This is a genomic window from Bradyrhizobium sp. I1.14.4 (genome assembly GCF_050435825.1).
GTDB lineage: Bacteria > Pseudomonadota > Alphaproteobacteria > Rhizobiales > Xanthobacteraceae > Bradyrhizobium.
In genome coordinates, this window is the sequence record NZ_JBNDLA010000016.1 from 1 (window position 1) to 115,343 (window position 115,343).

Below are 115,343 nucleotides of genomic sequence, written 5' to 3' on the forward strand. Positions count from 1 at the left end.
TCGGGGCATTCCTTGAACCACCGCAAAGTCCTTCTCGCAAAAGAACTTTCGCTGATTCGCGCCCCGATGCGCCTCAACACTGTGAGAAATCCGGGTTAGCCCTTCTTGATGCGATATGTCTCGTGGCAGCCGCCGCATTGCTTGCCGATAACCGGTAGCTCCGCCTTCAGCGTGTCGAGATCCTTGATCTTGCCCTTGGCATCGGCGACGGCCTTGGCGAAGCTCGCAATATGGGATTCGAAGCCGGCCTTGTCTTCCCAGATCTTCAGCGAGGCGGAGTAGTCGCCCTCCGGTTTGAGGCCCTTGATGCTCTCGGGGAACAGCGTCGGAAACTTCTTGACGGTGTCCTCGAACTGGGCCAACGCGGCATTGACGACCGACTGATCGTAGGGTTTCTCGCCCTTGACCATGGCCGCCAGCGCTCCCGCGTTCTTGCCGTTGTCCTTCATCTGGGCCTGGGTCTGCTTGACCTGATCCTGCTGTGCGACGACCGCACCGGCGCTCAACGCCAGCACCGCAGCAATGACGACGATCCGCTTCATCGGCTAACCCCTCAATCCCGTTTGTCCCGGTCCGCGGTCTGCGGCCGGCCTGGTTTGCAAACACCGCAGGCGGAATCTTCATTCCGCCTGCGACAATTTATCAGAGATTATGACGTCGCTGCGCCTCGCGGATCGCGACCCAGACCCGCTCCGGCGTGGCAGGCATGTCGATATGGTCGATTCCGAACTCGCGATGCAGACCCTCGACGATCGCGTTGACGACCGCCGGGCACGAACCGATCGCGCCGGCCTCGCCCGCGCCCTTCACGCCCATTGGGTTGGTCGTGCAAGGCACGTTATGGGTCTCGAACACGAAGGACGGCCCGTCGGAAGCGCGCGGCATCGCATAGTCCATGAAGGTGCCGGTGACCAGCTGACCGTCGGTCGGGCTGTACACCGCCTGCTCCATCAGCGCCTGCCCGATGCCCTGCATCGCGCCGCCATGCACCTGGCCGGCGAGCATCAGCGGATTGAGTGTGACACCGAAATCGTCGACGATGACGTAGCTGACGATCTTGATGATGCCGGTGGCGGGATCGATCTCGACCTCGGCGAGATGCGTGCCGTTCGGATAGGTGCCGTCGGCGCTGGCGAAGGTCGCGCTCGCATTCATCTTCGACGTATCGCCGCCGGGACGCTTGGCGAGATCGGTAAAGCTGATCGAGCGGTCGGTGCCGGCGATGCGGATGCGGCCATCGGCGATTTCGAGGTCGCCGGCGCCGGCTTCCAGCGCCTGCGCCGCAAGCTCCTTCAGCTTGTTGCCGAGGTCGTGGGTTGCACGCTGCACGCTGACGCCGCCCGACGGAATCGATGCCGAACCGCCGGTGCCAAGGCCGGTTGCGATCTTGTCGGTGTCGCCCTGCAGCACATGGACGCGCTCGGGCGGCACGCCGAACTGCTCGGCAACGATCTGCGCATAGGCGGTCTGGTGGCCCTGCCCGCTCGACTGCGTGCCGATCAGGATCGAGATGTCGCCATTGGGATCGAGCGCCACATTGGCGGTCTCCTCGCCCATGGTGCCGCAGACCTCGACATAGCTCGCCATGCCGATGCCCCGCACCAGGCCGTCCTTCTTGGCGGCCTTGGCGCGCTTCGGAAACTCCTTCCAGTTGGCGATCTCCATCGCGCGCTTCATATGCGCGACGAAGTCACCGGAGTCGTAAACCTTGCCGGTCGCGGTCGTGTACGGCAGCGATTTCGGCGGGATGAAGTTCTTCCGCCGGATGGCGTCCGGCGTCATGCCGAGTTTTCGCGCGGCTGCATCCACAAGCCGCTCGATCACATAGGCGGCCTCCGGGCGGCCGGCGCCGCGATAGGCATCGACCGGCACCGTGTTGGTGAACACGGTGCGGACGCGGCAATGGAAGGCCTGGATGTCATAGAGGCCCGGCAGCATGCCGGCGCCGCCATGCGGGATATAGGGCGCAAAGGTCGAGAGATAGGCGCCCATGTCGCCCATCAGGTCGACATCCATGCCGAGGAATTTGCCGTCCTCGGCGAGCGCCATCTTCGCAGTGGTGAGGTTGTCGCGGCCCTGCGCGTCGCCCATGAAATGGTCGGAGCGCTCGGCGGTCCATTTGACGGACTTCTTGAGCTTGCGCGCCACGACCGAGATCAGCGCATATTCGCGATAGGGAAACAGCTTAGTGCCGAAGCCGCCGCCGACATCCGGGCAGATCACCCGCATGTTCTCCTTCGGCATCTTCAGGATCATGTCGCAGAGGATTTCGCGCAGGCGGTGGCTGCCCTGGCTGCCGATCGTCAGCGTCAGATGATCTTTCTTGGCGTCGTATTCGGCGACCGCGGCGCGCGTCTCCATGAAATTGGTGATGACGCGCGGATTGACGATGGTGATCTCGGCCACCGCATGCGCCTTGGCGAACGCGTCTTCGGCGGCCTTCTTGTCGCCGATCGAGACGTCGAACAGCAAATTGCCGGGCTTGTCCGGCCACACCTGCGGCGCGCCCTTCTTCACCGCGTTGATCAGGCCGGCCACCGCCGGCAGCGGCGTCCATTTGACATCGATTGCCTCGATCGCGTCACGGGCATGATCGACGGTATCGGCGACCACAAAGGCCACGGCGTCGCCGACATGGCGGACTTCATCCTTGGCGAGGATTGGATAAGGCGGTGCGGTGAACGGATCGGTTTCTAGGTTGAACAGGCACGGCAGGCCGCCGAGCTCGGCGACATCGGCCGCGGTCAGGATCAGCGCCACGCCGGGCATGCCGCGGGCCTTGCCGGCATCGATCGTGTAGGTCGCATGCGCATGCGGCGAACGCAGCATCAGCGCGTGCAATGCGGGAGACGGTGCGACGTCGTCGGTATAGCGGCCCTTGCCGCGAATCAGAGCGTCATCCTCCTTGCGCCGCACACTTTGTCCGACGCCGAACTTGATGGGAGCTGCCATCGTCTCTCCAATTGCCTTGGTTGTTTGTATGCATATTGGCGTGGTTGTCAGCGAAGCGCAAACCGCTTTCCGCCACACGCGGCGCTATCGCACAGCCGGCTCCTATGCATTTGATTTGACAGGTAAAACTATACGCGTCGCAGTGCGAACAGCCAGCCGCGGCCGAACAGCGCGAGGATCAGCAGCGCGTAAACGAAGATGCCGACCGTAACCAGCAGCAGCAGGATCAGCTCATCGCGGAAGATCTGCATCGGCGCGAACCACACATAGGCGAAATGCGAGGTCAGCCACAGTGCGAGCGCGAGCAGCAGGCCGCAAATCGCGAAGGTGCCGAACGAGCGGATCAGCGCGCGATCGAACGCGAGATAGCCGCGGCGCACGGCGAACAGCAGCACCAGCAGGAGATTGACCCAGGCCCCGACCGCGGTCGCGAGCGCGAGCCCGACCTGCGCCAGCGTGCCGACCAGCGCGATCTTCAGCGCGACGTTGACCGCGACCCCGGTCAGCGCCGCCTTCACCGGGGTGGCGGTGTCCTTGCGGGCGTAGAAGGTCGCCACCGCGCTGCGGATCATCACGAAGGGAATCAACCCGACGGCATAGGCCGCGAGCGTGGCGCCGGCGCTGGCGGCATCGGCCTTCGAGAACGCGCCGCGGGCGAACATCGCGCGCATGATCGGATCGGCCACGGTCAGGAACGCCGCCACGAACGGCACCGAGAACAGCAGCGTGAAATCGAAGGCGCGGCGCTGCGCGGCCATGGCGCCGGCGTGATCGTCGGCGGTCAGGCGCCGGGCCATCTCCGGCAGCAGCACGGTGCCGATCGCGATCCCGATCACGCCGATCGGCAATTGATTGAGGCGGTCGGCATAATACAGCGCCGACAGCGCGCCTGCGGGGAGGAAGGTCGCGATGATGGTGTCGGCAAACAGCGCGACCTGCGTTCCCATCGAGCCCAGGGTTGCCGGCCCGAGCGCGCGAAAGAAGGCGCGGACGTCCTCGTCGAGCTTCAACGGCGCGAACCGCGGCAGGCCGCCGTGGCGCGCGAGATCGCCCGCGAGCAGGAAGAATTGCAGAAAGCCCGAGATCAGGACGCCCCAGGCCGCGGCGTGGCCGGCACTTGGGAAGAACGCCGCGAGCGCCAGCGTCATCATCATGGCAAGGTTGAGGAAGATCGGCGCCGCGGCGGCGCTGGCGAAGCGATGCATCACGTTGAGCATGCCGCCATAGAGCGTCACCAGCGTGATCAGGAGCAGATAGGGGAAGGTGATCCGCGTCAGTTCGATCGCGAGCTTGCGCTGTGCTGCGTCATCGGTGAAGCCCGGCGCGAGGATGCTCATCGCCTGCGGCATGAACGCCATCGCCACCACCAGCAGGATCACCTGCGAGGCAAACAGCAGCGTGAAGATGCGGTCGGCGAACAGCCGCGCCGATGCTTCGCCCCGCTCGCCATGAACATGGGCATAGGCCGGCACGAAGGCGGCGTTGAACGCGCCTTCGGCAAAGATCGCGCGGAAATGATTGGGCAGCCGCAGCGCCACGAAGAAGGCGTCGGCGACCGGCCCGGCACCGAGGATCGCCGCAAGCATGATGTCGCGCGCGAACCCTGTGACCCGCGATAGCAGGGTATAGCCGCCGACGGTGAAGATGCGCCCAAGCATGCGCTGCTTCTAGCGCATCATCACCCTACGTCAAAATGACGTATTCAGGACGTTAACGATCCAGGCATGATCCGGCCCGAAAACCGGAAACCACTTTTCGGGATCATGCCTGCAGCGCGCTGCGGACAGCCGCGATGACGCGGTCCTGCGCCGCCTCGTCGAGATAGGGGTGCATCGGCAGGGCGATGACGTCCTTCGACAGGCGCTCGCTGACCGGCAGGCCACCGTCGGCAACCGGATAGTGGCTGTAGGCCGTCTGCTGGTGGACCGACTTCGGATAGTAGATCATGGTCGGCACGCCCTGCGCCTTCAAGGCGGCCGCGAAAGCGTCACGATCGATGCCGTTGGTCAGACGGATGGTGTACTGCGCCCACACCGAGGTGCAGCCCGGAGCAACGCGCGGCACCGCGACTAGGTTGCCGAGCGCCCGCGAATAGCGTTCCGCCACCTTGTTGCGCGCAGCGATCTCGTCGTCGAAGATCTTCAGCTTCTCGAGCAGGATCGCCGCCTGCATGGTGTCGAGCCGCGCCGTGAGGCCGAGCCGCACGTTATCGTACTTGTCCGAGCCCTGGCCGTGCACGCGGATGCTGCGCAGCGTGCGCGCGAGCTCCTCGTCGTCGGTGAAGATCGCGCCGCCGTCGCCGAAACAGCCGAGCGGCTTGGCCGGGAAGAAACTGGTCCCGGTCGCGAGCCCGAAAGTGCCGAGCTTGCGGTTCTTGTAGGTTGCGCCAAAGCCCTGCGCGGCGTCGTCGAGCACGAAAAGGCCCTCGGCGTCGGCGACCGCGACGATCGCATCGTGATCGGCGCTCTGGCCGAACAGATCGACCGGGATCACGGCGACCGGCTTCAGCCCGCGCGCCCGCGCCGTGGCGATGCCGCGCTTCAGCGAATTGACGTCGATGTTGAAGGTCTCTTCGTCGACATCGACGAAAACCGGCGTCGCGCCGGTCAGCGTCACGACCTCGCCGGTCGCACAGAAGGTGAAGGTCGGGCACAGCACCGCGTCGCCCGGCCCGACATTCTTCGCCATCAGGACCATCAGCAGCGCGTCGGTGCCGCTGGCGCAGCTCACCACATGCCTGGCGCCGCTATAGTCCGCCAGCGCCTTCTCCAGCGCCGTGACTTCCGGGCCGTTGATGAACTGGCAATGGTCGAGCACACGCGCGACTGCGTCATCGATCGACTTGCCGAGCCGCCGGCGCTGCGCAGCGATATCGATGAAGGGAATGGGCTCAAGCTGCATATGCTGGTTCATGGAAGCTCTTTGCACGTGTTGAATGGATTACAATCAGCCAGTGAAGGCAATCAGCCGGCGATGCGGCGCGGTCCCTTGCGCATCGTCGAGGCGGCGGGCCGGGCGGGCGATTCCAGGCAGCGGATCGCGATCTCGAGGCTCGCCACGCCTTCGTCGCCGGTCACCGCCGGCAGCTTGCCGCTGCGCACGGCATCCAGGAAGGCGATCAGTTCGGCGCGAAGCGGCTCGTCGTGACCGACCGGCAGATGACGCATCGAGTAGCTGCCGTCGGGCTTGAAGCCGAAGCATTCAGTGACCTGGCGGGTGAGCAGATCGCCCATCACGTATTTGCCGCGGGTTGCGACCGTGACGTTGCGCGCCTTGAACGGCGTCAGCCAGTTGGTGTTGATGTGGGCGAGCACGCCGGACGCCGTGCGGAATTGCAGCAGCGCGATGTCCTCGCGCTCGGCGACCGCGCTCGAGAGCTGCGGCTGCACCTCGACGATATCGGACTCGGTGAACCAGCGGATCAGGTCGATGTCGTGCACGGCGAGGTCGATCACGACGCCGACATTGGACATCCGCGGCGGGAACGGGCCGACCCGGGTGATGCCGATCGACAGGATGTCCTCACCCGAGATCGCCTGCTTGATCGCGGCGACCGCCGGATTGAAACGCTCGACATGGCCGACCATCAGCGTGACGCCGGCCCTCTCGGCGGCAGCGACGATCTCGCGGCCCTCTTCGACCGTGGATGCGACCGGCTTCTCGACCAGGATATGGATGTTTCGCGCGATGCAGGCGAGCGCAATTTCGTGATGCAGGTGGGTGGGGGCTGCGATCGTCACCGCGTCGATGCCCTCGGCGAGCAGCTGATCGAGGCTTTCGAAGGCGCGGCAGCCTACCAGATCGATGGCGCGCGCGCGGTGCTCCGGGAGCGGATCGACGATGCCGATCAATACTACGCCGGGCAGTCCAGCCAGGACGCGGGCATGGTTGCTGCCCATCACGCCGGCGCCGATCACGCCGACGCGCAATGCGCGGCCGATATCGGCCTTCGCGCCGGCTGCGGACACTTTTGCATTCATATTGTAGACCCCAAGTGACGTTCTGGCGGTTGTCCGGCTTTCTCAGGAAGCCACCCCGGCTCCGAGGGAATCAGCACCAAAGCTCTATTTCGACTTGGCGCTCAATTCCGATCTGGCGCTTTTGGCGCAAATCACGCCCCCGCTTCGTTGGCAGCCGCTATAGCACGGCGCCACAAATGTGGCGAATGCCAACAACGAAATCCGGACACGTTTTGATTCAAAGAGTTACATCGCCCGTGACTCGTGATCGGACCCGGGACCCGGCTCAGGTGCGCTGATAGTCGTCCTCGATGCGGATGATATCGTCCTCGCCCAAATAGCTGCCGGTCTGCACCTCGATCAGCTCGAGCTGGATTTTGCCGGGATTCTCCAGCCGGTGCACCGCGCCGATCGGGATGTAGATCGATTCGTTCTCGTGCACCGTCTTGATCAGCTCGTTGACGGTGACTTGTGCGGTCCCGCGCACCACGATCCAGTGCTCGGAGCGGTGATGGTGCTTCTGCAAGGACAGCCGCCCGCCCGGCTTGACGATGATGCGCTTGACCTGGTGGCGGTCGCCATTGTCGACCGACTGATATGAGCCCCAGGGGCGGTGCACCTTGATATGGTTCTCGGTCACCTCGGGTGCGGACACTTTCAATTTCGCGACCAGCCGCTTCAGCCCATTGGCGTCATTCTGGCGTGACACCAGCACGGCGTCCTGGGTCGCGACCACAACGAGATCGTCGACGCCTTCGAGCGCAACCAGCGCCCGGTCGGTCGAGACGTTGCAATTGCGTGAGTCCTCGAACACCGCGGTGCCGCGCGCAGCGTTGCCGAGGCTGTCCTTGTCGGAGAGCTCCCAGACCTGGCGCCAAGAGCCGATGTCGGACCAGCCGCACGCCACCGGCACCACTGCCGCATGGGACGTCTTCTCCATGACCGCGTAATCGATCGAGATCGCCTTTGCTGCGCCGAAGGCCTGGGCGTCGAGCTTGACGAAGCCGAGATCGCGCGCCGCCGTGGCAACCGATTGCTCCACCGAGGCAACGCTGTCCGCATCGACATTGCGATACTCGTCGAGCAGCACGCTGGCGCGGAACATGAAGTTGCCGCTGTTCCAGAGATGGCCCGCATCGATATAACCGGCTGCGGTTGCGACATCCGGCTTCTCGACGAACTTCGCCACCGCGCGCACCTCGCCGGCGACCACCTCGCCCGGGTTGATGTAGCCATATTCGGTGGCGGGCCGCTCCGGCTTGACGCCGAACGTCACGATCCGGCCGGCTTCCGCAGCCACCAATCCGCCGCGGCACGCGGCGACGAAGGCCGGCGTATCGCGCACCAGATGGTCGGCGGCGAGCGCCAGCACGATCGCTTCGCTGTCGCGGCTCTGAGCGAACACCGCACCGGCCGCGATCGCGGGCCCCGAGTCTCGGCGCATCGGCTCCAGCAGCACGTCGGCTTCGCGGCCGATCTCGGCCAGCTGCTCCAGCACCATGAAGCGATAGGCCTCGTTGGTGATCACGATCGGCCGCTCGAACAGGCCTGCGTCGGAGACCCGCAGCATCGTCTCCTGGAAGGTCGAGCGCGCCCCAAACAGCGACAGGAACTGCTTCGGATGCACTTCGCGTGACGCCGGCCAAAGCCGCGTGCCCGCACCGCCGCACATGATCAGGGGAATAATTCGTCGATCCATCGATGCCTCAAGTCCTGTCGTGCAAGAGTGCTGTCGTGCAAATCCGTATCCGTCCGCGGACGACACACCAAATTGGTCCGGGCCGCCGCGACCGACAGCCCTGTTACCTGAGAAGCACTATCCGAGCAGTATCACGCGCCCCCACGCGTCTGGTCGGATTTTACCGGTATCGTAAACCCCCGGTGAGTGGCTGGCCGCCCCCCGTTCCGACCTCTTTAGCCGCCCGGTCGCGCCCGCCGCAATAGGGGTGAGTACGGGTATTGCCAGATCGGTGCGGAAACCATACCAAGGCGGCGAATTTGGGCGCGCGAAAGCGTTTTGCGCTGTTTTTGACACACTCTGAAACCTGGCAGCGCGAACGGAAATGCGCCAAATCCTGCTTTCGACCATCAAGATCCTGATCTCGGCAGCGCTGCTTTATTTGTCGCTGCGCAAGGTCAATCTGTATGACCTTGCTGCCCGCATCCAGATCGAGAGCCTGGGCTGGCTCGGCCTCGCGATCGCGGTCACGTTCCTGCAGATCTTCCTTGGGGTGTTGCGCTGGCGCGAAATCGGCGTGGAGTGCGGCGCACCGCTGGAGACCCGGCAGGCGATGCGCTTCAACGTGATCGGCACCTTCTTCAACCAGACACTGCCGTCCTCGATCGGCGGCGACGCCGTGCGGCTTTGGCTGGTCGCCCGCGCCGGCGCGGGCTGGCGCGCGGCCACCTATTCGATCTTCGTCGACCGCGCGATCGGACTGATCGCCCTGGCCGTCGTGATCGCCGCCACCCTGCCCTGGAGCTATCGGCTGATTTCCGATTCCCACGGCTGGACGGCTTTGCTGCTGCTCGACCTCGCCGCACTCGCGGCCGGATTTGGCTTCCTGTTGATCGGCGTGTTGCCGTGGCCCTGGCTGAAGCAATGGTGGGCAACCCATCACATCCACGCCTGCGCGGTCATCGCGAACCGCGTGTTGTTCAGCCGCGAGCATGGATTGAGGGTCGCAACGCTTTCGATCGCTATTCACGTGGTGACCGTCGTGATCGGCTGGTGCGTGGTGAAGTCGATCACGGCTCCCGTCACCTTCGGCCAGATCTTCCAGTTGTTGCCGCCGGTGATGCTGATCACGATGATGCCGATCTCGATCGCGGGCTGGGGCGTGCGCGAAGCCACGATGGCGCTGGCCTTCGGCTATGCCGGATTGATCGCGAACGAGGGCGTCAACATCTCGCTCCTGTTCGGCGCAGTGTCGTTCGTGGTCGGCGTGTTTGGCGGCCTGGTATGGATCCTGAGCCCGGAAAAGGCCGCCAAGGGCGCCGAGCCGATCGAAGTCCCGGGATCGCAATCGCGAGTCCCGGGATCGCAATCGCGAGTCCCGGGATCGCAGTAGCCGGACCAGAATGAACGCTTTCGAAATCCTCCTGTCGTTGATCGCAGCGGTTCTGGCCGCATCGATCTCGGCCGTCCTGATCCGGGCGACGCGGCCTCTGCTGTTGCGTGTGGCACTGGCGAAGCCGAATGCGCGCTCGTCGCACCGCACTCCAACGCCGCAGGGCGCAGGCATCGCGGTCATCGCAGCCACGCTGCTCGCGGGCGGACTCGTCATCGCCCTCACCGGATCGCCGGACCTGACTATTCCATTCGTCGTGCTCTCGGCCTGCCTGTTCATCGCGGTGGTGGGCTTTGCCGACGACATCCGCTCCTTGCCCGTCGTCCCGCGGCTGTTGCTGCAGGGTGCCGCGGTTGCGGCCGTGGTGTTTGCGGTGCCGGGCGATCTCAGGCTGATCCCGGCCTGCCCGGCCTGGTTCGAGCGCGGCCTGCTGCTGATTGCCGGTCTCTGGTTCGTGAACCTCGTCAACTTCATGGACGGGCTCGACCTGATGACCGCCGCCGAAGCCGTGCCGATCACCGTGGCGGTCGCCCTGCTCGGCAGCTTCGGCCATGTCCCGCCTGCGCCTGCGCTGGTCGCGGCAGCCCTGTGCGGAGCGCTGCTCGGCTTCGCGCCGTTCAATCGGCCGGTGGCAAAGATCTTCCTCGGCGATGTCGGCAGCCTGCCGATCGGGCTGCTGCTGGGCTGGTGCCTGCTCGAACTCGCTTTGCATCAGCAGTTCGCCGCCGCGCTGCTGCTGCCGCTGTACTATTTGACGGATGCGACGGTCACGCTGTTTCGTCGCATGGCGCGGCGCGAGCCATTCTGGGCCGCGCACCGCTCGCACTTCTATCAGCGCGCGACCGACAACGGATTCACGGTGTGGCGCGTCGTCGGCGAGGTCTTTGGACTTAACGTGGTGCTGGCGCTGCTCGCATTCGCTTCGGTCGCACTCAATTCCCTCACCGCGGACATCGCGCTGCTGGTGGCCGGCGTGCTCGCCGCCGCCTGGCAGCTGCGCCGCTTCTCGCGACCGCTCTGATCACGTCAGGTCAGACATCCGTCTGACGCAGCGCTCGCCTCAGCCCCTCATCGAGGCTGATCGGCTGCTGCCATCCGGTGCTTGCAACCTTGGAGAGATCAAGCTCGAGAGAGGCGAACAGGCTGTCATAGGCTTCCTTGCGGCCACCCATCGTGAGCGACATCCTCAGGAGCGATGACGGCAGCCAGAACAGGCGCGGCGAGGTTTCTGCCGCGCGGGCAAGGCGCTCGACGAATTCCCGCGTCGAGACCTGTTCGCGGTCAGCCACCAGAAACACGTCGAAATCATTTCCCGGTTGCGACAGCCGGTGCAGGATGAACGACGCCAGGTTTTCCGCCGACAGGAACGCGCGGCGATTCTTCACATAAGCGAGCGGAAGCGGCATGCGCTTGATCACTGCACGCTTGAGCAAGGCGAAATTTCCCTTTGCACCGGCGCCGTAGATCAGCGGCGGCCTGATGACGGTCACCCTCATGCCGCTGCCCGGCACGATCTCCTTCAAGCCAACCTCGGCGGCCGCCTTCGAGTTTCCGTAGAGGCCGCGGGGTGTCAGGACATCGTCCTCGCGAAACGGAGGACGCCCGTAGTTGCTGCGCCCATGCACCAGGATCGTGCTGACGAAAATGAAATCCCGAATGCCCGCAGCGGCCGCGGAACGCGCCAAATGCAGCGTGCCCTCGATATTGACGTTGCGGTAGAGCTCGATCGCGTGTTCGTCGGACTGCTGGTGAACGCGGGCCGCAAGGTGAACGACCGCGTCCACGCCGTCGAGCGCGGCGCGCCAATCGGTGGCGGGACTGAGCGAGTCGATCATCACGTCGTTGGCATCTTGCGGCGGGGTTCGCACCGCGCGGCGCACCACCCAGCCGCTGCGCGCGAGCACGGGCACCACATGGCGACCGACAAAGCCGCTGGCACCCGTCACCAGAACCCTCCGGCGGCTATCAGTCATGCGGTCCGCTCCACATCGCGATTGGATAGCAGCTCCTCAACCAGCGCGGCGTAGCTCGCCAGCGCCCGCTCCGGACTGAAGGTCCGCGCGGTCGCGACGGCGCGTTCGGCCATCGCTTCGTCCTGCGATCGCGACGCCAGCCTGATGGCATCGGCGAGCTGATCAGGCCTTCCCGGTGTGACGACCCAGCCCAGCCCGTTTTCACTGACAGTGAGCGCCGCCTCGGCTTCGGGCTCGGAGACGAGGATCACGGGCCGGCCGGCTGCGAGCAGATTATAGAACCGGCTCGGCACCGACACGCCGGCGACATCCTTGCGATAGGGAATGAGCCAAACGTCTGCACTGGAGAGAAGCGCATCCAGCTCGCCGTCCGCAACGCGGTCGACCAGCGTGACGTTGGCCAGTTGCGCAGTGGCCTGCATGTCCTTCAACCGCGCGAAGCCCATGCCCCAGCCCGACAGCAGGAAATGGATATCGCGTTCGTCACGCAACAGCCCCGCGGCCTGGAAGACGATGTCCGGATCGTGGGTGAAGCCCAGATTGCCGGACAGGCCGACGACGAAGTGGGCGGCAATGGCCTTGCGAAACGGATTGTCGGGGCTGACAGGGCGGTTGCCGGGGGTGAGCGTGGCCCAGTTCGGGATAAACCTGATCTTGTCCTGTGTCATTCCACCATACCGCAGCAACAGCTTCTCGGCGTCGCGGCCGATGACGATGACGGCGTTCAAGGCATGGAACATCAGCACGTTGATCGCGCGCATCGCCCGCGCAACCAGCGAGGCCGGCCGCAGCAGCCCGGCCATCACGAGGACGTCGGGAAACAGGTCGTGCAGGATCAGCGCCGACTTCGCCCCCTTCAACCTTGCCGCGGCGGCGACCGCATAAGGAAGCGCGAAGGGAGCGGTCACCGTCAGGGCCACGTCACCTCGCTGCAGCCGTGACAGCAGCGCAAAGAAGATCCGGCCGGTGAACAGCGCTTCCGCCAGCGCGCGCTTGATCAGCGCCGCCTTTCCCGGCAGCCGGTTCCTGATCTCGACGACGACCGGTCGCCCGGGCGCAGGCGCACACGCCGAACCGGGCATCCCGGAGACGACCATCACGTCTGCCTCCTGCGCGATCCGCTCGGCGATCGCCGACATGATCGCGGCGGTCGTGCTGTGGTCCGGCGGATAGTGCTGGCTGACGACCACGACTTTTCGAGAACTACGCATCAATGGCTTTCGAAACGGTACTGCCCCATCGCCCGCAGGACGACGCGGTCAGGCGGCATTCGATCCGAACTCGGGCACGGCGTCCTGAAGGACGGCACGGATGGTCACGCGGTCATCTCTCTCGATCGCATCCTCCAGCGCTGCAAGCCACTTGCGCAACGTCGACATCGGAGGCTGGTTCGGCTTGGCCGCCATGACGCCGGCGACGCCGATTTCGAGCGTCGGCTCCTGGCTTGCGAACAGGATCTCGTTCAACCGCTCGCCGGGGCGGATGCCGCTGAACACGATCTCGACGTCGACGCCGGGTTGCAGGCCCGACAGCCGGATCATCCGCTCGGCGAGATCGACGATCTTGACCGGCTGGCCCATGTTCAGCACATAGACCGAGACGTCAGGCCGCGCCGGCGTCGCGGCGTGCGTCGCTGCCGTGATCACGAGATCGCAGGCTTCGCGGATCGTCATGAAGTAACGAACCATGTCCGGATGGGTCACCGTGATCGGTCCGCCGGCCTCGATCTGGGCCTTGAATTTCGGCACCACGGATCCGTTGGACGCCAACACGTTGCCGAACCGCACCGAGATCAACCGCATGTGCGGCTTGCCCTTGGCCTCGGTCATCAGGTCGTGGTCCAGCGCCTGGCAGTACATTTCCGCAAAACGCTTGGTCAGGCCCAGCATCGACACCGGCTCGATCGCCTTGTCGGTCGAGATCATCACCATCGCGCTGGCGCCCGCGGCGCGCGCAGCGTCGGCCACGTTCACCGACCCGAAGATGTTGGTCTTGACGCCCTCGCTCCAGTCACGCTCCAGGATCGGCACATGCTTGAGTGCCGCGGCATGGAACACAATGTCGGGCTTGAACTCGCTCATCAGGCGCGTGATGCGCTCGCGATCCCTGATGTCGGCGATCCGGCCCTCGATCTCGGGACCGCTGTCGCGCGCGGACAGCGCCTCGGTGACCGCATAGAGCGCCGGCTCCGAGTTCTCAACGACCAGCAAGCGCGCCGCGCCGAAGGTCGCGACCCGCTCGCAGATTTCCGCGCCGATCGAGCCGCCGCCGCCGGTCACGATGACGGACTTGCCCTTCACCAGTGTCTCGAGCCGCGCGTAGTCGATCTTCTGGCTCGGACGCAGCAGCAGGTCCTCGACCGCGACATTGGTGAGCCGCGGAGCATCGCCGCCCTCCAGCGACGGCAGGCGACTGACCATCAGACCGAGCCGCTTGGCGCGCATCAGCACGCTTTCCGGATGGGCGTCCGGCTCGAACGCCGAGGGCGTCATGACCACGCGCTTGATCGGCCGCTGGCGGTTCTCGAAATCCCGAATCACGGCCTCGATGTCATCGACGCCGCCGAGCACGGGAATGTTGCGGATCATCTGGCCCAGATCCGCGTTCGACGGCGAGAGCACGCCGACCGGCCAGAGCCGCTTGATGGCGCCGTTCTCGATACCGCGCAGCACGACTTCCGCGTCGGCCGTGCGTCCGACCAGCAGCGCCGGCGCGGCGTTGTCGGACCGGGCATGAGAACGTGTGCGCGAATAACGGAAGTAGCGATAGCCCAGGCGCAACGCGCTGAGCGCGAACACCTCAAGGAAGAAGAACAGGATGATCGTGACCCGGCCGAGGAAAACCGGACTTGGCGAATTCGCCCCGGTGAAGAAGTAGACGTAGTCCAGCACGACCAGCGCCAGCGTCAGCACCGCCGCGACCCGCAGGATATTCACCGCGTCCGGCAGCGAGGTGAAGCGCCATTTCGCCGTGGTCAGATTGGAGAGGTAGCTGACCACAACACTGAACAGCACGAACCAGGGCAGAATGCGCAGCAAATGCGGCAATCGATCGGTAAGGAGGCTGCCCTCGAAACGCAGATAAAAGCTCGCCAACAACGCAAATGTCGTCGCGAGCGCGTCATGCAGCAGAATCAGGAAGTTGCGCAGGGTGAGTTGTGAAAGGCGCGTCATCTAACGGACGGGTTGCCGGCAACTGGGAGTTCGCGATGAGACATTGGCAGGCTGATAGCGTATCTGCAGTGTCCTTGCCAGCGATCATGGACGAACAGGAGGTTCAGGTTCCACATTGGGGCCCAATCTCTCCTTCAGCACCATGCCGCCCGCGACCCCGACACCCAGCACATACATCCAGCCTTCGTGAAAGTCGAAGATGTGTGAATTGAATAACGAACTCGTAATATTCTGTACCACGACGAGAAGTCCGATCCAGTTGACGAGACCGTCGCCTCGGAACAGCAAGAGGTGCAGTAACCACATCGCATACAGGATCGCTACACCCAGAATGCCCCACTGCACGGCGACGTTCAACGTTTGATTGTGAGGGTTTCCGATCACCTCGCCAGAGGCCTGGGTCACACCGCCGGTCGCGACGCGCTCGAACAGGCCGCGCGTCGCTCCGGTGCCATGGCCGACGACCGGAGCCTCGGCAAAGAAGCCGAGCGACTTTCGCCAGAATTCGAGCCGCAAACCGACCGACGTCGGCTCGTTGCGCTCCTTGTAGAGCTTGTAGTCGCGCTCGAATGACTCGGCCGTCGAACGCAATTGCGGCGACGCATACCACGCCACCACGGATAACGCAGCGGCCGCGCACAGGATCAGCACGATGCTGCGCCAGCGCAAATGGAGCAGCGCGAATATTGCGAACATAATCGGAACTGTCACCAAGGCAGTCCGCGATACCACCACCAGCGCCATGTTGGCGAACAGGCTGAGCGCAATCGCGATCAGCAGCATGGCCGGCAGGATGCGTTTGGCCCGCAGCAGCATGACGATCGGATAGGCCAACGCGACCGCGCACAAGGTGAATTCCTGGCTCTGGTCGATGTAGTTCTTGACGAAGACTCCCTGCTCGCCAGGGGCGGGCGCCCTCAGCGCGAGGTTGGGATAAGCAAGCACCAGCCACGACATCAGCATCAACAGCGTGCAGGACACGAGGAAGGCCACGAACACCCATGTGCCGCGGGTCGAGCGCTGAAAATGATAGAGCAGGACCGGAAGCACCAGGAGCTTTGCGGTCGGCCCGACCGCGTAGAGTCGCGCGCCCCATTCGGCGTCCGACCAGAGCGTGCCGGCGAGCGCGAGGCAAAACAGCACGATCGGCGCCACGCAGATCGGCCGCTTCAGCAGCGCCCAGAACGCCCTCAGGTCGACGGTCGGCGCAATCGCGATTAGCAGCACCACGCCAAAGATGCCGACCAGCGACGTCGACCACGGCAGCGACAGCGCGATCAGCACCGCGACCACATCGGTCGTGGTGTGCCAGCGCGCCGGATCGCGCCAGGCCGGGCACGCCGCGGCGGGTGCCGGGGATGCCATGCTCGCGCTCACGCCTTGCCCTCACGGGCGCGCGCAACCAGCGACGTCGTGCTGTGGCCGGGCAGGACCTCGACCAGCACCACCTCGCCGCCGGCGGCCTCGACGATCTCGTGGCCGACCACCTGCTCGCGGGTATAGTCGCCGCCCTTGACCAGCACGCTCGGCCGCACCTTGGTGATCAGATTGATCGGCGTGTCTTCCTCGAAGATCGCGACGAGATCGACGGCTTCCAGCGCCGCCAGCACCTCGGCGCGGGCGCGCTCGTTCTGCACCGGACGCCCCTCGCCCTTCAGCCGCTTCACCGAGGCGTCGCTGTTCAGCCCGACGATCAGGCGGTCACAGGCGCTGCGCGCGGCGGTCAGCACCTTGACGTGGCCGGGATGCAGGATGTCGAAACAGCCGTTGGTGAAGCCGATGCGCAGATCCCGCCGGCGCCATTCCGCAAGGTGCGCATCGATATCGCCGCCGGCCGGGACGATCTTCTCCTCGGCCGCCAGCGAAGCATGCGGCAGGATATTTCGCCGCAATTCGGCCGGCTTGACGATCGCGGTACCGGTCTTGCCGACCGCAACCGCCGCTGCGGCACTCGCAATCCGCAGCGCGCCTTCCCAGTCGGCACCGCCCGCCAGCGCCAGTGCCAGCGCCGCTGCAACGGTATCGCCGGCCCCGGAGACGTCGCGCACCTTGACCGGCAGCGCCGGCACATGGATCGACTCGCCTGCCCGCGTCACCAGCGTCATGCCGCGCTCGCCCTGCGTCACCAGCATCGCCTCACAATCCGCGAGGTGCATCGCATCAGGCGCGGCCTGCGCGATGCTGTCCTGGCTATCGGCGCGGCTGCGGGTCGCCTCGGCGAATTCCTTGCGGTTCGGCGTCAATACGGTCGCACCGCGATAGATCGCGAGATTGGCGCTCTTGGGATCGACGATCACGCGCTTTTGCGCCTGGCGCGCGGCGTCGATCACGTTCCGGATCACCCGCGCGGTGAGCACGCCCTTGGCATAATCCGACAGCAGCACGATGTCGGCGCGCGCAAGACGCGGCAGGATCGCATCGATCAGCTGCTGCTCGACGGCCGGCGCGGCCGGCGCGGCGAGCTCCCAATCGGAGCGCAGCATGTGGGTCGAGAACTGTTCGGAGACGAAGCGCACCTTGCGCGTGGTCGGACGCGCGGCGTCGCGCACCAACACGGTCTCGATGCCGGCCTCTTTCGCCAGCGCCTCGGTCAACACCGTGCCAGCGGCATCCTCGCCGATCAGGCCGACGAAGATGCAGTGTCCGCCGAGCGAGGCGATATTGCGCGCGACGTTGCCGGCGCCGCCGATATTGACCTCGCTGCGCCTGACCGCGATCACCGGCGCCGGCGCCTCCGGCGAGATTCTCGACACTTCGCCATAGACGAACTCGTCGAGCATGAGGTCGCCGACGCAGAGCACGGTCTGGCCGGACATTGCACGCGAGATCGCTTCAAAATCGAACATCGGTCACCGTCATTCCGCTCTAGCGATAGCGATCCGCGCGATCGAGAAAGCCCTTCACATAGGCCTCGACCGCGTCTTCCAACCGGGTAAAGCCGCCATTGTATCCGGCACGTCCGAGACGATCGACAACGCTCTGGGTGAAGTATTGGTAACTGCCGCGAATCTGCTCGGGCATGTCGACATACTGGATGTTCGGTGGAAGCCCGAGCGCGCCGTAGGCCGAGACGATCAGGTCCTTGAAGCTGCGCGCCTTGCCGGTACCCACATTGAATAACCCGCTGACCCTCGGCGTCGCGATCAGCCACATCACCACCCGCACGACGTCGTCGACATAGATGAAGTCGCGGCGCTGATCGCCGTCGGCGATGCCCTCGCGATGTGATTTGAACAGCTGCACGACGCGGCCTGCTCTGATGTCATCGAAGCGGCGCGCCAGGACGCTCATCATCGGGCCCTTGTGATATTCGTTCGGGCCGAACACGTTGAAGAATTTCAGCCCCGCCCATTGCGGCGGCAGACGCTCGCCTTTCGCCACGCGCCCGGCGACCGCAAGGTCGAACAGGTTCTTGCTCCAGCCGTAGAGGTTCATCGGCCGCAGCCGCTTGAGCGCCTCGGCAGACGCGTCGTCGTCAAACCCCTGCTCGCCATCGCCATAGGTCGCCGCCGACGAGGCGTAGATGAACGGCGTGGCATTCGCGGTGCACCAGTCGAGCAGCCGCATCGACAGGCGGAAATTGGTCTCGATCACCAGATCGCCGTCGGTCGCGGTGGTCTCGGAGATGGCGCCGAGATGGATGACGGCGTCCAGCCGCCGCCCCTGCAGCCAGGCGCTGAGCTCGCCCGGGGGGACGAAATCGGCAAGCTGACGCTTGGCCAGGTTCCGCCACTTGCCGTCCTGCCCAAGGATATCGCAGACCGCAACGTCGCTGCGCCCGGCGTCATTCAACGCGGCCACGACGTTCGATCCGATAAAACCGGCACCCCCGGTTACCAGAAACATGATGAAATCCCGCCAGATTCCTTTGCAGCCGCCAGCTTTGCCCCAGTCCCGCGCCACAGGCAACGACGGCTTTACCTCTAATCGCGAACCGGTTACCGACTTGGCCGCGCCCGATCCGGCTTTGGCCCATTTAGAAATGAATATTGATTCAATATCTGATATCGAAACGCAGGATACCGAGGATACCAGACCTATCCTCGTCGTGCCCTATGTTTGGATCGGCGATTTCGTGCGCGGCCACACCGTGGTCCGCGTGCTCCGCAAGCGCTGGCCCAACCGGCCGGTCGACCTGCTGACCAGTAGCCTCTGCGCGCCCCTGGTCGATTATATGCCCGGTGTCCGCGCCGCCGTTGTCTTCGACCTGCCGCGTAGCCGGCTGGCGCTGGCCCAGCAGCAGGCGCTCGCCGCCGAGTTTCGGGCCCGGAACTACGCCACCGCGCTGGTGCTGCCGCGCACCTGGAAGGCTGCCCTCGCGCCGGCACTGGCGGGTATCCCCGAGCGGGTCGGCTTCTTTGGCGAGGCACGGTTCGGCCTGATCAATGCGATGCGATGGGGCGAAAAGAAGCAGCCGCGCTTCATCGACAAGAACGCCGTCCTGGCGCTGCCCGACGGCGCGGCGCGCCCACCGGAATGGCCGGTGCCGCAGCTCAGTGTCCCCGCGGACGAGGTCCGCCGATGGCGGCAAGCCAATGGCCTGGGCACCGCACCGGCGATCGCACTCGGACCCGGCTCGGTCGGCGTCTCCAAGCGCTGGACCTATTATCCGGAAGCCGCGCGGCTGTTCGTCGAACACGGCTTCGACGTCTGGGTGGTCGGCGGGCCCGGTGAGAAGGCGCTGGCGCAGGAGATCGTCGCAACCGGCGGCGCGCGGGTGCGCGATCTCACCGGCACCGATTTGCGCAACGGCGTGCTGGCGATGGCTGCGGCCAGCGTCTCGATCTCCAACGACTCCGGGCTGATGCACATCGCGGCCGCGATCGGCACCCCGACCATGGGCATCTTCGGCCCGACCGATCCCGATCTCTGGGCTCCCCTCAACGGCCTCGCCGCGACAGTGCTGCAGACCAAGAGCAAGCTGCCGTGCCAGCCGTGCCAGCGCACGATCTGTACCATGAACGATCATCGCTGCATGCGCGACATCGCACCCGAAGAGGTCGTGGAGATCGCGCAGCGTGTGCTGGCTCAGATCAACGCACGATAGACCGCCGCTATCGCGCGGGCTTCGGCATCGAGGCTGAACTTATCCACAACTCGTTGGCGCGCCCGCGCCCCCATCGCCGCGGCCGATGCCGGATCGCCCATCAGGGGCTCGAGCGTGGCCGCCAGCGCGGCGGCATCGCCGGGCGGCGTTAGCACGCCGGTGACACCGTCCTCGACAACGAATTCGGCCGCGCCCGCGCGCGCGGCCACCAGCGCCGCGCCCGCCGACATCGCCTCGATCAAGGTCAGGCCAAAGCCTTCGTTGCGCGAGGTGAAGGCGTAGATCGTCAGCCGCTGGTACCAGCGCACGACATCCTCGATCGGCAATTCGCCTGTCATGATGATGCGCGATTGCAGCCCGGCGGCCTCGATGCGCCGCTTCAGTTCGCCGGCGAAGCCTTGCTGCTCCGGCACCACGGCGCCGACGATGACGGCGGTGAAATCGGGATAGCGCGGCAGCAGCCTGCACATCGCCTCGACGAACACGTCGCTGCCCTTCTGCGCGCGCACCCGACCGAAGCAGCCGATCGCATAGCGCCCCGGCAATCCGCTCTCGGCAAAAGCTGCGGCGCGATCGGCCGGCGGCGCATAACGGTCGGTGTCGACGCCGTGCATCACAACGGTGGCATCGCGCTTCAGATAGGAGGCCGACAGCGGGCTGGTGGCGATGATCGCGTCCATGTTGCGGATCAGCCAGCGCGTCAGCCAGGTGTGATGGCGCTGCGCGGCCGAGGTGAAAAGCAGTTTCAGCGGCCAGCCGAGCGCGCGCAGCAGAAGCCCTGCAATCATCTCGTCATTACGCCGCGCATGCCAGATCAGCGGCGACGCCCGCCGCCACAGGCGCATGAGATCGACAAATCCCATCGCCTCGATGCCGTCCGGTCGATGCGAGCCGAGCCATGCCGCGCGAAACACGTTTGCAAGCTTCGGCGCCACCATGCGGTTGGTCGCGGTGACACCCGAATAGCGTCGGTGCAGATTGGGCACGATGAGCTGCAGCTCACCGGAAGATGTGTTCTCGATCGGCACGCAAGTCTCCGTTTCGCGCAAGTTCCTATACGCAACATTAAGCATAGTGGCCAGTTCGGCCGCGGCGAAACCCCCTCTTCACCGCGCTCCCGCTAGCATCACGAGTTAAAGAATATCGGGAGAGCTCTATCCATGACCGTGCTCGTGACCGGCGGTGCCGGCTATATCGGAAGTCACATGGTCCATGCGCTGGTCGATGCCGGCGAGAACGTCGTCGTGATCGACAATCTCTCCACCGGCTTCTCCGCGTTCCTGCCCGAAGGTGTTCCGCTGTTCATTGGCGATGCCGGCGACGAAAACCTCGTCGAGGGCGTGATCGCACAGCACGGCATCGACAGCATTATCCATTTCGCCGGCTCGGTCGTGGTGCCGGATTCGATGCGCGATCCGCTCGGCTACTATCGCAACAACACCATGACGACGCGCAGCCTGCTCAATGCTGCCGTGAAGGGCGGCGTCAACCGCTTCATCTTCTCCTCGACCGCGGCCGTCTACGGCAATCCGGACCAGGTGCCGGTGCCGGAGATTGCTCCGACGCGTCCGCTGTCGCCCTACGGCTCCTCGAAGCTGATGACCGAGATCATGCTGCACGACGTCGCCTCGGCCCATGGCATGAGCTACGTCGTGCTGCGCTACTTCAACGTCGCCGGCGCCGACCCGAAGGGCCGCGCCGGCCTTGCCACCATCGGCGCCACCCATTTGCTCAAGATCGCGGTAGAGGCCGCGACCGGCCAGCGCGCCAAGATCGACGTCTTCGGCACCGACTATCCGACCCAGGACGGCAGCTGCGTGCGCGACTTCGTCCATGTCAGCGACCTGGTCGAGGCGCATCGCTCGGCGCTGTCCTATCTGCGCTCGGGCGGACAATCGGTGACGATGAACTGCGGTTATGGCCGCGGCTATTCCGTGCTCGAGACGATCGAGGCGGTACGCCGGGTCTCGATGCGCAACTTCGCGGTCGCCTACGCCGCACGCCGGCCCGGCGACATCATGACCATGGTGGCCGATACCTCAAGGATCCGCTCGCTGCTCGACTGGACCCCGCGCTACGATGATCTCGAGACCATCGCAAGCCATGCGCTGGCCTGGGAGGAGAAGCTGTTCCGGGAGCGCGAGGCCCCGGCGCGACAGGCAGAATCGGCCTAAAAATCAAGCCGTTATCAAGCAGTTATTGTGCTTGAAAAAGCCCCGCCAAGCGGGCAAGGAGGTCCGCAACCCTGACGGCCGGCGCCGCCCGCCGTCAATGGAACGCGGATGGCTCAGTTTCCAAAGAAAATTACCGACGATCCCTATGGCGCGGCGATCCTGATTCGCCGCCTGGTCACGGAACAGGGGATCACCTACTGGCGGCGCTATTTGACGGCGTTCGCCCTGATGGCCGTTGCCGCCGGCTCGACGGCGGGCGCCACCTATGTGCTCGGCCAGGTGATCAACCAGGCCTATGTCGACAAGAACATCCCCGGCATCGCCATGTTCGCCGGGATCACGGTCGCGCTGCTGTTCGTCAAGGGCGTGGCGACCTACGGCCACATGGTGATCCTGTCCAAGATCAGCAACGCCATCCTGGCGCGGAACCAGCGGCAATTGTTCGCCAAGCTGATGAGCGAAAGCATCGGCTTCTTCTCCCAGCGGCACTCATCGGAATTCCTGGCGCGGCTTACCGCTGGCGCCAAGTCGATCACCGACGTGCTCAACATGCTGGTCAATGCGATCGGACGCGACTTCCTGATGCTGATCAGCATGGTCGCCGTCATGGTGTGGCAGGACCCGCTGATGTCGTTCATCGGGCTCGTGGCAGTGCCGCCGGCGATGCTGATGCTGCGCACGCTGGTGAAGCGGATCAAGGGCCTCGCCTACAACCAGTTCACCGGCACCGCCGACATCATGGAGACAATGCAGGAATCGCTGCAGGGCATCCGCACCGTCAAGGCGTTCACGCTGGAAGACACCATGCAGCAGCGGATCGACGAGAACATCGCGATCGTCGAGCGCAACGCCAACAAGATGGCGCGCGTCGCCAACCGCTCCAACCCGCTGATGGAAATGCTCGGCGGCTTCGCGGTCGCCGGCTGTCTGATGTATGGCGGCTACAGCGTGGTGGCGCTCGGTTCCACGCCGGGCCAGTTCTTCACGTTCCTGACCGCCTTCCTGATGGCGACCGAGCCGGCCAAGCGGCTGGCGCGGCTCAACATCGACCTCAACAGCCAGCTGGTCGGCGCACGGATGCTGCTCGAGGTGGTCGACAGCCCGGCCAGCGAGCAGGCCGATGACGACAGGCCGACGCTCAAGCTCTCCGATGCGCGGATCGAGCTGCGCGACGTCAGCTTTGCCTATCGCGCCGGTGAACCGGTGCTGAACCGCATGAGCTTCGTCGCCGAGCCCGGCAAGGTGACCGCGCTGGTCGGTCCCTCCGGCGGCGGCAAATCGACCGTGCTCGCCTTGCTGCTGCGCTTCTACGAGACGCGCGAGGGTGACATCCTGATCGACGGACAGTCGATCCTGTCAATCTCGCGCAAGTCGCTGCGCCGGCAGACCGCGTATGTCGGCCAGGACGTCTATCTGTTCCGCGACACCATCCGCGCCAACATCGCTTTCGGCAAGCAGGGCGCGACCGAGGCCGAGATCATCGACGCCGCCAAGGCCGCCTGCGCGCACGACTTCATCATGAGCTTCCCGCTCGGCTATGACACGCCGGTCGGCGAGCACGGCACGCAACTGTCCGGCGGGCAGCGCCAGCGCATCGCGGTCGCCCGCGCGCTGATCAAGAACGCGCCGATCATCCTGCTCGACGAGGCCACCGCCGCACTCGACTCGGAGTCCGAGAAGCAGGTCCAGGAGGCGATCGAGCATCTCTGCCGGGGCCGCACCACGATCGTGATCGCGCACCGCCTGCACACCATCATGCATGCCGATGCGATCCTGGTGGTCGAGGGCGGCGAAATCGTCGAGCGCGGGCGTCACGAGGAGCTGCTGCGCCGCGGCGGCCGCTACGCCTCGTTCTTCCGCCTGCAGCATCACGACCCGTCTCCGCTGGCACTGGCGCCGATCAGCGCAACTGGCTAGAGCGTTTTCGAGCGAAGTGGATACCGGTTCGCGTGAAGAAAACGCGTCAAGACTAGAATCTACTGCTCATCGCATTTCATCCCCTCGCCGCAATGCCGGCGCGCAGCACGCGCAGGACATTGCCGCCCATGACCTTGCGGATGTCGTCCTCGGAGAACCCGCTGGACATCAGGGCCTGGGTCACGGCAACAATCCCGCTCGCATCGAATGCCGTGGTGGTCGAGCCGTCGAAATCCGAACCGAGGCCGACATGATCGATCCCGACCAGGTCGCGGACATGGGCAATCGCCCGCGCGACATTGTTCGGATCGAGCGAGCAGACCGCGCCTTGCCAAAAGCCGATGCCAACTATTCCACCCGTCCGTGCGACGCCCCTGACTTCATCATCGGTGAGATTGCGGTTGACCTTGCACGTCGCCTGGACGCCGCCGTGGCTCGACACCACCGGGCGCGTCGCCATCGCCAGCACGTCGGCGACCGTCGCGTGACTCGCATGGGCGAGGTCGACGATCATTCCGATCGCCTCCATCCGCTGCACCACCTGCCGGCCGAGCGGCGTCAGCCCGCCCTTTGCCACACCGTGCATCGAGCCTGCGACGTCATTGTCGAAGAAATGCGCGAGACCGGCCATTCTGAATCCGGCGGTGTGGAGCACATCGAGATTGTCGATGTTGCCTTCCAGGTCGTGCAGGCCCTCGATCGACAGCATTCCGCCAACCACCGTCGCGCCGCTCTTGCGGTCCGCGAGCAGGCGGTCGATGTCGGCCGGTGTCGTGATCAGGCGGAGCCGCCCGGCGGACTGCTCGGCGAAGCTGCGCAATTTCTCGGCATGCCACAGCGAGCGCTGCAGCAACGAGAACCACGTCCGGGGCGGTTGCAGATCGATGATCGCGAGGTTCGTGATCGTATCGGTGTCGGCGTCGTTGGCATCGTAGTTCTGGCCCTTGGGCGACTTCGTGACCGACGAGAACACTTGCAGCGCGTATCGCCCCTCGATCAGGCGCGGCAGATCGATGTGGCCCCGGTCGGATCGCGCGATCAGATCGCGCTTCCACAACAGGCTGTCCGCGTGCATGTCCGCCACATCGAGCGTCGCCTGCAAGGCCTGCGCAGCCGGCGTGATATCGAGGGCCACGCGCTGGACCCTGTTCTGTGCCTGGTCGATCCGCTCCGGAGTGACCGTGAAAAAGCGAAGCGCTGCGGCGACCACGGCCGCCGCGACCAGCACGAGGCCGATCGAAAGCCATCTCCGCATCGGCATCACCGCTCCCGCCGGCCAAAGGCGGCCGCGCTCGGCAGAAAGCTGGCCTCACGTCTGCGCCTGGTGCAGCCGCAGCCCCTAGCCCCCGGCGCCGTAACCGCGTAAATACGGCCCGCGCTCCCTCCTTCAACCCTCCGGGACCCGTTCATGAACGCCGCCTCCACCGTCATTCCGCTTCCCCCGCAGCCCTCGCTCCCCGTCGTCGGCGAATCCGGCGCCTATCCGGTCCGCCGCATCTGGTGCGTCGGCCGCAACTATCTCGAGCATATCAGGGAGATGGGCAATGACGAGCGGGCGCCGCCGTTCTTCTTCGGCAAGCATGCCGACATGCTGGTGCCTGACGGTGCGACCATCCCCTATCCGCCGCTGACCAAGGACCTGCATCACGAGGTCGAGCTGGTGGTGGCGATGAAGAGCGGCGGGCTGAACATTGCCGCCGACAAGGCACTCGAGCATGTCTACGGCTACGCAGTCGGCATCGACCTCACCCGTCGCGACCTGCAGATCGCCTCGCGCAAGAAGGAGCGGCCCTGGGAGATCGGCAAGTCGTTCGACTATTCCGCGCCCTGCTCCGCGATCCAGCCGGCCTCGAAGATCGGTCACCCGACCGCTGGTAAGATCTGGCTCACGGTCAACGGCAAGGAGGCGCAGAAGGGCGACCTTACCGAGCTGATCTGGAACGTTCCGGAGATCATCTGGCAGCTCTCGCAGCAGGTGAAGCTCGCGGCCGGCGACATCATCATGACCGGCACACCCGCCGGCGTCTCGCAGCTGCAGGTGGGCGACAAGCTCGAATGCGGCGTCGACGGCGTCGGCACGCTGAAGGTGACGATCGGCAAGCCGGAATAGACTGACCTCAGGAGATGAGGCCAGGCCAAAAGCCCCGAACCACAGGTCCGGGGCTTTTTGCTGTGCGCTGTCAGCGCATCGTGCCGGGCATGCAGGGCGGCTCGGTATAGGGAGCGGTCGCGAACGATCCGACGTTGGGCGCGCGCACGCAATCGGTCGTCTTGCTGCTGATCGGTGTCGTCGTCGTCACCGAAGCATGGGCGCGCCGCACCGCAGCATTGTTGCTGGCGGCGGACGCCTGAGTCGAATACGCAGCCGCCGCAACCAGAGCAAGCGTCACGAAGGTCAATTTGGTCATTGGGTTTCTCCGCACGTGGATGAAGCCGACCAAGCTCGGCTCCTGAGACCAATGACTGTGGATGCCGGAAAATTATTTCATCACGCGCGATCACCGAACCGCGAGCGCCCGATCACGTTCGACGGACCGGGGAATACCGGAACGCGAGATCCGATCCATCTCATCAAGGCCGCGCGCAAACGCGGCGATGACGGCATGGAGAGTCTCATGATCGATCTTCGACGATTTCGACGATCAGGCTTGGCTGCAGTTCTGTCTGCAGCGATGGCGACCTCTTGCTTCGCACAGCCGACGGTCCAAGAGCCCAACGCTCACGGATCAAACGAAACCGCGACGCGGCCGTGGTCGGCACCGGTCGGCCATCGCCAGCCGCGCGCCGCCGACATTCCAGCAGCGGCGTCGGCATCGCAGCAGATCATCGATCAGGAGGACGCGATCGTCGACCGCAAGATCAAGGGGATTTGCCGCGGCTGCTAGCTTCTAATGCTTTGCTGCGGCCGGCGACGCGGCCGGGCCGAGATGCGTCTTCTCGTACTCGAGCCACAGCTCGAGCAATGCCATGAATGCGACCACCGCACCCGCCGCGATGGCAAAATGCATCGCGCGGGTGTGCGTGAAGCCGAGCAGCCAGGGCGAGACGATCAGCCAGCATCCGACGAACAGATTGATCCATTCCTCCCAGATCGAGAACGCGACGATCGCAGCCAGCGACATGATCGCGATCGCCGCACCGCTGATCCTGAGATCGATCGCCGCCGTCGGGTTGGCGTGCGCAAACAGCCACGGCGCAGCGAGCAGGAATAGCGCTGCGGCGAGGTTATAGAGATCGAGCGCCGATTCTTTTCGCCATTTCACCATCTGCTCCTCCCGTGCTGTCTCGAACTCACCGCTGATGCGCGGCTGCGGCATTGATGTCCTTGCCGGTGTAGTCGGTCATCAGCGCGGTTGCGACCAGCGTGATGACGGCGCAGAGCGCGATGTAGACGGCGATCGCAGTCGCCGAATGGAATCGGCCGAACAGCCAGGTCGCAATCAGTGGCGCGGGGCCGCCGGCGATCACGGATGCGAGCTGATAGCCGAGCGAGGCGCCGCTGTAGCGCAGGCGGCCAGTAAAACTCTCGGCGATCAGGGCGGCCTGCGGCCCGTACTGCATGTCGTGCGGAATCAGCGACAGGAAAATCGCGAGGAAGATGATCGTTGTCGATCCGGTGTTGAGCATCGCGAAATAGATAAAGCCGAACACGCCGGTCACGGCAGCGCCGATCATGTACATGTTCTTGCGGCCGATCTGATCGGAGATATGCCCGCACAGCGGGATCGAGACGAACGACAGCACCGAGGCCGCGAGCACCGCGGTCAGCAGGAAGTCGCGCGAAACATGCAGCGTGCCGACGCCGTAGGAGAACACGAAGGCGGTGAAGATGTAGAACGGCGCCTGCTCGGACATGCGCGCGAAGGCGGACAGCAGGATTTCTTTCGGATGGTCGCGGATCACGGTCAGCATCGGCGTGCGGTCGAGCTGACGCTCGGCCAGCAGCTTGCTGAAGACGGGCGTTTCCAGAATGCCGAGCCGGATATAGAGGCCGACGCCGACCAGAACAATGCTGAGCGCGAATGGAATGCGCCAGCCCCAGGCCAGGAACTGGTCGCCCGACATCTGGCTGAATGCCAGCACGGCAAGATTGGCGAGGAACAGCCCGCAGGGCACGCCGAATTGCGGCCATGACGCGATCAAGCCGCGGGAGCGGTCGTTGCGCGCCCATTCCATCGACATCAGCACCGAGCCGCCCCACTCGCCGCCGACCCCGACGCCCTGGATGAAGCGCAGCACGGTGAGGATCACCGCGCCCCAGACGCCGATGCTGGAATAGGTCGGCACCAATGCCACCGCGGCTGTCGCCAGTCCCATCAACAGCAGCGTGGCGATCAGCGTCGACTTGCGGCCGATGCGGTCGCCGTAGTGCCCAAAGATCGCGGCCCCTACCGGTCGCGCAACGAAGCCGACCGCATAGATGCCAAAGGCTTCCAGCGTGCCGACCCAAGGGTCGGAATGGGGAAAGAACAGTTTTGCGAAAACCAGCCCGGTGACGGTGCTGTAGAGGAAGAAGTCATACCACTCGATCGCGGTCCCGACCGTGGAGGCGATCACCGCACGGCGCAGCTGGACCTGATGCTCGGATGGAGTGAGCTGGTTGGCGTCGAGGCCGCCGAGTGTCGTCATGGGAGCGTCTCCCTCGGATAAGCCCCCGGATGGATTCTGACGGTTTGGGTCGTTTGAGCACAAACGACATGGCGCCCCGGAAGGTTCCAACGGAACGGAACGCCGAAGTTAGAACTTTAGTCGGCCGCGCGACGGCCGAAGCCATCGCCTGCCTGCAGGCGGTGCGAAGGATCGCGCCGCACTGATGCGCCCCGCGGGCTCTAGGGCCGATCGCTGCGGCGGTACGGTACGTAGCGCGGGGTCCAGATTTTGGCGTGGATGCGCGCCTCGACCTGGTCGATCGGAATATCCGTGGCCAGCCCCTCCCGGTGCGCCTGCAGCGCGACCGCCAGCGCCACGGTCTGCGAGACATCGCGCAACGCACTGACCGGCGGCAGCAGATTGTGTTTTGGGTTGTTGCGCGCCGGCGAGACGCTGGCCAGCGCCTTGGCGGCGGCCATGAACATCCCGTCGCTGACCCGGCTCGCGCCGACCGCGAGCGCGCCGACCCCGACGCCCGGGAAGATGTAGGAGTTGTTGGTCTGGTCGACCTTGAAGCGGGCGCCATCGCGCGTGATCGGCGGGAACGGGCTGCCGACCCCGATCAATGCCCGCCCCTCGGTCCACGCCTCGATGTCGACAGGCGTCGCTTCCTCGCGCGAGGTCGGGTTGGACAGCGGGAAGATCACCGGCCGCGCGTTGCACTCGGCCATTGCGCGAACGATCGGCTCGGAGAACGCGCCGGCCTGACCGGACACGCCGATCAGCACGGTCGGCCTGGCGTTGCGCACGACGTCGAGCAGCGCGATCTTATCGGGATGGCTGAGCTGCCAGCCGGTGATCGCCTGCTTGTCCTGGACGAAGGGAAGCTGGAACGGGGCGAGCCCGCTCATGCCCTCGAGCAATAGCCCGTCGCGGTCGACCATGAAGAAGCGCTTCGCCGCCTCGCTCTCCGACAGGCCGGCATCGGCCATCGCGGCGCGGATCAGGCTGGCGATGCCGCAGCCGGCCGAGCCTGCGCCGAACACGGCGACGCGCTGCTCGATGAGCGGCACGCCGGTGACGTTGATCGCGGAGAGCAAGGCGCCGGTCGCCACCGCCGCGGTGCCCTGAATGTCATCGTTGAAAGTGAGGAGCCGGTCGCGATAGCGCTCGAGCATCCGCGTCGCGTTGTTCTTGGCGAAATCCTCCCATTGCAGCAGGACGCGCGGCCAGCGCTTCACCACCGCCGAGACGAAGGCCTCGATGAAGTCGTCATAGGCCCGGCCGCGAACGCGCTCGTTGCGCCAGCCGATATAGAGCGGATCGGCCAGGCAATCGGGATTGTCGGTGCCGACATCGAGCATGATCGGCAAGGTCGTCGCGGGATGCAGGCCGCCGCAGCCGGTGTAGAGCGCGAGCTTGCCGATCGGGATGCCCATGCCGCCGGCGCCCTGGTCGCCGAGGCCGAGGATGCGCTCGCCGTCGGTCACCACGATCGCCTCGACGTGATCGAAGCGCGGCTGCGCCAGGATGCGATCGATCCGGTGCTGGTGCGGGATGCTGAGGAACAGCCCGCGCGGCTTGCGAAACAGCCGGCTGAATTGCTGGCAGCCGGCGCCGACGGTCGGCGTGTAGACGATCGGCAGCAGCTCTTCCAGGTTCTCGACCAGCAGCGCGTAGAACAACGTCTCGTTGGTGTCCTGCAACTCGCGCAGGAACGCGTAGCGCTCGAGATCGGTCTCATAGCCCCGCAGCGCCTGCAGCCGGCGCGAGACCTGTTCGTCCAATGTCGCGACGTTGGGCGGAAGCAGGCCATGCAGGTCGAACGCCTCGCGCTCTGCCTCGGAAAATGCCGTGCCCTTGTTCAGCTGCGGATCGGCCAACAGCTCATAGCCGCTCAGCGCAGTGGTCGCAAAAGCTCCAGTAGTCTGCGACATGACAAGATCCCCTTCAATGCGAAATGTCTGATGGGACTCTATCACGCCCGTGTAACGGATCGGAGCGCGAAGGCGCCGCGCCGCACAAAGTTGAACGGCGCCCGACGCTGCGCCTGGCGAGATGGACCTCTTAGCAGAGTTGAGCAGCCCGCCGCAATTTCGGCCAAGGGCCATCTGCGTTCGTCCCGAAGAAAGCACGCTCCCGCTGCACCTCCGGACAGACATCAACATACCTTGGTATAGCCTCTCTGATTCCTTGTGATGCCCCGTGCTTACGCACGTACAGTTGAGCGATGGCGAGCGATTTCTATACTCGCGGCTGCTCCAACGGATGCACAGCTCACAACCTCTCTCTCAGGGGCGCGACCCACGATAGCAAGTCTCAGCGGCGCGGGATGCGTTCCGAAATCCGTGATCGGGATCACTGCTCCGAGGAGTGAAGCGCAGGACACTCACGAGACGCAAGTGTCGACTGGAACGCGGGTTCTCGAGGAACACTCAAATGATCGTCAACATTCAGAAGCTGAACGGCCTGTGGCACCTCATCGTCGGGTCGTGCAAGATCCGAACACCGTTCCTGGAGACCCAGGACCGGGAGTGGGTCGTCGCGTATGCCAGGCGCGTCTACCCCGGCGCCAAGGTTTTCGAATGCGACTGATGCTGTTGCGCTTCACAGCTCACACCCCAGACAAATGCCCCGGATCGCTCCGGGGCTTTCGCTTTCAACGCGGCATGCCAGGCGCAATCACCGCAGCGCCGACACCATGATCAGGCCGAGGATCAGCGCGGTCGCGGAATATTTGAGCGCGTAATACACGTTCCGATTCCACTCCTTGACCTTGCGGCTGGCGAGATGGACTTCGTAGAGCTTGCCGAATGCCTTGTTCAGCACACCGACATGCTCGCCATCGACATTCTGGGTGGCCGACGCCTTGACGATGTTGTGGCTCACCCAGCGGTTCATCCTGGTCATGAAGCCATACTTCATCGGGCGCTCGACGTCGCAGAACAGGATGATGCGGTTGACGTCGGTCTTGTTCTCGGCGCTGTGGATGAAGGTCTCGTCGAACATGAAGGCCTCGCCGTCGCGCCAGACGCACTCGACGCCGTCGACGAGAATGCGGCACTGGTTCGAGTTCGGCGTCACCAGCCCGAGGTGATAGCGCAGCGAGCCGGCGAAGGGATCGCGGTGCGCGCCGAGCTTGCCGCCGGGCGGCAGCATCGCGAACATCGCGCCGTGCACGTTCGGGATCGAGTTCAACAACTCGACGGTCTGCGGGCACAGCGTGCGCGCCGACGGCAGGAAGTCGTCGTACCATTTCAGATAGAAGCGCTTCCAGCCGCTCTTGAAGAAGGAATAGAAGCCCCAGTCGTTGTTCTTGGCCGCGGCGCGGATGAAGCCTTCGTCGAACAGGCGCGTGGCCTCGTCGCGGATCGTCTCCCAATTGTCGGAGAGCTTCTTGAGCTCGGGAAATTGCTCGACCGGGATCACCGGCGTGTTGGGCACCGCGGAGCCCGCATACATCAGCACATTGTAGGGCGCGAGATAGGTCGAGTGATCGCCGAGCTGGCGGGCGAAGCGCAGCCGTTGCTTGCCGCGGAAGTGTACGTAGAGAGTGGAGGCCGCCAGCACGTAGAGAATGACGAGCTGCGGCGCAAAGAATTGTCTCAACATGGTCCGTCTATGATCGCGGCCCGCCGGCGCTCGCGATGCACTGCCCCCGTAGCAGCCTGGACCCTTGATGGGCGGCTTAGCCCCGGGCGGCGAATCGCAACGCCGTCCGCGAAAATTCCCCTGCTTCATCCTGACTTGGCACTGCGGCGAGAGTTCCGGCGTGGGCCGGAAGCCCCGCCACGGTGCCATCCCAAATCAGCCATGTAAGCGTCTGCTCACCAAATGTGAAGCACCGCCTTATTCGAGCAGGCAGCCATGTGGCAACATTCCCACACATGTCATTCGCCATTGACAAACTGGTTAGACAATTACTAATCGCGAGAACGTCCGCCCAAGAACGCGGACAGACGGTCCGCTCGGGAACGCGGACATCAGAGGGAGGAATGATGAGACACGTTTTGGCGGCAGCCATTCTCGCGGCAATGATCACGGCCGCTCACGCCCAGGTTTCCGATGACGTCGTGCGGATCGGGGTGCTGACCGACCTGTCGAGTTGGGGCCGTGACAATTCCGGCCCGGGCTCGGTCGAGGCGGCCAAGATGGCGGTGGAGGAATTCGGCCCCACCGTGCTCGGCAAGCCGATCGAGATCGTCTCGGCCGACCACCAGATGAAGACCGATGTCGGCGTACAGATCGTGCGCGGCTGGTTCGACAACGGCAAGGTCGACGCCGTCGTCGACATTCCCAACTCCGGCATTGCGATCGCCGTGCACAACATGGTGCGCGAGCGCAACAAGATCGCGCTGTTGTCCGGTCCCGGTGCGAGCTCGCTGACCGACGAGCTGTGCAGCCCCAACACCGTGCACTTCACCTACGACACCTACGCGCTGTCGAAGGTCACGGCCTCGGCGGTGATCGCGGAGGGCGGCAAGTCCTGGTACTTCGTCACCGCGGACTACGCCTTCGGCCAGCAGCTCGAGAAGGACGCCACCCGCTTCATCAACGAGATGGGTGGCAAGGTGCTCGGCAGTGTCCGGCACCCGACCAACACCGCCGACTTCTCCTCCTTTGCGCTGCAGGCGCAGAGCTCGAAGGCTGATGTGGTGGCGTTCGCCAATGCCGGCCAGGACACCGACAATTCAATCAAGCAGTCCGGCGAGTTCGGCCTCGTGCAGGGCGGCCAGAAGCTGGTCGGCCTGCTGATGTTCGACACCGACGTGCATGCGATCGGGCTCAATGCCGCGCAAGGCACCTACATGACGACAGCGTCGTACTGGAACATGGACGAGAAGACACGCGCGTGGTCGAAAAAATTCCTCGCCCGTGCCAACGTGATGCCGACCATGATCCAGACCGGCGTGTACGGCTCGGTGCTGCATTATCTCAAGGCGATCCAGGCCGCCGGCACCGACGATCCGCAGAGGGTGATGGCCAAGATGCGCGAGCTGCCGATCGAGGACACCTTCGTGCACGGCGGCAAACTGCGCGAGGATGGCCGCGTCATCCGCGACATGTATCTGGCGAAGGTGAAGAAGCCGTCGGAATCCAGGGAGCCGTGGGACTATCTCGATATCATCAAGACGGTGAAGGGCGAGGACGCCTTCCGTCCGGCCTCCGAGTCCAAATGCCCGCTGCTCAAGAAATAGGATCGATCGCGTGGCCAACGAAGAAACCCAAGAAACGTATGATTGCGACGCACTCGTGGTCGGCTCCGGCTGCGCCGGGCTGTCGGCGGCGGTCACCGCCGGCCATCACGGCCTGAAGGTCCTGGTGGTCGAGAAGGAGCCGCGCTTCGGCGGCACCACCGCGCGCTCCGGCGGCTGGCTGTGGATTCCCGGCACTTCGCTGGCGAAGGCCTGGGGCATCGAGGAAAGCCCTGATCAGGCCAGAACCTATCTGCGCCACGAGGCCGGCAACAGCTTCGATGCCGCGCGCGTCGATGCGTTCCTGACCGAAGGGCCGAAGGCGGTCGACTTCTTCACCACCAGGACCGCGGTGCGCTTCGACATGCCGCTGACCTTCCCGGACTATCATGCGGAAGCGCCCGGCGGCGCGCAGGGCGGCCGATCGATGGTGACGCGGCCGTTCGACGGCCACGAGCTCGGCGATGCCATCAAGGATCTCGGCAGTCCCCTGCCCGAGCTCACCGTGTTCGGCATGATGCTCGGCTCCGGCAAGGAGATCGTCCATTTCATGCGCGCGACGCGGTCGCTGACGTCGGCGGCCTATGTCGCCAAGCGGCTGTCGAAGCACGCCATGGACGTCATGCGCAACGGCCGCGGCATGACGCTGACCAACGGCAACGCGCTCGCCGGACGGCTGGCGAAATCCGCCTTCGACCTGAAGATCCCGCTCTGGCTCAACGCGCCGGTGCGCGAATTGATCGTCGAGAACGGCGCGGTGCGCGGCGCGGTCATCGAGCGCGCGGGCCGCACCATTCGCGTCAACGCCAGGCGCGGTGTCGTGCTCGCCTGCGGTGGCTTCCCGCATGACGTCGCGCGGCGGCAGAAGATGTTTCCGCATGCGCCGACCGGAAAAGAGCATTACTCGCCGGGACCGACGGGCAATACCGGCGACGGATTGCGCCTCGCGGAATCCGCCGGCGGCCGCGTCGAGGACTCGCTGCCGAATGCCGCGGCCTGGGTGCCGGTCTCGGTCACCACGCGCAAGGACGGCTCGAAAGGCGTGATGCCGCATTTCATCGACCGCGCAAAACCCGGCGTGATCGCGGTGATGCGCGACGGCAAGCGCTTCGCCAATGAAGGCAATTCCTACCACGACTTCGTGCAGGAGATGATCAAGGCGGCCAAACCCGGCGAGGAGATCGCGGCGCATCTGGTTTGCGATCACGAGACACTGCGCAAATACGGCCTCGGCTGCGTGCCGCCGCGCCCGATGCCGCTCGGCCACCATCTGAAGACCGGCTATCTCAAGCGCGGCGCGACGCTGTCCGAGCTTGCCGCGGAGGCGGGCATCGACGCCAGGGCGCTCGAGGCAACCGTCGCGGAGTTCAACAAGACCGCCGCAGAGGGCCGCGATCCCGCCTTCGGCAAGGGCTCGCGCGCCTATAACCGCTACCAGGGCGATGCGCTGCACGGGCCCAATCCCTGCATCGCACCGATCCGGCATGGTCCATTCTACGCCATCAAGATGGTGATCGGCGATCTCGGCACCTATGCCGGCATCCGGACCGACGCCAGTGCCCGCGCGCTCGACGCCGACGGCCAGCCGATTGCCGGCCTCTACGCCGCCGGCAACGACATGGCGAGCATCATGGGCGGCAACTATCCCGGCGCCGGCATCACGCTCGGCCCCGCGCTGACCTTCGGCTACATCGCGGGCAAGCACCTCGCGGGCGCTACTCAGGACAGGAGCGCGCTGTGAGTCCAGTCATCCTGAGGAGCGAGTTTTCGCGGCTCCTCAGGATGACGGGTAGAACGACTCCCAGCACCCCGCATCTCGCAGACGGCAAGGTTTCCTGCTAAGTGCGAGCACGCGAACGCGAACAGGGCGACATGACGAGAGAAAGCCGCGGCATACAGTCGATCGAGGTCGGCGGGGAATTGCTCCGCGCGCTTGCCCGCAGCGGCGAGCCGATGATGCTGCGCGATCTCGCGCGCGAGGCCGGCATGCCGCCGGCCAAGGCGCACCCCTATCTGGTGAGCTTTTCCCGCATCGGCCTGATCGAGCAGGACGAGGCCACGGGCCGTTACGAGATCGGGGCGCTCGCGCTCGAGCTCGGCCTGATCAGTCTGCGCCGGCTCTCCGCGGTGCGGATCGCGACGCCGCGGATCGCAGCGCTCGCCGACAGCATCAATCATGCCGTGTCGCTGTCGGTCTGGGGTACCCATGGCGCGACCGTGGTGCGGCTCGAGGAGCCGAGCCATCCGGTGCACATCGCGATGCGCGTCGGATCGGTGGTGGCGCTGCTCGAGACCGCGACCGGCCGGGCATTCGCCGCCTTCATGCCACCGAACGCAATCAAGACGGCGCTCGAGAGTGGCCTCGATCGCCTCGGAGTCGGCTACAATCCGAAGCGAGAGTCGATCAGCCAGAAGGCCACCGAGATGCTTGCCGAGGTCCGCAGCCACGGGCTCGCGCGGGCGATTGGAGATCCGTTGCCCGGCGTCAACGCCTTCGCCGCGCCGGTGTTCGATCACGCCGGCCACGTCGCCCTGGTCATTACCGCGATGGGACCGGAGGGCACCTTCGACGTCAGCTGGGACAGCGCGATCGCAACCGCGCTGCGCAGCTGTGCGGGCGATATCTCAAGGCAACTTGGCCACGGCACGGTGCGGGCGTCGGGGTGATGGAGGCTGAGCACGCTGGTCGGGGAGAGGGGTGAGCCGCGCGACGTGCTACCGATCAGGCAATCGCAGCTCGCGGCGGTGACGCACGCGAAGCCGTGAAAGCGCTGTTGGTGGCGAACGCACATACCGCGAATGGATTGACGAAGCCTACGACGAGGATCGGAACGAAAGCGTCGCAAAATGGCGGGGAGCGTTCGGCGATGAGTTCGCCAGCTCCGTTGACGTTGAGGAAGGCAAATCCATCAACAAGATGGCTGTTGCTAAGCTGAACGACAGGGTCAGTGCCGCCCATCTTACCGGGCGCTACCGAGCCGGTCACTCGATAACGCTGCGACCACTTCACAACCGATGACACCGCAACCCCAAACCGCAATGCCACCGAGCGGCAGCTCTGACGCTTTGCAACAGCCGCAACCGCACGCTTATGCAGATCATTGGAAATTGGTCGGACCATCGGATGCCGGCCTCCAGCCCAGCCAGCATCTTGAATCATATTCGCCCCAAATCCGGAATCCCTCCCGATTCAATAAATCTGTGAACCGCTCTAAAGGACGGTGGGTCGAGTTCTCAGCGGTGACGAGCGCGGAGCGAAGAGCTCAGCGCTCCCTGAATGCTTCTGAGGCAACCTTGGTCAGCGGCGACAGCAGATAGCTGATAATGCGGCGGTCGTCGGTCTTGACTTCCGCGGTCAGGGTCATGCCCGGGGTGAGCGGTATGATCGAGTCATCGATCTTCATCGCCGATTCCTCGAGCGCCACCGTGACGAGGAAGACAAAGTTCTGCGGCTGCCCGGGAGTGCCCGGCGTGTTGGCCATCGCATTCACGGTGCTGGTCGGGTTGGCTTGCTGGCGCCGCGCCGTTTGCTCGTCGATCGCGTCGTTGGCGACGTTGATGACCTTGCCATGCAGTGAGCCGAAGCGGGTGAACGGAAACGTGTCGACCTTGACCACCACGTCCTGGCCGACCTTGACGAAGCCGATGTCGGTGTTCGACACATAGACCTCGGCCTGCAGCCGCCCGCCATCCGGCACGATGGTCAGAAGCTGCTGGCCGGTCGTGACGACCTGGCCGAGCGTCGTGACCGCAAGCGCCTGCACGGTTCCGGAGGTCGGGGCAAGAAGCTTGGTGCGGGCCAGCTTGGTGCTGGCCTTGGCATATTGCTGCACCGCGTCGTCGAGCTTTTTCTCGGCATCGGCTAGCTTCGTGCTGTTATCGGCGATGAATGTCGCGAGGTCCTTGTCCTTCTCGCCGCGCAGTTCGACGATCGCAGCCTCGGTCTCGAGCAGCTGGCCCTTGTCGCTGGCAAGCGACGAGCGGGACTTGTCCAGCGACTCCAGCGCATCGAACAGATTGATCTTGGTGCCGACCTCGAGCTTGAGCGATGCCTCGCGAACGGCCACACGGTCCTGCAGCGTCTTGATCAGCTCGGTCTGATAGGCGATGCTCATGTTCAGGCGTTCGCGGGTCGCGTGCTTCTGTGCGATCTGCTTCTCCAGCGTCCCGATGGTCTCGGCAAGCTGGGAAAGATCTGCCGCCAGCACACGATTTTCGCGGCTGCGGAACGCAGGCGGCACGTCATCCTGCCAATCGACATCCGCCACCGGGAACAGCGGCTTGACCGGCCAAGCCTTCGCCTGGTCAATTGCCATCTTCCGGCGGGCGACCTCTGCGCGAAGCGCGCTCGCCGCCTCACTTTGCCGCCTGGCCTCGGCCTCGGCTTCGGCGGCATCAAATGCCATCAGCTCCTGTCCGCCCTCGACGCGCATTCCGTTGGTCACCGACAACGAAACCACCGTGCCCGGATCAAAAGGCTGAATGAACTTGGTCTGTCCGGAAGGCACAATCTTGCCGAGCGCCACCGCATGCACGTCCAGCCTGCCGAACACCGACCAGGCGAGCGCGGCCGCCACGAAGCCGCAGATCGTGAGCATCAGCGCCACTTTGACCGGCGACGCGGGGGTTTCCAGGATCTCAAGCGCGGACGGCAGGAACTCGCGGTCGGCGCCGCGAACGTCCGACTTGAATGGAAAAAGAACCTGGCGAGCCGGCGTCACTTCCTTGCCCATCACTTTGTCCAATCGTTCTGCATCGACCATAGACGGCCGTAGAGGCTGCCATCCTTTGCAATCAGCTGATCGTGATTTCCCTGTTCGACGATCCTGGCGTCCGACATGCCGATGATCCGGCTGCATGGCCGCACCGCGGCGAGCCGGTGCGCGATGATGATGACGGTGCGGCCCTTGGTGATGGCGCGCATGTTGTTCTGAATAATGCGCTCGCTTTCGTAGTCGAGCGCACTGGTCGCCTCGTCGAGGATCAGGATCCGCGGGTTGGTCGCCAGCGCCCGGGCGATGGCGATGCGTTGACGCTGTCCGCCCGACAGATTGCTGCCGCGCTCCTCGATCATCGTGTCGTAGCCCTGCGGCAACGCCCCAATGAACTCGTCCGCGCCGCCCAGGCGCGCGACGTGCATCACTTGGGCGCGCGTCATGGCCGGATTCGCCAAGGCGATATTCTCGTGGATCGTGCGGTTGAACAGCAGGTTTTCCTGCAGCACGACGCCGATCTGCCGGCGCAGCCAGCTTGGGTCGAGCTGCGCCACGTCGACGCCGTCAAGCAAGACCTGACCGCGCTCCGGCAAATACAGCCGCTGGATCAGCTTGGTCAGGGTCGACTTGCCGGAGCCCGAAGGCCCGACGATCCCGATCACCTCGCCGGCCTTTATCCTGAGCGTGATGTTGCGGAGAACCTCCGGACGGCCCGGCTGATAGCGGAACGACACGTCGCGCAACTCGATATCGCCCTTCGGCGGCGGCAGGGTCGGCAGGCTCGCCGGGATCGGCTCGACCGGCGTGTTGAGGATGTCGCCAAGGCGCTCGACCGACACCTGAACCTGCTGCAGATCCTGCCAAAGCTGCGACAGCCGCAGGATCGGCTGCAGCACCTGGCTCGAGATCATGTTGAAGGCGATCAGTTCGCCGACGGTCATCGACCCCGAGATCACCGCTTGCGCTCCGAACAGCAGGATCATCGCCGTGGTGAGCCTGCCGACATACTGGATCAGGTTCTGCCCCAGTGAGCCCAGCATTGACGCTTCGAAAGAGGTGCGGACATAGGCGGCCAGCCGGTCCTCCCACTCAGCCTGCATGATCGGCTCGACACTGGCCGCCTTGAGCGTCAGGGCGCCGACGATCGACTCGACCAGGAATTGCTGGCTGCGCGCGCCGCGATTGAATTTCTCGCGGATCTTCTCGCGCAGGAACGGACGGATCAGGCCCGCGATCAGCACGTAGAGCGGCAGCGTCGCCAGCACCACGAGCGTCAGGGGCACCGAATAGAGGAACAGAACGCCGACAAAGACGAAGGTGAAGAACAGGTCGAGAAGGGACGTCAGTCCCTGGCCGGTCAGGAAGTTCCGGATGGTCTCGAGCTCGCGCACGCGCGCGATCGTCTGACCCGTTGCGCGCGTCTCGAAATAGGCGATGGGAAGCCGGAACAGATGATGGAAAAGCCGCCGCCCGAGCTCGACATCGATGCGGTTGGTGGTGTGGCTCAGGGCATAGGTTCGCAGATATTGCAGCGTCGCCTCGAACAGGCCGAGCGACACCATCCCGACAACCAGCACGATCAGCGTCGACATCGCCTTGTGAACGAGCACCTTGTCGACCACGAGCTGGAAGAACAGTGGCGTGATCAGGCCGAAGATCTGCACGAAGAACGATGCCAGCAAGACGTGCGAGAGCACGCGCCGGTAGCGCCAGATCGACGGCAGGAACCAGTTGAAGCCGAATGTCTTCGGATTGATGCCGGCACCGCCGGCCCGCCGCGTGATCAGGACGATGTTGCCGTCCCATTGCTGGGACAGCTGCTCGAGATCGACCTCGGCGCTGGCTCGGCGCACCGGGTCGGCGAGACGGAACTGGCCGGCCTTTCCGCCCGGCGCGAGCACCAGGAAGCCGCCCTCCTTGAGCCCGATGATGGCCGGCAAGGGACAGCTTGTGAGGCGCTTCACCGTGGCATCGGCGATCCAGCGCGCCTTCAACTCCAGGCGCTTTGCGGCCGCAACGAGGTCCGCGGACTCAGCAAGCCGTCCGGCCAGTCCCAGCTCGTGGCCGAGTTGCCGCGGATCGGCGGCGATGCGGAAATAGCCCGCCACCACGGCAACGGAATACAAGCCGGTATCGACCTTCTCGACCGACGCCGGAGCGTCGTCATCGCGGATTGCTGACTGCAACGTCATGACTATCCCTTGCTACAACCGCAATACCACTTTCAACACCAAGGACGCGCCCGATGCCTTCCTTTGCCGGCTTGCCGCGTCTGGCCGGATCGAACTGCCGGACAAATTCCGCCCACTCCGGCAGGCAGCGCCGCTTCAGGTCGTACCGGTTGACGATCGTGCGGCGCGCGGCTTCCCGCAGGCCCCGGAACTGCGACGGAGCGGCCAACGCCTCGACCGTGAGTTCGGCCAGCTTCTCGGAATCGAAGAAATTGACCAGCAGACCGTTGTCGCCATCGACAATCACCTCTTCCACCGGCGCGGTCTTCGAGGCGATCACCAGCGCGCCGGCGCTCATCGCCTCCAGCATCGACCACGACAGCACGAACGGATAGGTCAAATAGAGGTGCGCGCTCGATATCTGCATCAGGGCAACGAACTTTTCGTACGGTATCGATCCGACAAAATGCACCCGATCGAGCGGTAGCGAATCCCGCACCTCTTCCAGGAAGATGTCTTTCCAGCTGCGCCCGTCCCTCGGCTTCGGCCCATACGAGGCGCCGTCGCCTCCCACGATCACGACCTGCGCGTTCTTCCGTTCCTCGAGGATGGCCGGCAGCGATCGCATGAAGATATGGTAGCCCCGATAGGGCTCGAGATTGCGGTTGACGAAGGTGATGACTTCATCCTGCGGGCCGAGCGACCGGCCATTCGGCAAGACAAAGGTCGCCGCCGGATCGGGTGCCACCACGTCGGTGTCGATGCCCTCGTGCAGCACATGGATCTTGGATTGCAGATGCGAGGGGTATCGCATCTTTTGCCACTGCGTCGGAGCGACCGCGGCGTCGGCGTCCGTCATCGCCAACAGGATCGGCGCATTGTTCAGGCGCGCGGCAAAGCGCTCGTTGAATGTCAATGTCGAGTGAAACTCGGGGTCGAAACCGATATTCGCCCCGTCGGCCGAATAATAGAACTCGGCATGGACGGCGAGCTTTGCAGACGGCCAGACATCCCGCACCGCAAGCGTTTCGCCCCATCCGACATGGCCGAAAACGAGATCGGGAACGAACCCTTGATCTCTCAGCCTCAGCATCTCCTCGGCGGCGTGCCGCGCCCGCGCCACGTGCTGCGAGAAAGAAGCCGCCAGCGGGGAAGGTTTGCCGACATTCGCGTCGTTGAAACGGTAGCGCCGGACCGGCACGATTTCCGGCCTGGTGTTGCGGCTGTCGCAAAGCGCCAGGACCTGGTCGCCGGAGCGCTTCAGGAGCTGAGCAATGTGCCTGAATTGCGCTGGAAAATTCTGGTGAATGAAAAGGATGCGCATGACAATCTGGGTTGGGGTGGAGGTGCTTTCCTAGCGCTGTTTCTCGACAAGCAAGGTTTTCGGCCGCCGCGATTTGGCGGTTTCGAACAATGAATAGGTCCGGCTGACATAGTTGGTCACGGCCGACACGCCCTGCATGTACTCTCGCAGCTGCGGCGTCATATCCGCCTCGACCATGCGGACCGGCCGGGTCGGATCCTGGAATTCGAAGCGGACGTAGAACCAGGGGTCGCCGCGCTTCAGCACCAGCTCCTTGCTGATGTCATGCCATTCGAAGGCCCACATCATCGGGCGCGGCCAGATATGAATCGGCAGCCGGCCGCCGATCATCACGCCCGGCAACGCCGTCGTATAGTAGTGATTGAAAGCCGGTAACTGCATCATGTAGACGAGTTCATCGGCCAGGAACACATACGGGCTGCCAATTTGCAGAATGGGCCGCTTCGGATGACGCCATTCCTTGGGGGAGTTGAGCTTGACCAGTTCCGCAAGCGCCTTCGGCCGGATCGAGGCCATATCGCCCGCTGTGCTGCGCAGCCTTGGCTCGTTGGTTTTCGGGTCGATTTCGATGCGGAGCTGAATGTCGACCGGGCAGTTGATCTGGAAGATGCGCGCTTCGTGATCGATCACGGCGGGGCAGTATGTGACGGCCTTGGCGTGTGCGCTGCGCTTCTCTTCCCGGCTGAGCCGGCTCGGCGCCTCCCACATGAAGGTGGCCTTGTTGGTGTCAAGCGTCCAACCAACCTCGACAGCCCTGTTGAGAGATATCTTGCGCTTCAAGAAATCAAACATTCCCCTAACCTCTGCCGGCCATCATCAGTTGTTTCGGCTTGCCTGTGCAATTCGCCCTTCGCTGCATCGGGCACCCGCAAAACTACCGTACAGCCCGTTCGAAACACACCACGCCCGGCCGCTGCAAGAGCGGACGGGCGTTTTCGATCTTAAAACTGGGGTTTTAAACCATCCAGTCCGGATACGAGACGGCGTAAAGAGGCCCGGGAGAACGCTCCCGGGGCCCTTCGCGTCAACTGACAATCGAGAAATTCGCCGCCGTGACCGAGCCTGCAGTCGCTCCGTTCAGCCAGACCGCGGTGTCGCCGTCGACCTGGATCACGAAGTAGGCGCCGTTCTGGTAGGAGTGCGACAGCACATCGGCGAACGAGCTGAAGCCGCTGCCATTGAACAGCACGGTATCGGTGGCTGCGTTAAAGTCCTGAACCACCTGGACGCTCGGCACATCGTTGGAGACGAACGTGTTGTTGCCGCCGCCGCCGAAGTAGTAGTTCACGCCTTGGCCGCCATCGAAATAGTCATTGCCGGCACCGCCGAGCAGAACGTCGACGCCGTCACCGCCGTACATGGTGTCGTCGCCATTGCCGCCGTAGAAATAGTCGTTGCTCTTGGAGCCGTACATGACGTCGTTGCCGTCGTCGCCATTCTCGACCACTGAGCCCTGGGTGGCGATCAAGACGTCGTTGCCCGTTCCGCCGTAGCCGTTGCTGAGGTCGCCGGCGCTCATGTAGATCCAGTCGTTGCCGGCATCGCCTTCGAGCAGATCCGTGCCCTCGTTTCCGACGAGCGTATCGCTGCCGTTGCCGCCATACGACGTATCATTGCCGGTGCCGCCATACATCAAATCGTTGCCGTCGCCACCGAAGAGGAGGTCATCGCCGCCCCCGCCTGCAAGGACGTCGTTGCCGGCGCCGCCGTACAGTCCTGGCGCCACGGTGATGCCGGCGGCCACGATATTGGCGCCGCTGTCGTTACCGTCGCCACCGTAGATCGTGTCGTTGCCGTTTGAGCCTTCCAGGCGATCGCGGCCGGCACCACCGTCGATAATATGGGCCTGCGTGGCCAGGCCGCTCTGATCTTCCTCAATCCAGTCGTCGCCGGTGCCGCCATACTCGAACTGCGTAGCGGCGCTGTTGCCACCCTGGATGAAATCGTTGCCGTCACCGCCGTAGAAATTGCCGAAGGCCGTGCTGCTCCAGAGCGCATACAGGTAGTCGTCGCCCTGGCCACCCTCCCAATAGTCGAAACCGACGATGCTGCTTCCCAGTGTGTCGTTGCCCTGACCGCCATAGAGTGAGTCGAAGCCAGCTGAGCTGCTGACGCTGTTGTCGCTGCTATCGCCATAAAACACGGGCATGGAGTATCTCCGTCAATATTGGCTCTTCGTCGAGCCGGCCAAAAAAATTGCAGGCGGCCAAATATGGGGAACCGCCGGGGAACGAAATGGCCTCAAAAGGCCGGTCTTCAAACAAGGCGTTAACCTAGCATCCAACAGTTTTGGTATCGGCGATGGTTGCGAGGTTCAATGCAATCGTAAAAACACCTGCTTCGACTTCCAAAGCCGGCCGTAGACAGGTGACCGGCGTTTGACACCAGAGCCGGAGTTGCGAGGCCGTCTGCTCCGGCTCAAAACACCAAAAGAAGTTCGGAAGAAGGGTCCCGGACCCCGCCTCGCCATCTAACAATAGAGGAATTCGCCGCCGGTCACTGTGGTCGCGCTCACACTTCCACTGTTAACCAAGCTGGCGTGTGGGCGCCGACCATGAAACATCTCCGTCAATAGGCAGGCTTCGTCGAGCCCCAAAAAAACGCGAGGGCGGCCGCAAATCGAAGCCAGCCCGAACAATGCCGGCCACCAGCCGGACCTCAAATAAGCCGTTACGCTAACACGGCTTTTGCCGGACACGCTATCGCCCTCAGGTTGCGGGTTCAAGGCGGCGGCAAAAAGAAATCAGGTTCCAATGCATCGGCCTCACCTGCTATCAATCTCCGGAATTATTGATTTTGGAAAATCAGATGTCGTTTCCCACTGCCGCACTTTTCTATCTCCCCGAAGCATACTCGCTTGGCGACAAGCGCATCATGGGACGTCAAGCCGCCGGGGCGGGATTTCTCAAAGCGTTGGCGCGCGAGAAACCGGAACGGCTGTTCTGCTACACGCCAAAGCGTGAATTCGTCGATCAGTTCGCGACCGATATCCGGCGTTCCGGATCGGATACCACCACCATCGAATGGCTGCCGCCGCCGGCGCATCGACGTCTTGGCGAGCCAGGGTTGCTGTATCTGCCCGACCCCGGCCTCAGCCCGTACGCTTGGCGGCGTGCGCGCCATTCACCCCGCGCCTACAGCCTGTGCGGCATCACGCACACGACGATGACCCATGTTGCGATGGGAATGCTGTCGTCGATGCCGCTCAGTCCGCTCGAGCATTGGGATGCAATTATTTGCACCTCGCTCGCGGTGCACAAGACCGTCGACCAGTTGCTTTCGGCACAGGCCGCATTTCTGAAGGCGAGGCTCGGTGCGCGGCGAATGCCGATACCGCAACTTCCGGTCATCCCGCTCGGAGTGAATTGCGCCGACTTCACCTTTCGCGAGGGCGAACGGCAGCGCGCCAGGCAGATGCTGGGAATCGACGACGATGAGATCGTCCTGCTCTACGTCGGACGATTGTCCTTCCATGCCAAGGCCCACCACATTCCAATGCTGCTGGCGGCGGAACAGGCCAGCAAGGGACATAAGGTCGTCTTGGTGCTGGCGGGCTGGTTCAGCCGCGACGCCACCGAAGAGCTTTATGTCCGCGAGTGCGCTCAATTTGGTCCGTCGCTGCGGCGCATCTTCGTCGACGGGCGCAAGGCCAAGGATCTGCGGGCCGCATGGGCGTCGGCCGACATATTCACCTCGCTCGCCGACAATTTTCAGGAAACGTTCGGCCTTACGCCGGTCGAAGCGATGGCCTCGGGCCTGCCCGTTGTGGTGTCGGACTGGAACGGCTACAGGGAGACCATTCGTGACGGCACCGACGGCTTCCGGGTTCCAACGCTCACCCTGCCACCCGGCTCAGCCGATTTCCTTGTCGAGCGGGCAGATTTCGGCTTCGACAATTACGATACCCACACCGCCCTCACGAGCCAGCTGATCGCCGTCGACATCCCCGCCGCCGCAACCGCCTATTCCACGCTGTTTGCCAATCCCGATCTGCGGCGGCAGATGGGGGCAGCGGGGCAGAAGCGCGCGCGCGATACCTATGACTGGTCGCAGATCATGAAGCTCTATGCGCAGCTTTGGACGGAACTCGGAGCACGCAGGCGAAGCAAGGTCGAAGGCACCGTTCCGGCAGGAACGATCCGGCCAGACCGGCTCAATCCGTTCACGATGTTCAAGTCCTATCCGACGCGAGCGCTCGATGGCGCATGTGTGTTCGCGCTGGGCGAAGGCGTCGATCTGAAGGAGGTGCACCGCAGGCTTTCCGCCGAAAGTATTGCTCGGGCCGCTCAGGTGCTTGCCAGGCAGCAGGTTGTGGACGAGATCGTCGGTGTCCTCGAGAAGAACGGCCGGTCGTTGTCGATGTCGGAGCTGATCAAGCACTTGCCCAACACACCCGGCGATCTTGTGGAAAGAGCGGTGATGGTGCTGACCAAATGCGGCGCCCTCACCCTGCTGCCGAAGCCGAGAGCGACGCTTTCCGCCAGCGAACCGTAATCCGGCAGCTGGCTGCGATCCTGTTCGCTGTTTGTATGCGGCGACATCACGCAACATGATGCCGCCCTGGCTTCGTCGTGTGCCATCGCCCCTCACTGCAACGGCGAATGCGGCGCCGGCAGCATGATGGTCGAATGCATCTCCTCCAGCACCTGCGTGCCCTCGCTCAGATGTGGCAGACCTCATTGGGGTGGCCGGCTTCGGTGGTCCAGAGGCCGACGATCTTGGAATATTTCTCGCGCTCCGGCAGCGGGCGTATCGCCAAGCGTCATTCCGATCTCTTGGGTGGCAATCTTATCGATCGAGCGAGCCTGGTCGCGGTTTGTGATCCGAGTGAGAGCGCATAGCGGATGGCGTCGGCCAACTTGCCCTTTGGCTGATTAACGATCAACGCGAGCTCTTGCGCGGAGCCACCGGAGCGGGAATGCGATTGAAAATAAGAAAGCCGCCTCAAGTGGCGGCCTTCTTTCGCGCGTCTGGCAGTCAAAGCTCTAGAGATCAGAGCCCCAATTTTCAGCTGAACTTGAACATGCTCGCGTCCAGCTGTCCCGGCGCGACACCGATCAGCCAAACCGCACTGCCTGCGGCGTCGGTGATGATCGTGGTGTTGATCCCGGCAACGTAGGTCTCCGCGGCCTGAACATCGGCGAACGAATGCAGCGATGTACCCGCGAAGTTGACGAAGTCATTCACTCCGCCCGTATTGAAGTCCTGGACGACCATGATCTCCTGGCTGGCGTCGCTGACGTTGAATGTATCAGCACCACCGCCACCCCACGCATAGTCAACGCCGCCGCCGCCGCTGATGTTGTCGGCCCCGGTGCCCATCAGGAACACGTCGACGCCGCTTCCGCCGGTCACCGTGTCGCCGCCGTTGGAGCCATACACGTAGTTCTGGCCCGAGCCGCCGTAGATGATGTTGCCGTCAGTCTCGCCCGACGAGATGAAGATGTTCAGGCCCGAGCCGCCGTACATGGTGTCGACGCCGGCGCCGCCGTAGAAGTAGTTGGTGCCGACCCCGCCATAGAGGTAATCGGCCCCGGCTTCGCCATACATCACGTTGACGTCGCTACCGGCGGTACCGCCCGAGCCGATCAAGGTGTCGGTGCCGTTGCCGCCAAACAGATAGTTGAAGCCGGATCCGCCATACTCCACGTCATTGCCGTCCTCTCCGAGGAGAACGTCGAGCCCGGCGCCGCCGATCAGGACGTCATTGCCGGCTCCCGCATAGATGTAGTCATTGCCGTCGCCGGCATCGCCATAGTCGTCGCCGTTGCCGAGAACGAGGACATCGGCTCCGGCACCTCCGTAGCCGGTATCGTTGCCGTCGCCGCCGTAGAGGGAGTTGTTGCCGGCGTTGCCTGTCAGGACGTTAGCCAGTCCGTTGCCAATACCCGAGAGATTGCCGGATCCATCCAGGATCAGATTCTCGACGTTTGCGGTCAGGCTGTAGGTGATCGTGGTGTGAACGGTGTCGGTGCCTTCGCCGGTGTTTTCGACCACCACATCGCCGGGATCGTCGACGAAATAGGTGTCGTTGCCAAGCCCGCCGGCCATCGTGTCGGCGCCGAGACCGCCATCCAGCGTGTTGTTGCCCGTGCCGCCGGTGATGAAGTTTGCGAACCCGTTGCCGGTGCCCGAAACATTGGCGGACGTCGCAATCGCGAGGTTCTCGACGTTGGCAACGAGTGTGTAGTTGAAGTTGCCTGTAACGACCGCGGTGTCGGTACCCTCTCCCGGATTCTCGATAATGACATCGGCGGCGTTATCGAGAATGTAGGTATCGTTCCCCGCTCCGCCTGTGAGCGAATCTACGCCGCCCAGGCCGTCGAGCAGGTTGTTACCGGAATCACCGATCAAGGTATCGTTGAGGTTCGATCCCCTCAGCCCCTCGATCGAGGTGTAGGTGTCCCCGGCAGCCTCGCCCGTGTTCGAGGCGGGATTAGCCAGGCTGGCGAGCACGCCGGCGGTGGCGTTGACATATTCAGCAACGTCATTGCCGGCGCCGCCGTCCAGTACGTCCGCACCCGCACCGCCGCGCAGATTGTTGTCTCCGCCATCACCCGTCAGGGTATCGTTGAACGCCGAGCCAATGATACCTTCGATCGAGGTATAGGTATCGCCCGCGGCGTCGCCGGTGTTGACAGCCGGATTGGCAAGACTTGCAACCACTCCCACCGCAGCATTACCGTAATCCGCGAAGTCAAAGCCCGCGCCGCCGTCGAGCGAGTCGGCACCGGCCTGGCCGCGCAGGTTATTGTTACCTCCGTCACCAATCAGGGTGTCGTTGAAGGCTCCTCCTTGGATGCCTTCAATCGAAGTAAGTGTGTCGCCGAGGGCTTCGCCGGTATTCAGCGCGTTGTTTGCGAGATCGACGAGAACGCCCGTGGTCGCGTTACCGTAATCGGCATAGTCATACCCTGCGCCGCCGTCGAGCGAGTCGGCGCCGGTGCCACCGCGGAGGAAATTGGTGTTGGCATCGCCGATCAGCGTATCGTTGAATGCCGTTCCTCGGATCGCTTCGATAGAAATGTAGACGTCGCCGGCGGCTTCTCCGGTATTCAGGGCAGAGTTGGCAAGATCGGCAACGACGCCGGTCGTAGCGGTGAAATAGTCGGCGTAGTCAAAGCCGGCGCCGCCATCCAGCGTATCGGCACCGAGACCCCCTTGCAGGAGGTTGATTCCGGAATCGCCGATCAAATGATCAGCGAAGTCGCTGCCACGCAGGCCTTCAATGGAGATATAGGTGTCGCCGGCGGCTTCGCCTGTATTTTGAGACGAGTCTGCCAGATCTGCCGTGATGCCAATTCCCGATTCGGAATAGGAAGCAAAGTCAAAGCCGCCCCCGCCGTTGAGCACGTCAGCGCCAGCGCCACCACGCAGCGTATTGCCGTTGGCGTCACCGATCAGTGTGTCGTTGAAAGCCGAGCCTCTGATCTTGAAGATGTTGGAGTAAGTATCCCCGGCGGCTTCGCCGGTGTTCTGGGTGGGATCGGCGAGGTCGACGACAATTCCGGTGGTTGAGTTCGCGTAGTCGGCATAGTCGTTGGCGGAGCCGCCGATGATCGAGTCGGCTCCCAATCCGCCCTGCAGGAAGGAGGTGTTTCCGTTGCCGATAAGTGTGTCGTTGAAGTTGCTGCCGATCAGCCCTTCGATCGAAGTATAGGTGTCACCGGTCGCAATGCCCGTATTGACGCTTGGGTCTGCCAAGCTTGCCTTAAGACCCGAGGTCGAGTCGATGTAGGATGCGAAATCTTGCCCAGGGCCGCCATCCAGGGAATCGGCACCATCGCCGCCGATCAGCGTGTCATTGCCACCGAGCCCTGACAGGGTGTCATTCGTGTTTGAACCATCGGGTGTTCCGGACAAGGAGTCGTTGCCGGACGTGCCTGTAAATGTCGCCATGATAATCCCCTTCGTGTAATCGATTTTTTGTGCAATGCGGGTAGTCAGCGGTACGCAGCAGTCAGCAGACGAACCGGCGAGAGAGTCACCAGACCCGCCGGAACGAACCGCTCGAGAGACGAAAAGCAAGCAGCCTGCGGCAGCGGAATAAGCTGCTGGGCCAATCAGCGGATGAGTTGATCAGGCAACGGTCTCCAACCGAAGCCGTTCAGGCGGGCTGAAGTGACAATCAATTCAAGCCTCCCCCCTTTGCAATAACTTTAGCGAAACAAAAATATGGAAACAATCTAAGCGAGAGAGTTTGGGCGAGTCAACGGTCCTCTACAAGACGATTATTGCGGGACTCGCGCTGTCTGACTGCGGACGAGTTCAGGCCCGCGCAACCACCTCCAGGCCGATAGTTCGTCGGCCGCGAGCTTGCGATGATGCGCTGCTGCGCCCTCGCAGCTGCGATATGATTCAGAAACTGGCACGAAGAGCAACGTTGCGTTCGGGTTCACGACAATAAGTCGCAGACGCCTTGGCTGGAATCCGAAGCACCGATACTTGCCGGAGCCGAAAATAACTGGAAACTGCGTGTTCGGTTGCAAACGTCGTTGAAGCATGTTCGAAATAGTCTTGCTGGCGAGTTCAACGTTTCTAAATATCGCTGCACGGCAAGCAATCGCACGGTCTCGGCCGACCGTGTCCGGCTAGCGGAGGATCGAGTGATGGGAAGCGTTTGGCGAAACCCGGTACTGATCGCGAGCGTGCAGCCCAACCCTCCCGTCAACGGGACCAATAACGGCTCCAATAACGTCGATGCACCCGTGCTGGCCGCCATCGGCAATGACCAGATGGCGATGGTCTACATGGAAGGTGGCTATGCCAACCTCCCGGACCTCAGCTACGGGTCCATCGTTCTTCAACGGGTCGATCCGCTCGGCAATACGTTTGGGACCCCGATCACGATCGCCAGCAGTGCCTACAGCCCGACCTTGACTGGTTCGGTCGTTTCGTCGCCCGGGGTGACCACGCTTTCCAATGGATCGGTCGCCGTTTCCTACACTTTCGGATCCTACAACACCGGCACGTTGCGGACGGACGTGTTCGCGAAGATTGTAGCGCCCGACGGAACCGTAGGGCCGGAGATTAAACTCAATACCACCGCGGGCAACGAAACCAACGCAACGATCGCGCCGGTGGCGGGCGGCGGATTCCTCGCCGTCTGGCAAGACAGCCTTTTCCCCGATCCGGGCGGCGTCGGCGGCGATGGCTCGGGCTCGGGCATCAGCGCCCAGCTGTTCGATTCCGCCGGAAACAGGATCGGCACCCAATTCGCCGTCAACACGCTCACAGCAGGCAGTCAGACCAACCCTTCGGCGACGACGCTCGCTAATGGCAACATCCTGGTCAGCTGGATCAGCGGCGCCAATGTCGAAGCGCAAATCTATACCGCTTCAGGCGTCGCCGTCGGGACGGAGATGACCTTATCGACAGCGCCCGGGATGAGCGCTTCGGTCAGCTATGACAAGGTGGTCGCACTCAGCGGTGGAGGCTTCGCGCTGGTTCGTGGCTCCTGGAATTCGGCCACTACCATCCTCGATCCAGTGATCGACGTCCAGATCTTCGACGCCGCGGGAACGGCGGTCGCACCGGCCCTCCAGATTGACGGTGTCGGCACCGGCTATTTCATCCGATCGATCGACGCCGCCGCGACGAGCGACGGCGGCGTGACGGTGACCTATAGTGACAATGATGCGATCGTCGGCCGGACGTCGGTCAGCCGCTACCACATTGGCAGCAACGGATCGCTTGCAGACGCCAGCACGGTCACGACCAGCTCGAGCAGCACGTCGATGATCGGCGCCGGCGCGATCGGCGTGTATGGCGACGGACGCGAGCAGATCATCTGGGAGCAGCATCAGCCCGGCTTTGCCGATACGTTGCAGGAATCCATCTATGACGATCGCAACACGACGACGTTTTTCGCGACCGCCGCGCAGCCGACCGCAGTCGGCAGCATCTCGAACGACCTGATCTACGGCCATGCCGGCGCGGACACGCTGTATGGGTACACGGGCGACGATGTTCTGGTGGGTCTGGGCGGCGACGACGTTGGCTACGGCGGCGACGGCAATGATTATTTCTATGCCGGCGCCGGAAACGACATCTTGTTCGGCGATGCGGGTTTCGACGTGCTGCTCGGCGAAGACGGCAACGACGTTCTCTACGGCGGCACCGGCTTCAACTACCTGTTCGGCGGCAGCGGCAACGATATTCTGGTTGGCTCCGGAGGCGCTGGTCCCAGCGACGTCAACGTGATGTACGGCGACGATGGCGCCGATCTGCTCTACGGCGGCGCCGGCACCAACTACTTCTACGGCGGTACCGGCGTCGACACGATGGTTGGCGGCTCCGGTCTCAACATCTTCATCTCCTCGGGCGAGACCGACGGCAATGTGATCTACGGCGGCTCAGGCCAGAACTATGTCTATGGCTCGAACGGCGGCGACACCGTGACCGGCGGCGCCGATGTCGACGTGTTCCTGATGGGCTCCGGCGCAGACAGCATCACGGGCGGCGGCGGCGTCGACTATGCTTGGGGCGGCGGCGGCCGGGATACCTTCACCATCAACGACTCGACCTCCGAAGTGATGGTGATCCAGGACTTCAGTGCCGGCGGCGTCAACGATCTCATCAATTTCGCCGGCACCTCGCTGCATTCGTTCGCGGATGTCCAGGCGGCGTCATTCTACGTGGCCGGCACCAACACGACCATCATCACCGACGCCGCGGGCAATGCGGTCTGGCTCACCGGTATCGCACCGGGACAGCTTGACGCGAGCATGTTCCAGTTCAGCTGAGCGCCTTCCAGGACGAGAATCTGCACCCGCCCCGCTTGGTCCGTGCCGGGCTGCTTCGCCAACAGGCGCCAGGCTTTGGGTCGGATTGCGGAGCTTGTCGTCGATGATTACGCCCGGGCGCGGTGGTCAGGCTGCCGATAGGGCTTCGCACCGCTCCATGATGATTTCGCCATGGCTGCGATGCGGCTCGCCCTAATTTGTGTTACGACAGCAACCACTGCGAGCATGGTCGGCCCGCGAACTTCGACATTGTGAATGAATGTTGCTATTTCGTTGCTGAATTGTTTGCCAACGACCGCACGCCTAGCGCACGCCAGACGGCCTTTGTTGCTGACGACAGATTGTAATGATCCGGCCGGGCTTTTGCGTTCTATCGTCCCGGCATTTTACGACCAGAGGTAATAGTGACGGCGATTGGTCTCACCAATTCGGACGACACTTACGCCGATACACCGAGCGCGGACACCACGGTCTACGCTCTCGACGGCAACGACACCATAACTCTGGGCAGCTTCAGCTCGTTTTCATCCTAATCCGACAGCCTTCAATATGTCGAGGGCGGCGCAGGAAACGTCTACAATCTCGACCACTTCGCGAACGACCTGTTCGAGTACCTGATCTACTACAACAACCACAGGCCCCGTCAGGCCCTCGCTGGGCAAACCCCGACGGCGTTTGCTGCCACCAAGACCACCGCGATCCAATCAGCGAACTAGTGACCATCGACAGCAATGACGTCGGGTTCCAACATCACGCGACAGCTGCATTAGCACGCATCGTGGGCGATGCACGACACTTCAGCAAAAAGCCCCGGTCGATGCCGGGGCTTCTCATTTGATCGATCGCAATGGCCGCGGATCAGTAGCGGTAGTGATCCGACTTGTACGGGCCTTCCTGCTTCACGCCGATATAATCGGCCTGGTCCTTGCGCAGCTCGGTCAGCTTGGCGCCGACCTTGGCGAGGTGCAGGCGCGCGACCTTCTCGTCGAGCGTCTTCGGCAGCACGTAGACCTTCTTCTCGTACTTGCCGCCCTTGTTGTTGGCGAACAGCTCGATCTGCGCCAGCGTCTGGTTGGTGAACGAGGCCGACATCACGAAGGACGGGTGGCCCATCGCGTTGCCAAGGTTCACGAGGCGCCCTTCCGACAGCAGGATGATGCGGTGCTTGTCGGGGAATTCGATCTCGTCGACCTGCGGCTTGATGTTCGTCCACTTCAGGTTCTTCAGGGTCGCAACCTGGATCTCGTTGTCGAAGTGACCGATGTTGCAGACGATGGCGCGATCCTTCATCGCGCGCATGTGCTCGATGGTGATGATATCCTTGTTGCCGGTGGCGGTGACGAAGATGTCGGCGCGCGGCGCGGCATCTTCCATCGTCACGACCTCATAGCCCTCCATCATCGCCTGCAGCGCGCAGATCGGATCGACCTCGGAGACCATGACGCGGCAGCCGGCCTGGCGCAGCGACGCCGCCGAGCCCTTGCCGACGTCGCCGAAGCCGGCGACCATTGCGAGCTTGCCCGACATCATCACGTCGGTGCCGCGGCGGATGCCGTCGACCAGCGACTCGCGGCAGCCATAAAGGTTGTCGAACTTCGACTTGGTGACGCTGTCGTTGACGTTAATCGCCGGGAACAGCAGCGTACCCTTGTTGGCCATCTCGTAGAGACGATGCACGCCGGTGGTGGTCTCTTCCGAAACGCCCTTGATGTTCTTGGCGATCTCGGCGAAGTAGCCCTTCGGCTTCTCCTTCAGCAGGCGCTTGACCAGCGCGTAGAAGATCTCCTCTTCCTCGGAGGTCGGCTTGTCGAGGAAGGCGGTGTCGCCCTGCTCGGCCCTGTAGCCGGCGTGCACCAGCATGGTGGCGTCGCCGCCGTCATCGAGGATCATGTTCGGCGTGCCGCCGCCATGCCAGTCGAACAGTTTTGCGGTGTAGTCCCAGTATTCGGTCAGCGTCTCGCCCTTGATCGCGAACACCGGAATGCCGGCTGCGGCGATCGCGGCAGCTGCGTGGTCCTGGGTCGAATAGATGTTGCAGGAGACCCAGCGGATGTCGGCGCCGAGCGCGGCCAGCGTCTCGATCAGGACCGCGGTCTGGATCGTCATATGCAGCGAGCCCGCAATGCGCGCGCCCTTCAGCGGCTGCTTGGGGCCGTACTCCTCGCGGGTCGCCATCAGGCCGGGCATCTCGCTCTCGGCGAGCGAGATCTCCTTGCGGCCGAAATCGGCGAGCGAAATGTCCTTGACGATGTAGTCGGTGAAACCGGGCTTAATCGGGGCGTTCATGGGAGCTTCCTGTTGTTGAGCTCGTCATTCCGGTGCGCCGCACAGCGGCGAACTCGGAATCTCGAATTGACGGATAAGGATTCCGGGTTCGCTCGCTTGCGCGAGCGCCCCGGAATGACACGAGACTTAGAGCGCGCGCTTGAGCGGCTCGACGAGATCGGTCTTCTCCCAGGAGAAGCCGCCCTCATTGTCGGGCGTGCGGCCGAAATGGCCGTAGGCCGAGGTACGCGCGTAGATCGGACGATTAAGGTCGAGATGGGTGCGGATGCCGCGTGGCGTCAGATCCATCGCCTTGGCTGCCGCCGTCTCGAGTTCATCCTCCGACACCTTACCGGTGCCGTGGGTGTCGATGTAGATCGACAGCGGACGCGCCACGCCGATCGCGTAGGCGAGCTGCAGCGTGCAGCGGTCGGCGAGACCGGCCGCGACGATGTTCTTGGCCACATAGCGCGCAGCATAGGCCGCCGAGCGGTCGACCTTGGTCGGATCCTTGCCGGAGAACGCGCCGCCGCCATGCGGAGCCGCGCCGCCATAGGTGTCAACGATGATCTTGCGGCCGGTCAGGCCGGAGTCGCCGTCGGGACCGCCGATGAAGAACTTGCCGGTCGGATTGATATGCCAGATCGTCTTGCCGTTGATCCAGTCCTTCGGCAGCGCCTCGCGAACATAGGGCTCGATGATGTCGCGGATCTGGCTGGACGTGAGGTCCTCGACCAGGTGCTGGTGCGAGACCACGATCTCGCGGACGCCGACAGGCTTGCCGTTTTCGTACTGCACGGTGACCTGGCTCTTGGAATCCGGACCCAGCACCTTCTCGCGGCCGGAGTGGCGCGCTTCGGAGATCAGCCGCAGGATCTTGTGGGCGTAGAAGATCGGCGCCGGCATCAGGTCCGGCGTCTCGTTGGTGGCGTAACCGAACATGATGCCCTGGTCGCCGGCACCCTCTTCTTGCTTCTCGCCAGGCTGCAGCGCGTCGACGCCCTGCGCGATGTCGGCCGACTGTGGATGCAGCAGGATCTCGATATCGCAGGTCTTCCAGTGGAAGCCGTCCTGCTCGTAGCCGATGTCCTTGATTGCACCGCGGACAACGCTCTCGATCTGGTCGTTGGTGACCGAGCGCGGGCCGCGCGTTTCACCGGCGATCACCACCTTGTTGGTGGTCGCAAGCGTCTCGCAGGCCGCACGGATCTGCCACGGGTCGATGCCCGCTTTCGGTCCCTCGCGGTAGAACAGGTCGACGATCTCATCCGAAATGCGATCGCAGACCTTGTCCGGATGGCCCTCGGAAACCGACTCGCTGGTGAACAGATAAGACGCGCGCATCAAGCAAACCCCTTGTTTCGTCGAAGTCCGACGTTGGTTGGTGAATATGTCCCCGGAATGTCAGTCTCGTCGCCGCGAGATGACGTAGGATTCGTCGTAGAACCACAGCCCGTTGTGTTTGCGGAGAACTTCGCGCGTGGCCTCGAGAGCTCGTCCATTTTCGGTCGTTTCGGTCAACCGATCATCTTCGATCTGCGCGACATACACCGCCGCATTCCACGCCGCAAAGGCCGTCGAGGTTCCGATCGAGCCGGTCACCTCATTGGGCAGCGCTTCCATATCATACCGGAAGATCGAACGGTTATCGGCGTAGGCGTTGAAGTTCAGCTCGCGGCCGGCCGATCCCAGCTCGTATTTCACCGCGCGCAGTATCTCATGACGGCTGACCGCGAAAGGATTTTCTCCGGGCCAGACGGCTTGAATGATTTCAAGGCCGGGATCGCCTCCGTGGGAGTGGATTCCTATCAGCCGTCCTCCGCCGCGCAGCGCGCGGGCCAGCGGCGCGATGATCCGCTTGGCGCGGAAATTCACCGAGGATTTGGCCCGGTAGGGCTGCGAGGCGATCACAAGATCGAAATTGGCCTCGGTCCGGCCGGCGCGGGGAATGATGGAATCGAGCAGAAATCGGTGATCGTCCCGGTACAACACCAGCGCCACCGGCCGCTCATAGACCGGCAGCGCGGTGCCGGGGCTGAGATTGGCCCGCCAGTTCTGCTCCAGGAACGGGCCGAGTTCCGCGATCTGGGCCTCGAAATCACCCGAGGAAGCTCCTCGGAGGGGCACCTCGTGCCAGATCATGCTGGCGGCCGCCGCGGAGTTCTTGGGCGTCAGCCAGGGCGCCTCGGCGTAATACATGTTGGTGAATACAAAGACGCTGGCCGGATGCTCGAACAGGCGGTCGGGGACCTTGTCGAGGGTGAGGCGGACGTCCTCCAGGCTCAGTTCCTTACCGGCGACATAGAATGGCATATGAGGGAAGCGGCCATGCATGGCACGCAGGACCCGCGCCAGCACCGTGCCGTCGCCCATGCCGGCGTCGAACACCCGCAACGCTGGCGGCCGCGGGTGGATTGCGGCCAGTTCCAGCGCGACCCGGTCGGCAATCACCCGCTTCTCGCTGCAGGTGTGGACGAACAGCAGGTAGCGCTGGCGGTTCTCGAAAAAGCGGAAATTGCCCCGCGGATCGCGCTTTTCCGGCGGAACAACGAGGCCGCGCGGCGGCGCCACGCCGCCCGGCGTCGAGGTCGCGATGAACGCATTGATGCGGTCGAGGGTATCGATGGTGATGCGCTTGCCCTCGCGCAACCGGTGCACCAGCTTGCCGTCGTTGACGGCACGACGGCCGAACGTCGTCTCCGCCATGTCGGAACGGCGGCAGAAATCCGTGATCTGACTGAGGATTTCGGGGTTCTTCATGGAGCCTGGAGTGGGCAGCAGCGAGTGGGACAAGAGTGGGCAGCGATAGCTTGCGACGGCATCTTATCACCCTTTTCCCACCAGTTGAACCCCCTCTGCCGCCGGGTCACCAAACATTCATGGACCGCCTCGCCGTCGCCGATCACCATGACGGCCCACCACCTCATGGATGACCGATGCGCCGCCTGCTTCTGATCCCCTGCCTGCTTGCTGCCATGCTGTGGTCGGCGTCCTGTTTCGCCCACGCTCGCGCCCAGCTCGGCCCGCTCTGCACGACCGACACGACGCCAGCGGACCAGATGATCGACGCCTGCACCAAGATCATCGCGTTGAAAGCGTTTTCCGGCGAGAAGCTCGCGACCATCTATTTCTGGCGCGCTGTCGGCTGGAACAAGAAGGGCGACTACGCGCAGGTGATCGCTGACGCCACCGAGGCGCTGCGCCTGAAGCCCAGCACCGCAGTCTACAATTTGCGCGGCTCGGCCTACTACGACAAGGGCGAGTACGACATCGCAATCGCCGACTTCAACGACGCACTGCGCATGGGTCCGCCGAGCGGCATCATCTTTCACAACCGCGGCAACGCCTATCGCAGCAAGGGCGACTACGCCAGGGCGATCGCCGACTACGACGCCGCGATCAAGGCCGGTCCGAAGTCGGCCTTCTCCTATCAGAACCGCGGCGCCTCGAAGCGGGCGCTCGGCGATCTCGACGGCGCGCTCGCCGACATCAACGAGGCTGTCAGGATCGACCCGTCGCTGCCGCAGCCCCTGATCAGCCGCGCCGTGATCTGGCGCGCCAAGGGCGACATCGAGCGCGCGATTGCGGACACATCGGAAGCGATCCGGCTCGCGAAGGCGAAGGCGCCCGTCAACATCATGACGCCGCCCGGCAGTGTGCTGATCTCGGCCTATATCCAGCGCGGCCTCGCCTATGAGGCCAAGGGCGATGCTGCGCACGCCAAGGAGGACTACGCCTCGGTGCTCGAGGGCCAGGCCTCCGATGCCGGCAGCAAGGCCAACCAGGCCACCGCCAAGGTGCGGCTCGCGCTACTGAAGGAGGCCGACGCAGCACCGCGCAAGACCGCGGCGGCGCCTGCCGAGAGCAGCCCTGCTTCTGCACCGCCTGCTCCCGCCGCGGCACCGGCCGCGCCCCCAGCACGCGTGCAAGCCGCAGCCACCGCCCGGCGCGTCGCGCTGGTGATCGGCAACGGCGGCTATGCGCATGTGAGGGCGCTGCCCAATCCGCCCAATGACGCCCGCGCCATCGCCAAGAGCCTGCGCGACATCGGCTTCACCGTCTCGGAAGGTCTCGATCTCGATCGCGACGCGATGCAGAGGACGATCCATGATTTCCTGCGCGATGCCGCGCGGTCGCAGATCGCCGTGGTCTACTACGCCGGTCACGGCGTGCAGGTCGATGGTCGCAACTACCTCGTGCCTGTCGATATCGAGTTCAAGGCGAGCGGGCGCATGACCGACGCGATGGTTGATATGGATACAATCATGGCCGGCCTCGACGACCAGATCCGCACAAACATCCTGATCCTCGATGCCTGTCGCAACAATCCGATGGCGCCGCAGCTGGCATCCGCGGGTCCGAGCCGCGGCATCGAAGCCGGCTCCGGCCTTGCCGCACCGGCTTCGCTGGGATCAGGCTCGACGCTTGGCGCCGGCACGCTGATCGCGTTTGCGACCGCGCCGGGCCAGGTCGCGCTCGACGGCGAAGGCGCCAACAGTCCGTTCTCGGCGGCGCTGTCGCGCCATGTCGGCACGCCCGGCCTCGAGGTGCAACAGATGCTGACGCGGGTCCGCGCCGAAGTCGTCGCCGCGACCAAGGGCAAGCAGGTGCCGTGGTCGAACTCCTCGCTGCTCGGCGAAGTCTATCTGGCGGAGAAATGACGGGGCACCTTCACCCATCATTGCGAGGAGCGAAGCGACGAAGCAATCCATCCTGTCCTCGCAGGCAGATGGATTGCTTCGCGGAGCCTGTCATCCGGCGGCGCTTCGCGCCGACCGGTTGGCTCGCAATGACGAAATGACAACCGAGGTTACTTGCCCCAAACCTCGTTCGCGACCTCGACCGCGAGCCGCAGCTTGGCCCACTGCTCCTCCTCGGAGAGGATGTTGCCCTCCTCGGTCGAGGCAAAGCCGCATTGCGGGGACAGTGCGAGCTGCTCGATCGGGGCGAATTTGGATGCCTCTTCGAGCCGACGCTTGATATCGTCCTTCTTCTCGAGCTCGCCGAACTTCGAGGTGATGACGCCGACCACCACGACCTTGTTACCCTTGGGCAGGAAGCGCAGCGGCTCGAAGCCGCCGGCGCGATCGGAATCATATTCGAGGAAATAGCCGTCGTAATTGGTGCCGGCGAGCATGGTCTCGGCGACCGGCTCGTAGCCGCCGGACGATATCCAGGTCGAGCGGAAATTGCCGCGGCAGACATGCGTCGTGATCACCATGTCGGACGGACGATCGGCGATCGCGTAGTTGATGACGCGCGCATAGATATCCTGCAGACCATCGGGATTGTCTCCGCGGTCGCGCGACTTCTGCAGTTCCTCCTGCGAGCACAGATAGGCCCACACCGTGTCGTCGAATTGCAGGTAACGGCAACCGGCGTCGTAGAACGCCTTCACCGCCTTGCGATAGGTCTTGCCGAGATCCTGGAAGAACTCCTCGAGATCGGGATAAACCTCTTTCGAGATCAGCTTGCGGCCGCCACGGAAATGCAGCACCGCCGGCGACGGGATCGTCATCTTCGGCGTGACATGCGCCTGGTCGGCGTATTTCTTCAGGAACCTGAAGTGATCGAGCATCGGGTGATGATCGGAGAAGTCGAGCTTGCCGGTCACCCTGATGGCGTCGTGCCGGGTCTGCACGCCCGCGAACTGGATACCCATGTCGGGGTGGAACAGCTCGCAACCGGTCAGATAGCTGAGGAAATCGAAGTGCCACCAGGAGCGGCGGAACTCGCCGTCGGTCGCAAGCTTCAGGCCGACCGAGGCCTGCTTGTGCACGACCTTCTCGATTTCCATGTCCTCGACCTTGCGCAGTTCGTCGGCCGAGATCTCGCCCCTCTCCAGTTTGGCGCGGGCTTCCTTGATCCTTGGCGGACGCAACAGACTGCCGACCTCGTCGGCGCGGAACGGAGGCTTGGTTCGCTGCATGGTCAACTCCCGGACGTTTCTAATGTGCCTTGACCCCGGAGACGCCGAGGTGGCGCTCGAGGACGGAGGGATCTGCTTTCAGCGCGCTGCTTGCGGCATCGTGCACGATGGTGCCGCGTTCCAATATCACAACACGGTCGGCGAGCCCCAGAATCTTTTGCGCGTTCTGCTCCACGATGATCGAGCAGATGCCGCCGGAACGCGTGATGGTTCCAATCGCCTTTAGCAACTCCTCAACGATGATCGGCGCGAGGCCTTCGGTTGGCTCGTCGAGCAGCAGTACCTTCGGGTTCAAGGTCAGCGCGCGGCCGATCGCCAGCATCTGCTGCTCGCCGCCGGACAGCTGGTTGCCGAAATTGCCGCGCCGCTCCTTCAGCCGCGGAAACATCGCGTACACGCGCTCGACCGTCCACGGCCCGGGCTGCGCCACCGCGGTCATGTTCTCTTCCACCGTCAGTGAGCGGAAGATGTTGCGCTCCTGCGGCACCCAGCCGATCCCGGCGCGAGCGCGCTGATCCGGTCGCATCGCAGTGATGTCGCGGCCTGCGAGTGCGACGCTGCCGCCGAAGCGTCTGACAATGCCGACGATCGAGTTGATCAGCGTGGTCTTGCCGGTGCCGTTGCGGCCGAGCAGCGCGAGCACCTGGCCCTCGGCAAGCGCCAGCGACATATCGGGCAAGACCACCGCCTCGCCGTACCCGGCACGCAGACCGTGGATGGAGAGGAGGTCAGGCATCGGCAGCCTCGCCGAGATAGACCGCCCTCACCTGCGGATCGCGCGCGACCTCGTCAGGTGCGCCCTCGGTGAGCAGGGCGCCATTGACCAGCACCGAGATGCGGTCGGCGAAGGAGAACACGAGGTGCATGTCGTGCTCGATCAGGAGCACGGTGACATCGCGCGGCAGCGCCGCGACCGCCGCCAGGATATCGTGGCGCTCGATTTCGGGGACGCCGGCCGCGGGCTCGTCGAGCAGCAGCACGCGAGGTTTGGCCGCGATCGCGACCGCGATCTCAAGCAGGCGCTGCTTGCCGTAGGGCAATGTCGAGGTGAGCTCGGTCATGACGTCAAGCAGATGGAATCGCGACAGGATCTCGGCGATCTCGGCGTTGACGTCGCTTCGCGTCCCCATCCGCCGCCACCAGTCGCCGCCGCGGCCCATCCGTTCGGAGACCGCAAGGCCGATGGTTTCGAGCGGGGTCAGGTCTGCATAGAGCTGGTTGATCTGGAACGTGCGCGACAGCCCGCGCAGCACCCGCTTGTGCACAGGGAGCTCGGTGATGTCGCTGCCTTCGAGCAGGATGCGCCCGCTGTTCGGCGTCAGCACACCAGTGAGCTGGTTGATGACGGTGGTCTTGCCGGCGCCGTTCGGTCCGATCAGTGCGTGGCGGGCGCCCCGCATCACTTTCAACGAAAGATCGCGGGTGACGCGAAGGCCGCCGAAAGATTTTTCGAGGCCGCTTGTTTCGAGCGCGATCGTCATGACGCGTCGCCCTCGGGCACGGCAACGGCTGCTTTACGGCCGGCGAACTGGCGGATGATCAGGTTCGGTACGAACAACACCCAGCGATGGATCCGCGCGCGGCCGACCATCACGATCACGACCAGCACAAGACCGATCCAGAACAGCCAGTATTGCGGTGTGATGCTCTGAAACAGCTCCTGCAGCATCCTGAACACGACGGCGCCGATCAGGCCGCCATAGAGATAGCCGGTGCCGCCGATCACGAGCACCAGCATCAGATCGGCGGAGCGCTCGAAGGCGAACACGTCGAGCGAGGCGAGCGCCGTGGTCTGGGTGAACAGCGCGCCGGCGATCCCGGCATAGAGGGCGGCAAGCGTATAGACCGCGATCATTCGGCGATTCACCGGCACGCCGATTGCGGCCGCGCGCAACGGATTGTTCCTGATGGCGCGCAGAGACAGGCCGAACGGCGAATGCACCACACGTCGCGCAAGCAGGAACAGGATGAACAGCACGATCAGCGAGTAGAAGAACCCGGTCTTGCCGAACATGTCGAAGGCAAACAGCCCGAGGATCGGCTGCATCTCGATGCCCTGCAGGCCGTCCGTACCGCCGGTAATGTTCGAGAAACGTTCGGCGAGCGCTTCCAGCAGCAGCGCGATGCCGAGCGTCACCATCAGCCGCGTCAGGTCGACGCCGCGGATGACCAGGAAGCTGGTGAGGAAGCCGAGCGCCGCCGCAACGAGACCGGCGGCGACCAACGCGATGACGGGCTCATTGGCGATGCCATGCAGTGCCAGCAAGCCGGCCGAATAGGCGCCGACACCGAAGAATGCCGCGTGGCCGAGCGAGACGATGCCGGCGTAGCCGAGGATCAGGTCGAGCGACAGCGCGAACAAGCCAAGCCGTACGATGTCGGTCATGATCAGATAACGCGACGGGAACAGGAAGGCGCAGGCGAGCGCCAGGACCCAGAACGCGACCTCGCTGATCCGCCAGCGCGCGCTGGCGATCGCGTGAGTGGAGACGTCGGACAGCGCGGTCATGGCGGGCTCACCGCGCCGCCGTGCGGCCGAACAGGCCGTTGGGGCGCCAGAGCAGGATCACGATCATCACCGTGTAGATCACAAAGGGTCCCACCTTGGGCATGTAATATTTGCCGGCGACGTCGGCGACGCCAAGCAGCAGCGATGCGAGGAACGGCCCGGTGATCGACGACGAGCCGCCGACGGTCACTACGATCAGGAAGTAGATCATGAACTTCAGCGGGAAATACGGATCGAGTCCGAGGATTTCTGCGCTCAGCGCGCCGCCGAGACCGGCCAGGCCACAGCCAAAGGCAAAGGTGAAGGCGAACACCTGCGGCACGTTGATGCCGAGCCCGATCGCGGCGCGCGGATCGTCGACCGCGGCCCGCAGGCGGCTGCCGAACCGGGTCTTCGCCAGGACGAGTTGCAGCGCCAGCGTGAGCAGGCCGCAGATCACGACGATCATCAGCCGGTAACGCCCAATGCCGACGCCGAACAGATCGATCTGGCCCTCCAGCGCCGCCGGTAATTTGATGAACACCCGCGACGATCCCATGATGTAATCGACCGCCGCGACCGACATGAAGACGAGCCCGATCGAGAACAGCACCTGATCGAGATGGCTGCGGCTATAGAGATGGCGGTACAGCGTGCGCTCCAGCGCGACGCCGATCGCAGCACTCCCGACAAAGGCGAGCGGCAGCGCGGCGAAGAACGGCCAGCCGGAATTATTGACCAGCACGGCGCAGACATAGCCGCCGGCCATCGCGAACGCGCCATGCGCGAGATTGACGAAGTTCATCAGCCCGAGCGTCACCGCAAGCCCGCAGGCGAGCACGAACAGCAGCATGCCGTAGGCAACGCCGTCGAACAGGTTAGTGAGGATAGAGGCCATCGGGTCAGCTCAGCCGAAAGAACACCACCACGTCGCGCAAGTCGGATAGATCGTCATGGCCGGGCCTGTCCCAGCCATCCACATCTTGCTCGCACGCCGGCGGGAAGACGTGGATGGAGCGGAGCTTTCGCGCGTCACTTCTTGGTCTTGCCGGAATCCTTGACAGCCTCGAAGGTCGCGAACTCGACATTGTAAAGTTCGCCGTCGACCTTCTCGACCTTGCGGATATAGATGTTTTGCACGATGTCGCGGGTTTCCGGATCGATCGAGATCGGGCCGCGCGGGCTCTCCCACTTCATGCCCTTCATCGCCTCGATCAGCTTGTCGCCGTCGGTCGCGCCGCCCGTCTTCTTCAGCGCCTCGTAGATCAGGTGGATGCCGTCATAGCCGCTGACAGCCATAAAGCCCGGGCGGTTGCCGAACGCCTTCTTGTAGGCGGCGACGAAATCCTTGTTCATCTGCGAGGGATGCGCCGCTGAATAGAGATGCGCCGTCACCGCGCCGAGCGCGGCATCGCCCATATTGTTGAGCAGGTCGTCGTCCATCACGTCGCCGGGTCCGATCACCTTGATGCCGCTCTTGTCGAGCCCGCGCTCGGCATATTGCTTCATGAAGTTGCCGCCCTGCCCCGCCGGCACGAACACGAACGTCGCGTCGGGCTTGGAATCCTTCATGCGTTGCAGGAACGGCGCGAAGTCGGGATTGGCGAGCGGGACCTTGACCTCTTCGACGATCTCGCCGCCGCCGGCGGTGAAGTGCTGCTTGAAGAAGGTGAGCGCGTCGTTGCCCGGCGCGTAGTCGGAGGTCAGCGTCGCGACCTTCTTGATGCCGTTCTTGACTGCCCAGTCGCCGATGATGGTCGAGGACTGCGCCAAAGTGAAACTGGTGCGCACGATATAGGGCGAGCGCTCCGTGATGATCGAGGTGCCGGCCGCCATCACGACTTCCGGGATCTTGGCCTGCGTCGCCAGCGGCGCTGCGGCAAGTGCCGCGGGCGTCACGCCGAAGCCGGCGATGAAGTTGACCTTGTCGTTGACGATCAGCTCCTGCGCGAGCCGCTTGGTGTTGTCGGGCACCGCGGCGTCGTCCTTCAGGATGATCTCGATCTTCTTGCCGGCGACGGTATCGCCCTTCTGCTGCATATAGAGCTTGATGGCATTATCGATCTGCTTGCCGGTCGACGCCTGGCCGCCGGTCATCGGCAAGATCAGGCCAATCTTGACGGCGTCTTCCGCCCGCGCCGCAACGCTGGCGCACAATCCCGGAAGCACGGCCGAAGCGGCGCCCCACAGCAGCATTTTGCGACGATTGAACATCGACATCCCTCCCCCTTCCGATCTTATGCGTCGAGCCGAGTCCCCGGCTCTTGCCTTACCTTAACCCAAGCATGTCACGGCCAGGCCGCAACGCGACAAGGCGTCTCCCCATGCCCTCTGTCAATCGGACGATGGACGTGTGTCGCGCGCGACGCGATCGGGCGGGCTGCGGAAGCCAGTATCAGGATACCAAAATCGCTCCACGAAACTCAATGCCCCCGCAAGAACCGTCACGCACTCCCACGCCCTCGCGGACCCGATTCATTTGTACGATCGTACAAACAAAGCTACGATGTCAACAAACAAGCACAATTGGAGCCGAACGGTCGCGCCCGCGATCATCATCCATAAAGACCAGGGCCGTATCCTGCCTCCATGCCGATCTTCACGCGTCCCATCCTTGTCCTGACTGCCCTCGCACTCGCGGCCTGCGCGCTCGGGGGATGCAGCTCCGTGAACCAGAAGCTCTCGGCCGGAATGGCCGACACCATTCCGGCCTGGGCCGGCGGCCTGCCGGCAGACGCGCCGCCGCGGGCGGGCACCCCCGAGTACGACAAGTTCATGCAGGAGCGAGAACGCAAGCGCCTGATGCCTGCGGCCGAGCGTGGTGATGATGCCAAGCCGGCAACGCCGTCGCAGGACGCTGCCCGCTGAGTAGCCGGCAGGACGACAGAGCTTGCAGTGCGTTGCGCCAACCGCAGCAGTGGCGGCTTAGTCCACGAACACCACGGTCTTGCGCCCGTTGAGGATGACGCGATCGGCGAGATGGTAGCGGATCGCCCGCGCCAGCACGCGGCGCTCGATGTCGCGGCCCTTGCGCACGAGATCCTCCGGCGTGTCGCGATGGCTGATGCGCTCGACGTCCTGGTCGATGATCGGCCCCTCGTCGAGATCGCTGGTGACGTAATGCGCTGTGGCGCCGATCAGCTTGACGCCGCGCTCATGCGCCTGGTGGTAGGGCTTGGCGCCCTTGAAGCCCGGCAGGAAGGAATGATGGATGTTGATGCAGCGGCCCGACAACCGCGCCGACATTTCGTCCGACAGGATCTGCATGTAGCGCGCCAGCACCACGAGATCGGTCTGAGTGTCCTGGGCCAGCTTCCAGACGGCGTCTTCCTGCTGCCGCTTGGTCTCCTTCGTCACCGGCAGATGATGGAACGGGATATCGCCGAAATCGAGCGAACCGTAGCTCTCACGCGGATGGTTGGACACGATGGCGGTCGGGATCATCTCGAGCTCGCCGGTGCGCCAGCGATAGAGGATGTCGACCAGACAGTGATCGGACTTCGACACCAATAGCATCACCCGGCGGCGGCTGGCGCGATCGCGCATCTGCCATTCCATCCCGAAACGCTCGGCGATTGCCGTAAAACCGGTCTGCAGCGCCGACAGCCCGACCGCGAGATCGGCCGCGGTGAACACCACGCGCATGAAGAACTTGCCGGTCTCGATATCGTCGAACTGCTGGGCGTCGAGGATGTTCTGGCCGTTATGCGCGAGGAAGGTCGAGACCGCCGAGACGATCCCCGGTCGGTCCGGACAGGACAGGGTCAGAACGAATTGATGGTCGGGCATGCCAATTGACCAAAGCTTGAGCAGATAGGTGGAACGGCCATTTTCGGCCCTCGTCTACACCGCAGGCGGCCTTGCGCCAATCCCGGCGCAGGGGTCAAATCGAACAAATGACGACAATGTTTGTTAGGGACCATCATGGCTGACCGGCTGAACGGCTACCGCATCCTGATCCTCGAGACGCGCGAGGAGGCGCAGTTTTCCCGCCTGCTCGCCGAGCAGGGCGCCGACGTGCTGCAATGTCCTATGTTCACCATCCACGACGCGCCGGACCCGGCGCCGATCGAGGCCTGGATTCACCGCGCCATCGAACGGCCGCTCGACGACCTCGTGCTGATGACCGGCGAAGGCCTGCGCCGGCTGATGAAGGTCGTGCGCCGGATCGGGGTCGAAGCGGAGTTTGTCACAAGCCTCGGCAAAGCGCGCAAGTTCGCCCGGGGTCCCAAGCCCGGCCGCGCGCTGCGCGAGATCGGGATGGAGCCGCAAATGACGACCGAAAAGCCGACGTCGGAAGGCGTCGCGGAGATGCTGTCGAAGCTCGACCTGACCGGCCACCGCCTCGGCCTTCAGCTCTATCCGGACAAGGACCACTCAACGCTGATCGGCGCAATCAAGGCACAGGGCGCCGAGGTCGATACGGTGCTGCCCTATGTCTACGATGCGCAGGCCGCCGATGCCAACATCGTCACCGCGATCGAGGAGATGGCGCGGGGCCGCATCGATGCGATTGCGCTGACCAGCTCGGGCCAGGTTCGCCGCCTGCTCGAGGTGGCGCAGGCGCATCGCTGCGAGGCACAATTGCGCGACGGCTTGCAGCGGACGCCGATCGCCTCGGTCGGGCCGGTGGTGTCGGACGAGCTGAAGGCCTTTGGCCTGCGCACCGACATCTACCCGGCGAACGATGCGTTCTTCATGAAGCCGCTGATCTCGGCGATGGCGACGGCGCTCTCGAAGGCGCCGCCGCGCGCGGCAGCGAAATAGTGGTTCGGCGCTATTCCGCCGCCTGCTTGGTCTCGCTCAGATAGGCCTGGTACGCCAGCTTGATGCCATTCTCGAGCGAGGTCGTGGCGCGCCAGCCGAGCTTCGCCAGCCGGCCGACGTCGAGCAGCTTGCGCGGCGTGCCGTCCGGCCGCGAGGTGTCGAAGCTGATCTCGCCGCGATAGCCGACAATAGCGGCAACCACGCGGGCGAATTCGGCGATGGCGATGTCCTCGCCGGTGCCGATGTTGACCAGCTCCGACGAGGAATAGGTCTTCATCAGGTGGATGCAGGCGTCGGCGAGATCGTCGACATAGAGGAATTCGCGGCGCGGCGTGCCGGTGCCCCACACCATGACGTCGCTTGCCCCGGAGACCTTGGCCTCGTGGAAGCGGCGGATCAGCGCGGCGACGACGTGGCTGTATTCGGGGTGATAGTTGTCGCCGGGACCGTAGAGATTGGTCGGCATCACGCTGATGAAATCGGCGCCATATTGGCTGCGATAAGCCTCGGCCATCTTGATGCCGGCGATCTTGGCGATGGCATAGGGCTCGTTGGTCGGCTCCAGCGGACCGGTCAGCATCGAGTCCTCGCGCAGCGGCTGCGGCGCCAGGCGCGGATAGATGCAGGACGAGCCGAAGAACATCAGCTTCTCGCATCCATTGGCATGGGCCGCCTGGATCACGTTGGTTGAGATCGCCAGATTGTCGTAGAGGAATTCGGCCCGCAGCGTATTGTTGGCGACGATGCCGCCGACCTTGGCGGCGGCCAGGAACACCGCCTGCGGCCGCTTCGCGGCAAACCAGGCGTTGACCGCGGCCTGATCGCGCAGGTCGACCTTGCCGCGCGACACCGTCAGCAGATCGGCCTGCTCGCGCGCCAGCCGGCGCATCAGCGCCGAGCCGACCATGCCGCGATGGCCGGCGACGAAAACCGTCTTGCCCTTCAGTTCAAACGCCGTGCTTGCCATTGGCCGCATCCTGCCTGGCCTCGACGAGATCGCTGGCGACCATCTCCTTCACCAGTTGCGCGAACGGCGTCTTCGGCGCCCAGCCGAGCTTGCCGCGCGCCTTGCTGGCGTCGCCGACCAGAAGATCGACCTCGGTTGGCCGGAAATAGGTCGGATCAATCTGCACCAGGGTTTTGCCGGACGCCTTGTCAACACCGACTTCCTCGACGCCCTTGCCGCGCCATTCGATGCTGCGGCCGACCTCCGCAAACGCCAGCTCGACGAATTCGCGGACCGATCGCGTCTCGCCGGTCGCAAGCACGAAGTCGTCGGGCTCGTCCGCCTGCAGGATTTTGTGCATGCCCTCGACATAGTCGCGGGCATGGCCCCAATCGCGCTTGGCATCGAGATTGCCGAGATAGAACTTGTTCTCGAGGCCGGCCTCGATGCGGGCGACGGCGCGCGTGATTTTGCGCGTCACGAAGGTCTCGCCGCGGATCGGGCTCTCATGGTTGAACAGGATGCCGTTGCTGGCGAACATGCCATAGGCCTCACGGTAGTTCACCGTGATCCAGTAGCCGTACAGCTTGGCGACGCCATAGGGCGAGCGCGGATAGAACGGCGTGGTCTCCCTCTGCGGCACCTCCTGCACGAGCCCGTAAAGCTCCGAGGTCGAGGCCTGGTAGAACCGCGTCTCCTTTTCCATGCCGAGGATGCGGATCGCCTCCAGAAGGCGCAGCACGCCGATGGCATCGGCGTTGGCGGTGTATTCAGGGCTCTCGAAACTGACCTGGACGTGGCTCTGGGCGGCGAGGTTATAGATCTCGGTCGGCCGGATCTGCTGCATCAACCGGATCAGATTGGTCGAATCCGTCATGTCGCCGTAGTGCATCAGGAACGGAACATTGCCGGCATGTGGATCCTGGTAGAGGTGGTCGACGCGCGCGGTGTTGAACGAGGACGAGCGGCGCTTGATCCCGTGCACAGTGTAGCCGAGGCCGAGCAGATATTCGGCGAGATACGCGCCGTCCTGCCCGGTGATGCCGGTGATCAGCGCAACGCGCCGCTTTGAGTCCTGAGCCGCCATGTCATCTCCAGAGGGCGCGAAAACCGCGCGGTCTCGACGAGGCCGGTCTGTAGCATCCGGCCTTCTCCAAGTCTAATGGCATAATCGTTTGAAATCAGGACTTTAGACCCTCGAAAATGGCCAAATACGTTCCGGAGCCGGTCACTCCCCGTAGTGGCGTAACCGGTCGAGATTGATGATGGTCACCCCGCCATATTCGAGCCGCAGCAGCCCCTCGCGCTCGAGCCGCTTCAAGCACTGGTTGGCATTCTGCCGGGAAATTCCCGACAGCGCCCCGATCTCCTCCTGGGTGATCTCCAGATGCAGGGTGAGGTCCGGGTAGAGAATCGGATTGAACAGCGAGGCGATCGAGCGCGCCAGCCGCGCGGTGGCGTCCAGTGTGCGGCCATATTCGAGCAGCGCGATGAACTGGCCGAGCCGTTCGTTGAGCGACCCCACCAGGAAACGGTTGAACCCGACGCTGTTCTCGAACAGCCAGACGAAGGTCCGGCGATCCATCATCGCCAGCCTGGTGTCGCGCAGCGCAACCACGTCGTAGCGCCGCGGCTCGTTCTTGAGCACGGTGCCCTCGCCGAACCAGGCGCCGGCAGTGAGGCCCGCGAAGCTCGCCGCCTTGCCGCCGCGCGACACGATGCCCATCCGCGCCAACCCAGTGACGATGCCGGTCCAGTACTGGAAATTATCGCCGCGCATGAAAATGAATTCGTTGGCGCGGTAGGACTTCTCGGAAATGCCGGCGCGTGCGATTTCGATTTCTTGCTCGCTCAGTTCGCGCGACCAGGCCGCGATGCGCTTTAGGTAATCAGCAGCAATCATTCTAGCGACGGCATCCCACCCCAAAATACTGCGACAATATCGCACTGCAACAATGCCATGCTGCACGAAGTCAGGAAACCGCTTCCTGGACTGCCACCGAAAATTCCTGACCAATTGTCGGGCACATGACAATTCAACCTACCGCTTTCTCGTATTCAGAGCCACCTCACGTAACGCCGCGCGCGGCTCCCTGGTGGAGCGGCGGATGACGCGTGACTGGGCTTGCAGGCGGGTGCGGCGTTACCGCGCATGACGCAGGCGGTTGGGGGCGAGCGACGCGCCCGAACGCCGGCATCATTAGTCGGATGGTCTCCCTTCGGCAGCCCATGTAAGATCGAAGTAAGATCGAAACGAAGATAAAGAGCGCGCCAAGGCGCCGATATCTGGAGGGAACAGGGTGGCTAACAGTCTCGAGGTGCGCGGAGTCTCACTGCGCTTTGGCGGCGTCCGGGCGCTGACCGAAGTGAGCTTCGGCGTCAACGAGGGCGAGCTGTTCTCCATCATCGGCCCGAACGGTGCCGGCAAGACCTCGATCGTCAACTGCATCTCCGGCCGCTACCGGCCGACCGAAGGCCAGCTGTTCTATCGCGGCCAGGACATCACCGGCCTCACCCCGAACGCGCGACCCCGCCTCGGCATCGGCCGGACCTTCCAGAATCTCGCGCTGTTCCACCACATGAGCGTGCTCGACAATATCATGGTCGGCCGCCATCACCTGCTGAAGAACAACTACATCACGGGATCGCTGTACTGGCTGACCGGCGCGCGCCGCGAGGAGCTGGAGCACCGCCGCAAGGTCGAGGAGATCATCGACTTCCTCGATCTGCAGTCGGTGCGCAAGGCGACCGCCGGCACCCTGCCCTATGGGCTGCGCAAGCGCGTCGAGCTCGCCCGCGCAATGGCGCTCGAGCCGCAACTGATCCTGCTCGACGAACCGATGGCCGGCATGAACTTCGAAGAGAAGGAAGACATGGCGCGCTACATCGTCGATCTCAACGAAGAGTTCGGCATGACGGTCATGATGATCGAGCACGACATGGGCGTCGTGATGGACATCTCCCACCGCGTCATGGTGCTCGACTTCGGCCGCAAGATCGCCGAGGGCGATCCGGCGGCCGTGCTCGCCGATCCCCATGTCAAGCGCGCTTATCTCGGCGAAGAGGACGAGGTGCTGGTCGATTCCGACGACAAGCCCGCGGTGCGGGAGAGTGCGGCATGATGGACTATGCCGGTCGCGCCGCGCAGGCCGACACCTTCCCCAAGATGCTGCGCCTCAACGCGAAGGAGCACGGCCAAGAGATCGCGCTGCGCGAGAAAGATTTTGGGCTGTGGCGCGAATTCACCTGGAACGACTACCAGACACGCACCCATGATTTCGCGTTCGGCATGGTCGAGCTCGGCCTTGGACGCGGCGACGTGATCGGCATCATCGGCGATAACCGGCCGGACTGGGTCGCCGCCGAGATTGCCAGTCACGCGATCGGCGCGATGAGCCTCGGCCTCTATCGCGACGTGCTGGACGAGGAAGCTGCCTATCTCCTGACCTATGGTGAAGCCAAGCTGGTCTTCGCCGAGGACGAGGAACAGGTCGACAAGCTGCTCGGCCTTGCCGATCGCGTGCCCAATCTCAAGCACATCGTCTATTCCGACCCGCGCGGCATGCGGAAATACGACGATCCGCGATTGATGGAGGCGGGCAAGCTCGTCGCCCTGGGCCGCGATCGCGCCGCGCGCGAGCCTGGGCTGTACGAACGGTTGGTCGACGCCACAAGCGGCGAGGATGTCGCGATCCTCTGCACGACCTCGGGCACGACGGCCAACCCGAAGCTTGCGATGCTCTCGGCCGGGCGCGTGCTGCGGCACTGCGCGACCTATCTCGCCTTTGATCCGAAGGGGCCCGACGACGAGTACGTGTCGGTGCTGCCGCTGCCCTGGATCATGGAGCAGATTTACGCGCTGGGCAAAGCGCTGCTCTCCCGGATGAAGGTCAACTTCGTCGAAGAGCCCAACACCATGATGAACGACTTCCGCGAGATCGCGCCGACCTTCGTGCTGTTCGCGCCGCGGGTCTGGGAATCCATCGCCGCCGACGTCCGCGCCGGGGTGATGGACGCCTCGCCGTTCAAGCAGAGGCTCTACGAGCTCGGCATGAAGGCCGGGCTTGCGGCGCTCGCCGAAGGCAAGCGCTCGATGTTCGCCGACCAGCTCTTGTTCCGCGCGCTGCGCGATCGGCTCGGTTTCACCCGGCTGCGTTCGGCGGCAACCGGCGGCGCCGCGCTCGGGCCGGATACGTTCAAATTCTTCCAGGCGATGGGCGTGCCGCTGCGCACGCTGTACGGCCAGACCGAGCTGCTCGGCGCCTACACGCTGCACCCGGAAGGCAAGGTCGATCCCGATACCACCGGCGTTCCGATGGCCGACGACATCGAGATCCGCATCGACAATGCCGACGTCAACGGTGTCGGCGAGATCGTGGTGCGGCACCCCAACATGTTCCACGGCTATTACAAGAACCCCGAAGCGTCGGTCGCCGACATCAAGGACGGCTGGATGCATTCAGGCGATGCCGGCTACTACAACGACAACCGGCAGCTTGTCGTGATCGACCGCATCAAGGATCTCGCCGAGACCTCGCGCGGCGAACGCTTCTCGCCGCAATATATCGAGAACAAGCTGAAGTTCTCGCCCTATGTCGCCGAGGCAGTGGTACTCGGCGCCGGTCGCGACGCGCTCGCCGCGATGATCTGCATCCGTTACTCGATCATCTCGAAATGGGCGGAGAAAAACCGGATCTCGTTCACGACCTATACCGACCTGTCCTCGCGACCCGAGGTCTATGCGTTGTTGAAGAAAGAGGTCGAGACCGTCAACGCCACCTTGCCGCCGGCGCAGCGCATCTCGCGCTTCCTGCTGCTCTACAAGGAGCTCGATGCCGACGACGGCGAACTGACCCGGACCCGAAAGGTCCGCCGCGGCGTCATCAACGAGAAATATGCCGACATCATCGACGCAATCTACCGCGGCAAGGCCAGCATCCCCGTCGACACCGTGATCCGCTTCCAGGACGGCACCACGCAGCGCGTCCGCACCACGCTCGAGGTGGTCGATCTCGGCCGCGCCGCGATCGCGGAGGCCGCGGAATGACGCATTCAACACCGCACGCAGGCTTTCACCTCGCCCGGCTTGCGGGGAGAGGTCGGATCGCGTCAGCGATCCGGGTGAGGGGGAGTCTCCGCGAGGGCGATAACAATCGTTTCGAGGACACCCGCCAAATTGCTGGGGACCTCGTTGTTCCAAAACCGCAGCACACGATAATTGTGGTCGACGAGCCATTTGTCGCGAACAGCGTCGGGCTGACTATCGGCGTGTTGCCCGCCTTCCACTTCAATCACGAGACGGCGTTCTCGACAGATAAAGTCGACGGTGTAGGGTCCAATCGGTTCCTATCTTACGAACTTGTAGCCACTCAGCCTGCGGGCACGAAGCTGGTACCAGAGCGTCCCTTCAGCATCCGTCGAGGCGTTTCGCAACTTCCTTGCGCGTTTGATTTTGGACTCATCGGCACCGCGCATGCGGAGGCTCCCCCTCACCCGTCGCGCTTCGCGCGCCGGCCTCTCCCCGCAAGCGGGGCGAGGCGAACAGCTCAGCATAGCACATGAACACCCAGTTCCTGATCCAGCTGATCGTCAACGGCCTCGTGGTCGGCACGCTCTATGGCGTGGTCGCGATGTCGTTCGTGCTGATCTACAAGGCGACGCAGGTCGTGAATTTCGCCCAGGGCGAATTGCTGCTGGTCGGCGCCTGGGTGTGCTGGGCGCTGCTGACGAAATATCAGCTGCCGTTCTGGGTCGGGATGCCGATCACGCTCGTGTTCATGTTCATCTTCGGCATCGCGATCCAGGTCGTGATCCTGCGTCCGATGATCGGTGAGCCGATCATCTCCGTCATCATGGTCACGATCGGCCTGTCGACCGTGTTCCAGGCCGCGCTGAAGTGGATCTTCGGCGTCAACCCGCAGCCGTTCCCGCGCATATTCCAGAGCGACTCGGTCAGCCTGTTCGGACTGCAGATCCAGACCGTCTATGTCATGAGCCTCGTGGTCTCCCTCGCCATGATGGTCGGCATGGCCTGGTTCTTCCGCGCCTCCAAATACGGCCTGGCGATGCGCGCCACCGCGTTCAACCAGCAAGTCGCGCAGTCGCTCGGCATCTCCGTGAAGAGCGTGTTCGCGATGGCGTGGGCGATCTCGGCCACCGTCTCGGCGGTCGCCGGTGTCGTGGTCGCTGTGGTCAACGGCGTGTCGTCCGGCCTCTCCGCCTACGGCATCAAGGTGTTTCCGGCGGCGATCCTGGGCGGCCTGGACTCGGTCGGCGGCGCCGTGCTGGGCGGCATCATCATCGGGCTGCTGGAAAATGTCGCCCAGTATGTCGACAGCCAGTATCTGCACTGGGGCAATCTTTACGAGATCGCGCCGTTCTACGTCCTGATCATCCTCTTGATGATCAAGCCGTACGGCCTGTTCGGCACCAAAGATATTGAGCGGGTCTAATCAATGGCGACAAGCACACTGATACCGTCGGGCGACTTCCGCAGCACCTACGCGGCGGACACCACGATCTTCCCGACCTCGACCAGCCGCAATTTCGCGATCGCCGGCATCGTGCTCGCCTGCTTTGCGCCGATGGTGCTGACCAATTACTGGCTCAGCGTATCGATCCAGATCGGCATCTTCGCGATCGCGGCCCTCGGCCTCAACGTTCTGGTCGGCTTCACCGGCCAGATCTCGATCGGCCACGCCGCGTTCTTCCTGTTCGGCGCATTCACCTCGGCCTACATCTCCAACAACGCGCCGATCCCGGTGTTCTTTGCCATTCCGCTCGCCGGCGTGATCACCGCGCTGGTCGGCCTGATCTTCGGCGTGCCGGCGGCGCGGCTGAAGGGCCTCTATCTCGTCATCGCAACGCTCGCCGCGCAGTACATCCTGCTCGACTTCTTCTCGCGCGCCGATTGGTTCTCGGGCGGCTCGGTGCCGGCCAGCGCCAACCCCTTCTCGATCTTCGGCTACACCCTGCGCGGCGACCGGCAATATTTCTACGTCGTTCTCGCCTACGTGGTGATCAGCTACCTGCTCGTCACCAACCTGATGCGCACCCGCGACGGCCGTGCGCTGGTCGCGATCCGCGACCACTATCTCTCCGCCGAGATCATGGGCATCAACCTCACCAAGTACCGGACGCTGTCGTTCGGACTCGCCGCCTTCTTTGCCGGCATCGCGGGCGCGCTCTACGCGCATTATCAGCTCGTTGTCTCCCAGGAGGGTTTCGGCATCGAGCGCTCGGTGCTGTTCCTCGCCATGGTCATCATCGGCGGCACCGGCTCGGTGATGGGCACGCTGATGGGAACGGCCTTCGTGGTGCTGCTGCCGGAATCGATGGAATGGCTGAGCGCGTGGCTGAAGGGCGGCGCCATCGACAAGGCGCTGCAGCTCAACAACAACCTCACCTTCCTGCGCGAGATCGCGATCGGCCTGATCATCATCGGCTTTTTGATGTTCGAGCCGGACGGGCTCGCGCATCGCTGGCGGCAGATCAAGGCCTACTGGAAGCTTTATCCGTTCTCGCACTGACGCAGGAAACGACTCAAATTCGGTTCAACGAATAAGCAGGAGGAAACAAAGAATGACGATTAGATCCCTTTTGAGCTCGGTCTCCCTTGCGCTGCTGATCAGCAGCGCGGCCGCCACCGCACGGGCGCAGATTGCCATCGGCCATCTGCAGGACCTCTCGGGCGGCACCTCCGACGTCGGCACGCCGTATGGCCAGGGCGTCGCCGATACCTTCGCCTGGGTCAACAAGAACGGCGGCGTCGGCGGCAAGCAACTCAGTGTCGACAGCAACGACTATGGCTACCAGGTGCCGCGCGCGATCGCGCTGTACAAGAAGTGGTCGGCGTCCGACGGCAAGGTCGCGGCGATCATGGGCTGGGGCACGGCGGATACCGAGGCGCTGACCGGCTTCCTCGCGCAGGACAAGATCCCCGACATCTCCGGCTCCTACGCCGCTGCGCTGACCGATCCGGAAGGCACCAGCGGCAAGGCCAAGCCCGCACCGTACAATTTCTTCTACGGCCCGAGCTATTCCGACGCGATGCGCGCGATGCTGACTTGGGCCGCTGAGGATTGGAAGGCCAAGGGCAAGTCCGGCAAGCCGAAGTTCGTCCATATGGGCGCCAACCATCCCTATCCGAACGCGCCGAAGGCGGCCGGCGAAGCGCTCGCCACCGAGCTCGGCTTCGAGGTCTTGCCGCCGCTGGTGTTTGCGCTTTCGCCCGGCGACTACTCGGCACAGTGCCTGAGCCTGAAGAGCTCCGGCGCCAATTACGCCTATCTCGGCAATACGGCGGCCTCCAACATCTCCGTGTTGAAGGCCTGCAAGACCGCCGGCGTCGACATCCAGTTCCTAGGCAATGTCTGGGGCATGGACGAGAACGCCGCCAAGACCGCCGGCGATGCCGCCGACGGCGTGATCTTCCCGCTCCGCACCGCGGTGAGCTGGGGCGGCAACGCGCCCGGCATGAAGACGGTGATGGAAATCTCCAAGATGTCCGATCCGTCAGGCAAGGTCTATCGCCCCGTGCATTACATCGCGGCGGTGTGTAGCGCGCTCTATCTGAAGGAGGCGCTCGACTGGGCCGCCAAGAATGGCGGCGCCACCGGCGAGAACGTCGCCAAGGGCTTCTACCAGAAGAAGGACTGGATACCGGCCGGAATGGACGGCGTCTGCAATCCCTCCACCTGGACCGAGAAGGATCACCGCCCGACCACAAAGGTCGACCTCTATCGCTCGAAGGTGTCGGGCGCGACCGACGGCGACATCAACGATCTGATGGGCAAGGGCACGATCAAGCTCGAGAAGGTGAAGACCGTCGAACTGCCGCGCAAGCCGGAATGGTTTGGGTGGTAAGGTCGTAACTCAGGAAGTCGTCATCCCCCGCGAAGGCGGGGGATCCAGTACGCCGCGCCCTTACCGTATTGATCGCAGGCGTCTCTGGAATACTGGGTCACCCGCTTTCGCGGTGACGACAGTGGAGAGTGATTGAGACCATGAACGAAACCCTCGAAGCCACCCGCCCGGTGCCGACGGCAGTCCCGCCGCCGCCGCTGCTGAGCGTCAACAATATCGAAGTCGTCTACGACGACGTCATCCTGGTGCTGCGCGGCCTCAGCCTCGAGGTGCCGAAGGGGGCGATCGTGGCGCTGCTCGGCGCCAACGGCGCCGGCAAGTCGACCACGCTGAAGGCGATCTCCGGCCTGCTGAAGACCGAGGACGGCGAGGTCACCCGCGGTGAGATCCTGTTCGAGGGCCAGCGCATCAACGGCATCGATCCGGACAAGATCGTCCGTCGCGGCATCTTCCAGGTGATGGAGGGTCGCCGCATCGTCGCCGACATGACCTCGCTGGAGAATTTGCGGCTCGGCGCCTTCACCCGGCGCGACGGCGAGGTCTCGGCCGACATCGACATGGTGTTCAGATATTTCCCGCGCCTGAAGGAGCGCACCGGCCTCGCCGGCTATCTCTCCGGCGGCGAGCAGCAGATGCTCGCGATCGGCCGCGCGCTGATGGCGCGCCCGAAGATGATCCTGATGGACGAGCCATCGATGGGATTGTCGCCGCTGCTCGTGAAGGAAGTGTTCGCGATCATCAAGGAGATCAACCGCGATCTCGGCGTCACGATCCTGCTGGTCGAGCAGAATGCCCGGGCCGCGCTCTCGGTCGCGAGCCATGGCTACATCATGGAACAGGGCAAGGTGGTGCTCGACGGCTCCGCCGACGGGCTGCGCGACAACGAGGACGTCAAGGAGTTCTACCTCGGCGGCGCCGGCGACCAGCGCAAGAGCTTCAAGAATTTGAAGAGCTTCAAGCGGCGCAAGCGCTGGCTGTGAGGATATCGAGCGTTTTCGGGCGGGGTTGCGTGTGCAGAAAACGCGCCAGACCAGGAAGGCGGTTCTATCCGAGCACGTGCTCGGCCTCAGTGACCGCGCAGAGAACATGGTAGAACGACGACGCCGGGATAGTGGCGACCAGCGACGCGCCGTCGCGGTCGAACTGGTCGTGCCAGCCGCCGGCCACGGAATGGCTGAGATAGTAGCGTTCCAGCAGCACCAGCGCCGCGCGCGCCTCGTCCGCCGCGCCGGCTTCGCCCGATTCGGCCTGCGCGATCCAGGCCTTCGCCAGCTCGCTCTGCGGCCACAGCCGCCTGGTGTGGCGGCGGATGTTGCCTTCGGAATCGCCCTCGTCGATCAGGCAGCCGGTGGCCGCGTCGCGATAGCGCAGCGCGGAGGCCAGCAACTCGCCGCGCGGGCGCCCGGTGGGGCAGCCGGTGATGCGCTCAAATCCCTTCAGCAGCCAGACCCATTCCGCGAGGTGCCCGGGCTCGACGCTGACCGGCGGGATTTTCGACCAGTCCTCCTCGAAATATTCGCCGAGCACCCGCGCCTGCTTGTCGTAGAGGTTGGCCAGGAACAGCGCGAAGAAATCGCCGGCGCGGTTCTGGAACGAAAGATCGTGCGTCGCGTCGAAGCAAGCGATCATCGCCTCGAACAGATGCATCTGCGGGTTCTGCCGGCGCGGCATCGACGGCGGCAGGCCTTCCTGGAAACCGCCATGGGGCGAGCGCAACTGTGTGTCGAGGAACGACAGCAGCGCGTCGATCTCGGCGCGGATCTGGGAGTCCTGGTCGAGGCCGTAGACGGTCGCCATCGCGAGCAGCACGAAGGCATGGCCATAGGTGTCGCGCAGCGGGTCGAGCACGCCACCTTCGGCCGTCAGGCTGTAGACGAAGCCCGGTCGGCCGTCCGGCGCCTTGGCCTTGGCCAGCAGGTAGTCCAGCCCCTTCAGCGCGATCGCGCGGCCTTCGGGATACCAACCCAGCTGGGCCGCCTTGGCGTAGCAATAGATCTGGCGCGCCTGCACGAAGACCCGGCGCGGCGCGGCCTGATCGGCCGTCCCATCCTGATGCAACCGGTCGACAAAGCCGCCGGCCGCACTGTCCCAGCCGACGGTCGACCACAGCGGCAGTGCCTGGTCGACAATGCGGCGCTTCAGCCTCGCGACGACATCGGCGGCCCCGTCCGCCGCAACGCTCTCTGCTTCAGCCATCGTGCTTCCTGGAACCATCCCACCGTCGGCAGTCACCGTCTGATAGCACGGGCAGACCGGCACGCAACCCGTGCAAATCCCCTCAAGGACCTGCCATGACCGACCATTACGACGCCTTTGAAACGCGCGATCCGGCCGAGCGCGAGGCCGCACTGTTCGCCCGGCTGCCGGAGATGCTGCGCAAGGCGATGGCGGCGCCCGCCTATGCCAACCTGCTGAGGGGCACCGCTCCCGCATCCATCACCAGCCGGGAGGCGCTGGCGGGGCTGCCGGTGCTGCGCAAGTCGGAACTGCCGGCCCTGCACCAGGCCGCGCCGCCCTTCGGCGGCTTCGTCGCCGACACGCCCGGCTCGTTCGCCCGTCTCTTCACCTCGCCCGGACCGATCTTCGAGCCCGAGGGCCGCCAGGCAGACCCCTGGCGCGGCGCGCGGGCGCTGTTTGCGGCCGGCTTCCGCGAAGGGGACGTGGTGCTGAACACCTTCAGCTATCACCTCACCCCCGGCGGCTTCATCTTCGACGCCTCCGCGCGGGCGCTCGGCTGCGCGGTAATACCGGCGGGCCCAGGCAATACCGAGCAGCAATTCGAGCTGATCGAGGCCTATCGCCCGGTCGGCTATAGCGGCACCCCGGACTTCCTGAAGATCCTGCTGGACGCCGCCGCCACCGCCGGCCGCGACGTGTCCTCGATCAAGCGCGCATTGGTCTCGGGCGCCGCATTTCCGAAATCGCTGCAAGAGGAGATGAAGTCGCGCGGCGTCGAGGCCTACCAGGCGTTCGGCACGGCAGATCTCGGCCTAATCGCGTTCGAGACGCCGGCGCGCGAGGGAATGACGGTCAACGAGGATTTGATCCTGGAGATCGTCAAGCCCGGTACCGGCGATCCGGTCGCACCGGGCGACGTCGGCGAGATCGTGGTCACCTCACTGGATCCGCACCATCCCTGGATTCGCCTGGCGCTCGGCGATCTGACCGCCGCCCTGCCCGGCGCGAGCCCGTGCGGACGCACCAACATGCGCATCAAAGGCTGGATGGGCCGCGCCGACCAGACCACCAAGGTCAAGGGCATGTTCGTGCGCCCCGAGCAGATCGCGGAAATCGGCAAGCGCCATCCCGAACTCGGACGGCTCCGCCTCGTCGTCACGCGCGCCGGCGAGACCGATGCGATGACGCTGAAGGCCGAGTGTGCTTCGGCGCTGGATGCCCTGCAGGGCGAGGTTGCAGCAACGCTGCGTGCCGTGACAAAACTCAGCGGCACGGTCGAGTTGGTCGGCGCGGGCGCGCTGCCGAACGACGGCAAGGTGATTGCGGACGAGCGATAATCCTCGAGACCAGCCGGAGCGTGGTCAATCCACATTTGTCGCGCGCGGCATTGTGAACTATTGAGCTAGCTCATGCCTCGTGGAGACAAACGGATCATCACCTCATGAGCAGTGCTTCCGGAGATCAGCCGCGAAGGCCGGCGGTTTTCTTCGATCGGGACGGCGTCCTGAACAAGGACATCGGTTACCTGTTCGAAAGCCACAGGCTGATCTGGATCGATGGCGCGCGCGAGGCGGTGAAGGCCGTCAACGACCTGGGCTATTTTGCTTTTGTCGTGACCAATCAGTCAGGCGTTGCAAGAGGCCTCTACGAGGAGGCGCATGTCCAGCAACTCCACGACTGGATGGCCGGTGAGCTCGGCAAGATCGGCGCGCATATCGACGCCTTCGAGTATTGCCCGTTCCATCCAGAGGGGATCGTGGAGCGATATCGGCAGGTCAGCCACCGACGCAAGCCATCGCCGGGCATGATCAATGATCTTCTGGAGCGTTTTCCGGTCGACGTTGAACGCAGCTTTCTGGTTGGCGACCAGCCGACCGATCTCGCGGCCGCGCGCGCGGCAGGCCTGAAGGGTTACCTGTTCGCAGGCCCCAATCTGGAGCTATTCATGAAGCCTCTGCTGAAGAGAAGCTGAAGACCGCCGCAGGCGCGAGGCCACGATCGCAATCAGAACGTCCGAACCAGCTCGATCACCTCATCCTGCTGCTGGCGCGTGATCTCGGCGAACATCGGCAGCGAGAGAATCCGGCCCTGATCGCGATGGGCGTTGGGGAATTGCTCCGGCCTGTGGTCGAACCGCCCATAGGCTGGCAGGAACGGCAGCGCTGTGGGGTAATTGATCGCGGTCTGCACGCCGCTGGCACTGAGATGGGCGGCGAGCGCGTCGCGGCGCGGATGCCTGATCGTGTAGAGGTGGTAGACGTGGCTGCGCGCCGGCGCGACCTCGGGCACCACGACATCTTCGATCTGGTTGAGGCCGGCATCATAGACTTCAGCAGCGGCCTGCCGGGCCTCGGTCCAGGCGGCGAGATGCGGCAGCTTGGCCGAGAGGATAGCGGCCTGCATGCCGTCGAGCCGGCTGTTGATGCCTTCGATATGGTGCTGATGCTTCACCAGCCCGCCATGGCGCGCCAGCATCGCCATCTGCTCGGCAAGCGCCGTGTCGTTGGTGACGACCGCGCCGGCGTCGCCCATCGCGCCGAGATTCTTGCCGGGATAGAACGAATAGGTCGCGGCCTCGCCGAAGGTGCCGACCATGCGGCCCTTGTAGCGCGCGAGATGGGCCTGGGCGCAGTCCTCGATCACCCAGAGCTTGTGCTTCCGCGCGATCGCCATGATCGCGTCCATGTCCGCGGGCTGGCCGTACAGATGCACCGGGATGATGCCGACCGTGCGTGGCGTGATCGCCGCCTCGATCGCAGCCGGATCGATCGTGAACGTCGCGTCATCGGTATCGCAGAATACGACGGTGGCGCCGGAATGGGTGATCATCGCCGCAGTCGAGATCCAGGAATGCGCCGTCGTGATCACCTCGTCACCCGGCCGCACCTTCAGTGCCCGCATGGCGAGGTAAAGCGCGTCGGTGCCGTTCGCGCAGGATACGCAGTGAGCGACCGCCGCAGCCGCAGCGAATTCGCGCTCGAAGGCGTCGACATAGCTGCCGCGGATAAAGGCGTTGTCGCGGATCACGCCGGCGATCGCCGCATCGATCTCATCCTTGATCGACTGATATTGCAGTTGCAGATCGGCATACGGCACGGGCATCGATCGTCCCCTATTGGCTCGCCAGCAGCCGGCGCGCCGGATTGCCAGCGTAAGTGCCTGATATCGTGATGTCCTTGGTCACCACCGATCCTGCGCCGACGACGACGTCGTCGGTGATCCTGACCGGCATGATCGTGGCGTTGGAGCCGATCGACACGCGGTTGCCGATCACCGTCTCGCGCCACAGCTCCTTGCGTCCACGCGCCGGGCCGCCGGTGGAGAACGTGTCGTTGACGAACATCACGCCGTGCCCGACGAAGCAGTCCTCGCCGATGGTGACGAGCTCGCAAACGAAGGCATGCGATTGCACGCGGGTGCGCGCCCCGACGACCACGCCGTTCTGAATTTCGGTGAAGGGCCCGACGAAGCAATCGTCGCCGAGCTTGCAGCCATAGAGATTGCAGGGCTCGACGATCTTGACGCGTTCGCCGAACGCGACATCGCGCACGCTGGCCTGATGCACTTCCGGCCGATTCACGAAACGACACCCAGCCGGCTCAATCGCGGCGTGAAGCGCAGCGCGACCTCCTCACCGGTCTCGATCGATTCATAGAGAGCCGAGATCAGCTCCAGGCTCTTGCGGCCCTCGAGCCCGTCGACCAGCGCCGCGCGCTGGTTCTCCAGGCAATCGACCACATGATGATAGTAGGCCTGATGGCCGAAGCCGTAGACATTGGGCGGGTTGACCGAGAACTTCTCCACGACGTCCTTGTCCGACGGCAGCTCGTCGACAAAGCGCCAGTGCCGGATCTGGTTGACCGCGAAACCGGAAATCTCGACCGTGCCCCTTTCGCCGAGGATCGACAGCGAGCCCTCGAGATCGGTCGGACGCGCCGCGGTGGTTGCCTCGATGATGCCGAGCGCGCCGTTGCGGAACTTCAGCGTTGCGACGGCCGTGTCCTCGGTTTCGATCCTGGCCAACGCCGTCGTCGCGCGCGCATGCACGCTCACGACGTCGCCGAAGAACCACTCCAGCATGTCGACGTGGTGGCTCGCCTGATTGGTCAGCACACCGCCGTCATAGGCCCAGGTGCCGCGCCAATCGTCCTGGTCGTAATAGGCCTGGTCGCGGCACCAGCGCACCCGGACCGTCCCCAGGATGAGCTTGCCGAAGCGGCCAGCATCGAGCGCCTCGCGCGCCTTGACCACCGGCACGTTGAAGCGGTTCTGCTTGACGATGAACATCTTGACGCCGGCCTGATCGCAGGCGCGGATCATGTCGTCCGCGTCCTGCAGACGCAGCGCCATCGGCTTCTCGACCACGACGTGCTTGCCTGCCTTGGCACAAGCGATCACATGCGCGGGATGCAGTCCGCTCGGCGTCAGCACGGCAACCGCGTCGATATCCTTGCGTGCCAGGAATTCGTCCACGTCATAATGGGCCGCAACGGCGAACTTCCCGGCAACGGCATCAGCGCGCGCGCGGATCGGATCGCACACCGCAACCAGGCTCGCTCCCGTGATGTGATTGCCACCCAGGAGATCGGAATGACGCTTGGCGATGCGCCCGCACCCGAGCAGGCCAAATCTGATCATGCAACAGGCCTTGTCTTGTCTCGCGGCCGACCGTTGCAGCCAGCCGAACAGCCGAGGGAACAAGCGGCCTTGCAAGCCGCACGGTAATGTCCATTACCCAGAAAACTTGGGATTAGGCAAGGCGCATGCGCCGATCCAGCGGCACGGCCCGCGGCGTGATGCTTCGAGCTTGCCATAGCCGATAGGCCCCGAAATATGCGGGCCAAAAGCAGCAAACATCGACCTCACGCGCCCGACTTGTTGCAGCTCCAATAAATGTCCAGTCCGCAATATCGCGGGATCGGCGAGGCAAGGAGTTGGGGACGCGTCCAGAGCTTAAATGGCCGTTCCTGATCGGCGTTCTGAGTGACCGCGCGAAAATTCGAATACCCCGAACAGAGCGTCTGCAAAGATTTGGCCGAGATGAATTCGGTCGCCGGCGCCAGCGAACCGTCCTGGGTTTGATCATAGGCGCCGGTTTCACCGTCGCGGAAGGTCCCCCGATAGCCTCCGAGTTCACGCAGCATATAGCGAAGCGCGCGTTTCGGCTCGAGCACGAACTGCCGGTAGGAGTAGGCATAGTAGACCATGCCGACGAGGCGTCCGCCTGGCACCAGAAGCCGGCGGCAGGCCGCGATTGCAGCGGCGAGGTTGCCGGTATGATGCAGGCAGCCGATCGCGACAACCGCATCGAACGAATTGTCGGGAAACGAATTGCTGAGAATGCTACCTTGAACGGCCCTGCCGTTCTGCCCGCTCTGCTTGATCCGGTGATTGACCATCGTGACCGGGTTGGCGGCGATATCGAGACCGGTGAAGTCGGCGCCGCTCTCCGCGATCTTCTGCGAGACGCTGCCGTAGCCGAGCCCGATCTCGAGCACGCGCTTGCCGCGCATTGCCTTCCAGTCGATGTACTTCTCGAGATATGGATAGAAGTGGAAATAGTTCTCGTCGTAGCGCCGCAGCGACTCCATCGAGGAATCGGTGATACCCCATGCCCGGGCCGCTGCCGAGCCACACAGTTCGTCCCAGAACGCCGAGTTGGCGGCGTCGATCGCCCATTGAGTTTCGTTCATAGCGGACCGCCTGCTTCAGCCAACAGTATGTTTCGACGCATGACGCCGAATATCCGTTATTGCTGGTTCTGCCAATATCTGAGTTAGTCCCATTTTCGGCTCATTATCGCTATCGAAAGGCCGCGAGTGGCCAATCCCGTCGACCTAGCGAGCAGCCGCGATTCAGCCGGAACAATTTGGAGCAATGACCTCGTGGCCCCTCTCACCGGAGGCATACGAAAGACTTGGCGAGCGCAAGCATCAGCCAAAGCTCCGCGGCCCGGAAAGGAGCCTCGCTATCCCAGCCGCTGGGCCTTATATCCTCGGCGAAGAATCTCTTCCCACCAAGGCCTATTGTGGAGGTACCATAATACGGTATTCCTGATGGCGGCCTCGAAGCTTTGCTGTGGTCTCCAGCCGAGTTCTGTTTCGATTTTGGATGGGTCGATGGCGTAGCGGCGATCGTGACCGGGACGATCCCTGACGAACGAGATGAGGCGCTTATGTGTGCCCGCCTCGGATCCCCTAACCCCATCAAGCAGCGCGCAAAGCAGTTCCACGACCTCGAGATTGGTCCGTTCGCACCTGCCGCCGACATTGTACGTCTCCCCCACTCTTCCGTGCTGAAGAATGCGGACGAGTACGTCCGCATTGTCCTCAACGTACAGCCAGTCGCGGATGTGTTGGCCGTCACCGTAAACGGGCAGCGGCTCATCGGCTATTCCCCTGATGATCATGTGAGGGATCAGCTTTTCGGGAAATTGATAGGGCCCGTAATTGTTGGAGCAATTTGTTACTAGGGTCGGCAGTTCGTAGGTCTCGTGCCAGGCACGGACGAGATGATCGGACGCTGCCTTGCTAGCAGAATAAGGCGAGTTTGGCGCATACGCGCTTGTTTCCACGAAATGGCCGTCGGCACCCAGCGTGCCAAAGACTTCGTCCGTCGAGACATGAACGAGGCGGAACTCGCCGCGCTCGGCGGGCTCCAACGCCCGCCAATAACGCAGCGATTCCTGAAGCAGGGTGAAGGTGCCCACGACGTTGGTCTGGATGAAATCGCTCGGAGCGTCGATCGAGCGATCGACATGGCTTTCCGCAGCAAGGTGCATCACGGCCTGAGGCCGGTAGCGATCGAAGAGACTGCGCAAACCGGCACTATTGCAGATGTCCGTTCTCGATAGAGCGTATCGTTCGCCGCTAGCGGCCGACGGAATTGAGTGAAGGCTGGACGCATAGGTAATTTTGTCAATATTGACAATCGATGCGTCGGTACAATTCAGCAAACGTCGAATAACCGCAGAGCCGATGAAGCCGGCTCCTCCGGTAACAAAAATCGTTGCCTTGCTAGGCAGCATCGGTACCGACCTCAGTTCGACTGCCGGGAATTGGCAATACTATCATAGATCGACAGCAGGTACTCGCCATAGCTGCTCTTCCCATTCCGCTGCGCAACGCTGTGAAAGGCTTCAAGGGAGACGTAACCGAGCCTTAGTGCGATCTCTTCCGGACACGCGATCCGCAAACCTTGGCGCTGCTCGAGAACTTGTACGAAATGACTGGCCTCGACCAGGGAGGCGTGGGTCCCTGTGTCCAGCCATGCGAAGCCGCGCCCCAGAATCTCGACCTGCAGATCGCCGCGCTCCATGTACGCGCGATTGACGTCGGTGATCTCAAGTTCACCTCTTGCCGAGGGCTTGAGGGAGGAAGCAATGTTCAAGACCTGATTGTCGTAGAAATACAAGCCGGTCACGGCGAGATTGGATTTCGGCAGGCGCGGCTTTTCCTCAATCGAAATCGCCCTTCCATCCCGGTCAAGCTGGACGACGCCGTAGTCCTGAGGACGCTGGGTGACATAGCCAAAAATGGTAGCTCCCGAAGCTCTCGCGCTGGCACGGGTCAACATTTCCGGCAACCCATGCCCGAAGAACAGGTTGTCGCCGAGCACCAGGGCAACGTTGTCCTTGCCAATGAAATCGCGTCCGACAATGAAGGCGTCAGCAAGACCGCGAGGATGGTCCTGGCTTGCGTATTCAAGGTTCAGGCCAAAGTCCGAGCCGTCACCCAGCAACCGGCGAAACAACGGCAGATCATGTGGCGTAGAGATGATCAGAATCTCCCTGATGCCACTCAGCATCAAGGTCGAGAGAGGGTAGTAGATCATGGGCTTGTCGAATATCGGCAAGAGCTGCTTCGACACGACAATCGTAACCGGGTAGAGCCGAGACCCGGTACCACCAGCAAGAATTAGGCCCTTCATCCAATCCCGCCTGTGCAATTATCCAGATAGTCTATCAGAAGCCGTTGGTTCGGAAACGCGCGATGTGATATTGGTGCCCAGCAGCCACGACATTTGCGTCATTAGGCGGGAACAATGGAATAAAATACAAGCACATTCTTGTCGTCTTATCGGCGTCGTGTCATGTAGCCTAAGTCCAGGAAGGCGCCATCGTTTGGCGATCGTATGGAATCACTCTGCCTGACGCGATGACCGCCAATGGAACAACCCAAACGTACAGCCCGATACGGCGGTAATGAAATATCGGATTACTGACCTGGAGCTCGGCTGGCCGCAGGCCAAACTCGCCCTGCTCGCCTATGCCCACGTCGCGGTTTGCTGCGCTTCGCTGTACTGCATCATAGTCACGGATACCTTCCCGGGTATTATCGGCTTCGACAAATCGCACCTACCATCAGCCATCATGAACGTGCTGGTGTTCAGTCCGATCGTTTTCCTGTTCGCAATCTGTCGCTTCAGCTTCGGCTATCTCGTCGGCTTCTACTTCTACATAATGGTCCTGGGATATCTCTGGCTGATCGAATTTTCGCTGCTCGATTACAATCACCGCCTGGCACTCATCTCGATCGTGCTTTCGGCGTTTGCATTCCTCATCCCCACGCTGCTGATCACCGCGCCAATGCGGCAGGCTGTCGTCATGCCGGCTCGCGTCTTTCACATGATGCCTTCGGTCATTCTGATTGCCTCGGCCACAATCATCGGCATCGGCTCGCTCTACAACCTCAAGCTGGTCGATCTCACTGAGATGTACAAATATCGCGCCGAGGTCGCGCTGCCAGGCTTCCTGCAATACGCCGTCTGGATCGCGTCAAACGCGCTGTTGCCGCTCGCGTTTGCCTGCTTTGTCACCAGCAAGCGGATCTGGCAGGCAGGGATCGCTCTCCTTCTCATGCTTCTCTTCTATCCGATCATGCTCACCAAGATGGCACTGTTTGCGCCGGTCTGGCTGCTGTTTCTCGCGCTCATCTGCAGGCTGGCTGAGGCCAGGATTGCAACGATCCTGTCGTTTTTCCTGCCGGTCCTGATTGGCACCATTCTCTTCGTCCTGGTCAAAGCCGGCGCGTTTCCACTCAGGCCCGGATTGGTTTATTTCGGCACGGTGAACACCAGGATGGTTGCAATTCCGTCGCTCGCGCTCGAAGTCTACAACAACTACTTCTCAGCGCACCCGTTGACCCATTTCTGCCAGATCAACGCATTGAAACTCGTGGCTGCGTGCGCTTACGACGAGCCGATATGGGCCGTAATGGCCAAGGCCTACGATCTCGGTGCCTTCAATGCCTCGCTGTTTGCCACCGAAGGGGTTGCTTCGGTCGGCCTCGTGCTCGCTCCGGTGTCCGCGCTGGGCTGCGGCCTGATCATTGCTCTCGGCAATCGCCTGTCGTCCGGCTTGCCGACGCGATTCGTGCTGCTATCTGCAGGGGTTCTCCCCCAGGTTCTCCTCAACGTCCCGCTTTCGACAGCCCTGCTGACCAACGGCACCGCGCTGCTTTTCCTGCTCTGGTACATTGCGCCGCGGTCAGCCTTCGACGAGCCGGGAGCGTCGACGACCGCTGTGAGCGAAAGTCTCCGGGCCGCAAGCGCCGGCTAGCACGCGCCGGTCGGTCTCCTCCGCCAGAACCGTTTCCGACAGGCTGTCCGGCGGAGTGATAACTGGAGCGCTGACGAGATCGCCTAAGCGCGAATGATATTGTCCGCCGGTTGAGAAAACTTTCCGCGACAATCGACGAGCAGCGGAGCATGCGCTCCGAGCATCTGGTAGTCGAACTTGTCGTGGTCGGTCGCAAGCAGAACGCAATCGAAGCGCTGCAGATTGTCCGCGGTGAGCGCGACACTAGACAGGTCGAACGAGTGCGCCCGCATCTTCGGGAAGGTGGGGACGTGCGGGTCGCTGTAGGCGACCTTGGCGCCGAGGTCGCGAAGCTTTTCCATCAACAGCACCGAAGGCGATTCCCGAACGTCGTCGACATTCTTCTTGTAGGCAATGCCGAGGACCAGGACCGAGCTGCCGCTGATCGACTTGTGCCTCTGATTGAGGGCCAGCGAGATCTTCGACACGACGTAATCCGGCATCGAGGAATTGATCTCTCCGGCGAGCTCGATGAAACGCGTATGCATGCCGTATTCCCGCGCCTTCCAGGTCAGGTAGAACGGGTCGATCGGAATGCAGTGCCCGCCGATGCCGGGACCGGGATAGTACGGCACAAAGCCGAACGGCTTGGTTGCTGCCGCGCGGATCACCTCGTGAATATCGATCCCCATCTTGTCGGCAACCATCTTCATCTCGTTGACGAGGCCGATATTCACGGAACGATGGATGTTCTCCAGCAGCTTTGTCAGCTCCGCAGCCTGTGTCGAGCTCACGGGAACGACCCTGTCGATCACCTGACGATAGAGGGCGATCCCAGCCTCGAGGCATGCGGGTGTGCAGCCACCGCAGACCTTCGGGATCGACCGCGTCGAGAACTTCTGGTTGCCGGGATCTTCGCGTTCCGGCGAGAAAACGAGAAAGATATCGTTGCCGACAGTGAAACCGCACTTTTCTATGCGCGGCTTCAATTCCTCCTCGGTCGTGCCGGGGTAGGTCGTACTTTCGAGCGACAGCACCATTCCCTGATGCAGATATGGCAATAGCGATTCCGTCGTATTCAGCACGAAGCTGAGATCGGGTTCGCGATATTTGTTAAGTGGGGTAGGAACGCAGAGGATGAGCGCATCGACTTCTCGCGCACGCGTGAAATCCGTGGTCGGCTCGAAGCCGAGCTCCGTCGCCTTCCTGATGCTGGCGGCCGAGATATGCTCGATATAGGATTGACCCCCGCGAAGCGCATCGACCTTGGCTTGGTCGATATCAAAGCCAATGACCTTGTAACCCACCTCGCTGTAGCGAAGCATGAGCGGCAGGCCGACGTAGCCCAAGCCCACGATACCAATCCTGGCGGTCTTGCAGTCCAGCTTGTCGATCAGTGCGGAATTCATGTCTAACGTCCGTAGGTGTGGTTGTGTTCAAAACAGCGTGCTGAATAAAGTCCGCAAGGCATGGAGCCTCTGACCGAGATGGTGCATAGACGTCCCGTACCCGTCCGACAAGCCCAAAAGCGGTCGGTAGGCATGGCTCATCCACCTTGGCGACTGGCCCCGTCGGCGCCCGACCAGATTGAGATCGCCTTCGCCGAAGGGAGCGGCCTATTTCAGATTGCGGCGTCCGGCCGTCTGGAGCACCAGATCGTAATCGCTGCGAACATTGCGCGCCCGTCCGAGGATCGCGCGATTGATACGCTCCGACGGCGCCATCGCCTCCGGCGTCCACCATTCGGGATGAGTGAGAAGGTGTAGCTGGTCATGTCCGTGCGTGATCACTTCCGACATCGGCTTGAAACGCCAGTAACCGTTGGAGTCGGAGCAGTAAACGTAGTCACGCCTGAACCGGCCCGCATACGCATTGATCAACCCGTCGATCTCCTCCCCTTCGAACTCAAGCAGATTGGTCAGGTCAGGATTGTGCCAGCTCATGCAGCGGACGGGAGTCTCCAGCGCGAACTCAAGCAGTTTCCGTTCACGCTGCACGGCTGCGACGAGTTCTGCCTCGTCCCACCGCGTCACCGTGTAAGCACCGGCATCGAAGTGCAGTCCGATCTCGTGACCGAAGTCGGCGATCCGGCGCACCAGCGCCATGATTTGGGGCTCGAGCAAATTGTAGAACAAGCAATGGGGATTGACGAAATAGGTCGCGACCGCCCCCTCCTCGGCCTCGATCTCGGCTAGCGCGGCGGCGCGATGCATCGATACGTCGATGTCGTGCCGCCAGATGACGTGCCGGCCGCTGGCAGGCTCGCCGTATCGCGCGAAGCGGTAGCCACCAGCCTTGAGCAGAAGAAGCAGTCGTCGAAAGCCCGTTTCTGTGAATTCGGAGAAAGCCTGGTTGATCATCGTGAAGCTCAAGCGTGATCGCGAAGTTTGGCCATCACCAACTGGTCCGTCCACCTGCCGTCGATAAAACAGGCGCGGCGCATGGTCCCCTCGATCGTGAGCCCAGCTTTCTGATACGCCTTGATGGCCCTTTCATTGTCTGCGAATACCCTGAGCCACACGCGCTGAAGATTTCGGTCTTTGAAGGCGAAATCGATCGCAAGCGCCACCGCCTCCGCTCCCGCGCCACGGCCGCGATCAACGTCCTGCCCGATCCGGATGGTCAGCTCTGCGGTGCGATGGACCGGGTGAAGGTCGATCAGCTGCACTACGCCGATCAAGCGAAGGTCAGGAAGTGTGCGGATAGCGAAGACGATCTTGGCTGTTGAAGTGATGACCGATGTGAGCCAACTCTCATGAGCGGCTTCGTGAACCGGTGAGAACGGAGCGTTGAAGCGGACCGCATCGGGATCGTTGATCCAGTGAAACAACTGAAGAGAGTCTTCGTTTCGGATTTCGGTAAGCGCAATGACCTGCCCTTTAATCATGGCTGCCTCCAGGTAATCTCGTCGCCGGCCGCCCGTCCCACATCAGATAGTCGATCACGGAGAGGCCCGGAATGAACGCCTCATGCGAGCCATACGGCCGGGGCACGAAGCTCTGGCTTACCAGACGAATGCCGTGTTCTTCGAACAGCTCGTCCTGCTGATATCCTCCAGCACCGCCGCCAGCGAGATAGGCATCCCCGCCGACCGCCTTGACGAGTGAGATGAGGAGCTCGGTTGCTTTGCCCGCATGCGGCAGTTCGGACTGCCGCATAAATCGCGTCGCAACGCCCAGATGCTCCGCGATCGCTTTGATGGCCGCGATATTGAACGCTGCAAGGTTGGTTTCATGCTGCTCGAACAGGGGCTGCAAGAGTGCCATCGCCTCGCGAAATTGCGGCGCCTTGCCGTAGCTTGCCTGCAGCGTCGCAATCATCTTGCGGCGCCACGGCCGGCCGTCATCGATCTCCGCAGCATTGAGCGGCGCCCCCAAGGGCAGGCGACGGACAGGGCACGTGGCCCAGCGTGCCTCGCCCTGGATGGCAATTCGCACCCTGTTCGACCACGATCCCATGCCCCCCGACCCGGAGCGCGGATAATCGACAGCATCGAGCAGCACGAACACATCGGCACGTCGGATCTTGTCAAAGTACCCGAGCCACGGAAAGAAGTTGGGTTGATGGATCGCAACGAGGCATCCCATCGTGGTGCCCACCCGCTACAGCCGCGTATCAAAAAAAGACTTGAGCCGGCGGAACCACCACAGCCCGGCCCAGAATACAGCTGCGTCAATCGCCGCCAGATAACAGATCATCCAGAAGCTCGGCATCGACCCTGCTACAGTTGCAGTGCGGTAGCACTCCGCGATCACATAGAAGGGGTTGAGCTGCACAATAGGCCGAATGAAATCCGGGTAGGACGAAAGCGGGTAAAAAATCGGAGAAGCGAACAGCAGCACGGTGAGTACATTCGGCAGCGCCAGTGCGGTATCCCGTACAAAGACGTTGAGCGCCCCAAGGAACAATCCCAGTCCCGACACGAACAGGATATGCAGGGCTACGATCAGCGGCAGCGCCAGATAACCTGGGCCCGGCATCTCGCCTGAAACCAGCTGCAGTATGAGTACGATAGCGAACGCGACGACGAGCGGCACCAACCCCATCAGCGCACCCACCATCGGCAACAGCTCCGACTTGAAGGCGATGTTCTTCACGACACCGGCGTTTCCGACCACGGACGTCGTTGCCGCCGACAAGCCTTCGCTGATCGCAAGCCACGGCCCGTAGCCGCTCAGCAGCCAGATCACGAATGGCAACGACCCGGAACGTCCCGGCAACCGCCCCGGAAAAACGACGGTGAACACGAACGTGAAAATGCACATCAGCATCAGCGGCGACAGCACCGCCCATACCAATCCCAGCGCCGACCCCAGATAGCGGTCGCCCAACGTCATGCGGAAGAGATTGCTCAGCATGCCGAGGTCTCGCCGGTCAAAACCTGCCAGCATCATGTCTTGACGTCCTCAAGGCGCCGCGCGGTGATCTGCGGAGGGTAGAAGATCAGCGGCTGCCCGCCTATTTGCCCTTCCTCGTCGACGACCTCCAGCACGCAGGAGATCAACTCCTCGTCGCATCCCTGACCGACGAGCGCAACATCGAAGCGATAGAGATTGGCTCCCAGCACGAACGGATCCATGTCGATGGCGATCGTGAACGGACCGGACGCCGGCAGCGCCATCCCCACCTCCGAAAGACGCCGCCGCCAGACCAAACGTCCGTCGACCCGTGTGAGAACAACCTCGAGATCATGCACCGGCGAGGTCGAGTCGAGACGCCCGCGCGCGACGATCGCCAACGGCACCATGGCGAGCGCCGTCGCCTTGCGCGCCTCGCCCCGCTGAATTATTTCGACTGCATCAAGCTGAAGGGGTGCGGCCCTGTTCACCACGCTCCCTTCAAACTTGCGCATCAACTCTGCCTCGTCCGCCTCCCGTACGGCTGCCTCGTAGCCTTTGGTGACGACCTGCGGCGGACCGTCCATGACGAGCCGGCCGCCGTCCAGCCAGAGGCATCGCGAGCACATTTCCACGATCGAGCCTAAGCCGTGACTCACGACGATCACGATACGACCACTGGCCGCAACTTCTTGCATGCGCCGCGTCGCCTTGGCCGCAAAGAAGGCATCGCCGACCGACAGCGTTTCGTCAATGACGAGAATGTCGGGATCGATGAACGCACCCATCGAGAACGCGAGACGGGCCTTCATCCCCGAGGAGTAGGTTCGCACCGGACGATCGATAAACTCGCCGAGTTCGGCGAACTCGATGATTGCATCGACGACGTCATCGGCCTGCTGCCGGCTGCGGCCGTGCACGGCAGCGTCGAGGAAAATGTTGTCTCGGCCGGTCATGTCCTCACGCAGCACCGCGCCCACCGTGAGCATCGCGTGCAGGTCGCCATCGACCTCCACAGAGCCCGAGGTCGGCTCGGTAAGTCCCGCGATGATCGAAAGCAGCGTCGTCTTGCCGGCTCCGTTGCGGCCTATGATGCCGACGCGCTCGCCCTCCGCCACTTCAAAGCTGATCGAATCGAGCGCCTGCACGTGACGCTTGGTGACTTCGCGCTTGCCGCTTCGCAGCGCATCCATCAGCGACACGGGCCCGCCGCCCTGATCGGCAAGCGCAAACACCTTACTGACATCCCTCACCCGAATTGCAGCGCGCATCAACCAACCACCTTCCACGCCGCCGGCAGGCTGAATCCGCGCCCGTCCACCCCTTCGACGCCGAGCGCGAGCCCGCTGCCGTCGAGCCAGCTGAATCCATCGAGAACAATTTTGACCACTGAATTGTGCGGGTCCGGCATCACGAGGTGCAGGCTGATCTGGTAGCTGCCAGGTGCAAGTGGCAGTGTCGGGATATCAACCCCGATTGCATACCGTCCCGGTTCCTCCCCAACAGGCGTGTGCCGGCGCGACATCAGCGACGTCTCCCAGCCGTAGGCCGGCTGGAGACGCTCGACTGCAATCACCACGCTGACCTCCGCACGGGTGAGGATATCGACCTCGGCGTCAAGCCTGAAATCCGCTCCCGTCATGATCGTGCGCGGATACACGGGCGCACCTGCGAATCGCGCTATTCCATCGCGGTAAGTCGACTTTGCCTGCTCGCCGTAGAGGTAGCGCCTCACTGCACGCTCGGCTGGCCCCGAAAAGGCCACCTTGCCACGATCCAGGACGTGCGCCGTCTCGCACAGGCGTACGATCGCGGACCAGTCGTGCGTCACCAGGACTCCGGACGCGCCGCCTGATACCCGCTCGCGCAACCGCCGCCAGCACTTCGACTGAAAATGCTGGTCACCGACCGCAAGCACCTCATCGAGCAGATAGACCTCGTATTGCCCGGCCGTCGCTGTCGAGAAATAGAGTCGCGCGCTCATCCCGGCCGAGTATGTGAGCACCGGATCCTCGAATCGATCTCCGAGTTCGGAGAAGTCGTGGATATCCGCGATCATCGCCGCGCGCTCGCTGGGCGAAAATCCATGCACGGTCAGCAGCCGATCGGCATATTGTCGTCCCGTGAGCTCCGGATTGCCGACGAGACCGAGTTCATAGAGGCCCGACATCGCCCCGTGCACCGCAACCCGGCCGGTATCCGGCGCGTAGACGCCGCCGATGACCCGAAGCAGCGTGGATTTGCCGGCCCCGTTGCGGCCGAGCACGCCGAGGAACTCTCCCTTGGGCACTTCGAAGCTGACCCCGTCGAGCGCGGTAAAATGAGGAACGTCGCGTCCCAGCCCGAACGCGAGACGCCAGGCGCTTCCGCCGTCGACAAGCGCAAAGCTCTTGGAGACACCTTGGCAGGTGATGGCAACAGCCCGCGACATCATGCCTTCGCCTGCTGCCCACGCCGACAAATGTAACGCCGTTCTGGCGCAATTGGCGTCCGCCTCTGGACTGCGAACCAGGCGCGCCCCGTGACCAATCGGACTGACGAACGCAGGACTACCAGACAATCAGATGAAGAACTAACAATCGGTCGTTCAAACATTTTCAAGGTCAAAGTACGCATCATTTCATACAGCACATTCAGGCAGGCAAAATTGTGCCCGCCGAATCCGGGCCGCGGAGCAACTCGACGCATCACACCTCTCTGGGCGTCGGATCGTTCACCGGATGTTCGGACGATCGTGCTTCGCTGTTATGTCGTCATACCAACGACCCATCGCGCTCGCGTAACCGTCAATCGCTCTTTGCAACCGAGCCCGCGGCGGCATCACCTCGGGGGTCCACCACTCCGGATGCGTAAGCACCTGCAGCCGCTCCTCCGTAGCCTCCTCAAGCACCGTCTTGAGACGCCGGTAGCGCCAGACGCCGTTACTATCAGATACATAGCCATAACTCGCCTTAAGCGAGCGGCCGTATGCGTTGACCATGCCAACGACGATATCATCCTCGAGTTCGGTTTGATCAAGAATGCCGAACAGATGGAAGCTGATCGCCACGGGCGGTGACCCAAATTCGTCTGCGATCAAATCGCGTTCACGGGCTATTGCGTTCAGCAACGCCTGCCCACGCAGCATCTCGCCATAATATGTCGGGTCAAAATGCAACGCGATGTCGTGCCCCAGCGACTTTATGCGGCGTACGCATTCAGCTACGTCGGCCGACATTAGATTGTAGTAGAGGCACCTCGGAAGCAGGAAATAGGTTGCCTTCACGCCTTCCTCAGCCTCGATCTCGGCAACCTTCGCAGCGCGATGCATCGATACGTCACAGTCGTGGCGCCAAAGAATCGTGCCCCTGGCACCAGCCGAGGGGAAATCGACGGCCTGATAGGACGATTTGGCAAGCCGAAGCAATTGTCGATAACTTGCCTCCGTGAAGTCATCGAATTCCAATGGGTGCTGACGATCTGGCGACATCCGCGGTCAGTCCAATCCACTCTTTAGATGAACCGATTGCAGAAGGAGCTCAAGACAAGCTCCTTCAGGCCTGTCGTTCCGACAGTACTGTCCAGTTCCAAATTCATCAGTAACACATCCCCAACTGAAAACATTCAGCGACGCCATCGATCGTTCGATCCGGCGCGCCATCGATGTCCAATGCCGAAGCGTCGGGGCACTTGGAGCGCATATTCTCTCGCAGAGTCTACAATTTTGTCGCTTCGAGATACACTCCGAAGCGATGCCGATCACCTTTCCAACCGTACCGCTTGATATGTGCGATCGAGAATCCTCCCAAAGCGCCTTGAATCTCATAGTCACGGAAGTGATGGAAGTGAATTGCATCTCGATAGAGCTCGGCTCTTTCCGTCCAGATTAGGGTTGCCAAATACAGCTTTCCGCCTCGCCTCAGTACGCGCGCCGCTTCTGCTATCGCCGTATGGTAATCAAAAACGTGATCGAGACTGGTCAGGAAAGACACGCAATCGAACGTGGCCTCAGCAAACGGAAGGAATTCGGCCATACCAACAACGCGAAATTGCTCGTTTCTGCCGAGCGATGGCTCAATCCCAAGATATTCGCAAGAGCGCGGGAACATGCGCCGGCTCAGATCCGGGCTGTCGCAACCAATGTCCAGAACCAGCCCACGGGCGTTGGCGAGCAAGACGCGAGAGCGGAACACGTGGCGCTTGTACCAGGGATCGTCGAACGGTGTGTTCAAATCGCCTCCGGCGTTTTTGACGGCGCATAAGTACAGATACTGATCAAAGGCGTTCTTTATCGAGCGGATCGACAGAGTCTCGATGTGCCGATCAGCGAAATGCCGCGCGGCCTGGGGCAAAAGAACAGGCAACCTATTGTCGATGGGAAACAACTCGCCTGAACTCGTGGACAGATCGACACCATTGAAATGCAGTGGCAGGCCCGAGTCAGGCGAAATTAGCTTTCCACTGATTTGACCAAATTCTACAGCGCGGGCGTGCTCTGCAGGATCATCAAGAACGGCCTCAAGAAGATCATCACTTTCGTCGACTTCGACGTCACGCCAGGAAGTTCGCAGCCAATCCATAGTCATTCAGCTTTCTTGAGATGGCACGCGCGGGATACTCCGTCCTTGAGTCCAATCGTCGGCGGCCCAAGCAGTCTCACCATTCGGTCGGTCGCGCCCACATAGTGGTCAGGTGACTTGTCGACAGGCTCAATCGCGACGCGATGACTCGACGCGTTCGCAATCAGCTCCGCAATCTCCCGAAGTGACGCGATCTCCGGGCCAGCGACATTGATAGCATAAGACTCTTTGAGGTCCAGCGCCGCCATGGTCGCCCGAGCTGCATCGTCGACATAGATTGGGTTGAGGCTCGGACCACACGCTTCGGCAAGACGGATCGACTCTCCGCGCGCAATTGCCTTGCTGATTCGCGCAATGAGAAAGTCTTCATTTTGCCCGGGGCCGTATACGAAGAAATATCTGAGACGCGAGACAACAAGATGTGGCTCAAAACACTGCAACAATGTTTCGGCTGATGCCTTTGCCTGGAGGTAGAAGCCCAACTCGCTGGTCGGCCGAATCGGTGCATCCTCGTTCAAGGCCTGGGCGGATGGTCCATATATTCCACCGGACGATGCCAGAATGAATTGGCGGGCGCCATGGCTAATACCGTACTCCGCCAAACGAGCAGCAGCGGCGATCGACACCGCCGCTATGGCACCCGTCCGGCTGGGAAAGTCCTTCCAGCCGCCCGCCTGCGCAAGGTGAATGATTGCATCGACCCGGCCCACGTGTTGCAGGTCTGATGAAAAATTGCCTGCTAGGTCAGCTTCCAGAATGCGCGCATTCGTGACGCAAGCAAGCTGCCTTCCAGGCCTTATCAATGCCGTTACGGTTGCTCCCCTGCTTTGCAAGAGGCCCAACAACCGTGAGCCTAGGAAGCCGGCTGCGCCCGTCAGCAACACATGGCTACCTGTCAAATCGATATTTGGCGAAGGCATTCGCTCTCACTCTAGCGTCGCGGGCGGCCGACCGTGCTTGTGCAGGTGGTCATAGACCCGTTCATAGCGTTCGGCCAACACGTCCTTTGACCACCAGCACATCGCGTGCGCGCGGCTTACGGCGCCGATACGGGAACGTTCGCCTGGGTCGGTCACTAGCCTTCGGAGCACCTCATAGATGGTTTCCTCCGACGCATCGATGATTGGACACTCGGCAATGGCCCGGACGGCAGGCAGACCGCGAGCTTCGACCTTGTTTACGCGGCCCACGACGGGCCGACCGAGCATCATGCCTTCCCGCGCAGTCGCGCCGTAGCGGCCATAGTTGAGCTGATCGACGATGATGTCGGCTTGGGCGAGCATCCAGCGGTTGTCGACACTCGGTACGTCCTTACGAAATAGCAACCGAACCGGATGACCCTCCGCCTTCAGCCTGTCGATCGCGGCAACAACGGAACCGGTTCCTTTGACGTTGACGCCTTGGCGGGTGCGCATCTCATAATTGCCGACCGAATGATAGATCAGGATTTCACCGTCGGCCTTGGGCTCGCGCCACAACTCGGGAACAGGAACTGTCTGCCCAAGTTCCGGACGCCAGAACTCAGGATCGACAGCAAAGGACAGCGGCTCACGAAAAACCGCGGCCGTATCACGAAAATCGAGCGGTGGATCGGTCTCGATGCAGATGAGATCCGCCAGTTGCACGACCTTCCAGCCCCAGGCGGACATGCGATGATTGGAACAGATCTCGGGGCGCTCGCGCCACGCGCATTTCGGGCACATGCCCGGGCTCCAGGCCTCGAAGCCCGTTTGCGTGATCAAGTCATGGCATCCGGTAATGCTATAGGCGATCTTCGCGCCGCGCCGCTTCAAATCCAGTACATCCCAGGGGACGCGATCGTGATCCGTTGAGGTGTCATAGTTGTAGGGAAAGAAGGAAAGGGTCCCTACGCCGGCAAAATGAAACATGTCAAATCGTTCAGCCGCCTCCTGGAAGCGCTCACGCAAAACCTGCTGTTGTTTGTTGGCGTCCGCTTCGAACAGGTTCCAATCATGGCCGTGGAAATGCTGGGCGTATTCAGAGTTCGGGTCGATGATCGCCATCGACACGGCGTCCCAGCCACGCTTGCGCAAGGAATCGGCCAGAAAGTGGAAATTGTAATAGCTCGGATTGACGAAAAGAACCGAACGGCGGCGGGGAACGGCAGGCTCCCCTTTTGGTCGGAGAACGTCCTGAACCGGCTCCTCGCCAAAGGGCGGATTGTGCGTGGCCGGCTGCCCCGCGGCTTCAATCCGGTGTAGCGCCGTCAGGCTTTTAGGAAGAGCTAGACCAACCGCGATCATCAGCCGACGGCGGCGAACGTCAGGATCGGCGTGTTCGGGCCGGAATCCAAGAGGCCAGGTCTTTACACCGTCAACTGCCTGATCAGATGCAATCAAAGTTCTCCATACCAGCTCGTTGTCACGCGTCGACGATGCGATCAGCTCACGGACAGCCAGGCAATTGTCCGCCGACCACTGATCCCGGCGGGACTGAGGATAATCGGATATGCACTCACCCAGTTTCCATTCGATGGTCGGGTCGCGGGCCCATGCGCGCAATTCGGACTTATTCGCTGCAAGCGCAACCAGACCTGCAGGAAGATCAGCTCCAATTTGGAATAAAGTAACTGAACTAGACGCGCGGATCGGCAAAAGACGCAAACGGCGAGACTTTGTGCCTACCATTCGGAACAGAACGGAAGCGTAATTCCCGCCCAGCGATTTCAGATTCGTGACCAGGGATGCATCTTTGGCGTAGGAGGCGCGCAACTCGCTTTCGGACATTGGAATCGACTTCTCGCACTTGGTCACCCGGCACCCCATTTGTATAAACAGGGCGTATCAGAGTGCTTTGCATTTGTGATCATGCCGCTCAGCCGCCGCGAACGGCGCTCTGATCGACGGGGAGGTCGAAGCTCGATACGCAGACCCTCGCAACGACGCACCCGTACACACATCGGGCCGACAATTTGTCTTTGTTAAGATCGCGTTTGGGCTTTCGGAAGGACCGAGGATTAGACCGCGGCGGAATTTACTTTCCACCCCGCCGGATATCATTCGCAGTCCTCTATATGTGCGCGCAACGCGTATTCGACGTTCATCAGCGACCATATCAGCAGTCGACGATTTTCCCGACCTTGAAGATGATCATCGATGAGCCCCCTTATCGGCTTGGGATCGAGATAGCGATAGATCTTCGCTTGATCGTCGAAGAGGACGTTCCGGACAAAGTCGATGCTTTGGCCCTTGAACCAGCTCGCATCGGGACCAGAGAAGCCCTGCTTCTCTCGCTCCGCCACTTCCTGAGGGATATGCCGCTGCATCACGTTCCGCAGCAACATCTTGCCATCACGAGCCTTCTGAAAGTAGCGAGCCGTTTTCCTGCCCGGCTCGTTCTCGTCCAATGCCACGACTTCATCGAGCTTGCCGAGCTTCATCCGGACCGGCAGCTTCATGGCGAAGTCGACAAGATCGTTGTCGAGAAACGGGACGCGCGTCTCAAGCGAATGCGCCATCGATAGCTTGTCTTCCATGGTCAACAACCCATGGAGAAACGTCTTGGCTTCCAGATAGAGCGAATGATTGACGTAGTCCTCCGGACGGGTCAGACGCTCCGCGTGCTGATCGAACATGTCCCTGAAGATATCGCGCGTCGAAACGCCCTGCACGTCGCTCCAAATCGGAGCGAAGACACACTTCAGCACATTGTTCGGAATAAGCCGCTGCCAGTACTCGTAGTACTTGTCGATATACTGCTCGAAGCTCTGGTTCACGACCGCTCGGTAGTAACGCCAGGGATAACCGCCGAAGATTTCGTCGCCTCCGGTTCCTGCAAGGACGACCTTGTTGAACTTGCTCGCGAGCTGAGCGACGTAGTAGTTCGGATAACTCTGTCCGACGCGCGGCTCTTCCAGATGCCAAGCCAGCTTGGGAAGCACGCGCTCCATGTCGCCCGATTTGAGCACCATTTCGTAGTGCTCGGTGCGAAACAGGTACGACATTCTTTCCGAGGCCGCGCGCTCGTCGTAGTAAAGCTCGATGCCAGATACCGAGCTCAGGTCGAAACCGCAGGTGAACGTGCGCATGTAGCTGAGCGACTGCGCCGCGATCGCGGTAATCGTTCCCGAGTCCATTCCGCCTGACAGATACGCACCCACGTCGACATCAGAGACGAGCTGCCGCTTCACGGCCTGTTGAAGCAGATGATCAACCTCTTCTTGATAGTCCGCTTCGGACCGCGCTGTTTCCGGCTCCTGAAAATTGTAGTCCCAGTAGCGCGTCAGCTTCGGCTGCGTTCCAGCGCCTGCTTCGCTCGACACGCTGATATAGCAGCCCGCGGGAAGGATACGGACGCCCTTGAGCAAGGTGCGGTCCGTGAAGAAATTCTGGAATGTGAAGTACTCCAGCAACCCCTCGGAATCGAGCCGCGCATTGAAGGTCGGAACGGCGCGAAAGGCCTTCGATTCCGACGCAAACAGCAACTGTTTGCCACCCAACCAGTAGTACATCGGCTTGATGCCGTACCGATCTCTCGCAAGCGTAAGTCTGCGCTCCTTTTGGTCCCACAGGGCAAAGGCGAACATGCCGTTGAAACGCTGCAGGGCACCCATTCCCCACGCTGCGATCGCCTGCAACAGGACCTCGGTATCGCTGCGAGATCTGAAGACATGTCCCTGGGCTTCGAGCTCGGCGCGAAGTTCCCGATAATTGTAGATTTCGCCATTGTAGGAAATCACAAACCGGCCATCCGGCGTTTGCATCGGCTGCTCGCCGGTCGGGCTTAAATCGATGATCGCCAGCCGGCGATGCCCGAGACCTATCGAACGGTCAATCCATTGGCCTTCGCCGTCAGGGCCACGGTGGGCGATCGCCTGCGTCATCGCACGCAGGACATGCGGGGACACCGGCCGCCCATCGAGGTTAAGAATGCCCGCGACGCCGCACATGTCTAAATCTGTCCGATCCTGGCCTGCAGAGCCTTACTCAATGCCGGCCTTGGCGCGCCGCCGCTCGAGGCCGGCCCGATGCTTCGACCGCCATTCGATCAGCATCTGCAGGCCTTCGCGCAAATCGACTTCAGCGGTGAAGCCGATTTCCTCGGCCGCGCGCTTCGTAGAGCCGACCCGATTGCGCACGAAGGTCGCGTTGCTGCGCGGCGCGTACTTGATCGGCTGGTTCGACCCGGTCAGCTGGAGCAGCATTTCCGCGAGCTCCTTGAGCGACGTTCGCTCGCCGGTTCCGACATTGTAGTACCGGGCGACCGTATCGGCCGACATCGCGCAGAGATTTGCCCGCGCACAATCAAGCACCGAAACGAAGTCGAAGGCTTCCGAACCGTCGCCCAGAATGGTCGGCCCTTCGCCGCGGTCGATCGCGTCGAGCATCTTCATGATGACCGCGATATAGGCGCCCTGATAATCCTGACGCGGTCCGTAGACGTTCATGTAGCGCAAGCCGACCGCAGGCAGGCCATAGCGGTGACAAAACGCCGTCGCCATCGCTTCGCCGGCGATCTTGGTCGCGCCGTAGAAATTCTTGTTGTTGAACGGATGGTCTTCGGTCATCGGCTCTTCGACCGCATCGCCGTAAACCGAAGCCGAAGAGGAATAGACGAGACGCTTGATCCGGTTGGCGACGCAGGCTTCGAGCACATTGAACGTCCCTCGAATATTGGTGTCGAAGGCCGCCCGGGGGAATTCATGGCATTGCAAGAGCCACAGCGCCGCAAAATGGAACACGCCATCCTTGCCCTTCATGGCGGCATCAAGGATATCGGATTGGCAGACATCGCCACCTGCCTCGAATATCTTGACGCGCGGATCCCCGAGAACCCGCTCGACATTCCCGAGGGAACCACGCGCGAAATTATCGAAGATCACGATCTCGCCGACATCGTGCTTCGCGAGCTGTTCGACTGCATGAGAGCCGATCAATCCCGCTCCGCCGATGACGAGGAACTTCTTGCCGTTGATTTCCAAGGCTGACCTCTTGGACTGGAGTTTACGCCTCACCAGGAGTAGACAAAGTCGAACTCGCGGCAGAGCAACGATGACTGCTTGAGATGCTGGATAACTACCAGGAGTGCAACAGGTGGGAATCCCGTTGGCAATGATCTCAGCCTGGCGCGTGCGATGAAGCCTGGTCCCGCAGCAGTTCCGCGATCTCGAAAGCTGCCCGTCCCTGGCCGTAGTCGGTGATGTCGCTCCGCGCCAAATGCGCCGGTCCCTTCCAGAGCCGGTTCCAGCCGTTTGTAACCGTCTCGGTCCACTCGGTTTCGTCGCGTAGCGTCACGCACGGCACGCGATGAAAGTAGGCTTCCTTCTGCAGGCCGCCGGAGTCTGTATACACTTCGGTGGCGTGGTGCAGCAGCTTCGCCATGTCGAGATAACCGACCGGGTCAATGATACGCAGTCCTTTCAGGCTCACACCCAGCCGCGAGGCGGCGCCCCGGGTGCGCGGGTGCAGCGGCAGGACCACGGTGCGCCCGCGCGACTGCTCCAGCAGAAATTGAACGACATCACGGAGCCGCTCCGGATCGTCGGTGTTCTCCGCGCGGTGCACGGTGGCAAGCGCATATTGCCTGGGTTGCAGCCCCAGCCCGCTCAGGATCTTGGAACTGACCTCGGCCTTTTCCAGAGCGAACAGGGTGGCGTCGTACATCACATCGCCGACGTGATGCACGCCCTTGACCACGCCCTCAGCCGCAAGGTTTGCGATCGCCGTCGCGGTGGGGCAAAGGTGAAGCGCCGAGAGATGATCCGTTACAATCCGGTTCAGCTCTTCAGGCATGCGCCGGTTGAAGGAACGAAGCCCGGCTTCGACATGAGCTACCGGAATGTGAAGCTTGGCCGCTGCCAGCGAACCGGCCAGGGTCGAATTCGTGTCGCCATACACCACGACCCAGTCCGGCTTTTCGGCAAGCAGGATCGGCTCGATGGCCATCAGCATCCGCCCGGTCATGTCACCGTGACCACCGCCATTGATGTCCAGATGATGTTTCGGCTTCGGGATGGCCAATTCCTCGAAGAACAGATCAGACATGTTCGCATCGAAATGCTGACCGGTGTGAATCATCACCTCCGTCAGTCCATCCGTTTCGCGAATGGCCCGGCTGACCGCTGCGGCCTTGATGAACTGCGGTCTCGCACCGACCACAGTGAGGATCTTGATCGACATCAGGAATACTTCGCGACGTCGGGCACATGGGCAACGTGATTGCGCATGCAGCCGAGGATGTGACCATGGTTTTCCCGGGTCCACGCGACGGTCCGCTTGAGGCCATCCTCATGCGCGACGCTCGCGACGAAGCCGAGCTTTTCGCGCGCCTTGGCTGGATCGCCGAAGCGCTGGCCCGACCTGTCCCAGTCGCGCGCCGGCGTGAGCGCAATCGGCGTCTGGTTGCCGGTGATCGCATTCACCCGCTTCGCCAGATCAAGGATGCTGGTCTCGACGCCTGAGGCGAGATTGTAGATTTCGCCGGGATCACCCGAGAGGGCACATGCCATCAATCCGCGCGCCATGTCTTCCACAAAGATGAAGTCGCGAGACGCGATCCCGCCATTCTCGACAGGAAGGGCTTCGTTGTGCAGGGCCTTCCAGATGAAGGTCGGGGTGACGTTCCGCCAAACCGTGTGGACGGTGCCGCGCCAGCGGCCGGCCCCAAGTATTTCGCCCGGCCCGTAGACGTTCTGGAACCGCGCCTTCACGAAGGGCAGCTTGTACCGGGTGAAGTAGTAGTTGCCGTACATCTCCCCGATCAGCTTGGAGATCGAATAGGGACTGTCGTGGAACAGCGAGACCGGAGCGTCCTCGGTCGTCGCGGAGGCGCCGTCAAAGGTCTTCTCGGCCACCGCACAGCCAGCCGCGGCATACACCACCTTCTGCAGCGACCGGATGCCCTTGAGCCTTTCGAACAGCTTCAGGCTCGTCAGCGTGTTGTTGTCATGATCCGCCAGTGGGTCGGCGATCGACGACTGGTTGCCGTGATAGCACGCAAGATGGAAGGCAAAGTCGAGATCCTCCGGCAGTGCAGCGAGCACAGCATCCTCGGTGATTGGACGTGGCACGAATTGGATCCGGGGATCGGCCAGCACGTTCGAGGCATCGGACGACAGCAGATTGTCGACGACGACGACCTTGGCCGGCGCCTGGTCCAGCAGCATCCGCACGAGATTTGAACCGACGAACCCGGCTCCGCCGACGACGAGAATGGTCGATCCGTTAAATGACTTCATGATCAGCTCTTTGGTGCCGCCAGATGACTATAGACATCGCTCACGCCATAGGCGTCGTACCACGCAAGGAGGCGCCCGATGGTCTCATCGAATGATACCTTGGCTTGCCATCCGAGAACTGCACGGGTCCTGCTCGGATCGGGAACGACGGACGGCACGTCGTCATCCCCGACCGGCACCACCTTCACGTCAGGATCGGCCGGCATTCCGAGGTGGGACCGTACGAGATCGTAGATTTCCTTGATCGAGTGACCGATCCCGCTCGATACGTTGAAGACGCCGGTCGGCGCCTGCTCGGCCATCGCGAGATCCACCGCGGCCAGGAAGTCGGACATGTCGAGGAAATCGCGCTGCGCGTCGCTGCAGAAGCAGCCCTGCCCGGCCTTCAGGCGCTTGTAGAAGGTGGGGATCGGACCAATCGCCAGGCGGGGCCCCGTCACGTTGGCAAGCCGCAGCGACACGTAAGGCAGCCCGCTCATCGCCAGGTACTGCTCGCCGGCAACCTTTGAGATGCCATAGCTGGTGAACGGCCGCAGCGGATGGTCGACCGGGATCGGCGTGCTATCCGGCCGGCCGTAACACAGCACGGTCTGGAAGTTCAGGATCCGGCCCGCGCCGGCGGCCCGCGCCGCGTCGATCACGTTCGCGGTGCCATCGACGTTCGTTGCGATATCTTCCCGCCAGTTCGCCGGGTCCTTGTAGGAAGCCGCCGAATGCACGACATGCGTCGGCCGGAATTTCTCGAATGCCGAGGCAACGAGATTCCGGTCGGCGATCGAACCGTCGATCAAGGTCAGGCCGGGAAGCGCCGGCACAACCTCGCGCTTGCCGGTGGCGAAATTGTCGATCACGAGGATTTCGTGGCCTTGCGGCAACCAGTGCTCGATCAGGTTCGAGCCGAGGCAGCCCGCGCCGCCGGTGATGATGATGCGCATCTCGCGGTTCCGATCAGGTGCGGATTTCCGCACGCGCTTCCTTCAAATGCGTGTAGCCGCCGACGACGCCTTCCTTCTCCCAGCGTTCAACGGACAGGCGGGCGATCTCGTCGAGCGAGGTGAACTCGACAGCGCCGAAATCCTTGAACGTACGTGACGGGTCGAGGAGGATCGATGGCGCATCGTCCGGACCGAGCGGCTTCACTTCCGGCTCCGGGTAATCATTGATCTTCATGGCGCGCACCACGGAATCGTAGAGTTCCTTGATGGCGACATCCTTGCCTGAAGAGAAGTGATAGGTGCCGCGGCCGACACCATCGGCGGCCTTGACGACAACGCGGGCAAGATCACCCGCGTAGCAGAAGTCGCGGCGCGCCGGGGTGACGAAGCATTTCTGTCCCTTGGCCAGCCGCCCGTAGAAGATCGGCAGCGGCCCTGACACGTTTCGCGGCCCGATCACGTTGGCAAGGCGGAACGTCACCCATTCGACCCCGGAGAACTGCACGTAGTGCTCGCCGGCCGTCTTCGAGATCGCGTAGCTGGAGTTGACGGGATTAATGGGATGATCGAGCGGGATCGGCGACTGCAGCGGCTTCGTGCCGTAGCAGAGAGCCGTCTGGAAGTAGATCAGACGGGATACGCCGAAAGTCTTGCAGGCCTTCGCGATGTTGGCCGTGCCGACCGCGTTCACCAGTGCATCGCTGCTCCAGTCCTCCGGATCCTTGTAGGACGCCGCGGTATGGATCACGACCTCAGGCCGGAAGTCGGAGAACAGCTGATCGACCACCGCAGCATTCGCGATCGAGTCCTCGACCAGGGTCAGATCAGCGTGCTTGGTGAGGTTATCGGCTCTGCCGGTCGCATAATTGTCGATCGCAACCACCGTGTCGCCGCGCGACAGCAGCATGTCGATAACCGTTGATCCGACCTGTCCGGCTCCGCCGGTTACAAATATCTTCATAGCCACCATCCAGATTGAGAAGTTTAAGCACTGACCATCGCGCGGAACTCGGCCGCCCGGTCATGAAACCGTTGGTGCCAGAGTTCCAGACTGAGAAGACCCCACGTCTTTCGGGAGAAGCGGGATTGCCCGCCGAAACTGGAGAGCACGACATCACTGTTGAAGAACGGGCGATGCTTCGAGCGCTGTTCTCCAAAGATGTCCAGGACAAAGTCCTTGAGCTCGCCGTCGAACCATTCCTTCAGCGGCACCGGGAAACCCATCTTGTCGCGCCGCTGCAGCAGCGCCTTCGGCAGGGTGTCGCGATAAGCCGTCTTCATGAGCTGCTTCATCTGCCCGCCCATGAACTTCACGTCGGCCGGCACGGTAGCGAGAAACTCCACGAGGGGATGATCCAGCAACGGCACGCGGCTCTCCAGCCCGTGCGCCATGCTCATGCGGTCCTCGACATGAAGCAACGCCGGCAACAGGCACTTGAAGTCGAAGTGGGTCATCTTGTCGAAATAGGCTTCCTTCCGCACATTGTCCTGATTGTTGAAAATGGCGCGGAAGGCCTCGAACACCGCTTCCTTGTTCAACGCGCGCCAATCGACCTCACCGACCATGTCGGTCGAACGATCGACCAGGCGGAAGTACCTGCGATCAAGATCCGCGAACAGGCCATCGCGCCAGAATTCCTTGATCATCGGCTTGTATTCGCGCAGCAGACCGAGATTGGGCACGATCGACTCGATCGTGACCACGTAGTGGCCGCTCTGGTAGGTGCCGTCGATCGCCGCCTTGATGCATTGCTCGAAATAGGCGACCAGATACCGCGCATAGCCGCCGAGCAGCTCGTCGCCGCCCTGTCCACCCAGCACGACCTTGACGTTCTTAGCCGCGAGCGCGGACACCATGTATTGCGGAAACGATCCCGGTCCGGCGACCGGAAAGTCCAGATGGTAAATCACGTCGCCGATGCTGTTGCGGAAGTCGGCGGCAGTGATGTCGACCATGTGGAGCGACATGTCCGCCAGGTCGGTCACGGTCTTGGCATAGCCGCTCTCGTCATACCCGGGAAATTCGAGAAAGCGGCCATGGAATGCGTCCCGGCTGCGGTGGTCCAGTTTGGAAGCCATCAGCGCGACAAGACTGGAGTCGAGACCGCCCGACACGTACCCGCCGACCGGAACGTCGGAGCGCAAATGCACCTGCATCGAGTCCGACAGCAGTTCGGTGAAGCGCCGCTCGAAGTAGCTCGGACTGCGATCGAAATCGACATCGTATTGCACGTCCCAGTACCGGGACGTCACGACGTCTCCGCCCTCAAGCCGAAGCAGATGGCCGGGCAGCAGGGCCGATATCCCCTTGAACAGGGTCTTCTTGCCGATCGTGTACTGAAACGTGAGATACTCGCTCAACGCATCGGCGTCGGTTTCGATGTCGCTCAGAAACGGCAGCAGCGCCTTGGCTTCCGACGCGAAGTAGAAGACCTCCTGCTGGACCGTGTAGTAGAACGGCTTGATGCCGAAGCGATCGCGTGCAGCAAACAGCTTCTTGTTTCTGACGTCCCAGATCGCAAAGGCGAACATCCCGCGCAGATGATCGACGCAGCGCTCGCCCCATTTGGCATAGGCGGCGAGGATCACCTCCGTGTCCGAATCGGACTGGAACGTCCAGCTGTCCGAGAGCTGCTCGCGAAGTTCGACGAAGTTGTAGATTTCCCCGTTGTAGGAAATCACGGTGCCGTTCGCCCCCTTCATGGGCTGGGCGCCGGCAGGCGTCAAATCGATGATCGCAAGCCGACGGTGGACCAGCCCGACGCTTCCAGCGTCATCGCTCCATTGCCCCGTACCATCGGGCCCGCGATGCGCAATCAAGCTGCTCATCGCGTTGAGCGACGCGACGCGCCTTGCGACGGGATGACCGGACAGAGATGCAAATCCTGCAATGCCACACATGAATTCAGAGAACCTCGATATTCAAGATCGCTGCAAAGACACTAAAGCTATCCGCGAATTCTGCGCGCGAGTGACAGCATCTGGCGGACAAGCGTAACGATAACTGCGTGAAGGAAATTGGGTAACAACCTGATTTCCTTCACATCCTCGATGTGATGCTGATGCGCGCGAAGAACGGCGCGGGTAAACGATTCCCGTAAGGCAAGCTCGTCTGTTACCGTACCGGTTGAGCTACCGCAATCAGGGAGTCGTCGCCCCTTCCTGATCGCAGCATCTCGAACTTCCGCTAGCAGACCTGCCACGAAATTCCTATAGCGGAACTTCGGATCCTCGACCAAGGCACGGTAACATGCCTCGATCCGCGCCATATTGGCGTCCTCGTCCTGCATCTGCTCATAGACGTCTTCGACATTCGAGCAATCAGGCGCGAGGGCGATGTAGTGCTCACCCGCCTTCAGGGCACCGGCGTAATTGCCGGGCGTCAGTATCTGACAGGACCGCGCGATCGCCGCCTCGAACAGACGCGGACCCGCTGCGGTATAGACGTTCCGCATATCCTGACTGGGAAAGCAGGCCTGCTCCAATTCCTCAAAGCTGGCCGCCGGATTGCGCTGCAGCCGCCGCTCGACGCATTCCCTGATCTCCCCCCTGGCGTCCAGGAGCGAACTTCCGCTCTCGCAGCCCAAGGTGAACTTGCTGTTGCCCAGAAACTGGAGCCAGGCGTCGCCAACGATCGCGTCGCGCGCCTGCGTCGAGATATCCAGCTTCAACTGGCGATCCGCCATGCTGGAGCGGAAGCGATCGCCCAATTCGGTCTTCACCTGGCCAATTCTTCCGAAATAGGCGGGCAGCGCCCTGGCCCTGTAGCCGACGTCGATGTCCCGGTCCTTGAACGGGATGGCAAAGCGCTGCATCAGGCCGATATCGGCGTCATCAACGTATCCCGTCAGCGCCTCGAGCACCCGGGCATGCTTCCGCGCGCGAGGATAGAACTCCGCATGATGGTCGTAGCAGACGGAATAGATGAGATCGACTTTCCAGTCCGAGAGCCAGTTGTCGAGTATCTCGGCGTGATCGTACTCATCCTGCGGCAGCGCCACCTTGACGGCATCCGACTTCGCGATGAAATCGTAGGCATCGAGGAGTCGATCCAGCCACAGCGATTTCGGCCTCGCCCATCTCCAGCACAGAAACGTGGTGTCGAGAATGATCGCGTCGAAGGCCTGTTCGCGAAGACGGGCGGTGACGGGCTGGCGTGCACTATGCAGCGTGTATTCGTGCTGAGGAGCATATTTGACGAGTGCGAACGCGTGATTGATCGACGTACGCCGCGCCGAGTCAAGATCGTCAAGTTCGTGCAGGATAAGGATGCGCACGATCGAAGATTAACCCTGCACCCGGCAGCGTGGGACGGCAACAGTCACGCATCAATCCCGATGAGGCGACGAATTCTCGTGTGCCTCAAAACGATCCGTTTCGCCCAACGACGGAGTGGACCCGGCGTCAAACGCGCCACATGGATGACGCCATTCGCTGCAACGACCTTCGCGATGACGACCAGACGGTGGCGCGTCGTCTGCTTCGCCTTCCGCATCACTTTCCGTATCAGCTCCCGGCGCCGCATGCGGCGCTTTTCGCGCGCAAGCAATGCGACAAGCTCCCCCTCGGCATAGCACCGTTTCGTTGCCGCCATTTCAGGGTGATATCGACGGTCAATAGCGCGATCGACCTGCCGGACCATTGCTTCGAAGCTGTTGTCGGGATTGAGCGCAACCTCACGATAGGCCTGGTCGACAATCTCCTGCGCCCGCACGGGATCGCGCAGCACCTCCATGACCTCGGCCATATTTGAATGATCCTTTTTCAGCGGCACATAGTGCCGCCAGGGCTCAAGCCTTCCGGAATAGGTGCCCTCGTACAGGATCATCAAGGTTCGCAGCGCGGCCGCCTCGAAGCATCTCGGCGAGATGACGGCGAGAATGACTCGATTGTCCTCATCCTTGAAATACAGATCACGCAGCGTTTCAAAGCTCGCCGACGGATCGCGGGCCAGATGTTGATCCACGTTGCGCTGAATCTCGCCGGTGAAGTCGCAAACGCTGGCACCACTTTCGGTGCCGAGGACAGCCTTGCAGTTGGCAAGGAACTCGATCCAGTTCTCGCCGTAGATGCGGTCTTCCTCGCGCGTGGACATGTCGCAGGTCAGTCCGTACTGGGCGGCATCCGCCTCGAACCGACCGGCAATCAGCCACTTCTCCTGGGCAAAGCTTCCCAACCAGTCAGGAACCTTTCTCGCACGGTAACCGACATCGATGGATCGATCCTCGAGACGCGGCACCGTCCTATCGAGCAATTCGCCTGGAACGTAGCCGGTAAGCACAGTTTCCCGGACGACATTCGGCAGCCGATCCTGCGGGTAGTAGTCGTCCATGATCTCCTGCGGGACGACACTGAACAGGATATGGACGCCGAGCTGCCGCAGCGCGGCCATCGTATCATTGATCCAGCGATACTCGTCCTGGATGAAGGCTGCCTTCAGCCCCTTGAACCTGCAAATGGCGGCCCGCAAATTGGGGCCAATATAGGTGTCCATGCAGGCGACGAGAGAATAGTGGATGATGACACCGTCAAATCGGTCGAGCTCGAGCAGATCGGAGACGTCGCCCCTCGAGTTGAAGATCTGGATCGAGTGCCTGGAGAACTCCTTCAAACCCATGACGTGGTCAATGATCGTGGAGGCGCTGCCAGGCATGAAATCGCAGAGCAGCAGAAAATTAAGACGCCGAAGATTGGGCGCGTCGACCGCGGTGAGCGGAGGAGTCGGATGGGTGACTGGAATCATCTGGGTTAACTAAAGGTTGGTTAGAAAAAAGCGCTAGCCTAGCGCTTCTCTTTGAGAAGGCATCGGCCATCAATTTCAACGTAAGCTTCGCCGGATCGCGGACACTTCAGATCGTCGCCGAGCCGCTCGCCGGCCCTGCTCATCCAGCCGATCCTTCTTGCGGGATTTCCCGCCATCAATGCAAACGCAAGGACATCCTTCGTGATCACCGCGCCGGCCCCGATGAAGCAATATTCGCCAAGCGAATGCCCGCAGACGATGGTCGCATTGGCGCCGATGCTCACGCCGCGTCCGATCGGCGTCTTGCGAAACTCGTCTTTCCGCGAAACGTCGGCCCGCGGATTGTTCACATTCGTAAAGACGCAGCTCGGTCCGCAAAACACGTCGTCCGCAAGCTCGACGCCATCGTAGATCGAGACGTTGTTCTGGATCTTGCAGCCGTTCCCGATCCTCACGTTTGGACCGATCATCACGTTCTGGCCGATCGAGCAATTCTCGCCGATGACCGTGCGGGACAGAATGTGGCAGAAGTGCCAGACCTTGGTGCCGCGTCCAAGCACTGCACCATCGTCGACGTAGCTCGATTGATGGATCAGTACGCCCGGGAAGCGCGGATCCTCGCGCATCTCGCTCATTTGTGCATCGCCTTCTGGGCAAAGGCGTGAACACCATTGCTTCGAACGATCGGCGCCGTGCGGAATGTGGAAACGATATCGATCGAGGGGCGGACTTCGTCCAGACGAAAGCCCCGGCCGGCGACGATCTCCTCATAGCTCCTGGTATGGAGGTCGGTGAATCCTTCGGAGAACTCGACCTCTTCGCCGTCGACGGTGATCGAGCGAAAGGTCGTCTTCTTGCCCTTCACGCTGTCCGGCAGGTCGTTGCGATCCAGCGACAGGAACCAGCTCACGTCAGCGCGCTCGCACTCCAGCGAGCCTGCAGCCCTCTCCGGCTCGCGCAGATGAGCCTCGTTGCGGCTGGCAGGGCCGAACACGAAGCTCAACATGTCGAAGAAGTGCACCCCGATATTGGTAGCTACGCCGCCGGACCTTTCCTCCGCACCCTTCCACGAAGCGTGATACCAGCGTCCCCGCGAGGTGATGTAAGTGAGTTCCACCTTGTGACGCTTCTGCGAATTGGCGAAGCGGTCGCGAAGCGCGATGATCGCCGGATGCAGGCGCAATTGCAGAATGGTGGAGATGCGCCGGCCGGTATCGCGCTCAATGGCCGCCAGTCCGTCGATGTCACCAGGATTGAGCACCAGCGGCTTTTCGCAGATGGCATCCACCCCGGAGCGAAGCGCAAATCGGCAGTGCGCGTCGTGAAGGTAGTTCGGCGAGCAGATCGTCATGTAGTCGAGCTTTTTGCCGTCGCGCTGCAACGCACCGACGTGGCGATCGAACAACTCATATTCCGTGAAGAACTCGGCATCCGGAAAATGGCTGTCCATGATTCCCACGGAGTCGTTAGGATCGTAGGCCACCGCGAGCTTGCCGCCGGTATCGGCCATCGCCCGCATGTGCCGCGGCGCAATATATCCGGCGGCACCGATCAACGCATAGATCGTCATGAAATTCCTCTCCTCGAACT

Annotated in this window: 91 protein-coding genes and 3 pseudogenes; 26 read left to right on the top strand and 68 right to left on the bottom strand. The window is 62.8% G+C overall.

Annotation, left to right across the window (positions count from 1 at the left end):
* Positions 1-95: 95 nt before the first annotated feature.
* The 6 genes from ABIB78_RS26390 to ABIB78_RS26415 all read right to left on the bottom strand — a co-directional run bounded on the left by ABIB78_RS26390 (position 96) and on the right by ABIB78_RS26415 (position 8,610).
* Positions 96-542 (bottom strand): c-type cytochrome, encoded by a 447-nt coding sequence (locus tag ABIB78_RS26390; protein ID WP_429029519.1) that lies wholly within the window; start codon positions 540-542, stop codon positions 96-98.
* A 100-nt stretch (positions 543-642) separates the two neighbouring features.
* Positions 643-2,952 (bottom strand): xanthine dehydrogenase family protein molybdopterin-binding subunit, encoded by a 2,310-nt coding sequence (locus tag ABIB78_RS26395; RefSeq protein ID WP_429029520.1) that lies wholly within the window; start codon positions 2,950-2,952, stop codon positions 643-645.
* A gap of 128 nt (positions 2,953-3,080) precedes the next feature.
* On the bottom strand, positions 3,081-4,610 hold the full coding sequence (gene murJ, locus ABIB78_RS26400; RefSeq protein WP_429029521.1) for a murein biosynthesis integral membrane protein MurJ: 1,530 nt from the start codon (positions 4,608-4,610) through the stop codon (positions 3,081-3,083).
* Positions 4,611-4,713: 103 nt separating this feature from the next.
* The gene (locus tag ABIB78_RS26405) at positions 4,714-5,865 is read right to left on the bottom strand and encodes a DegT/DnrJ/EryC1/StrS family aminotransferase (protein ID WP_429029522.1); all 1,152 of its coding nucleotides are present in this window, start codon (positions 5,863-5,865) and stop codon (positions 4,714-4,716) included.
* A gap of 50 nt (positions 5,866-5,915) precedes the next feature.
* Complete coding sequence (locus ABIB78_RS26410; protein ID WP_429029523.1) at positions 5,916-6,932, bottom strand: Gfo/Idh/MocA family oxidoreductase; 1,017 nt, start codon at positions 6,930-6,932, stop codon at positions 5,916-5,918.
* A gap of 265 nt (positions 6,933-7,197) precedes the next feature.
* The gene (locus ABIB78_RS26415) at positions 7,198-8,610 is read right to left on the bottom strand and encodes a mannose-1-phosphate guanylyltransferase/mannose-6-phosphate isomerase (RefSeq protein ID WP_429029524.1); all 1,413 of its coding nucleotides are present in this window, start codon (positions 8,608-8,610) and stop codon (positions 7,198-7,200) included.
* Positions 8,611-8,974: 364 nt separating this feature from the next.
* Between ABIB78_RS26415 and ABIB78_RS26420 the strand changes: the two genes are divergently transcribed.
* Together ABIB78_RS26420 and ABIB78_RS26425 are read left to right on the top strand one after the other, a co-directional pair.
* Positions 8,975-9,982, top strand: coding sequence for a lysylphosphatidylglycerol synthase transmembrane domain-containing protein (locus ABIB78_RS26420; protein ID WP_429029525.1), 1,008 nt, complete (start codon positions 8,975-8,977; stop codon positions 9,980-9,982).
* Between the two features lie 10 nt (positions 9,983-9,992).
* The gene (locus ABIB78_RS26425) at positions 9,993-11,003 is read left to right on the top strand and encodes a glycosyl transferase (RefSeq protein WP_429029526.1); all 1,011 of its coding nucleotides are present in this window, start codon (positions 9,993-9,995) and stop codon (positions 11,001-11,003) included.
* 10 nt (positions 11,004-11,013) lie between these two features.
* On the opposite strand, the gene ABIB78_RS26430 is transcribed toward ABIB78_RS26425, so the two are convergent.
* From ABIB78_RS26430 to rfaD, 6 genes are all read right to left on the bottom strand, one after another.
* On the bottom strand, positions 11,014-11,955 hold the full coding sequence (locus ABIB78_RS26430; protein WP_429029527.1) for an NAD-dependent epimerase/dehydratase family protein: 942 nt from the start codon (positions 11,953-11,955) through the stop codon (positions 11,014-11,016).
* Positions 11,952-13,166 (bottom strand): glycosyltransferase family 4 protein, encoded by a 1,215-nt coding sequence (locus ABIB78_RS26435; protein WP_429029529.1) that lies wholly within the window; start codon positions 13,164-13,166, stop codon positions 11,952-11,954. Before ABIB78_RS26435 ends, ABIB78_RS26430 begins: the two co-directional genes overlap by 4 nt.
* Before the next feature lie 48 nt (positions 13,167-13,214).
* Positions 13,215-15,128 (bottom strand): SDR family NAD(P)-dependent oxidoreductase, encoded by a 1,914-nt coding sequence (locus tag ABIB78_RS26440; protein WP_429029530.1) that lies wholly within the window; start codon positions 15,126-15,128, stop codon positions 13,215-13,217.
* 84 nt (positions 15,129-15,212) lie between these two features.
* Entirely contained in the window at positions 15,213-16,493 is a 1,281-nt protein-coding gene (locus ABIB78_RS26445) for an O-antigen ligase family protein (protein ID WP_429029531.1), read from the bottom strand.
* A gap of 8 nt (positions 16,494-16,501) precedes the next feature.
* Positions 16,502-17,974: a D-glycero-beta-D-manno-heptose-7-phosphate kinase gene (gene rfaE1 / locus ABIB78_RS26450; protein ID WP_429029532.1), complete on the bottom strand. Its 1,473-nt coding sequence runs from the start codon at positions 17,972-17,974 to the stop codon at positions 16,502-16,504.
* A 19-nt stretch (positions 17,975-17,993) separates the two neighbouring features.
* Positions 17,994-18,974, bottom strand: a complete 981-nt coding sequence (rfaD, locus tag ABIB78_RS26455; RefSeq protein WP_429029533.1) for an ADP-glyceromanno-heptose 6-epimerase — start codon at positions 18,972-18,974, stop codon at positions 17,994-17,996.
* A gap of 136 nt (positions 18,975-19,110) precedes the next feature.
* On the opposite strand from rfaD, the gene waaF reads away from it, so the two are divergent.
* Positions 19,111-20,175, top strand: coding sequence for a lipopolysaccharide heptosyltransferase II (waaF, locus tag ABIB78_RS26460; RefSeq protein ID WP_429029535.1), 1,065 nt, complete (start codon positions 19,111-19,113; stop codon positions 20,173-20,175).
* Here waaF and ABIB78_RS26465 read toward each other — a convergent pair.
* Entirely contained in the window at positions 20,157-21,203 is a 1,047-nt protein-coding gene (locus ABIB78_RS26465) for a glycosyltransferase family 4 protein (protein ID WP_429029536.1), read from the bottom strand. The two genes, waaF and ABIB78_RS26465, sit on opposite strands and share 19 nt — an antisense overlap.
* A 132-nt stretch (positions 21,204-21,335) precedes the next feature.
* On the opposite strand from ABIB78_RS26465, the gene galE reads away from it, so the two are divergent.
* Together galE and ABIB78_RS26475 are read left to right on the top strand one after the other, a co-directional pair.
* Complete coding sequence (gene galE / locus ABIB78_RS26470) at positions 21,336-22,349, top strand: UDP-glucose 4-epimerase GalE (protein WP_429029537.1); 1,014 nt, start codon at positions 21,336-21,338, stop codon at positions 22,347-22,349.
* 108 nt (positions 22,350-22,457) lie between these two features.
* Positions 22,458-24,266, top strand: coding sequence for an ABC transporter ATP-binding protein (locus ABIB78_RS26475; RefSeq protein ID WP_429029538.1), 1,809 nt, complete (start codon positions 22,458-22,460; stop codon positions 24,264-24,266).
* Between the two features lie 76 nt (positions 24,267-24,342).
* On the opposite strand, the gene ABIB78_RS26480 is transcribed toward ABIB78_RS26475, so the two are convergent.
* Entirely contained in the window at positions 24,343-25,527 is a 1,185-nt protein-coding gene (locus ABIB78_RS26480; RefSeq protein WP_429029539.1) for a dipeptidase, read from the bottom strand.
* Between the two features lie 147 nt (positions 25,528-25,674).
* Here ABIB78_RS26480 and ABIB78_RS26485 point away from each other — a divergent pair, with 147 nt between their 5' ends.
* Positions 25,675-26,376 (top strand): fumarylacetoacetate hydrolase family protein, encoded by a 702-nt coding sequence (locus ABIB78_RS26485; protein WP_429029541.1) that lies wholly within the window; start codon positions 25,675-25,677, stop codon positions 26,374-26,376.
* A 196-nt stretch (positions 26,377-26,572) separates the two neighbouring features.
* The gene (locus ABIB78_RS26490; RefSeq protein WP_429029542.1) at positions 26,573-27,151 is read left to right on the top strand and encodes a hypothetical protein; all 579 of its coding nucleotides are present in this window, start codon (positions 26,573-26,575) and stop codon (positions 27,149-27,151) included.
* Positions 27,152-27,154: 3 nt separating this feature from the next.
* Here the strand turns inward: ABIB78_RS26490 and ABIB78_RS26495 are convergent, their stop codons facing one another.
* The 3 genes from ABIB78_RS26495 to ABIB78_RS26505 all read right to left on the bottom strand — a co-directional run bounded on the left by ABIB78_RS26495 (position 27,155) and on the right by ABIB78_RS26505 (position 30,793).
* Complete coding sequence (locus ABIB78_RS26495) at positions 27,155-27,532, bottom strand: SPW repeat protein (protein WP_429029543.1); 378 nt, start codon at positions 27,530-27,532, stop codon at positions 27,155-27,157.
* Between the two features lie 25 nt (positions 27,533-27,557).
* On the bottom strand, positions 27,558-28,895 hold the full coding sequence (locus ABIB78_RS26500; RefSeq protein ID WP_429029546.1) for an MFS transporter: 1,338 nt from the start codon (positions 28,893-28,895) through the stop codon (positions 27,558-27,560).
* A gap of 200 nt (positions 28,896-29,095) precedes the next feature.
* A complete protein-coding gene (locus tag ABIB78_RS26505; RefSeq protein WP_429029548.1) occupies positions 29,096-30,793 on the bottom strand; it encodes an NAD-dependent malic enzyme in 1,698 nt (565 codons plus the stop codon).
* Positions 30,794-31,295: 502 nt separating this feature from the next.
* On the opposite strand from ABIB78_RS26505, the gene ABIB78_RS26510 reads away from it, so the two are divergent.
* Positions 31,296-31,451, top strand: coding sequence for a hypothetical protein (locus ABIB78_RS26510; RefSeq protein WP_429029551.1), 156 nt, complete (start codon positions 31,296-31,298; stop codon positions 31,449-31,451).
* 87 nt (positions 31,452-31,538) lie between these two features.
* On the opposite strand, the gene ABIB78_RS26515 is transcribed toward ABIB78_RS26510, so the two are convergent.
* Positions 31,539-32,468: an aspartyl/asparaginyl beta-hydroxylase domain-containing protein gene (locus ABIB78_RS26515; RefSeq protein ID WP_429029553.1), complete on the bottom strand. Its 930-nt coding sequence runs from the start codon at positions 32,466-32,468 to the stop codon at positions 31,539-31,541.
* A gap of 383 nt (positions 32,469-32,851) precedes the next feature.
* Between ABIB78_RS26515 and ABIB78_RS26520 the strand changes: the two genes are divergently transcribed.
* From ABIB78_RS26520 to ABIB78_RS26530, 3 genes are all read left to right on the top strand, one after another.
* Positions 32,852-34,054, top strand: a complete 1,203-nt coding sequence (locus tag ABIB78_RS26520; protein ID WP_429029555.1) for an ABC transporter substrate-binding protein — start codon at positions 32,852-32,854, stop codon at positions 34,052-34,054.
* 10 nt (positions 34,055-34,064) lie between these two features.
* The gene (locus ABIB78_RS26525) at positions 34,065-35,792 is read left to right on the top strand and encodes an FAD-dependent oxidoreductase (protein ID WP_429029558.1); all 1,728 of its coding nucleotides are present in this window, start codon (positions 34,065-34,067) and stop codon (positions 35,790-35,792) included.
* Between the two features lie 131 nt (positions 35,793-35,923).
* Positions 35,924-36,718 (top strand): IclR family transcriptional regulator, encoded by a 795-nt coding sequence (locus tag ABIB78_RS26530; RefSeq protein ID WP_429029559.1) that lies wholly within the window; start codon positions 35,924-35,926, stop codon positions 36,716-36,718.
* A 283-nt stretch (positions 36,719-37,001) separates the two neighbouring features.
* Here ABIB78_RS26530 and ABIB78_RS26535 read toward each other — a convergent pair.
* From ABIB78_RS26535 to ABIB78_RS26560, 6 genes and pseudogenes are all read right to left on the bottom strand, one after another.
* Positions 37,002-37,172, bottom strand: a pseudogene (locus ABIB78_RS26535) (IS630 family transposase); the annotation flags it as partial.
* Positions 37,173-37,314: 142 nt separating this feature from the next.
* Positions 37,315-38,784, bottom strand: coding sequence for an HlyD family type I secretion periplasmic adaptor subunit (locus ABIB78_RS26540; RefSeq protein WP_429029562.1), 1,470 nt, complete (start codon positions 38,782-38,784; stop codon positions 37,315-37,317).
* Positions 38,784-40,958: a type I secretion system permease/ATPase gene (locus ABIB78_RS26545; protein WP_429029565.1), complete on the bottom strand. Its 2,175-nt coding sequence runs from the start codon at positions 40,956-40,958 to the stop codon at positions 38,784-38,786. Before ABIB78_RS26545 ends, ABIB78_RS26540 begins: the two co-directional genes overlap by 1 nt.
* Complete coding sequence (locus ABIB78_RS26550) at positions 40,930-42,261, bottom strand: glycosyltransferase (RefSeq protein WP_429029567.1); 1,332 nt, start codon at positions 42,259-42,261, stop codon at positions 40,930-40,932. Before ABIB78_RS26550 ends, ABIB78_RS26545 begins: the two co-directional genes overlap by 29 nt.
* 30 nt (positions 42,262-42,291) lie before the next feature.
* Positions 42,292-43,053 carry a hypothetical protein gene (locus tag ABIB78_RS26555; RefSeq protein ID WP_429029570.1) on the bottom strand — a complete coding sequence of 254 codons (762 nt, stop codon included), beginning with the start codon at positions 43,051-43,053 and terminating at the stop codon, positions 42,292-42,294.
* A gap of 232 nt (positions 43,054-43,285) precedes the next feature.
* The gene (locus ABIB78_RS26560; protein WP_429029572.1) at positions 43,286-44,410 is read right to left on the bottom strand and encodes a calcium-binding protein; all 1,125 of its coding nucleotides are present in this window, start codon (positions 44,408-44,410) and stop codon (positions 43,286-43,288) included.
* Between the two features lie 659 nt (positions 44,411-45,069).
* Between ABIB78_RS26560 and ABIB78_RS26565 the strand changes: the two genes are divergently transcribed.
* Positions 45,070-46,755 carry a glycosyltransferase family 4 protein gene (locus ABIB78_RS26565; RefSeq protein WP_429029575.1) on the top strand — a complete coding sequence of 562 codons (1,686 nt, stop codon included), beginning with the start codon at positions 45,070-45,072 and terminating at the stop codon, positions 46,753-46,755.
* A 513-nt stretch (positions 46,756-47,268) separates the two neighbouring features.
* On the opposite strand, the gene ABIB78_RS26570 is transcribed toward ABIB78_RS26565, so the two are convergent.
* Positions 47,269-50,160, bottom strand: a complete 2,892-nt coding sequence (locus tag ABIB78_RS26570) for a beta strand repeat-containing protein (RefSeq protein WP_429029577.1) — start codon at positions 50,158-50,160, stop codon at positions 47,269-47,271.
* A gap of 710 nt (positions 50,161-50,870) precedes the next feature.
* On the opposite strand from ABIB78_RS26570, the gene ABIB78_RS26575 reads away from it, so the two are divergent.
* Positions 50,871-53,006, top strand: coding sequence for a calcium-binding protein (locus tag ABIB78_RS26575; protein WP_429029578.1), 2,136 nt, complete (start codon positions 50,871-50,873; stop codon positions 53,004-53,006).
* Positions 53,007-53,596: 590 nt separating this feature from the next.
* Positions 53,597-53,722: pseudogene (locus ABIB78_RS26580) on the top strand (hypothetical protein); the annotation flags it as partial.
* A 142-nt stretch (positions 53,723-53,864) separates the two neighbouring features.
* On the opposite strand, the gene ahcY reads toward ABIB78_RS26580, so the two are convergent.
* The 3 genes from ahcY to ABIB78_RS26595 form a co-directional block, all read right to left on the bottom strand.
* On the bottom strand, positions 53,865-55,292 hold the full coding sequence (gene ahcY / locus ABIB78_RS26585; RefSeq protein WP_429029580.1) for an adenosylhomocysteinase: 1,428 nt from the start codon (positions 55,290-55,292) through the stop codon (positions 53,865-53,867).
* Between the two features lie 126 nt (positions 55,293-55,418).
* Complete coding sequence (metK, locus tag ABIB78_RS26590) at positions 55,419-56,615, bottom strand: methionine adenosyltransferase (RefSeq protein ID WP_429029582.1); 1,197 nt, start codon at positions 56,613-56,615, stop codon at positions 55,419-55,421.
* A 60-nt stretch (positions 56,616-56,675) separates the two neighbouring features.
* Positions 56,676-58,031 carry a hypothetical protein gene (locus tag ABIB78_RS26595; RefSeq protein WP_429029583.1) on the bottom strand — a complete coding sequence of 452 codons (1,356 nt, stop codon included), beginning with the start codon at positions 58,029-58,031 and terminating at the stop codon, positions 56,676-56,678.
* A 176-nt stretch (positions 58,032-58,207) separates the two neighbouring features.
* On the opposite strand from ABIB78_RS26595, the gene ABIB78_RS26600 reads away from it, so the two are divergent.
* Positions 58,208-59,932, top strand: coding sequence for a caspase family protein (locus ABIB78_RS26600; RefSeq protein ID WP_429029585.1), 1,725 nt, complete (start codon positions 58,208-58,210; stop codon positions 59,930-59,932).
* A gap of 149 nt (positions 59,933-60,081) precedes the next feature.
* Here the strand turns inward: ABIB78_RS26600 and ABIB78_RS26605 are convergent, their stop codons facing one another.
* The 6 genes from ABIB78_RS26605 to ABIB78_RS26630 all read right to left on the bottom strand — a co-directional run bounded on the left by ABIB78_RS26605 (position 60,082) and on the right by ABIB78_RS26630 (position 65,902).
* The gene (locus ABIB78_RS26605; protein ID WP_429029587.1) at positions 60,082-61,200 is read right to left on the bottom strand and encodes a cobalamin-independent methionine synthase II family protein; all 1,119 of its coding nucleotides are present in this window, start codon (positions 61,198-61,200) and stop codon (positions 60,082-60,084) included.
* 19 nt (positions 61,201-61,219) lie between these two features.
* A complete protein-coding gene (locus tag ABIB78_RS26610; RefSeq protein WP_429029590.1) occupies positions 61,220-61,936 on the bottom strand; it encodes an ABC transporter ATP-binding protein in 717 nt (238 codons plus the stop codon).
* Positions 61,929-62,681: an ABC transporter ATP-binding protein gene (locus tag ABIB78_RS26615; protein WP_429029592.1), complete on the bottom strand. Its 753-nt coding sequence runs from the start codon at positions 62,679-62,681 to the stop codon at positions 61,929-61,931. Before ABIB78_RS26615 ends, ABIB78_RS26610 begins: the two co-directional genes overlap by 8 nt.
* The gene (locus tag ABIB78_RS26620) at positions 62,678-63,709 is read right to left on the bottom strand and encodes a branched-chain amino acid ABC transporter permease (RefSeq protein ID WP_429029593.1); all 1,032 of its coding nucleotides are present in this window, start codon (positions 63,707-63,709) and stop codon (positions 62,678-62,680) included. The genes ABIB78_RS26615 and ABIB78_RS26620 overlap by 4 nt, the downstream gene beginning before the upstream one ends.
* 7 nt (positions 63,710-63,716) lie before the next feature.
* Positions 63,717-64,586, bottom strand: a complete 870-nt coding sequence (locus tag ABIB78_RS26625) for a branched-chain amino acid ABC transporter permease (RefSeq protein WP_429029595.1) — start codon at positions 64,584-64,586, stop codon at positions 63,717-63,719.
* A gap of 134 nt (positions 64,587-64,720) precedes the next feature.
* Positions 64,721-65,902, bottom strand: a complete 1,182-nt coding sequence (locus ABIB78_RS26630) for an ABC transporter substrate-binding protein (protein ID WP_429029598.1) — start codon at positions 65,900-65,902, stop codon at positions 64,721-64,723.
* 375 nt (positions 65,903-66,277) lie between these two features.
* On the opposite strand from ABIB78_RS26630, the gene ABIB78_RS26635 reads away from it, so the two are divergent.
* The gene (locus ABIB78_RS26635) at positions 66,278-66,556 is read left to right on the top strand and encodes a hypothetical protein (RefSeq protein WP_429029600.1); all 279 of its coding nucleotides are present in this window, start codon (positions 66,278-66,280) and stop codon (positions 66,554-66,556) included.
* A 57-nt stretch (positions 66,557-66,613) separates the two neighbouring features.
* Here the strand turns inward: ABIB78_RS26635 and purU are convergent, their stop codons facing one another.
* Positions 66,614-67,477, bottom strand: coding sequence for a formyltetrahydrofolate deformylase (purU, locus tag ABIB78_RS26640; RefSeq protein WP_429029602.1), 864 nt, complete (start codon positions 67,475-67,477; stop codon positions 66,614-66,616).
* Positions 67,478-67,612: 135 nt separating this feature from the next.
* Between purU and ABIB78_RS26645 the strand changes: the two genes are divergently transcribed.
* Positions 67,613-68,455, top strand: a complete 843-nt coding sequence (locus ABIB78_RS26645) for a uroporphyrinogen-III synthase (RefSeq protein WP_429029605.1) — start codon at positions 67,613-67,615, stop codon at positions 68,453-68,455.
* A 10-nt stretch (positions 68,456-68,465) separates the two neighbouring features.
* Here the strand turns inward: ABIB78_RS26645 and fcl are convergent, their stop codons facing one another.
* The 3 genes from fcl to ABIB78_RS26660 form a co-directional block, all read right to left on the bottom strand.
* Positions 68,466-69,422 carry a GDP-L-fucose synthase gene (gene fcl / locus ABIB78_RS26650; RefSeq protein WP_429029607.1) on the bottom strand — a complete coding sequence of 319 codons (957 nt, stop codon included), beginning with the start codon at positions 69,420-69,422 and terminating at the stop codon, positions 68,466-68,468.
* The gene (gmd, locus tag ABIB78_RS26655; protein ID WP_429029609.1) at positions 69,403-70,488 is read right to left on the bottom strand and encodes a GDP-mannose 4,6-dehydratase; all 1,086 of its coding nucleotides are present in this window, start codon (positions 70,486-70,488) and stop codon (positions 69,403-69,405) included. Before gmd ends, fcl begins: the two co-directional genes overlap by 20 nt.
* Positions 70,489-70,629: 141 nt before the next feature.
* Positions 70,630-71,304 carry a Crp/Fnr family transcriptional regulator gene (locus tag ABIB78_RS26660; protein ID WP_429029611.1) on the bottom strand — a complete coding sequence of 225 codons (675 nt, stop codon included), beginning with the start codon at positions 71,302-71,304 and terminating at the stop codon, positions 70,630-70,632.
* Positions 71,305-71,701: 397 nt separating this feature from the next.
* On the opposite strand from ABIB78_RS26660, the gene ABIB78_RS26665 reads away from it, so the two are divergent.
* Positions 71,702-72,523, top strand: coding sequence for an ABC transporter ATP-binding protein (locus ABIB78_RS26665; protein ID WP_429029613.1), 822 nt, complete (start codon positions 71,702-71,704; stop codon positions 72,521-72,523).
* Entirely contained in the window at positions 72,520-74,448 is a 1,929-nt protein-coding gene (locus ABIB78_RS26670) for a long-chain fatty acid--CoA ligase (RefSeq protein ID WP_429029615.1), read from the top strand. The genes ABIB78_RS26665 and ABIB78_RS26670 overlap by 4 nt, the downstream gene beginning before the upstream one ends.
* A gap of 62 nt (positions 74,449-74,510) precedes the next feature.
* Here ABIB78_RS26670 and ABIB78_RS26675 read toward each other — a convergent pair.
* A pseudogene (locus tag ABIB78_RS26675) lies at positions 74,511-74,954 on the bottom strand (endonuclease domain-containing protein).
* Between the two features lie 5 nt (positions 74,955-74,959).
* Here ABIB78_RS26675 and ABIB78_RS26680 point away from each other — a divergent pair.
* From ABIB78_RS26680 to ABIB78_RS26695, 4 genes are all read left to right on the top strand, one after another.
* Complete coding sequence (locus tag ABIB78_RS26680; protein ID WP_429029617.1) at positions 74,960-75,853, top strand: branched-chain amino acid ABC transporter permease; 894 nt, start codon at positions 74,960-74,962, stop codon at positions 75,851-75,853.
* 3 nt (positions 75,854-75,856) lie between these two features.
* Positions 75,857-76,930: a branched-chain amino acid ABC transporter permease gene (locus ABIB78_RS26685; RefSeq protein WP_429029620.1), complete on the top strand. Its 1,074-nt coding sequence runs from the start codon at positions 75,857-75,859 to the stop codon at positions 76,928-76,930.
* A gap of 52 nt (positions 76,931-76,982) precedes the next feature.
* Positions 76,983-78,266, top strand: a complete 1,284-nt coding sequence (locus tag ABIB78_RS26690; RefSeq protein ID WP_429029622.1) for an ABC transporter substrate-binding protein — start codon at positions 76,983-76,985, stop codon at positions 78,264-78,266.
* A 140-nt stretch (positions 78,267-78,406) separates the two neighbouring features.
* On the top strand, positions 78,407-79,246 hold the full coding sequence (locus tag ABIB78_RS26695; protein WP_429029624.1) for an ABC transporter ATP-binding protein: 840 nt from the start codon (positions 78,407-78,409) through the stop codon (positions 79,244-79,246).
* A gap of 64 nt (positions 79,247-79,310) precedes the next feature.
* Here the strand turns inward: ABIB78_RS26695 and ABIB78_RS26700 are convergent, their stop codons facing one another.
* A complete protein-coding gene (locus ABIB78_RS26700; protein ID WP_429029626.1) occupies positions 79,311-80,462 on the bottom strand; it encodes an AGE family epimerase/isomerase in 1,152 nt (383 codons plus the stop codon).
* Between the two features lie 95 nt (positions 80,463-80,557).
* Between ABIB78_RS26700 and ABIB78_RS26705 the strand changes: the two genes are divergently transcribed.
* Complete coding sequence (locus tag ABIB78_RS26705; protein ID WP_429029628.1) at positions 80,558-81,781, top strand: phenylacetate--CoA ligase family protein; 1,224 nt, start codon at positions 80,558-80,560, stop codon at positions 81,779-81,781.
* Positions 81,782-81,885: 104 nt separating this feature from the next.
* Positions 81,886-82,416, top strand: coding sequence for an HAD family hydrolase (locus ABIB78_RS26710; protein WP_429029630.1), 531 nt, complete (start codon positions 81,886-81,888; stop codon positions 82,414-82,416).
* 32 nt (positions 82,417-82,448) lie between these two features.
* Here the strand turns inward: ABIB78_RS26710 and ABIB78_RS26715 are convergent, their stop codons facing one another.
* The 6 genes from ABIB78_RS26715 to rfbA all read right to left on the bottom strand — a co-directional run bounded on the left by ABIB78_RS26715 (position 82,449) and on the right by rfbA (position 88,373).
* On the bottom strand, positions 82,449-83,546 hold the full coding sequence (locus tag ABIB78_RS26715) for a DegT/DnrJ/EryC1/StrS family aminotransferase (RefSeq protein WP_429029632.1): 1,098 nt from the start codon (positions 83,544-83,546) through the stop codon (positions 82,449-82,451).
* 10 nt (positions 83,547-83,556) lie between these two features.
* Positions 83,557-84,024 carry an acyltransferase gene (locus tag ABIB78_RS26720; RefSeq protein ID WP_429029634.1) on the bottom strand — a complete coding sequence of 156 codons (468 nt, stop codon included), beginning with the start codon at positions 84,022-84,024 and terminating at the stop codon, positions 83,557-83,559.
* Complete coding sequence (locus tag ABIB78_RS26725) at positions 84,021-85,082, bottom strand: Gfo/Idh/MocA family protein (protein WP_429029637.1); 1,062 nt, start codon at positions 85,080-85,082, stop codon at positions 84,021-84,023. The genes ABIB78_RS26720 and ABIB78_RS26725 overlap by 4 nt, the downstream gene beginning before the upstream one ends.
* 224 nt (positions 85,083-85,306) lie before the next feature.
* Positions 85,307-86,137, bottom strand: a complete 831-nt coding sequence (locus ABIB78_RS26730; protein ID WP_429029640.1) for a methyltransferase domain-containing protein — start codon at positions 86,135-86,137, stop codon at positions 85,307-85,309.
* A gap of 275 nt (positions 86,138-86,412) precedes the next feature.
* Positions 86,413-87,471, bottom strand: coding sequence for a dTDP-glucose 4,6-dehydratase (gene rfbB, locus ABIB78_RS26735; protein ID WP_429029643.1), 1,059 nt, complete (start codon positions 87,469-87,471; stop codon positions 86,413-86,415).
* 11 nt (positions 87,472-87,482) lie between these two features.
* Positions 87,483-88,373 carry a glucose-1-phosphate thymidylyltransferase RfbA gene (rfbA, locus tag ABIB78_RS26740; RefSeq protein WP_429029645.1) on the bottom strand — a complete coding sequence of 297 codons (891 nt, stop codon included), beginning with the start codon at positions 88,371-88,373 and terminating at the stop codon, positions 87,483-87,485.
* A 274-nt stretch (positions 88,374-88,647) separates the two neighbouring features.
* On the opposite strand from rfbA, the gene ABIB78_RS26745 reads away from it, so the two are divergent.
* On the top strand, positions 88,648-90,003 hold the full coding sequence (locus ABIB78_RS26745; RefSeq protein ID WP_429029647.1) for a hypothetical protein: 1,356 nt from the start codon (positions 88,648-88,650) through the stop codon (positions 90,001-90,003).
* 83 nt (positions 90,004-90,086) lie between these two features.
* On the opposite strand, the gene ABIB78_RS26750 is transcribed toward ABIB78_RS26745, so the two are convergent.
* From ABIB78_RS26750 to ABIB78_RS26855, 22 genes are all read right to left on the bottom strand, one after another.
* The gene (locus tag ABIB78_RS26750) at positions 90,087-91,391 is read right to left on the bottom strand and encodes a nucleotide sugar dehydrogenase (protein WP_429029649.1); all 1,305 of its coding nucleotides are present in this window, start codon (positions 91,389-91,391) and stop codon (positions 90,087-90,089) included.
* Between the two features lie 207 nt (positions 91,392-91,598).
* Positions 91,599-92,342 (bottom strand): hypothetical protein, encoded by a 744-nt coding sequence (locus ABIB78_RS26755; protein ID WP_429029650.1) that lies wholly within the window; start codon positions 92,340-92,342, stop codon positions 91,599-91,601.
* 8 nt (positions 92,343-92,350) lie between these two features.
* A complete protein-coding gene (locus ABIB78_RS26760; RefSeq protein WP_429029653.1) occupies positions 92,351-92,869 on the bottom strand; it encodes a GNAT family N-acetyltransferase in 519 nt (172 codons plus the stop codon).
* Positions 92,862-93,581, bottom strand: a complete 720-nt coding sequence (locus tag ABIB78_RS26765) for a WbqC family protein (RefSeq protein ID WP_429029655.1) — start codon at positions 93,579-93,581, stop codon at positions 92,862-92,864. The genes ABIB78_RS26760 and ABIB78_RS26765 overlap by 8 nt, the downstream gene beginning before the upstream one ends.
* Positions 93,582-93,584: 3 nt before the next feature.
* On the bottom strand, positions 93,585-94,376 hold the full coding sequence (locus ABIB78_RS26770; protein WP_429029657.1) for an ABC transporter permease: 792 nt from the start codon (positions 94,374-94,376) through the stop codon (positions 93,585-93,587).
* Positions 94,373-95,554 carry an ABC transporter ATP-binding protein gene (locus ABIB78_RS26775; protein WP_429029660.1) on the bottom strand — a complete coding sequence of 394 codons (1,182 nt, stop codon included), beginning with the start codon at positions 95,552-95,554 and terminating at the stop codon, positions 94,373-94,375. Before ABIB78_RS26775 ends, ABIB78_RS26770 begins: the two co-directional genes overlap by 4 nt.
* A 35-nt stretch (positions 95,555-95,589) precedes the next feature.
* Positions 95,590-96,753, bottom strand: a complete 1,164-nt coding sequence (locus tag ABIB78_RS26780; protein WP_429029662.1) for an ABC transporter ATP-binding protein — start codon at positions 96,751-96,753, stop codon at positions 95,590-95,592.
* A 279-nt stretch (positions 96,754-97,032) separates the two neighbouring features.
* Positions 97,033-97,788 carry a hypothetical protein gene (locus ABIB78_RS26785; protein WP_429029665.1) on the bottom strand — a complete coding sequence of 252 codons (756 nt, stop codon included), beginning with the start codon at positions 97,786-97,788 and terminating at the stop codon, positions 97,033-97,035.
* Between the two features lie 226 nt (positions 97,789-98,014).
* Positions 98,015-98,884 carry a class I SAM-dependent methyltransferase gene (locus ABIB78_RS26790; protein WP_429029668.1) on the bottom strand — a complete coding sequence of 290 codons (870 nt, stop codon included), beginning with the start codon at positions 98,882-98,884 and terminating at the stop codon, positions 98,015-98,017.
* Positions 98,881-99,798, bottom strand: coding sequence for an NAD-dependent epimerase/dehydratase family protein (locus ABIB78_RS26795; RefSeq protein ID WP_429029671.1), 918 nt, complete (start codon positions 99,796-99,798; stop codon positions 98,881-98,883). Before ABIB78_RS26795 ends, ABIB78_RS26790 begins: the two co-directional genes overlap by 4 nt.
* 6 nt (positions 99,799-99,804) lie before the next feature.
* Entirely contained in the window at positions 99,805-101,625 is a 1,821-nt protein-coding gene (locus ABIB78_RS26800) for a glycosyltransferase (protein WP_429029673.1), read from the bottom strand.
* Between the two features lie 269 nt (positions 101,626-101,894).
* Complete coding sequence (asnB, locus tag ABIB78_RS26805) at positions 101,895-103,787, bottom strand: asparagine synthase (glutamine-hydrolyzing) (protein ID WP_429029676.1); 1,893 nt, start codon at positions 103,785-103,787, stop codon at positions 101,895-101,897.
* Positions 103,788-103,820: 33 nt separating this feature from the next.
* Entirely contained in the window at positions 103,821-104,852 is a 1,032-nt protein-coding gene (locus ABIB78_RS26810) for an NAD-dependent epimerase/dehydratase family protein (protein WP_429029678.1), read from the bottom strand.
* Between the two features lie 103 nt (positions 104,853-104,955).
* Positions 104,956-106,017 (bottom strand): non-hydrolyzing UDP-N-acetylglucosamine 2-epimerase, encoded by a 1,062-nt coding sequence (gene wecB / locus ABIB78_RS26815; protein ID WP_429029680.1) that lies wholly within the window; start codon positions 106,015-106,017, stop codon positions 104,956-104,958.
* On the bottom strand, positions 106,017-107,075 hold the full coding sequence (locus ABIB78_RS26820) for an NAD-dependent epimerase/dehydratase family protein (protein ID WP_429029682.1): 1,059 nt from the start codon (positions 107,073-107,075) through the stop codon (positions 106,017-106,019). The genes wecB and ABIB78_RS26820 overlap by 1 nt, the downstream gene beginning before the upstream one ends.
* Positions 107,076-107,077: 2 nt before the next feature.
* Positions 107,078-108,010 carry an NAD-dependent epimerase/dehydratase family protein gene (locus ABIB78_RS26825; RefSeq protein ID WP_429029684.1) on the bottom strand — a complete coding sequence of 311 codons (933 nt, stop codon included), beginning with the start codon at positions 108,008-108,010 and terminating at the stop codon, positions 107,078-107,080.
* A 13-nt stretch (positions 108,011-108,023) separates the two neighbouring features.
* Entirely contained in the window at positions 108,024-108,971 is a 948-nt protein-coding gene (locus ABIB78_RS26830) for an NAD-dependent epimerase/dehydratase family protein (protein WP_429029687.1), read from the bottom strand.
* A gap of 23 nt (positions 108,972-108,994) precedes the next feature.
* Positions 108,995-110,911 carry an asparagine synthase (glutamine-hydrolyzing) gene (gene asnB / locus ABIB78_RS26835; RefSeq protein ID WP_429029689.1) on the bottom strand — a complete coding sequence of 639 codons (1,917 nt, stop codon included), beginning with the start codon at positions 110,909-110,911 and terminating at the stop codon, positions 108,995-108,997.
* A 47-nt stretch (positions 110,912-110,958) separates the two neighbouring features.
* Entirely contained in the window at positions 110,959-112,287 is a 1,329-nt protein-coding gene (locus tag ABIB78_RS26840; RefSeq protein WP_429029691.1) for a hypothetical protein, read from the bottom strand.
* 44 nt (positions 112,288-112,331) lie between these two features.
* The gene (locus ABIB78_RS26845; protein ID WP_429029693.1) at positions 112,332-113,753 is read right to left on the bottom strand and encodes a hypothetical protein; all 1,422 of its coding nucleotides are present in this window, start codon (positions 113,751-113,753) and stop codon (positions 112,332-112,334) included.
* Between the two features lie 38 nt (positions 113,754-113,791).
* Complete coding sequence (locus ABIB78_RS26850; RefSeq protein ID WP_429029695.1) at positions 113,792-114,388, bottom strand: acyltransferase; 597 nt, start codon at positions 114,386-114,388, stop codon at positions 113,792-113,794.
* Positions 114,385-115,323: a Gfo/Idh/MocA family oxidoreductase gene (locus ABIB78_RS26855; protein ID WP_429029697.1), complete on the bottom strand. Its 939-nt coding sequence runs from the start codon at positions 115,321-115,323 to the stop codon at positions 114,385-114,387. Before ABIB78_RS26855 ends, ABIB78_RS26850 begins: the two co-directional genes overlap by 4 nt.
* Positions 115,324-115,343 lie beyond the last annotated feature (20 nt).

What these genes read in the sequence shown, in the direction of transcription:
- ABIB78_RS26730 (WP_429029640.1), bottom strand. Translation starts at nt 86,137, where the DNA reads ATGAACGAAACTCAATGGGCGATCGACGCCGCCAACTCGGCGTTCTGG.
- ABIB78_RS26595 (WP_429029583.1), bottom strand. Translation starts at nt 58,031, where the DNA reads ATGAAGAACCCCGAAATCCTCAGTCAGATCACGGATTTCTGCCGCCGT.
- asnB (WP_429029676.1), bottom strand. Translation starts at nt 103,787, where the DNA reads ATGTGCGGCGTCGCGGGCATTCTTAACCTCGATGGGCGGCCGGTGTCC.
- metK (WP_429029582.1), bottom strand. Translation starts at nt 56,615, where the DNA reads ATGCGCGCGTCTTATCTGTTCACCAGCGAGTCGGTTTCCGAGGGCCAT.
- ABIB78_RS26845 (WP_429029693.1), bottom strand. Translation starts at nt 113,753, where the DNA reads ATGATTCCAGTCACCCATCCGACTCCTCCGCTCACCGCGGTCGACGCG.
- ABIB78_RS26715 (WP_429029632.1), bottom strand. Translation starts at nt 83,546, where the DNA reads ATGCCCGTGCCGTATGCCGATCTGCAACTGCAATATCAGTCGATCAAG.
- rfbA (WP_429029645.1), bottom strand. Translation starts at nt 88,373, where the DNA reads ATGAAGGGCCTAATTCTTGCTGGTGGTACCGGGTCTCGGCTCTACCCG.
- ABIB78_RS26785 (WP_429029665.1), bottom strand. Translation starts at nt 97,788, where the DNA reads ATGTCGCCAGATCGTCAGCACCCATTGGAATTCGATGACTTCACGGAG.
- ABIB78_RS26800 (WP_429029673.1), bottom strand. Translation starts at nt 101,625, where the DNA reads ATGTCCGAAAGCGAGTTGCGCGCCTCCTACGCCAAAGATGCATCCCTG.
- fcl (WP_429029607.1), bottom strand. Translation starts at nt 69,422, where the DNA reads ATGGCAAGCACGGCGTTTGAACTGAAGGGCAAGACGGTTTTCGTCGCC.
- ABIB78_RS26520 (WP_429029555.1), top strand. Translation starts at nt 32,852, where the DNA reads ATGATGAGACACGTTTTGGCGGCAGCCATTCTCGCGGCAATGATCACG.
- ABIB78_RS26670 (WP_429029615.1), top strand. Translation starts at nt 72,520, where the DNA reads ATGATGGACTATGCCGGTCGCGCCGCGCAGGCCGACACCTTCCCCAAG.
- ABIB78_RS26545 (WP_429029565.1), bottom strand. Translation starts at nt 40,958, where the DNA reads ATGACGTTGCAGTCAGCAATCCGCGATGACGACGCTCCGGCGTCGGTC.
- ABIB78_RS26550 (WP_429029567.1), bottom strand. Translation starts at nt 42,261, where the DNA reads ATGCGCATCCTTTTCATTCACCAGAATTTTCCAGCGCAATTCAGGCAC.
- murJ (WP_429029521.1), bottom strand. Translation starts at nt 4,610, where the DNA reads ATGCTTGGGCGCATCTTCACCGTCGGCGGCTATACCCTGCTATCGCGG.
- ABIB78_RS26680 (WP_429029617.1), top strand. Translation starts at nt 74,960, where the DNA reads ATGAACACCCAGTTCCTGATCCAGCTGATCGTCAACGGCCTCGTGGTC.
- ABIB78_RS26575 (WP_429029578.1), top strand. Translation starts at nt 50,871, where the DNA reads ATGGGAAGCGTTTGGCGAAACCCGGTACTGATCGCGAGCGTGCAGCCC.
- rfbB (WP_429029643.1), bottom strand. Translation starts at nt 87,471, where the DNA reads ATGCTGCCTAGCAAGGCAACGATTTTTGTTACCGGAGGAGCCGGCTTC.
- ABIB78_RS26625 (WP_429029595.1), bottom strand. Translation starts at nt 64,586, where the DNA reads ATGGCCTCTATCCTCACTAACCTGTTCGACGGCGTTGCCTACGGCATG.
- ABIB78_RS26425 (WP_429029526.1), top strand. Translation starts at nt 9,993, where the DNA reads ATGAACGCTTTCGAAATCCTCCTGTCGTTGATCGCAGCGGTTCTGGCC.
- ABIB78_RS26505 (WP_429029548.1), bottom strand. Translation starts at nt 30,793, where the DNA reads ATGTCGCAGACTACTGGAGCTTTTGCGACCACTGCGCTGAGCGGCTAT.
- gmd (WP_429029609.1), bottom strand. Translation starts at nt 70,488, where the DNA reads ATGGCGGCTCAGGACTCAAAGCGGCGCGTTGCGCTGATCACCGGCATC.
- ABIB78_RS26440 (WP_429029530.1), bottom strand. Translation starts at nt 15,128, where the DNA reads ATGACGCGCCTTTCACAACTCACCCTGCGCAACTTCCTGATTCTGCTG.
- ABIB78_RS26755 (WP_429029650.1), bottom strand. Translation starts at nt 92,342, where the DNA reads ATGATCAACCAGGCTTTCTCCGAATTCACAGAAACGGGCTTTCGACGA.
- ABIB78_RS26560 (WP_429029572.1), bottom strand. Translation starts at nt 44,410, where the DNA reads ATGCCCGTGTTTTATGGCGATAGCAGCGACAACAGCGTCAGCAGCTCA.
- ABIB78_RS26710 (WP_429029630.1), top strand. Translation starts at nt 81,886, where the DNA reads ATGAGCAGTGCTTCCGGAGATCAGCCGCGAAGGCCGGCGGTTTTCTTC.
- ABIB78_RS26605 (WP_429029587.1), bottom strand. Translation starts at nt 61,200, where the DNA reads ATGCAGCGAACCAAGCCTCCGTTCCGCGCCGACGAGGTCGGCAGTCTG.
- ABIB78_RS26495 (WP_429029543.1), bottom strand. Translation starts at nt 27,532, where the DNA reads ATGGTGAAATGGCGAAAAGAATCGGCGCTCGATCTCTATAACCTCGCC.
- purU (WP_429029602.1), bottom strand. Translation starts at nt 67,477, where the DNA reads ATGCCCGACCATCAATTCGTTCTGACCCTGTCCTGTCCGGACCGACCG.
- ABIB78_RS26690 (WP_429029622.1), top strand. Translation starts at nt 76,983, where the DNA reads ATGACGATTAGATCCCTTTTGAGCTCGGTCTCCCTTGCGCTGCTGATC.
- ABIB78_RS26820 (WP_429029682.1), bottom strand. Translation starts at nt 107,075, where the DNA reads ATGAAGTCATTTAACGGATCGACCATTCTCGTCGTCGGCGGAGCCGGG.
- ABIB78_RS26645 (WP_429029605.1), top strand. Translation starts at nt 67,613, where the DNA reads ATGGCTGACCGGCTGAACGGCTACCGCATCCTGATCCTCGAGACGCGC.
- ABIB78_RS26750 (WP_429029649.1), bottom strand. Translation starts at nt 91,391, where the DNA reads ATGAATTCCGCACTGATCGACAAGCTGGACTGCAAGACCGCCAGGATT.
- galE (WP_429029537.1), top strand. Translation starts at nt 21,336, where the DNA reads ATGACCGTGCTCGTGACCGGCGGTGCCGGCTATATCGGAAGTCACATG.
- ABIB78_RS26850 (WP_429029695.1), bottom strand. Translation starts at nt 114,388, where the DNA reads ATGAGCGAGATGCGCGAGGATCCGCGCTTCCCGGGCGTACTGATCCAT.
- ABIB78_RS26390 (WP_429029519.1), bottom strand. Translation starts at nt 542, where the DNA reads ATGAAGCGGATCGTCGTCATTGCTGCGGTGCTGGCGTTGAGCGCCGGT.
- ABIB78_RS26515 (WP_429029553.1), bottom strand. Translation starts at nt 32,468, where the DNA reads ATGTTGAGACAATTCTTTGCGCCGCAGCTCGTCATTCTCTACGTGCTG.
- ABIB78_RS26760 (WP_429029653.1), bottom strand. Translation starts at nt 92,869, where the DNA reads ATGATTAAAGGGCAGGTCATTGCGCTTACCGAAATCCGAAACGAAGAC.
- ABIB78_RS26395 (WP_429029520.1), bottom strand. Translation starts at nt 2,952, where the DNA reads ATGGCAGCTCCCATCAAGTTCGGCGTCGGACAAAGTGTGCGGCGCAAG.
- ABIB78_RS26530 (WP_429029559.1), top strand. Translation starts at nt 35,924, where the DNA reads ATGACGAGAGAAAGCCGCGGCATACAGTCGATCGAGGTCGGCGGGGAA.
- ABIB78_RS26705 (WP_429029628.1), top strand. Translation starts at nt 80,558, where the DNA reads ATGACCGACCATTACGACGCCTTTGAAACGCGCGATCCGGCCGAGCGC.
- ABIB78_RS26630 (WP_429029598.1), bottom strand. Translation starts at nt 65,902, where the DNA reads ATGTTCAATCGTCGCAAAATGCTGCTGTGGGGCGCCGCTTCGGCCGTG.
- ABIB78_RS26660 (WP_429029611.1), bottom strand. Translation starts at nt 71,304, where the DNA reads ATGATTGCTGCTGATTACCTAAAGCGCATCGCGGCCTGGTCGCGCGAA.
- ABIB78_RS26700 (WP_429029626.1), bottom strand. Translation starts at nt 80,462, where the DNA reads ATGGCTGAAGCAGAGAGCGTTGCGGCGGACGGGGCCGCCGATGTCGTC.
- ABIB78_RS26565 (WP_429029575.1), top strand. Translation starts at nt 45,070, where the DNA reads ATGTCGTTTCCCACTGCCGCACTTTTCTATCTCCCCGAAGCATACTCG.
- ABIB78_RS26685 (WP_429029620.1), top strand. Translation starts at nt 75,857, where the DNA reads ATGGCGACAAGCACACTGATACCGTCGGGCGACTTCCGCAGCACCTAC.
- ABIB78_RS26485 (WP_429029541.1), top strand. Translation starts at nt 25,675, where the DNA reads ATGAACGCCGCCTCCACCGTCATTCCGCTTCCCCCGCAGCCCTCGCTC.
- ABIB78_RS26795 (WP_429029671.1), bottom strand. Translation starts at nt 99,798, where the DNA reads ATGCCTTCGCCAAATATCGATTTGACAGGTAGCCATGTGTTGCTGACG.
- ABIB78_RS26410 (WP_429029523.1), bottom strand. Translation starts at nt 6,932, where the DNA reads ATGAATGCAAAAGTGTCCGCAGCCGGCGCGAAGGCCGATATCGGCCGC.
- ABIB78_RS26620 (WP_429029593.1), bottom strand. Translation starts at nt 63,709, where the DNA reads ATGACCGCGCTGTCCGACGTCTCCACTCACGCGATCGCCAGCGCGCGC.
- ABIB78_RS26855 (WP_429029697.1), bottom strand. Translation starts at nt 115,323, where the DNA reads ATGACGATCTATGCGTTGATCGGTGCCGCCGGATATATTGCGCCGCGG.
- ABIB78_RS26610 (WP_429029590.1), bottom strand. Translation starts at nt 61,936, where the DNA reads ATGCCTGACCTCCTCTCCATCCACGGTCTGCGTGCCGGGTACGGCGAG.
- ABIB78_RS26570 (WP_429029577.1), bottom strand. Translation starts at nt 50,160, where the DNA reads ATGGCGACATTTACAGGCACGTCCGGCAACGACTCCTTGTCCGGAACA.
- ABIB78_RS26430 (WP_429029527.1), bottom strand. Translation starts at nt 11,955, where the DNA reads ATGACTGATAGCCGCCGGAGGGTTCTGGTGACGGGTGCCAGCGGCTTT.
- ABIB78_RS26825 (WP_429029684.1), bottom strand. Translation starts at nt 108,010, where the DNA reads ATGCGCATCATCATCACCGGCGGCGCGGGCTGCCTCGGCTCGAACCTG.
- ABIB78_RS26435 (WP_429029529.1), bottom strand. Translation starts at nt 13,166, where the DNA reads ATGCGTAGTTCTCGAAAAGTCGTGGTCGTCAGCCAGCACTATCCGCCG.
- wecB (WP_429029680.1), bottom strand. Translation starts at nt 106,017, where the DNA reads ATGTCGATCAAGATCCTCACTGTGGTCGGTGCGAGACCGCAGTTCATC.
- ABIB78_RS26615 (WP_429029592.1), bottom strand. Translation starts at nt 62,681, where the DNA reads ATGACGATCGCGCTCGAAACAAGCGGCCTCGAAAAATCTTTCGGCGGC.
- ABIB78_RS26745 (WP_429029647.1), top strand. Translation starts at nt 88,648, where the DNA reads ATGAAATATCGGATTACTGACCTGGAGCTCGGCTGGCCGCAGGCCAAA.
- ABIB78_RS26415 (WP_429029524.1), bottom strand. Translation starts at nt 8,610, where the DNA reads ATGGATCGACGAATTATTCCCCTGATCATGTGCGGCGGTGCGGGCACG.
- ahcY (WP_429029580.1), bottom strand. Translation starts at nt 55,292, where the DNA reads ATGAACGCCCCGATTAAGCCCGGTTTCACCGACTACATCGTCAAGGAC.
- ABIB78_RS26510 (WP_429029551.1), top strand. Translation starts at nt 31,296, where the DNA reads ATGATCGTCAACATTCAGAAGCTGAACGGCCTGTGGCACCTCATCGTC.
- asnB (WP_429029689.1), bottom strand. Translation starts at nt 110,911, where the DNA reads ATGTGTGGCATTGCAGGATTTGCATCTCTGTCCGGTCATCCCGTCGCA.
- ABIB78_RS26475 (WP_429029538.1), top strand. Translation starts at nt 22,458, where the DNA reads ATGGCTCAGTTTCCAAAGAAAATTACCGACGATCCCTATGGCGCGGCG.
- ABIB78_RS26480 (WP_429029539.1), bottom strand. Translation starts at nt 25,527, where the DNA reads ATGCCGATGCGGAGATGGCTTTCGATCGGCCTCGTGCTGGTCGCGGCG.
- ABIB78_RS26555 (WP_429029570.1), bottom strand. Translation starts at nt 43,053, where the DNA reads ATGTTTGATTTCTTGAAGCGCAAGATATCTCTCAACAGGGCTGTCGAG.
- ABIB78_RS26695 (WP_429029624.1), top strand. Translation starts at nt 78,407, where the DNA reads ATGAACGAAACCCTCGAAGCCACCCGCCCGGTGCCGACGGCAGTCCCG.
- ABIB78_RS26420 (WP_429029525.1), top strand. Translation starts at nt 8,975, where the DNA reads ATGCGCCAAATCCTGCTTTCGACCATCAAGATCCTGATCTCGGCAGCG.
- ABIB78_RS26790 (WP_429029668.1), bottom strand. Translation starts at nt 98,884, where the DNA reads ATGACTATGGATTGGCTGCGAACTTCCTGGCGTGACGTCGAAGTCGAC.
- ABIB78_RS26780 (WP_429029662.1), bottom strand. Translation starts at nt 96,753, where the DNA reads ATGATGTCGCGGGCTGTTGCCATCACCTGCCAAGGTGTCTCCAAGAGC.
- ABIB78_RS26445 (WP_429029531.1), bottom strand. Translation starts at nt 16,493, where the DNA reads ATGGCATCCCCGGCACCCGCCGCGGCGTGCCCGGCCTGGCGCGATCCG.
- ABIB78_RS26490 (WP_429029542.1), top strand. Translation starts at nt 26,573, where the DNA reads ATGGGCGCGCCGCACCGCAGCATTGTTGCTGGCGGCGGACGCCTGAGT.
- rfaD (WP_429029533.1), bottom strand. Translation starts at nt 18,974, where the DNA reads ATGTTTCTGGTAACCGGGGGTGCCGGTTTTATCGGATCGAACGTCGTG.
- rfaE1 (WP_429029532.1), bottom strand. Translation starts at nt 17,974, where the DNA reads ATGTTCGATTTTGAAGCGATCTCGCGTGCAATGTCCGGCCAGACCGTG.
- ABIB78_RS26725 (WP_429029637.1), bottom strand. Translation starts at nt 85,082, where the DNA reads ATGATCAGATTTGGCCTGCTCGGGTGCGGGCGCATCGCCAAGCGTCAT.
- ABIB78_RS26770 (WP_429029657.1), bottom strand. Translation starts at nt 94,376, where the DNA reads ATGATGCTGGCAGGTTTTGACCGGCGAGACCTCGGCATGCTGAGCAAT.
- ABIB78_RS26635 (WP_429029600.1), top strand. Translation starts at nt 66,278, where the DNA reads ATGCCGATCTTCACGCGTCCCATCCTTGTCCTGACTGCCCTCGCACTC.
- ABIB78_RS26540 (WP_429029562.1), bottom strand. Translation starts at nt 38,784, where the DNA reads ATGGGCAAGGAAGTGACGCCGGCTCGCCAGGTTCTTTTTCCATTCAAG.
- ABIB78_RS26405 (WP_429029522.1), bottom strand. Translation starts at nt 5,865, where the DNA reads ATGAACCAGCATATGCAGCTTGAGCCCATTCCCTTCATCGATATCGCT.
- ABIB78_RS26830 (WP_429029687.1), bottom strand. Translation starts at nt 108,971, where the DNA reads ATGAAGATATTTGTAACCGGCGGAGCCGGACAGGTCGGATCAACGGTT.
- ABIB78_RS26600 (WP_429029585.1), top strand. Translation starts at nt 58,208, where the DNA reads ATGCGCCGCCTGCTTCTGATCCCCTGCCTGCTTGCTGCCATGCTGTGG.
- ABIB78_RS26500 (WP_429029546.1), bottom strand. Translation starts at nt 28,895, where the DNA reads ATGACGACACTCGGCGGCCTCGACGCCAACCAGCTCACTCCATCCGAG.
- waaF (WP_429029535.1), top strand. Translation starts at nt 19,111, where the DNA reads ATGAATATTGATTCAATATCTGATATCGAAACGCAGGATACCGAGGAT.